General features: G+C 69.9%; 94 protein-coding genes, 3 tRNA genes and 9 pseudogenes (1 of these 106 cut by a window edge). 45 read left to right on the top strand and 61 right to left on the bottom strand.

Annotation, left to right across the window (positions count from 1 at the left end; genetic code table 11):
- Positions 1 to 749: the 3' portion of a VWA domain-containing protein gene (locus tag ACZ7OO_RS11750; RefSeq protein ID WP_471503908.1), read on the top strand. It extends 1,177 nt beyond the left edge of the window; the window shows 749 of its 1,926 coding nt (coding positions 1,178-1,926); its start codon lies beyond the left edge, outside the window; it ends in the stop codon at positions 747 to 749.
- A 133-nt stretch (positions 750 to 882) separates the two neighbouring features.
- Complete coding sequence (gene metG, locus ACZ7OO_RS11745; RefSeq protein WP_471503907.1) at positions 883 to 2,598, top strand: methionine--tRNA ligase; 1,716 nt, start codon at positions 883 to 885, stop codon at positions 2,596 to 2,598.
- A 68-nt stretch (positions 2,599 to 2,666) separates the two neighbouring features.
- Here metG and ACZ7OO_RS11740 read toward each other — a convergent pair whose 3' ends face one another.
- Positions 2,667 to 4,016 (bottom strand): pectate lyase family protein, encoded by a 1,350-nt coding sequence (locus ACZ7OO_RS11740; protein ID WP_471503905.1) that lies wholly within the window; start codon positions 4,014 to 4,016, stop codon positions 2,667 to 2,669.
- A 139-nt stretch (positions 4,017 to 4,155) separates the two neighbouring features.
- Here ACZ7OO_RS11740 and ACZ7OO_RS11735 point away from each other — a divergent pair, with 139 nt between their 5' ends.
- Positions 4,156 to 4,629: a hypothetical protein gene (locus tag ACZ7OO_RS11735; RefSeq protein ID WP_471503903.1), complete on the top strand. Its 474-nt coding sequence runs from the start codon at positions 4,156 to 4,158 to the stop codon at positions 4,627 to 4,629.
- Positions 4,630 to 4,710: 81 nt separating this feature from the next.
- Complete coding sequence (locus ACZ7OO_RS11730; RefSeq protein WP_471503901.1) at positions 4,711 to 7,230, top strand: FG-GAP repeat domain-containing protein; 2,520 nt, start codon at positions 4,711 to 4,713, stop codon at positions 7,228 to 7,230.
- A 72-nt stretch (positions 7,231 to 7,302) separates the two neighbouring features.
- Here ACZ7OO_RS11730 and ACZ7OO_RS11725 read toward each other — a convergent pair whose 3' ends face one another.
- Together ACZ7OO_RS11725 and aspS are read right to left on the bottom strand one after the other, a co-directional pair.
- Complete coding sequence (locus ACZ7OO_RS11725; protein ID WP_471503899.1) at positions 7,303 to 8,247, bottom strand: dioxygenase family protein; 945 nt, start codon at positions 8,245 to 8,247, stop codon at positions 7,303 to 7,305.
- Between the two features lie 112 nt (positions 8,248 to 8,359).
- On the bottom strand, positions 8,360 to 10,123 hold the full coding sequence (gene aspS, locus ACZ7OO_RS11720) for an aspartate--tRNA ligase (protein ID WP_471503898.1): 1,764 nt from the start codon (positions 10,121 to 10,123) through the stop codon (positions 8,360 to 8,362).
- Between the two features lie 157 nt (positions 10,124 to 10,280).
- Here aspS and ACZ7OO_RS11715 point away from each other — a divergent pair.
- Positions 10,281 to 12,386 (top strand): annotated as a pseudogene (locus tag ACZ7OO_RS11715) (SpoIIE family protein phosphatase).
- Here ACZ7OO_RS11715 and ACZ7OO_RS11710 read toward each other — a convergent pair.
- From ACZ7OO_RS11710 to ACZ7OO_RS11695, 4 genes and pseudogenes are all read right to left on the bottom strand, one after another.
- Positions 12,383 to 12,870 (bottom strand): annotated as a pseudogene (locus ACZ7OO_RS11710) (AI-2E family transporter); the annotation flags it as partial. The pseudogenes ACZ7OO_RS11715 and ACZ7OO_RS11710 overlap by 4 nt on opposite strands.
- A gap of 101 nt (positions 12,871 to 12,971) precedes the next feature.
- On the bottom strand, positions 12,972 to 13,949 hold the full coding sequence (locus ACZ7OO_RS11705) for a pirin family protein (RefSeq protein WP_352221467.1): 978 nt from the start codon (positions 13,947 to 13,949) through the stop codon (positions 12,972 to 12,974).
- Between the two features lie 113 nt (positions 13,950 to 14,062).
- A complete protein-coding gene (locus tag ACZ7OO_RS11700; RefSeq protein WP_471503896.1) occupies positions 14,063 to 16,018 on the bottom strand; it encodes an NHL repeat-containing protein in 1,956 nt (651 codons plus the stop codon).
- Positions 16,019 to 16,262: 244 nt separating this feature from the next.
- Positions 16,263 to 16,742 carry an SseB family protein gene (locus ACZ7OO_RS11695; protein WP_471503894.1) on the bottom strand — a complete coding sequence of 160 codons (480 nt, stop codon included), beginning with the start codon at positions 16,740 to 16,742 and terminating at the stop codon, positions 16,263 to 16,265.
- A gap of 176 nt (positions 16,743 to 16,918) precedes the next feature.
- Here ACZ7OO_RS11695 and ACZ7OO_RS11690 point away from each other — a divergent pair, with 176 nt between their 5' ends.
- The 3 genes from ACZ7OO_RS11690 to ACZ7OO_RS11680 all read left to right on the top strand — a co-directional run bounded on the left by ACZ7OO_RS11690 (position 16,919) and on the right by ACZ7OO_RS11680 (position 20,480).
- The gene (locus tag ACZ7OO_RS11690; protein WP_471503892.1) at positions 16,919 to 18,745 is read left to right on the top strand and encodes an acyl-CoA dehydrogenase; all 1,827 of its coding nucleotides are present in this window, start codon (positions 16,919 to 16,921) and stop codon (positions 18,743 to 18,745) included.
- Positions 18,746 to 18,861: 116 nt separating this feature from the next.
- Entirely contained in the window at positions 18,862 to 20,160 is a 1,299-nt protein-coding gene (locus ACZ7OO_RS11685; protein ID WP_471503890.1) for a M18 family aminopeptidase, read from the top strand.
- A gap of 74 nt (positions 20,161 to 20,234) precedes the next feature.
- Entirely contained in the window at positions 20,235 to 20,480 is a 246-nt protein-coding gene (locus tag ACZ7OO_RS11680) for a DUF6458 family protein (RefSeq protein WP_471503888.1), read from the top strand.
- A gap of 9 nt (positions 20,481 to 20,489) precedes the next feature.
- Here ACZ7OO_RS11680 and ACZ7OO_RS11675 read toward each other — a convergent pair whose 3' ends face one another.
- A complete protein-coding gene (locus ACZ7OO_RS11675) occupies positions 20,490 to 22,325 on the bottom strand; it encodes a thioredoxin-like domain-containing protein (RefSeq protein ID WP_471503886.1) in 1,836 nt (611 codons plus the stop codon).
- Positions 22,326 to 22,391: 66 nt separating this feature from the next.
- Entirely contained in the window at positions 22,392 to 22,802 is a 411-nt protein-coding gene (locus ACZ7OO_RS11670; RefSeq protein WP_471503884.1) for a cupin domain-containing protein, read from the bottom strand.
- On the opposite strand from ACZ7OO_RS11670, the pseudogene ACZ7OO_RS11665 reads away from it, so the two are divergent.
- Both ACZ7OO_RS11665 and ACZ7OO_RS11660 read left to right on the top strand, forming a co-directional pair.
- Positions 22,705 to 23,013 (top strand): annotated as a pseudogene (locus tag ACZ7OO_RS11665) (helix-turn-helix domain-containing protein); the annotation flags it as partial. The gene ACZ7OO_RS11670 and the pseudogene ACZ7OO_RS11665 sit on opposite strands and share 98 nt — an antisense overlap.
- A complete protein-coding gene (locus ACZ7OO_RS11660) occupies positions 23,010 to 23,504 on the top strand; it encodes an LURP-one-related/scramblase family protein (RefSeq protein WP_471503882.1) in 495 nt (164 codons plus the stop codon). The pseudogene ACZ7OO_RS11665 and the gene ACZ7OO_RS11660, both read left to right, overlap by 4 nt.
- 7 nt (positions 23,505 to 23,511) lie before the next feature.
- On the opposite strand, the gene ACZ7OO_RS11655 is transcribed toward ACZ7OO_RS11660, so the two are convergent.
- Positions 23,512 to 24,306 carry a carbon-nitrogen family hydrolase gene (locus ACZ7OO_RS11655; protein ID WP_471503880.1) on the bottom strand — a complete coding sequence of 265 codons (795 nt, stop codon included), beginning with the start codon at positions 24,304 to 24,306 and terminating at the stop codon, positions 23,512 to 23,514.
- 181 nt (positions 24,307 to 24,487) lie between these two features.
- Here ACZ7OO_RS11655 and ACZ7OO_RS11650 point away from each other — a divergent pair, with 181 nt between their 5' ends.
- Both ACZ7OO_RS11650 and ACZ7OO_RS11645 read left to right on the top strand, forming a co-directional pair.
- Positions 24,488 to 25,312, top strand: coding sequence for a maleylpyruvate isomerase family mycothiol-dependent enzyme (locus tag ACZ7OO_RS11650; protein WP_471503878.1), 825 nt, complete (start codon positions 24,488 to 24,490; stop codon positions 25,310 to 25,312).
- 78 nt (positions 25,313 to 25,390) lie between these two features.
- Entirely contained in the window at positions 25,391 to 26,155 is a 765-nt protein-coding gene (locus ACZ7OO_RS11645) for an SAM-dependent methyltransferase (protein ID WP_471503876.1), read from the top strand.
- Between the two features lie 181 nt (positions 26,156 to 26,336).
- On the opposite strand, the gene ACZ7OO_RS11640 is transcribed toward ACZ7OO_RS11645, so the two are convergent.
- Both ACZ7OO_RS11640 and ACZ7OO_RS11635 read right to left on the bottom strand, forming a co-directional pair.
- Complete coding sequence (locus ACZ7OO_RS11640) at positions 26,337 to 27,638, bottom strand: MFS transporter (RefSeq protein ID WP_471503874.1); 1,302 nt, start codon at positions 27,636 to 27,638, stop codon at positions 26,337 to 26,339.
- Complete coding sequence (locus ACZ7OO_RS11635) at positions 27,635 to 28,285, bottom strand: GntR family transcriptional regulator (protein WP_471503872.1); 651 nt, start codon at positions 28,283 to 28,285, stop codon at positions 27,635 to 27,637. The genes ACZ7OO_RS11640 and ACZ7OO_RS11635 overlap by 4 nt, the downstream gene beginning before the upstream one ends.
- Positions 28,286 to 28,481: 196 nt before the next feature.
- On the opposite strand from ACZ7OO_RS11635, the gene ACZ7OO_RS11630 reads away from it, so the two are divergent.
- Positions 28,482 to 29,381, top strand: a complete 900-nt coding sequence (locus tag ACZ7OO_RS11630; protein WP_471503870.1) for a D-alanyl-D-alanine carboxypeptidase family protein — start codon at positions 28,482 to 28,484, stop codon at positions 29,379 to 29,381.
- A gap of 88 nt (positions 29,382 to 29,469) precedes the next feature.
- Here the strand turns inward: ACZ7OO_RS11630 and ACZ7OO_RS11625 are convergent, their stop codons facing one another.
- Genes ACZ7OO_RS11625 through pdhA (ACZ7OO_RS11615) form a run of 3 tightly spaced genes read right to left on the bottom strand, consistent with a single transcriptional unit; the run spans position 29,470 to position 33,105 of the window.
- Positions 29,470 to 30,897 carry a dihydrolipoamide acetyltransferase family protein gene (locus ACZ7OO_RS11625; protein WP_471503868.1) on the bottom strand — a complete coding sequence of 476 codons (1,428 nt, stop codon included), beginning with the start codon at positions 30,895 to 30,897 and terminating at the stop codon, positions 29,470 to 29,472.
- A 10-nt stretch (positions 30,898 to 30,907) separates the two neighbouring features.
- Positions 30,908 to 31,888, bottom strand: a complete 981-nt coding sequence (locus ACZ7OO_RS11620; protein WP_471503866.1) for an alpha-ketoacid dehydrogenase subunit beta — start codon at positions 31,886 to 31,888, stop codon at positions 30,908 to 30,910.
- Between the two features lie 2 nt (positions 31,889 to 31,890).
- Entirely contained in the window at positions 31,891 to 33,105 is a 1,215-nt protein-coding gene (gene pdhA, locus ACZ7OO_RS11615) for a pyruvate dehydrogenase (acetyl-transferring) E1 component subunit alpha (protein ID WP_471503864.1), read from the bottom strand.
- A gap of 544 nt (positions 33,106 to 33,649) precedes the next feature.
- Between pdhA (ACZ7OO_RS11615) and ACZ7OO_RS11610 the strand changes: the two genes are divergently transcribed.
- Complete coding sequence (locus tag ACZ7OO_RS11610; protein ID WP_471503862.1) at positions 33,650 to 34,693, top strand: phosphotransferase; 1,044 nt, start codon at positions 33,650 to 33,652, stop codon at positions 34,691 to 34,693.
- A 37-nt stretch (positions 34,694 to 34,730) separates the two neighbouring features.
- Here the strand turns inward: ACZ7OO_RS11610 and ACZ7OO_RS11605 are convergent, their stop codons facing one another.
- Positions 34,731 to 36,323: a protein kinase domain-containing protein gene (locus ACZ7OO_RS11605; protein WP_471503860.1), complete on the bottom strand. Its 1,593-nt coding sequence runs from the start codon at positions 36,321 to 36,323 to the stop codon at positions 34,731 to 34,733.
- Positions 36,324 to 36,641: 318 nt separating this feature from the next.
- Between ACZ7OO_RS11605 and ACZ7OO_RS11600 the strand changes: the two genes are divergently transcribed.
- Positions 36,642 to 38,321, top strand: coding sequence for a protein kinase domain-containing protein (locus ACZ7OO_RS11600; RefSeq protein WP_471503858.1), 1,680 nt, complete (start codon positions 36,642 to 36,644; stop codon positions 38,319 to 38,321).
- A gap of 168 nt (positions 38,322 to 38,489) precedes the next feature.
- Here the strand turns inward: ACZ7OO_RS11600 and ACZ7OO_RS11595 are convergent, their stop codons facing one another.
- On the bottom strand, positions 38,490 to 39,032 hold the full coding sequence (locus ACZ7OO_RS11595) for a bacterial proteasome activator family protein (protein ID WP_471503856.1): 543 nt from the start codon (positions 39,030 to 39,032) through the stop codon (positions 38,490 to 38,492).
- Positions 39,033 to 39,215: 183 nt separating this feature from the next.
- Here ACZ7OO_RS11595 and ACZ7OO_RS11590 point away from each other — a divergent pair, with 183 nt between their 5' ends.
- Complete coding sequence (locus ACZ7OO_RS11590; RefSeq protein WP_471503854.1) at positions 39,216 to 39,734, top strand: hypothetical protein; 519 nt, start codon at positions 39,216 to 39,218, stop codon at positions 39,732 to 39,734.
- Between the two features lie 267 nt (positions 39,735 to 40,001).
- Here the strand turns inward: ACZ7OO_RS11590 and ACZ7OO_RS11585 are convergent, their stop codons facing one another.
- Together ACZ7OO_RS11585 and ACZ7OO_RS11580 are read right to left on the bottom strand one after the other, a co-directional pair.
- Entirely contained in the window at positions 40,002 to 40,982 is a 981-nt protein-coding gene (locus tag ACZ7OO_RS11585) for an NAD(P)H-quinone oxidoreductase (RefSeq protein ID WP_471503852.1), read from the bottom strand.
- 37 nt (positions 40,983 to 41,019) lie between these two features.
- Positions 41,020 to 41,187: pseudogene (locus ACZ7OO_RS11580) on the bottom strand (Ion channel protein); the annotation flags it as partial.
- Between the two features lie 5 nt (positions 41,188 to 41,192).
- Between ACZ7OO_RS11580 and ACZ7OO_RS11575 the strand changes: the two are divergent.
- Entirely contained in the window at positions 41,193 to 41,795 is a 603-nt protein-coding gene (locus ACZ7OO_RS11575) for a hypothetical protein (RefSeq protein WP_471503850.1), read from the top strand.
- Here ACZ7OO_RS11575 and ACZ7OO_RS11570 read toward each other — a convergent pair.
- The 6 genes and pseudogenes from ACZ7OO_RS11570 to pdhA (ACZ7OO_RS11545) form a co-directional block, all read right to left on the bottom strand.
- A pseudogene (locus ACZ7OO_RS11570) lies at positions 41,768 to 41,973 on the bottom strand (Ion channel protein); the annotation flags it as partial. The gene ACZ7OO_RS11575 and the pseudogene ACZ7OO_RS11570 sit on opposite strands and share 28 nt — an antisense overlap.
- Positions 41,970 to 43,364 (bottom strand): molybdopterin molybdotransferase MoeA, encoded by a 1,395-nt coding sequence (locus ACZ7OO_RS11565; protein ID WP_471503848.1) that lies wholly within the window; start codon positions 43,362 to 43,364, stop codon positions 41,970 to 41,972. The gene ACZ7OO_RS11565 and the pseudogene ACZ7OO_RS11570, both read right to left, overlap by 4 nt.
- A complete protein-coding gene (locus ACZ7OO_RS11560; RefSeq protein ID WP_471503846.1) occupies positions 43,361 to 44,263 on the bottom strand; it encodes an NTP transferase domain-containing protein in 903 nt (300 codons plus the stop codon). The genes ACZ7OO_RS11565 and ACZ7OO_RS11560 overlap by 4 nt, the downstream gene beginning before the upstream one ends.
- 58 nt (positions 44,264 to 44,321) lie before the next feature.
- A complete protein-coding gene (locus tag ACZ7OO_RS11555; protein ID WP_471503844.1) occupies positions 44,322 to 45,659 on the bottom strand; it encodes a dihydrolipoamide acetyltransferase family protein in 1,338 nt (445 codons plus the stop codon).
- Positions 45,659 to 46,663 (bottom strand): alpha-ketoacid dehydrogenase subunit beta, encoded by a 1,005-nt coding sequence (locus tag ACZ7OO_RS11550; RefSeq protein ID WP_471503842.1) that lies wholly within the window; start codon positions 46,661 to 46,663, stop codon positions 45,659 to 45,661. The genes ACZ7OO_RS11555 and ACZ7OO_RS11550 overlap by 1 nt, the downstream gene beginning before the upstream one ends.
- A complete protein-coding gene (pdhA, locus tag ACZ7OO_RS11545) occupies positions 46,663 to 47,805 on the bottom strand; it encodes a pyruvate dehydrogenase (acetyl-transferring) E1 component subunit alpha (RefSeq protein WP_471503840.1) in 1,143 nt (380 codons plus the stop codon). The genes ACZ7OO_RS11550 and pdhA (ACZ7OO_RS11545) overlap by 1 nt, the downstream gene beginning before the upstream one ends.
- A 175-nt stretch (positions 47,806 to 47,980) precedes the next feature.
- On the opposite strand from pdhA (ACZ7OO_RS11545), the gene ACZ7OO_RS11540 reads away from it, so the two are divergent.
- A complete protein-coding gene (locus ACZ7OO_RS11540; RefSeq protein ID WP_471503838.1) occupies positions 47,981 to 48,481 on the top strand; it encodes an Lrp/AsnC family transcriptional regulator in 501 nt (166 codons plus the stop codon).
- A gap of 16 nt (positions 48,482 to 48,497) precedes the next feature.
- Here ACZ7OO_RS11540 and ACZ7OO_RS11535 read toward each other — a convergent pair whose 3' ends face one another.
- Both ACZ7OO_RS11535 and ACZ7OO_RS11530 read right to left on the bottom strand, forming a co-directional pair.
- Positions 48,498 to 49,085 (bottom strand): TetR/AcrR family transcriptional regulator, encoded by a 588-nt coding sequence (locus ACZ7OO_RS11535; protein WP_471503836.1) that lies wholly within the window; start codon positions 49,083 to 49,085, stop codon positions 48,498 to 48,500.
- Positions 49,082 to 50,596: a 3-hydroxyacyl-CoA dehydrogenase gene (locus ACZ7OO_RS11530; protein WP_471503834.1), complete on the bottom strand. Its 1,515-nt coding sequence runs from the start codon at positions 50,594 to 50,596 to the stop codon at positions 49,082 to 49,084. Before ACZ7OO_RS11530 ends, ACZ7OO_RS11535 begins: the two co-directional genes overlap by 4 nt.
- A 148-nt stretch (positions 50,597 to 50,744) precedes the next feature.
- Between ACZ7OO_RS11530 and paaN the strand changes: the two genes are divergently transcribed.
- Positions 50,745 to 52,451: a phenylacetic acid degradation protein PaaN gene (gene paaN, locus ACZ7OO_RS11525; RefSeq protein WP_471503832.1), complete on the top strand. Its 1,707-nt coding sequence runs from the start codon at positions 50,745 to 50,747 to the stop codon at positions 52,449 to 52,451.
- A gap of 9 nt (positions 52,452 to 52,460) precedes the next feature.
- On the opposite strand, the gene ACZ7OO_RS11520 is transcribed toward paaN, so the two are convergent.
- From ACZ7OO_RS11520 to pepN, 4 genes are all read right to left on the bottom strand, one after another.
- Positions 52,461 to 53,195 carry a TrmH family RNA methyltransferase gene (locus tag ACZ7OO_RS11520; RefSeq protein ID WP_471503830.1) on the bottom strand — a complete coding sequence of 245 codons (735 nt, stop codon included), beginning with the start codon at positions 53,193 to 53,195 and terminating at the stop codon, positions 52,461 to 52,463.
- A complete protein-coding gene (locus ACZ7OO_RS11515; RefSeq protein ID WP_471503828.1) occupies positions 53,192 to 54,391 on the bottom strand; it encodes an HTTM domain-containing protein in 1,200 nt (399 codons plus the stop codon). The genes ACZ7OO_RS11520 and ACZ7OO_RS11515 overlap by 4 nt, the downstream gene beginning before the upstream one ends.
- Positions 54,388 to 55,173, bottom strand: coding sequence for a DUF5819 family protein (locus ACZ7OO_RS11510; protein ID WP_471503826.1), 786 nt, complete (start codon positions 55,171 to 55,173; stop codon positions 54,388 to 54,390). The genes ACZ7OO_RS11515 and ACZ7OO_RS11510 overlap by 4 nt, the downstream gene beginning before the upstream one ends.
- Positions 55,174 to 55,590: 417 nt before the next feature.
- A complete protein-coding gene (gene pepN / locus ACZ7OO_RS11505; RefSeq protein WP_471503824.1) occupies positions 55,591 to 58,026 on the bottom strand; it encodes an aminopeptidase N in 2,436 nt (811 codons plus the stop codon).
- Positions 58,027 to 58,185: 159 nt separating this feature from the next.
- On the opposite strand from pepN, the gene ACZ7OO_RS11500 reads away from it, so the two are divergent.
- On the top strand, positions 58,186 to 59,319 hold the full coding sequence (locus ACZ7OO_RS11500; RefSeq protein ID WP_471503822.1) for an acyl-CoA dehydrogenase family protein: 1,134 nt from the start codon (positions 58,186 to 58,188) through the stop codon (positions 59,317 to 59,319).
- 137 nt (positions 59,320 to 59,456) lie between these two features.
- Here ACZ7OO_RS11500 and ACZ7OO_RS11495 read toward each other — a convergent pair whose 3' ends face one another.
- The 5 genes and pseudogenes from ACZ7OO_RS11495 to ACZ7OO_RS11475 all read right to left on the bottom strand — a co-directional run.
- Entirely contained in the window at positions 59,457 to 59,786 is a 330-nt protein-coding gene (locus ACZ7OO_RS11495; protein ID WP_471504258.1) for a rhodanese-like domain-containing protein, read from the bottom strand.
- Between the two features lie 39 nt (positions 59,787 to 59,825).
- Complete coding sequence (locus ACZ7OO_RS11490; protein ID WP_471503821.1) at positions 59,826 to 60,638, bottom strand: hypothetical protein; 813 nt, start codon at positions 60,636 to 60,638, stop codon at positions 59,826 to 59,828.
- A gap of 9 nt (positions 60,639 to 60,647) precedes the next feature.
- Positions 60,648 to 61,235, bottom strand: a complete 588-nt coding sequence (locus tag ACZ7OO_RS11485) for a hypothetical protein (protein WP_471503819.1) — start codon at positions 61,233 to 61,235, stop codon at positions 60,648 to 60,650.
- A 30-nt stretch (positions 61,236 to 61,265) separates the two neighbouring features.
- Positions 61,266 to 62,729: a DUF2252 domain-containing protein gene (locus ACZ7OO_RS11480; RefSeq protein WP_471503817.1), complete on the bottom strand. Its 1,464-nt coding sequence runs from the start codon at positions 62,727 to 62,729 to the stop codon at positions 61,266 to 61,268.
- 106 nt (positions 62,730 to 62,835) lie between these two features.
- Positions 62,836 to 62,982, bottom strand: a pseudogene (locus ACZ7OO_RS11475) (DNA-binding response regulator); the annotation flags it as partial.
- Between ACZ7OO_RS11475 and ACZ7OO_RS11470 the strand changes: the two are divergent.
- A pseudogene (locus ACZ7OO_RS11470) lies at positions 62,957 to 63,649 on the top strand (ABC transporter permease); the annotation flags it as partial. The pseudogenes ACZ7OO_RS11475 and ACZ7OO_RS11470 sit on opposite strands and share 26 nt — an antisense overlap.
- Before the next feature lie 257 nt (positions 63,650 to 63,906).
- On the opposite strand, the gene ACZ7OO_RS11465 reads toward ACZ7OO_RS11470, so the two are convergent.
- Positions 63,907 to 63,990, bottom strand: a tRNA-Leu gene (locus tag ACZ7OO_RS11465).
- A gap of 406 nt (positions 63,991 to 64,396) precedes the next feature.
- On the opposite strand from ACZ7OO_RS11465, the gene ACZ7OO_RS11460 reads away from it, so the two are divergent.
- The 6 genes from ACZ7OO_RS11460 to pknB all read left to right on the top strand — a co-directional run bounded on the left by ACZ7OO_RS11460 (position 64,397) and on the right by pknB (position 72,616).
- Complete coding sequence (locus ACZ7OO_RS11460; RefSeq protein WP_471503815.1) at positions 64,397 to 65,281, top strand: FhaA domain-containing protein; 885 nt, start codon at positions 64,397 to 64,399, stop codon at positions 65,279 to 65,281.
- A 10-nt stretch (positions 65,282 to 65,291) separates the two neighbouring features.
- Entirely contained in the window at positions 65,292 to 65,816 is a 525-nt protein-coding gene (locus tag ACZ7OO_RS11455; RefSeq protein WP_351738084.1) for an FHA domain-containing protein FhaB/FipA, read from the top strand.
- 90 nt (positions 65,817 to 65,906) lie between these two features.
- Entirely contained in the window at positions 65,907 to 67,472 is a 1,566-nt protein-coding gene (locus ACZ7OO_RS11450; protein ID WP_471504256.1) for a Stp1/IreP family PP2C-type Ser/Thr phosphatase, read from the top strand.
- Between the two features lie 30 nt (positions 67,473 to 67,502).
- Positions 67,503 to 68,942 (top strand): FtsW/RodA/SpoVE family cell cycle protein, encoded by a 1,440-nt coding sequence (locus ACZ7OO_RS11445; RefSeq protein ID WP_471503813.1) that lies wholly within the window; start codon positions 67,503 to 67,505, stop codon positions 68,940 to 68,942.
- Positions 68,939 to 70,423: a peptidoglycan D,D-transpeptidase FtsI family protein gene (locus ACZ7OO_RS11440; protein ID WP_471503811.1), complete on the top strand. Its 1,485-nt coding sequence runs from the start codon at positions 68,939 to 68,941 to the stop codon at positions 70,421 to 70,423. Before ACZ7OO_RS11445 ends, ACZ7OO_RS11440 begins: the two co-directional genes overlap by 4 nt.
- Positions 70,424 to 70,630: 207 nt before the next feature.
- A complete protein-coding gene (gene pknB, locus ACZ7OO_RS11435) occupies positions 70,631 to 72,616 on the top strand; it encodes a Stk1 family PASTA domain-containing Ser/Thr kinase (RefSeq protein WP_471503809.1) in 1,986 nt (661 codons plus the stop codon).
- Positions 72,617 to 72,817: 201 nt separating this feature from the next.
- Here pknB and ACZ7OO_RS11430 read toward each other — a convergent pair.
- Positions 72,818 to 73,004 (bottom strand): annotated as a pseudogene (locus tag ACZ7OO_RS11430) (site-specific integrase); the annotation flags it as partial.
- A 192-nt stretch (positions 73,005 to 73,196) separates the two neighbouring features.
- On the opposite strand from ACZ7OO_RS11430, the pseudogene ACZ7OO_RS11425 reads away from it, so the two are divergent.
- Positions 73,197 to 73,485 (top strand): annotated as a pseudogene (locus ACZ7OO_RS11425) (leucine zipper domain-containing protein); the annotation flags it as partial.
- A gap of 573 nt (positions 73,486 to 74,058) precedes the next feature.
- The gene (locus ACZ7OO_RS11420) at positions 74,059 to 75,018 is read left to right on the top strand and encodes a restriction endonuclease (protein WP_471503807.1); all 960 of its coding nucleotides are present in this window, start codon (positions 74,059 to 74,061) and stop codon (positions 75,016 to 75,018) included.
- 85 nt (positions 75,019 to 75,103) lie between these two features.
- On the opposite strand, the gene ACZ7OO_RS11415 is transcribed toward ACZ7OO_RS11420, so the two are convergent.
- Genes ACZ7OO_RS11415 through ACZ7OO_RS11390 form a run of 6 tightly spaced genes read right to left on the bottom strand, consistent with a single transcriptional unit; the run spans position 75,104 to position 79,231 of the window.
- Complete coding sequence (locus tag ACZ7OO_RS11415; RefSeq protein ID WP_471503806.1) at positions 75,104 to 75,856, bottom strand: class E sortase; 753 nt, start codon at positions 75,854 to 75,856, stop codon at positions 75,104 to 75,106.
- A gap of 14 nt (positions 75,857 to 75,870) precedes the next feature.
- Positions 75,871 to 76,881, bottom strand: a complete 1,011-nt coding sequence (locus tag ACZ7OO_RS11410; protein WP_471503804.1) for a class E sortase — start codon at positions 76,879 to 76,881, stop codon at positions 75,871 to 75,873.
- Entirely contained in the window at positions 76,878 to 77,516 is a 639-nt protein-coding gene (locus ACZ7OO_RS11405) for an aminodeoxychorismate/anthranilate synthase component II (protein ID WP_471503802.1), read from the bottom strand. Before ACZ7OO_RS11405 ends, ACZ7OO_RS11410 begins: the two co-directional genes overlap by 4 nt.
- On the bottom strand, positions 77,513 to 77,722 hold the full coding sequence (locus ACZ7OO_RS11400) for a hypothetical protein (protein ID WP_471504274.1): 210 nt from the start codon (positions 77,720 to 77,722) through the stop codon (positions 77,513 to 77,515). Before ACZ7OO_RS11400 ends, ACZ7OO_RS11405 begins: the two co-directional genes overlap by 4 nt.
- 4 nt (positions 77,723 to 77,726) lie before the next feature.
- A complete protein-coding gene (locus ACZ7OO_RS11395) occupies positions 77,727 to 78,416 on the bottom strand; it encodes a class E sortase (RefSeq protein ID WP_471503800.1) in 690 nt (229 codons plus the stop codon).
- A 26-nt stretch (positions 78,417 to 78,442) separates the two neighbouring features.
- Positions 78,443 to 79,231 (bottom strand): DUF881 domain-containing protein, encoded by a 789-nt coding sequence (locus ACZ7OO_RS11390; RefSeq protein WP_471503798.1) that lies wholly within the window; start codon positions 79,229 to 79,231, stop codon positions 78,443 to 78,445.
- 152 nt (positions 79,232 to 79,383) lie between these two features.
- Here ACZ7OO_RS11390 and crgA point away from each other — a divergent pair, with 152 nt between their 5' ends.
- On the top strand, positions 79,384 to 79,638 hold the full coding sequence (crgA, locus tag ACZ7OO_RS11385; protein ID WP_471503796.1) for a cell division protein CrgA: 255 nt from the start codon (positions 79,384 to 79,386) through the stop codon (positions 79,636 to 79,638).
- A gap of 264 nt (positions 79,639 to 79,902) precedes the next feature.
- Here crgA and ACZ7OO_RS11380 read toward each other — a convergent pair whose 3' ends face one another.
- Together ACZ7OO_RS11380 and ACZ7OO_RS11375 are read right to left on the bottom strand one after the other, a co-directional pair.
- Positions 79,903 to 80,802, bottom strand: a complete 900-nt coding sequence (locus ACZ7OO_RS11380; RefSeq protein ID WP_471503794.1) for a rhomboid family intramembrane serine protease — start codon at positions 80,800 to 80,802, stop codon at positions 79,903 to 79,905.
- Positions 80,803 to 80,923: 121 nt separating this feature from the next.
- Positions 80,924 to 81,457 (bottom strand): peptidylprolyl isomerase, encoded by a 534-nt coding sequence (locus ACZ7OO_RS11375; RefSeq protein ID WP_471503792.1) that lies wholly within the window; start codon positions 81,455 to 81,457, stop codon positions 80,924 to 80,926.
- A 344-nt stretch (positions 81,458 to 81,801) separates the two neighbouring features.
- On the opposite strand from ACZ7OO_RS11375, the gene ACZ7OO_RS11370 reads away from it, so the two are divergent.
- Positions 81,802 to 82,497, top strand: coding sequence for a DUF5324 family protein (locus ACZ7OO_RS11370; protein WP_471503790.1), 696 nt, complete (start codon positions 81,802 to 81,804; stop codon positions 82,495 to 82,497).
- A 66-nt stretch (positions 82,498 to 82,563) separates the two neighbouring features.
- Here ACZ7OO_RS11370 and ACZ7OO_RS11365 read toward each other — a convergent pair.
- A tRNA-Ala gene (locus tag ACZ7OO_RS11365) sits at positions 82,564 to 82,636 on the bottom strand.
- A 184-nt stretch (positions 82,637 to 82,820) separates the two neighbouring features.
- Here ACZ7OO_RS11365 and ACZ7OO_RS11360 point away from each other — a divergent pair.
- On the top strand, positions 82,821 to 83,369 hold the full coding sequence (locus tag ACZ7OO_RS11360) for a helix-turn-helix domain-containing protein (protein WP_471503788.1): 549 nt from the start codon (positions 82,821 to 82,823) through the stop codon (positions 83,367 to 83,369).
- Between the two features lie 148 nt (positions 83,370 to 83,517).
- Positions 83,518 to 85,218 carry a serine/threonine-protein kinase gene (locus ACZ7OO_RS11355; RefSeq protein ID WP_471503786.1) on the top strand — a complete coding sequence of 567 codons (1,701 nt, stop codon included), beginning with the start codon at positions 83,518 to 83,520 and terminating at the stop codon, positions 85,216 to 85,218.
- Here ACZ7OO_RS11355 and ACZ7OO_RS11350 read toward each other — a convergent pair.
- Both ACZ7OO_RS11350 and ACZ7OO_RS11345 read right to left on the bottom strand, forming a co-directional pair.
- Positions 85,182 to 86,486 (bottom strand): hypothetical protein, encoded by a 1,305-nt coding sequence (locus ACZ7OO_RS11350; RefSeq protein WP_471503784.1) that lies wholly within the window; start codon positions 86,484 to 86,486, stop codon positions 85,182 to 85,184. The genes ACZ7OO_RS11355 and ACZ7OO_RS11350 overlap by 37 nt on opposite strands.
- Positions 86,487 to 86,679: 193 nt before the next feature.
- Positions 86,680 to 86,808, bottom strand: coding sequence for a DLW-39 family protein (locus ACZ7OO_RS11345; protein ID WP_003999697.1), 129 nt, complete (start codon positions 86,806 to 86,808; stop codon positions 86,680 to 86,682).
- Positions 86,809 to 87,182: 374 nt separating this feature from the next.
- Here ACZ7OO_RS11345 and ACZ7OO_RS11340 point away from each other — a divergent pair, with 374 nt between their 5' ends.
- The 3 genes from ACZ7OO_RS11340 (at position 87,183) to ACZ7OO_RS11330 (ending at position 89,260) form a co-directional block, all read left to right on the top strand.
- On the top strand, positions 87,183 to 87,530 hold the full coding sequence (locus ACZ7OO_RS11340; protein WP_471503782.1) for a DUF6344 domain-containing protein: 348 nt from the start codon (positions 87,183 to 87,185) through the stop codon (positions 87,528 to 87,530).
- A gap of 171 nt (positions 87,531 to 87,701) precedes the next feature.
- Complete coding sequence (locus tag ACZ7OO_RS11335; protein ID WP_471503780.1) at positions 87,702 to 88,490, top strand: GntR family transcriptional regulator; 789 nt, start codon at positions 87,702 to 87,704, stop codon at positions 88,488 to 88,490.
- Entirely contained in the window at positions 88,487 to 89,260 is a 774-nt protein-coding gene (locus ACZ7OO_RS11330; RefSeq protein WP_471503778.1) for a glycosyltransferase family 2 protein, read from the top strand. The genes ACZ7OO_RS11335 and ACZ7OO_RS11330 overlap by 4 nt, the downstream gene beginning before the upstream one ends.
- 562 nt (positions 89,261 to 89,822) lie before the next feature.
- On the opposite strand, the gene ACZ7OO_RS11325 is transcribed toward ACZ7OO_RS11330, so the two are convergent.
- From ACZ7OO_RS11325 to ACZ7OO_RS11315, 3 genes are all read right to left on the bottom strand, one after another.
- Positions 89,823 to 90,758, bottom strand: a complete 936-nt coding sequence (locus ACZ7OO_RS11325; RefSeq protein WP_471503776.1) for an FkbM family methyltransferase — start codon at positions 90,756 to 90,758, stop codon at positions 89,823 to 89,825.
- Between the two features lie 3 nt (positions 90,759 to 90,761).
- Positions 90,762 to 90,899: a ferredoxin gene (locus ACZ7OO_RS11320; protein ID WP_471503774.1), complete on the bottom strand. Its 138-nt coding sequence runs from the start codon at positions 90,897 to 90,899 to the stop codon at positions 90,762 to 90,764.
- A 104-nt stretch (positions 90,900 to 91,003) separates the two neighbouring features.
- Positions 91,004 to 92,215, bottom strand: a complete 1,212-nt coding sequence (locus ACZ7OO_RS11315; protein ID WP_471503772.1) for an amidohydrolase family protein — start codon at positions 92,213 to 92,215, stop codon at positions 91,004 to 91,006.
- A 183-nt stretch (positions 92,216 to 92,398) separates the two neighbouring features.
- Between ACZ7OO_RS11315 and ACZ7OO_RS11310 the strand changes: the two genes are divergently transcribed.
- From ACZ7OO_RS11310 to ACZ7OO_RS11300, 3 genes are all read left to right on the top strand, one after another.
- Positions 92,399 to 92,848: a DoxX family protein gene (locus ACZ7OO_RS11310; protein ID WP_471503770.1), complete on the top strand. Its 450-nt coding sequence runs from the start codon at positions 92,399 to 92,401 to the stop codon at positions 92,846 to 92,848.
- Positions 92,849 to 92,970: 122 nt separating this feature from the next.
- On the top strand, positions 92,971 to 93,429 hold the full coding sequence (locus ACZ7OO_RS11305; RefSeq protein ID WP_471503768.1) for a hypothetical protein: 459 nt from the start codon (positions 92,971 to 92,973) through the stop codon (positions 93,427 to 93,429).
- Between the two features lie 388 nt (positions 93,430 to 93,817).
- The gene (locus ACZ7OO_RS11300; protein WP_471504254.1) at positions 93,818 to 97,855 is read left to right on the top strand and encodes an nSTAND1 domain-containing NTPase; all 4,038 of its coding nucleotides are present in this window, start codon (positions 93,818 to 93,820) and stop codon (positions 97,853 to 97,855) included.
- 252 nt (positions 97,856 to 98,107) lie between these two features.
- On the opposite strand, the gene ACZ7OO_RS11295 is transcribed toward ACZ7OO_RS11300, so the two are convergent.
- From ACZ7OO_RS11295 to dnaA, 9 genes are all read right to left on the bottom strand, one after another.
- Positions 98,108 to 98,184: transfer RNA gene (locus ACZ7OO_RS11295), tRNA-Ile, on the bottom strand.
- A 113-nt stretch (positions 98,185 to 98,297) separates the two neighbouring features.
- Positions 98,298 to 99,074, bottom strand: coding sequence for a DUF3566 domain-containing protein (locus ACZ7OO_RS11290; RefSeq protein WP_471503766.1), 777 nt, complete (start codon positions 99,072 to 99,074; stop codon positions 98,298 to 98,300).
- A gap of 18 nt (positions 99,075 to 99,092) precedes the next feature.
- Entirely contained in the window at positions 99,093 to 101,687 is a 2,595-nt protein-coding gene (gene gyrA / locus ACZ7OO_RS11285) for a DNA gyrase subunit A (protein ID WP_471503765.1), read from the bottom strand.
- 42 nt (positions 101,688 to 101,729) lie between these two features.
- A complete protein-coding gene (gene gyrB, locus ACZ7OO_RS11280; RefSeq protein WP_471503764.1) occupies positions 101,730 to 103,769 on the bottom strand; it encodes a DNA topoisomerase (ATP-hydrolyzing) subunit B in 2,040 nt (679 codons plus the stop codon).
- 399 nt (positions 103,770 to 104,168) lie between these two features.
- A complete protein-coding gene (locus ACZ7OO_RS11275) occupies positions 104,169 to 104,696 on the bottom strand; it encodes a DciA family protein (RefSeq protein WP_471503762.1) in 528 nt (175 codons plus the stop codon).
- A complete protein-coding gene (recF, locus tag ACZ7OO_RS11270) occupies positions 104,693 to 105,814 on the bottom strand; it encodes a DNA replication/repair protein RecF (RefSeq protein ID WP_471503761.1) in 1,122 nt (373 codons plus the stop codon). The genes ACZ7OO_RS11275 and recF overlap by 4 nt, the downstream gene beginning before the upstream one ends.
- A 29-nt stretch (positions 105,815 to 105,843) precedes the next feature.
- Positions 105,844 to 106,719: a phosphogluconate dehydrogenase (NAD(+)-dependent, decarboxylating) gene (gene gnd, locus ACZ7OO_RS11265; protein ID WP_471503759.1), complete on the bottom strand. Its 876-nt coding sequence runs from the start codon at positions 106,717 to 106,719 to the stop codon at positions 105,844 to 105,846.
- Positions 106,720 to 106,895: 176 nt separating this feature from the next.
- Positions 106,896 to 108,026 (bottom strand): DNA polymerase III subunit beta, encoded by a 1,131-nt coding sequence (gene dnaN, locus ACZ7OO_RS11260; RefSeq protein WP_351695869.1) that lies wholly within the window; start codon positions 108,024 to 108,026, stop codon positions 106,896 to 106,898.
- A gap of 898 nt (positions 108,027 to 108,924) precedes the next feature.
- Entirely contained in the window at positions 108,925 to 110,865 is a 1,941-nt protein-coding gene (dnaA, locus tag ACZ7OO_RS11255; protein ID WP_471503758.1) for a chromosomal replication initiator protein DnaA, read from the bottom strand.
- A gap of 374 nt (positions 110,866 to 111,239) precedes the next feature.
- Here dnaA and rpmH point away from each other — a divergent pair, with 374 nt between their 5' ends.
- From rpmH to rsmG, 6 genes are all read left to right on the top strand, one after another.
- A complete protein-coding gene (gene rpmH / locus ACZ7OO_RS11250) occupies positions 111,240 to 111,377 on the top strand; it encodes a 50S ribosomal protein L34 (protein ID WP_005482975.1) in 138 nt (45 codons plus the stop codon).
- Between the two features lie 21 nt (positions 111,378 to 111,398).
- Entirely contained in the window at positions 111,399 to 111,770 is a 372-nt protein-coding gene (gene rnpA / locus ACZ7OO_RS11245) for a ribonuclease P protein component (RefSeq protein ID WP_471503756.1), read from the top strand.
- Positions 111,767 to 112,132 carry a membrane protein insertion efficiency factor YidD gene (gene yidD, locus ACZ7OO_RS11240; RefSeq protein WP_471503754.1) on the top strand — a complete coding sequence of 122 codons (366 nt, stop codon included), beginning with the start codon at positions 111,767 to 111,769 and terminating at the stop codon, positions 112,130 to 112,132. The genes rnpA and yidD overlap by 4 nt, the downstream gene beginning before the upstream one ends.
- A 3-nt stretch (positions 112,133 to 112,135) precedes the next feature.
- On the top strand, positions 112,136 to 113,434 hold the full coding sequence (gene yidC / locus ACZ7OO_RS11235; protein ID WP_471503752.1) for a membrane protein insertase YidC: 1,299 nt from the start codon (positions 112,136 to 112,138) through the stop codon (positions 113,432 to 113,434).
- Positions 113,435 to 113,449: 15 nt separating this feature from the next.
- Complete coding sequence (locus tag ACZ7OO_RS11230; RefSeq protein ID WP_471503750.1) at positions 113,450 to 113,959, top strand: Jag family protein; 510 nt, start codon at positions 113,450 to 113,452, stop codon at positions 113,957 to 113,959.
- Between the two features lie 117 nt (positions 113,960 to 114,076).
- Entirely contained in the window at positions 114,077 to 114,793 is a 717-nt protein-coding gene (gene rsmG, locus ACZ7OO_RS11225; protein ID WP_471503748.1) for a 16S rRNA (guanine(527)-N(7))-methyltransferase RsmG, read from the top strand.
- The last annotated feature ends 282 nt before the right edge of the window (positions 114,794 to 115,075 follow it).

Below are 115,075 nucleotides of genomic sequence, written 5' to 3'. Positions count from 1 at the left end.
CCGCCCCCCAGGGGCCACCCGCACCCGACGACGAAACCGTCACGGGTGGTGCGGCTGGGAACCATCCGGCCGAAGGCGAAGCCGAGGCCGAGGCCGCCGCCCCCACTCCCACCGCCACCGGCAACGACGCCGCCGCCACCGCCCTCGCCAAGGCCGGCCTCACCGGCACCCGCGCCGTCACCTACCTCGTCCTCGACCGCTCCGCGAGCATGCGCCCGTACTACAAGGACGGCTCCGCCCAGGCCCTGGCCGACCAGACCCTCGCGCTGGCCACCCACCTCGCGCCGGACCCCGAGGCCCCCTCCGTCCACGTCGTCTTCTTCTCCACCGAGGTCGACGGCACCACCGACCTCACCCCCGCCTCCCCCGAGAACGCGATCGACGAGGCACACGCGGGCCTCGGCCGTATGGGCCGTACCAGCTACCACGCCGCCGTGGAAGCCGTACTCGCGCACTACGACAAGAACGCCACCCCCGGCACCCCGGCGACCCCCGCCCTCGTCGTCTTCCAGACCGACGGCGCCCCCGACGCCAAGACCCCCGCCACCCAGTCCCTCACCGACGCCGCGAAGACCCACCCCTCGGTGTTCTTCTCCTTCGTCGCGTTCGGCGAGCACGAGAACAAGGCCTTCGACTACCTCCGCAAGCTGAAGACCGACAACACGGCCTTCTTCCACGCGGGCCCGACCCCCCTGGAGCTCACGGACGCGGAGCTCTACGACGGCGTCCTGATCGACTGGCGCCCGTAGCACCTGTGTCCCATGCCGCCCGCTTCTCACCCAATAAAACGGGAAGCGGGCGGCATACACATGTCGGCTACGATTTCAAGGTTCACACCTGTAGGAACCAGCTACAGCAACCGCGACCTGGGAGCAGCCCCCGATGGCTCGACACCTCATCACCAGCGCCCTTCCGTACATCAACGGGATCAAGCACCTGGGCAACATGGTGGGGTCCATGCTCCCGGCGGACGTGTACTCCCGGTACCTCCGCCAGCGCGGCCACGACGTCCTCTACATCTGCGCGACGGACGAGCACGGCACCCCCGCCGAGCTCGCGGCCAAGGAGCAGGGCCTTCCGGTCGACGAGTTCTGCGCCCAGGCGCACGACGCCCAGAAGGCGGTCTACGACGGCTTCGCACTCGCATTCGACTACTTCGGCCGCAGCTCCAGCCCCGAGAACCGCGAGATCACCCAGCACTTCGCCCGCCGCCTGAACGAGAACGGCTTCATCGAGGAGCGGTCGATCCGCCAGGTGTACTCCCCGGTCGACGGCCGTTTCCTCCCGGACCGCTATGTCGAGGGCACCTGCCCGCACTGCGGCTACGACAAGGCGCGCGGCGACCAGTGCGAGAACTGCACCCGCGTACTCGACCCGACCGACCTGATCAACCCGCGCTCGGCGATCTCCGGTTCCACGGACCTGGAGATCCGCGAGACCAAGCACCTCTTCCTCCTCCAGTCCAAGCTGGAGAACGAGGTGCGGGAGTGGGTGGCGAAGCACGACAAGGACTGGCCGCAGCTGGCCTCCTCCATCGCTCACAAGTGGCTCACCGAGGGCCTGCACGACCGCGCGATCACCCGCGACCTGGACTGGGGCGTCCCGGTCCCGGCCGACACCTGGCCGGAGCTGGCGGCCGAGGGCAAGGTCTTCTACGTCTGGTTCGACGCGCCGATCGAGTACATCGGCGCGACAAAGGAGTGGGCGGACCAGGACCCGTCCACCCGCGACTGGAAGTCCTGGTGGTACGACGTCGACACCGACGTCCGCTACACGGAGTTCATGGCGAAGGACAACGTCCCCTTCCACACGGTCATGTTCCCGGCCACCGAACTCGGCGTCCGCGAGCCGTGGAAGAAGGTGGACTACGTCAAGGCCTTCAACTGGCTGACGTACTACGGCGGAAAGTTCTCGACCTCCCAGAAGCGAGGCGTCTTCACCGACCAGGCGCTGGACATCCTCCCGACGGACTACTGGCGCTACTTCCTCATCGCCAACGCCCCCGAGTCGGACGACTCGTCCTTCACCTGGGAGCACTTCACGGCCACGGTGAACAAGGACCTGGCCGACACCCTCGGCAACTTCGTCAACCGCGTCCTGTCCTTCTCCAAGAAGCGCTTCGGCGAGGAGGTCCCGGCCGGCGGCGAGCCCGGCGAGGCCGAGGCGAAGCTGGGCGAGCAGATCGCAGAACTCCTCGCCGAGTACGAGTCCCAGATGGAGTCCCTCCAGTTCCGCAAGGCCGCGGCAGCCCTGCGCGCCCTGTGGTCGGCCGGCAACTCCTACCTGGAGGAGAAGGCCCCCTGGCTGGAGATCAAGACGAACAAGGACGGCGCGGCCCTGACCCTGCGCACGGCGATGAACCTGATCCACCTCTACGCGGTGGTCTCGGAGCCCTTCATCCCGTCGACGGCGAAGACGATGCGCGAGACGTTCGCCCTGACCGAGGACACGGCGACCTGGGTCACGGCCGCCGAGGCGAAGTCCCTGGCCTCCGTCCCCACCGGCACCCCCTTCACGGTCCCCCCGGTCCTCTTCGCCAAGCTCACGGACGAGGACCTGGAGACGTACAAGGAGCGCTTCGGCGGCACGGAGGCCTGACCGCCGTACCGCCTCGCACAGCCTTCGGCCCCTTGCCCCGCTCGGCGGAGTCAAGGGGCCGTCGTGTGTCAGCTCGCGGTCAGCACGCCCGCGCCCGTCGTCTTCGCCAGCTCCGTCGGCAGGTTCTTCACGCTCGACTCCAGGCCCGCCGTCAGGGTCGGTGTCCAGTTGACCGTCGTCTTGATCTTCTTGGAGTTCGCGGCGTTGTAGGCGGCGACGAGGTCGGTCGTCGTGCCGTTGACGAGGTTGCCGCTGCCCGCGACGGAGCCGGTGCCGTCGCCGCTCAGGAGCTTGGAGACCTTGAGGGAGCTGGGCACGGTCCAGTAGTTGTTCTGGGCCACGACCTGTGCCTTCGCACGGGAGTTGATGCTGTACTGCAGCGCGTAGCCGTTGAGGGGCGTGACGTCGTAGACGTTGTTGTAGATGTGTACCTGGCCGACGCGGGTCAGCGGGGCGCGCTGGACGACGCCCTTCCAGATGTTGTGGTGCAGGGTGACGCGCAGCTTGCCGCTGGGCTCGCTGTCGCTGCTGCCGATCAGCATCGTCTTGTCGTGGCTGGTGAACCGGTTGTGTTCGACGGTCACCAGGTCCGAGCTCTTGGTGATGTCGAGTTCACCGTCGTGGACCTGGTACTCACGGCCGTAGTACTTCGGGTTGGTGCTGTCGAAGTGTCCGGCGTCGGTGAACGTGTTGTGGTCCGCCCAGACGTGCGTCGCGCCGCGGAGCGTCACCGAGTCGTACTCGGAGTTCCAGTTGCCGTCGTCGCCGTCGGTCGGGTCCCACTGGGGGAAGCAGTCCTCGGTGTCGGCGAAGGTCAGGTTGCGGACGATGACGTTGTCGACCTTCTGGATCTGCAGCATGCCGCCGGTGAGGCCGGCGTTGGTGCCGGGGACGCCGACGATCGTGGTGTTGGCCGGCACCTTGAAGACGATGTTCTTCGCCTGGTTGTCCTGGGCCGCGGCACGGGCCTTCTCCTGGGTGCCGGAGGGCAGCTTCGAGCGGCCGTAGGTGGCGGGGTCGAACGCCTTCAGATAGGCCGACAGCGAGTACCCCGTGCCCGCCGCGTAGTCGGCGCAGGTCAGCTTCTTGCCGGAGTCGTCGGTGTTGGCGTCGATGGTCCCCTTGACCTTGATGACGCGCGGGCTGGTGTCGGAGACGGAGCCGAGCGCCTTCACCAGCTGGGCGCGGGTGGAGACGGTGAAGGTGTGCGCGGAGTCGGCCTTCGCACCGCCGGTCGTACCGGCACCGGAGGACGCCCAGCCGTCCTTGGCGGCGAGCGTCCGGTGGTAGAGGTCAGTGCCGGACGCGTTCGCGTTCAGCACGAGCGCACCGGCACCTACACCGGCGGCCACGACGGCGGCGGAGACGACGAGGGTACGGCGCGTGCGAAGGGACCGACGGTGAGAGGCAGAGGCCACGGGGGAGTCCTTACGTGCTTCCTGGGCGGCGGTTACTCACTCCTCTGTGGTTGTGGAGATCGAAAAGGTTGCCGGGAATTTTTCCGCACCCACCCCACCCCGCCTGCGCATGCCCACGACACATCCGTATGGTTTCGCCATGACCCCTGAGCTCATCCCGATCGCCTACGAGCCGCACGGCCGTACCGAGGCGATCGGCCGCTACTCCGACGGACAGTTCCTGGCGTCGGTCACCTACGCGTTCCCCGAGGGGTTCCGGCTGGACGAGGGCTGGGAGGAGCAGAAGCGGCTCTACTCCGTGCTCCATCTCTTCGACGCCGAGGGCCGCTACCGCGACTCGCAGATCTGGTGCGCGGGCAGCTGGGCCGAGCAGCGTCGGGACCCGGACGGCACGGACTCGGTGCTGTCCCGGGCCCGGGCCCGGCTGGCGACCATGCTGCGCAGTCTGCCCCGGCGTACGTACACGGACATAGCGATCCGCCCGTTCCGGCTCACCGTCGACGGCGTGCTGTTCGGCCTGGTGGCCAAGGAGGACGAGGACGGCCCGTGGGCCGAGCTGTACCCGGACCGCCTGGGCTTCGCCGAGCCGTGGGACGGCCGGTACGACACCTGACCAGCCTGTACACGCCCAACTGCTGGTAAGGTCCGTCCACTTGTGCGCGGGCAGGGGACCCTCGCAGGGAGGGACTCTCACGTGGGCAGATACGCCCTGTCGCGCCGCCGGCTGGCGGTCGCGATCTCTTCGGTGGCGCTGGTTGTGACCGGCGGCGCCGCGCTTCCTACGACGGCCGTGGCGGCCCCGGTCGTCCCATGGACCTCGGCCACCGCCCTCACCGGCACCGACGTCTCCACCTCGGTGATGGACCTCGTGACCACTCCGGACGGATCCGCCGTCGCGATCTGGAACCAGTTCGCGGCCGCGGGGTCCGCCGAACGCAAGCTGTACGCCGCCGTCAGGCCGCCCGGCAGCGACACCTGGGGCACCCCGGCGCTGCTCGACACCACCCCGGACGAGGCCGGCCACGTCAAGCTGCACGCCTCCGCCGACGGCACGGTCACCGCACTGTGGATGGAGTACCCCGACGAGACGGCGCCGGGGTCCGGGCCCTTCGACAGCCGGGTCGTCAGCTCCGTGCTCACTGCCGACCACTCCGGCTGGTCAGCGCCCGTCGAGGTGGTCGGCACCGACGCCTCATGGGGCGACGGCGGCATCGACCTCGCCGAGTCCCCCGACGGCACGCTCACCGCCGTATGGGGCGCCCGGTCGCCGGACTCCAGTGCATCGTGGGAGGTGTACGGGGCCATCCGCGGCACCGACGGCACCTGGTCGGCGCCCGCGCAGCTCAGCAACACGGTGGCGGACGGTGCCGACGGGGCGAACTCGCCGAGCGTCGCCGTCACCTCCGACGGCACCACCGTGGTCGTCTACAAGCAGACCCACGGCCCGTCCGCTTCGGTGCGGACCGTCTCCCGCGCGGTCGGCGCCGCCGGCTGGACCGCCCCGGCCGCCGCGAGCCCCAGCTACCAGTCCATCAGTCCGCCCGAGGTCACCGCCGCCGACGATGGCACGGCGACGGTCGCCTTCGAGGCCACCGACGAGTCCGAGGACCAGACCATCCGCACCGCCACCCGCGGCGGCGACGGCACGTGGTCGGCGCCCGACGCGGTGACCGCCACCGGGGACCTGGCCGGGACCCCCGAACCGCTCATCGCCCCGGACGGCGACGTCACCCTGATCTGGGTCGACTACACCACGACGTTCGGCACCCGCACCGCCACCCGCGACGCCGCCACCGGCGCCTGGTCGGCCGTGCAGACGCTGTCCACGTCGTACGTCTCCGAGGCGTGGGACGCCGGCATCGCCGACGACGGCACCGTGCACGCCCTGTGGCCGCAGGAGGTCGGCAACAAGCGGGTCCTGGTGGAGTCCGTGCGCAGCGACGGCGCCTGGACCACCCCCACGCAGTTGCCGGGCTCGTCGGCCGCCTACGTCCTCGGCCGGATCAGCGTCGGCAAGGACGGCGGAGCCACCGCCGTCTGGTCCGGCGCTCCGAGCGGCAGCGCCAACTCACAGCTGTTCGGCAGCCGTACCGCCTGGCCGGCGCTCGCCGTCGGCGGCTCCAGCGTGCCGGCGACCGCCGCGCTCAAGGGCACCAGCACCGCGAGCAGGGCCTGGGCGCCCACCTGGACGCTCAGCCGGCCCACCTCGTCCTGGTCCGTGACCATCGCCGATGCGACCGGCAAGACCCTTCGGACGCTCACCGGCTCGACCGACGGCCTCACCGTCACCGCGAGCTGGAACGGCCGTACGACAACGGGAGGTTACGCCCCCAACGGCCCCCTGACCTGGACGCTGCGCGCCACCCAGGAGGGCACGGACTCGGCCGTGAAGCTGGCCTCCGGGAAGGTGACGGTGACCGGCGGAGCCGCCGTCGCCCGCGACTTCGGCGGCGCCTCGGCGACCCCGGACGGCGCCGGAGACCTGCTCACCCTCAGCCCCTCGGGCGCGCTGACCTACCAGCTCGGCACCCGCACCGGCACGTTCTCAGGCAAGGTCACCGGCACCGGCTGGGCCACCTCCACCAGGTTCGTCCCCCTCGGCGACCTCAGCGGCGACCGCTGCATCGATGTCCTGGTGCGGCCGAGCAGCGGGGCGCTGCGCCTGTACAAGCCGGGCTGCGGCAAGGCGCTCACGCCGTCGACGTCGTACACGACGATCGGCAGCAGCGGCTGGAACCAGTACGACGTGCTGACCTCGCCCGGGGACATCAGTGGGGACGGACGACCGGACCTGATCGCCCGCAACTCCGCCACCGGTGCCGTCTACCTCTACAAGGGGACCACCACCGGCAAGCTCTCCGCCCGGGTGAAGCTGTACGACAACTGGAAAACGTACAAGAAGATCGTCGGCGTCGGCGACCTCAACGGCGACGGCATCGGCGACCTGGTCGCCCAGGACAAGTCCAACAACCTGTACCGCTACAGCGGGACGGGCAAGAGCGCCTTCAAGGCACGGGTGAAGCTGTTCGGCGCGTGGGGCGGCTCGTACAACGCCGTGGTCGGCGTCGGCGACATCACCGGGGACGGGAAGGCCGACTTGGTCGCCCGCGACACCTCCGGCAACGTGTACCGCACCGGCGGTGACGGCAAGGGGTCGTTCGGCTCGCGGGTGAAGATCGCGAGCGGTTGGGGATCGTACAAGTCCCTGTCCTGATAGTTCGGTCGTGCGGGTGAGGGCGCCTGGGACCTCCTCGGTCCCGGGCGCCTTCGTCTGCGTGTGCGGAGATTACGAGGCCGACGTCGACGGGGCCGGGCCGCCGCCGCCCTCGCCGTCGTTCGTCGCGTCCTGGTCGACGGACATGGTGATCGAGCCCTGGACACCCCTCGCAATGTCGTTCTTGCGGTAGCGGAGCTTCAGCAGGCCGCCCTGGGTGCCGGACTGGTCGTAGATCGTGTCCTCGGTGAGGGTGGTGCGCTCGGCGGTGTTGGTGACGTACGGGTCGAGGGTCATGGTGGCGATGACGGCCTCTTCCTCGAAGAAGAACTGGCCGGTGTGGCAGGTGTGGCCGCCCTCGTAACCGGCGTCGGTCCACTCGCCGTCGACGTGCACCTTGACGTGGATGTGGACGCAGCGGCCCCGGTACCAGCCCGGGAAGATGGTCCTGAAGGTCACGTGGCCGTGGCGGTCGGTGCGCCAGGTGCCGCGCAGGTAGCGCTTGTCGTCGGTGGGGTCCTGGTGGCCGCCTCCGCCGCCGGGCGGGGGGCCGGTGGGTACGGCGGTCGGGGTGCCGGTAGGCGACCCCGTGGGGGCCGGGCCGCCGCCTCCGCCGCCGTTGCCCTGCTCCTCGTACCCCGAGTAGACGCCGATCGCGTCGCAGTGCCAGATGTCGACCGCCGCGTCGCGCACCGGGCGGCAGGTCTCGGAGTCGATCACCCGGAGGGCGAGGGTCATCGGGACGCCCTCGCGGTCCTCGGTGATGTCCCGGCGGATCTTGTCCGCGTCGATGTAGTAGGGGCCTTCGACGGCCTCGGAGGTGAGTTTGTAGCAGTCCTCCGGCGGCGTGGGCGGCTTCGGGGCTTTTCTCTCGCCGGCGACCGCGTTCGCCGCGAAGGCGCCGCCGAGGCCCACCGCGGCGACGGCACCCGTGCCCGCCACGACGACCTCACGGCGTGTCAATCCCGTTGTTCCGTCATCCTGTTGAGGCTCCGGAAGCTGTTTGTTGTCTGTCATGTCGCCGGAAGCTAGGTGCGCAGCCTGTCAACGACCTTGGAAAACAGCCCCCTTGCACACTCCCGCGCGCAAGGGGGCTGGAAATCGACGCCGGCCTTCCCAGGCCTGCTCGCTACTTCGGCTGGGGCTTCCGGATGGACAGGTGCAGCTCGCGCAGCCGGGCCTCGTCCAGCTCGGTCGGCGCGCCCATCATCAGGTCCTGGGCGTTGCCGTTGAGCGGGAAGGCGATGGTCTCGCGGATGTTGGGCTCGTCGGCGAGGAGCATCACGATGCGGTCCACGCCCGGGGCGATGCCACCGTGCGGCGGGGCGCCGAAGCGCAGCGCACGCAGCATGCCGGCGAACTCGCGCTCGACGGTCTCCTCGTCGTAGCCCGCGATCCCGAACGCCTTGAGCATGATGTCCGGCTCGTGGTTCCGGATGGCGCCGGAGGACAGCTCGACGCCGTTGCAGACGATGTCGTACTGCCAGGCCAGGACGTCTAGCGGGTCCTGGGTCTCCAGGGCCTCCATGCCGCCCTGGGGCATCGAGAACGGGTTGTGCGAGAAGTCGATCCTGCCGGTCTCCTCGTCCTTCTCGAACATCGGGAAGTCGACGATCCAGCAGAACCGGAAGACGTTCTCCTCGAAGCGCCCGGCACGGCGAGCGGCTTCCACCCGCACCGCGCCCATGATCTTGGAGACCTCGTCGAACTCGCCCGCGCCGAAGAAGACGGCGTGACCGGCGGTCAGCTGAAGCCGCTTGGTCAACTCGGCCACGTTCTCCTCGGTGAGGAACTTGGCGATCGGGCCGGAGAGCGAGCCGTCCTCGGCGACGCGGACCCAGGCCAGGCCCTTGGCGCCCTGCGAGACGGCGTAGTCACCGAGCTGGTCGAAGAACTTGCGGGGCTGGTCCTGGACCGCCGGCACCGGCAGCGCACGCACATGCTTGCCGGCGAAGGCCTTGAACTCCGAGCCCTCGAAGACGTCGGTGATGTCGACCAGCTCCAGCTGGGCGCGCAGGTCCGGCTTGTCGGAGCCGTACTTCAGCATCGCCTCGCGGAACGGGATCCGCGGGAACGGCGAGGTGACCTCACGGCCGCCACCGAACTCCGTGAACAGCTCGGTCATCAGCTGCTCGATCGGGCGGAAGACATCCTCCTGCTCGACAAAGCTCATCTCGACGTCGAGCTGGTAGAACTCGCCCGGCGAGCGGTCGGCGCGGGCGTCCTCGTCGCGGAAGCAGGGCGCGATCTGGAAGTAGCGGTCGAAGCCGGAGATCATCAGCAGCTGCTTGAACTGCTGCGGGGCCTGCGGCAGGGCGTAGAACTTGCCCGGGTTCAGACGGGACGGCACCACGAAGTCACGGGCGCCCTCGGGGGAGGTGGCGGTGAGGATCGGGGTGGCCATCTCGTTGAAGCCGAGGGCGACCATCTTGTGGCGGATGGCCGAGATCACGGCCGTACGCAGCATGATGTTGCGGTGCATGCGCTCGCGGCGCAGGTCCAGGAAGCGGTACTCCAGGCGCCGCTCCTCGTTGACCCCGTCCTCGGCGTTGATCGTGAACGGCAGCGGGGCGGCCGCGCCGAGCAGCTCGACCTCGCCGACCTCGACCTCGACCTCGCCGGTGGGCAGGTCGGGGTTGATGTTCTCGCTGCCGCGGGAGACGACCTTGCCGTCGACTCGTACGGTCGACTCCTTGCTGAGCTTGTCCAGGGCCTCGTAGGCAGGCGTGCCCGGACGTGCCACGAGCTGGGTGATGCCGTAGTGATCGCGCAGATCGATGAAGAGGATGCCGCCCAGGTCGCGCCGATTGTGCAGCCAGCCACTCAGCCGGACGTCGGTGCCGACGTCAGAGGAGCGGAGCTCGCCGCAGGTGTGGGACCTGTACCGATGCATCGTGGTTCATCCAGCCTTCGCGGATCGGGGTGTGGTATCAGCCTGGCGTTTCACGTGAAACACCACCCAGCGTACCGGGCCCCCCAGCGCCGACTCTCACCATTACCAGGTCGGTGATCGGTAGCATTTTTCGATCTGATCTTCTTAAAGTGGGGCAATGCGAACTGGCGAGCCCCTGCCCGCCGTGGAGGACGTCCTCACCGCCCTCGCGACCGGACTGTGGCACTGGGACACGGCTACCGGGCTGGTCACCGCGGATGCGGAGGCGGCGCGGCTCATCGGGTTGCCTGCCGAACCGTCCCTCCTGTCGGAGGCCCTGGTCCGGTCCCGTTTCCACCCCGTGGACTGGAACGAGAACACCAGCATCACCCGGCTGGCCGCCATCGAGGGCACGCTCGGCGAGGTCCGGATGCGGGTCATGGACGAGCGGGGCCGGCTGATCCGTACCGTCCGCAGCCGTTTTCGACCGGTGTACGACGCCGAGGAGCGCGTCTACCGGGTGACGGGCACCATCCAGGAGGTCACCGAGCCGTCCCCCGGCGCTGCCGCCCAGCATCCGGTCACCGGCGACTGGCGGCGCTCCCGTGAGGCGTTTCTGCTGGACGCGGGCCGGGCGCTGGCCGAGGCGCGGTCCACCGAGGAGGTGCTGCGGGTCGCCGGGGGGCTGTCGATGCCCGGGTTCTCCCCGGACGGGCTGGCCGTCTTCGGGGCCAGGGGCGACCGGCTGACGATGATCGGCCACCACGGTCAGCAGATCGACGAGGACAGCCCTTTCTCCAGCATGCCGCTGGACACCGCCTACCCGGCGGCGGAGGTCGTACGGACCGGCCGGGCCGTCTATCTCTCCTCCCCCGAGCAGTACAGGTCCCGCTACCCGGTCACCTGGCCGCTGGCCGAGCGGTTCGGCCGTCAGTCCTGGGCCTTTCTGCCGCTGACGGTGGCCGGGCGGACCATGGGCGCCTGGATGGCAGGGTTCGCCTATCCGGTGTCGTTCACACCCGACGAGCGGTCCGTGCTCACCACGGTGGCCCGGATGCTGGCACAGGCCCTGTCGCGGGCCGGGATCGCCGACTCGGAGCGGGAGCTGACGGACGGGCTCCAGCGCACCATGCTGCCGACGCTCGGCCCCGAGATACCCGGCATGGACTCGGCCGCCCGCTATATCCCGACCGGCGGCGGCCTCCAGGTGGGCGGCGACTGGTACGACATGATCCCGCTGCCGTCCGGCCGGTACGCCCTGGTCATCGGCGATGTCCAGGGCCATGACGTACGGGCCGCGGGCATCATGGGCCAGCTCAGGATCGCGCTGCGTGCCTACGCCTCCGAGGGCCACCGCCCGGACGCGGTCCTCTCCCGGGCCTCCCGTTTCCTGCACGGGATCACCTACGACGAGGAGATCACCGACCTCCGCTTCGCGACCTGCCTGTACGTGGAGGCGGACCCGGTGACCGGGGCGCTGGAGATCGCCCGCGCGGGACATCTCGACCCGGCGATCCGGATGACCGACGGCACGGTGCTGCGGCGGCCGACGGCGGGCGGGCTACCGCTCGGCATCGACCCCGACGCGGACTATCCGACCACACGGTTCACCCTCGAACCCGGCGAGATCATGATGATCTGCACCGACGGTCTGATCGAGACCGGCGGCCATGACATCGAGAGCGGCTGGCAGCGGGTCCGGGCGATCATGGAGGACCACGACGGCGACCTGGAGAAACTGGCCGACGCTCTGGTCCAGGCCGTGCACGGCCCCTCCTCGCACCACACCACCGGGCCGCTGGCCGACCGCCGCGAGGACGACATCGCGGTCCTGCTGCTGTCCCGGCCGGGCGCCGGCCCCATAGCCGTACGGCCCCGGGTCCGCCGCACCCTGCTGTCGGTGGCCCAGGACGAGCCCGAGCGGATCGCCGAGGCCCGCCAGCAGCTGCGCGAGCTGCTGCACGACTGGGACTCGCCCGACCAGGTCGACTCGGCGGTGCTGCTGCTATCCGAGATACTCACCAACGTTCTGGTCCACACCGACGCGGACGCGCTGCTGCTCGCCTAGGTCTGCGGTCCGGCCCCTGAGCGCCGTCTGCGCGTCGAGGTCACGGACACCGGCGACGACCTCCCGCACAAGCGCCGCCCCGGCGAACTGGCCTCGTCCGGCCGCGGCCTGGTGCTGATGGAGCTCCTGGCGGAGGCCTGGGGCGTCGACCCGCGCGGGGAGGGCAAGAGCATCTGGTTCGAGCTGTACGAGAGCGGCGAGGGCGACGGGTCCTAGCTAGAGCTAGGCGGTCCACGAGCGCGGGACGGGTCCTGGCGCCAGGCGGTCGCGTAGCGCGCCCGTAGCTCGTGTAGGACGCCGAAGGCGGCCGCGGTGAGCGGTACGGCGAGCAGCATGCCCAGGATCCCTGCGACGGAGGCCCCTGCGGTGATGGCCGGCATCACCACCGCCGGGTGCATCTGCACGGTCCGGCTCTGGATCAGGGGCTGCAGCACGTGCCTCTCCAGCCCCTGCACGGCGAGGACGACGCCGAGTGTCCACAGCGCGATGACGAAACCCCGGTCGGCGAGGGCGACCAGTACGGCGACGGCACCGGAGATGAGGGCGCCGAGGTAGGGGATGTAGGCGCCGACGAGGACGAGCGCGCCGAGTCCGATCGCGGGAGGGTCAGCAGGCCGACGGTGATGCAGACGACGTCGATGAACGCGATGACGGTGGTGCCGCGCATGAATCCCTCGATGCCCTCGAAGGCACGACGGGCCGCACCAGCGGATCACGCGAGGCCGGTGGGTGCCCTGCCGTACACGACCGGGTGGGTGAGCCGGAACCCGGCTCACCCACCCGGTCGGTCGACGAGAACCGTTACGCCTGCGGACCGCTCTCCGTCATTCCGTGGACGGCCGGGACGGTGCCCAGGCGGCCCTTCTGGAAGTCCTCGAAGGCCTGCATCAGCTCGTCCTTGGTGTTCATGACGAACGGGCCGTAGTGGGCCATCGGCTCCCGGATCGGCTGTCCGCCGAGGAGAACGACCTCCAGGTCCGGGGTGTGGGAGTCCTGCTTCTCGTCCGCGCGGACGGTCAGCGAGGAACCCGCGCCGAAGACGGCCGTCTGACCGAGGTGGATCGGACGGCGCTCCGCGCCCACCGCACCCTTGCCCGCCAGCACGTACGCCAGTCCGTTGAAGTCCTCGCGCCAGGGGAGCGTGATCTCGGCGCCGGGGGCCAGCGTCGCGTGGATCATGGTGATCGGTGTGTGCGTGACGCCGGGACCGGCGTGACCGTCCAGCTCACCGGCGATGACGCGCAGCAGCGCGCCGCCGTCGGGGGTGGTGAGCAGCTGAACGTTGCCACCGCGGATGTCCTGGTACCTCGGCGCCATCATCTTGTCCTTGGCCGGCAGGTTCACCCACAGCTGCAGGCCGTGGAAGAGACCGCCGGACATGACCAGGGACTCCGGCGGCGCCTCGATGTGGAGCAGGCCGGCACCGGCCGTCATCCACTGGGTGTCACCGTTGGTGATGGTGCCACCGCCGCCGTTGCTGTCCTGGTGGTCGAAGATCCCGTCGATGATGTAGGTGACGGTCTCGAAGCCACGGTGCGGGTGCCAGGGCGTGCCCTTGGGCTCGCCCGGCGCGTACTCCACCTCACCCATCTGGTCCATCATGATGAACGGGTCGAGATGGCGGTAGTTGATCCCCGCGAACGCCCGGCGTACCGGGAAGCCCTCGCCCTCGAAACCGCTCGGCGCGGTCGTGACGGCGAGCACGGGACGGGCCACGGCGTCGGCCGGTGCAGCCACCCGGGGAAGGGTCAGCGGGTTCTCGACGGTCACTGCAGGCATGTTGGCTCCTCCTTGTACGCCCAGTTTAGTTGAGCGTTGAACTTTCTGCCACCTCTAACGGAGAAAGCCCGGAGGACATTCCCTCCGGGCTTCGTCATCCGCCGATCGGTGGATCAGTTGCTGAAGTAGATGTACTTCCAGCCGCTGTAGGTCGTGGAGTTCACGGTGTCGCCGGACGTGCCGTTGACGTACACCGAACGCAGCCGCGCCCGGATGCCGGACTCTCCGGGTGCACCCAGCCGTACGGCCGACTTGCCGCTCGTGCCGAGCGCGAAGTACTCGGAGTCCGTCGATTGCCACTTGCCCTGGTAGTAGACCTCGAGGTCCAGACGGTGCTTGCGACCCGGGTAGTAGGTCATGGTCGTGGTGAACACCGGATCGGTGTTCTTGTGGAACCAGTAGTACGACGTCGAACCGATCTTCGCCGTCTTGTAGTGCTTGGAGATCGCGGTGGAGATCTTGACCCGCGCGTACGCCGTGGCCTTCACGGTCTTCGGCGCGTAACGGGCGTCGCCGTCGAAGACCGCGGAGACGGCCGTGTCACGGGTCATGTCCACCCAGGCGGCGATGTTCCCGTGGGAGTCCACCTTGCCGGCCTTGATCAGCTTCTTGCCCTTGTCGCCGCCGAAGGGGTCCGCGTAGATCTTGACCGACCGGTTCCTGTACGTCGTCCCCAGGTGCGCCGTGAACTTCACGCCGGCGCCGTAGTTGTACAGCTTGCCGTTGTTGTTCAGGCTCAGGCTCGACGCCGTGCGGGAGACCGCGACCTTGTCGGAGGCGGAGACCGCGGTGTGCCCGGTGTCGCCCGCGAAGGTCACCTTGTACGTGACCGTGCCGCCGGCCGGCGGGGTGTCCAGGAAGGAGTACGTGCCGTCCGACTTGACCGTGACGGAGGCGAGCGCCTTGCCGCTGGGGCTGGAGATGTCGGTACGAGTGACGGAGAGCTTGGTGCCGGCGGCGAGCGGGACGGTCGCCGAGAGCTTGCCGGTGACGGTGAGCTGCTTGGCGCGGGCCGCCGAGCTCGGGGCGTTGACCGTGAGCGTCGGCACATTGAGCGTCGGCTGGGTCAGGACCTTGAGCGTGTAGGTGCCGCCGCTCGGCGCCAGCGCGAAGATCCGCGAGGAGTCCGGCGCCCAGCGCACGTTGCCGACGGCGTAGTCGGCCGAGGAGCCGACGGTGTAAGTCCGCAGCGGCGTGGTGGCGTTGGGCCGGTAGACCGCGACCTTGCCGGCACCGACCTGGGCGACCAGCCCGTTCGCCGCGACGTCGGCGCCCCACCCGCCGGGGTAGGCGCCGGCCTTGCTGAACTTGCCGTCCGCCCACGCGTCCCGGTCGGTGCCGTTGACCAGCACCTGGTCGGCGCCGGGGACGAGGTCGATGTCCCCGATGCCGCTGTTCAGGGTGTAGTCGCTGAAGTACCAGGCGGTGAGCTTGGCGGTGCCGTCCGAGACGTCGAGCACCGCCATGGAGTCGCTGGAGCTGCCGGTGTCGGCGATGGCCAGCAGGCCCGGCCGGGTCGGGTCGGTGTCCAGCAGCCCCGGGTTCCAGATGCCGACCGAGGTGCCCTCGGTGGGGAACTGTGCCATCGCCACCGGGTCGGTCCCGCCCGCCGGGTCCACCGCCGGGTCGATGGAGCCGATGTCGCCGTCCCACTGGTCGCCGTACGAGAACCACGCCTTGCCGCCGGCGAAGGCCAGGTGGCGGGGGCCGGTGTCGGTCGGGATGCTGTACGTCGTCTTCACGTCCAGCGTGGCCGCGTCGAGTGCGAGGACCTGGTGGGTGTTGGGCAGGGCCGCGTACAGGGTGGAGCCGTCGTCCGACAGGGCCAGGTCGCTGACGCTACCGAAGCCGGTGTGCGAGTCGACGAGGGTGCCGCTGTAGTTGGCGGCGAGGATCCGGCCGTTCGCGGCGTCGCCGACGAACACGCGCTGGAGCGCGCCGTCCACGACGAGACCGCCGGTGTTGGTGACGGTGGTGGCGGCTGCCGAGGCGGTCCCCGCCGCCACGACACTCAGCGCCGCCGAGCTGAAGAGGACCGCGAGTGCCGTCGCGACCGAAGTGCTGCGCATGCGCACAGTGATGAAACCCCCAGTGGAAACCCGGATTCGCCGGGTGGATGAGAGCGCCGCGCTGCACCCGCACACGACCGCGGAAGAGCGGTGGCGCGTGGGGCGCGGCTGCCTGGGGCAGCCTATGGCATGGCTGTGACAAAGGGGGAGCGGGTTTTCCCGGGGGTTCCGAGAACTCCGAGGGCCGCGCGGGCAGCGGCCCGCGGTAGTAAAGGGGGCGTCCAGCCGCGGTTAAGGGGGGCGTCTAGCCGTACATCCGCCGCATCGCGAAGTCCACCATCTGTTCGACCGCCTTCGCGTCGAAGACCATCCGGTGCTCGCCCTCCATGTCGAGGACGAAGCCGTAGCCGGTCGGGAGCAGGTCGATGACCTCCGCGCCCGTGATCACGAAGTACTTGGACTCCTTGCCCGCGTAACGGCGCAGCTCCTTCAGCGAGGTGAACATCGGGATCACCGGCTGCTGGGTGTTGTGCAGGGCGAGGAAACCGGGATTGTCGCCGCGCGGGCAGTACACCTTGGACGTGGCGAAGACCTGCTGGAAGTCCTCGGCGGTCAGCTGGCCCGTGGTGAAGGCGCGCACCGCGTCCGCCAGCGAGGGCGGGGACGGCTCCGGGTAGAGCGGAGCCTGCTGGCCGTACCCGCCGACGCCGCCGGGCATCTGCTGCGGCGGGGCGTACTGCTGCTGAGCGGCGCTACCGTCCATGGGCTGGCCGTATCCGTACATGGCCGCAAGCCTACCGAGACACGCGGCGCCCGCGAGAAGGTAGACCCTTCTCACACTTCACCTGAGGGGGTTGCGTCTTATTACTGACGGGTAGCATCATCGTAGCTACTCGTTGGTATATGAACGCTTGCGCGAGGAGTCAGTGCCTCGCCGAATCCGGATACGGAGCCGTCACCATGGGGCACTACAAGTCCAACCTCCGCGACATCGAATTCAACCTGTTCGAAGTGCTCGGTCGCGACAAGCTGTACGGCACCGGCCCGTTCGCCGAGATGGACACCGACACCGCGAAGAGCGTCCTGGAGGAGCTGACCCGGCTCGCCGAGAACGAGCTGGCCGAGTCCTTCGCCGACGCCGACCGCAACCCGCCGGTCTTCGACCCGGAGACCAACACCGCGCCGGTCCCGGCGTCCTTCAAGAAGAGCTACAAGGCCTTCATGGACTCCGAGTACTGGCGGCTCGGCCTGCCCGAGGAGATCGGCGGTACGACCGCTCCCCCGTCGCTGATCTGGTCGTACGCCGAGCTGATCCTCGGCGCCAACCCGGCCGTGTGGATGTACTCCTCCGGCCCGGCGTTCGCCCGCATCCTCTTCGAGGAGGGCACCGAGGAGCAGCAGAAGTGGGCCCAGATCGCGGTTGACAGGACCTGGGGTTCGACCATGGTGCTCACCGAGCCGGACGCCGGCTCGGACGTCGGCGCCGGCCGGACCAAGGCGGTCCAGCAGGAGGACGGCTCCTGGCACATCGAGGGCGTGAAGCGCTTCATCACCTCCGGTGAGCACGACATGGAGGAGAACATCCTTCACTACGTGCTGGCCCGGCCCGAGGGTGCCGGCCCGGGCACGAAGGGGCTGTCGCTCTTCCTCGTCCCGAAGTACCTCTTCGACTTCGAGACCGGCGAGCTGGGCGAGCGCAACGGCGTCTACGCCACGAACGTCGAGCACAAGATGGGCCTCAAGGCCTCCAACACCTGCGAGATGACCTTCGGCGACCGGCACCCGGCCAAGGGCTGGCTGATCGGCGACAAGCACGACGGCATCCGCCAGATGTTCCGGATCATCGAGTTCGCCCGGATGATGGTCGGCACGAAGGCGATCTCCACGCTGTCGACGGGCTACCTCAACGCCCTCGAGTACGCCAAGGAGCGCGTCCAGGGTCCCGACCTCGCGAACTTCATGGACAAGACCGCGCCCAAGGTCACCATCACCCACCACCCCGACGTCCGCCGCTCGCTGATCACCCAGAAGGCGTACGCCGAGGGCATGCGCGCCCTGGTCCTCTACACCGCCTCGATCCAGGACGCCATCGCGGTCAAGGAGACGACCGGCGAGGACGCCTCCACCGAGCACGCGCTGAACGACCTCCTCCTGCCGATCGTGAAGGGCTACGGCTCCGAGAAGGGCTACGAGCAGCTCGCCCAGTCGCTGCAGACCTTCGGCGGCTCCGGCTTCCTGCAGGAGTACCCGATCGAGCAGTACATCCGCGACGCCAAGATCGACACCCTCTACGAGGGCACCACCGCGATCCAGGGCCAGGACTTCTTCTTCCGGAAGATCGTCCGCAACCAGGGCGCGGCGCTGAACTCCCTCGCCGAGGACATCAAGAAGTTCCTGGCGCTCGGCACCGGCGGCGAGGAGCTGGCGGGCGCGCGCGAACACCTCGCCAAGGCGGCCGTGGAGCTGGAGGCGATCGTCGGCCTGATGCTGACCGATCTCGCCGCCACCGAGCAGGACGTCAAGAACATCTACAAGGTGGGCCTGAACACCACCCGCCTGCTGCTCGCCTCCGGTGACGTGATCGTCGGCTACCTGCTGCTCAAGGGTGCCGCGGTCGCCGCCGAAAAGCTCCCGACCGCCTCCAACAAGGACAGGGCGTTCTACACCGGCAAGATCGCGGCGGCGAAGTTCTTCGCGGCCAACGTGCTGCCGGGCGTCACCCTGGCCCGCAAGGTCGCGGCCGACGTCGACCTCGACCTGATGGAGCTGGACGAGTCCGCGTTCTGATCGACCTGCTGAACGACCTGCTGAACGACCGATCGGCGTTCTGAACGCCCGAGTCGCCCACGGTGGCCCGCTCCCGCTTCGGGAGCGGGCCACCGCACGTCGTTAAGGTGAGGAACATGAGCGCACCAGCCCGCTTCGATCGCGGCCACACCGACGACCTCATGTCCTTCCTCGCGGCCGGCCCCACGCCGTACCACGCCGTCGCGAACGCCGGCGAGCGGCTGGAGAAGGCCGGTTTCCGGCAGGTCGCCGAGACGGACGCCTGGGACGGGACGGCGGGCGGCAAGTACGTACTGCGCGGCGGCGCGATCATCGCCTGGTACGTCCCGGAGGGCGCGGCACCCCACACCCCGTTCCGGATCGTCGGCGCACACACCGACTCCCCGAACCTGCGGGTCAAGCCCCGCCCGGACACCGGCGCGCACGGCTTCCGCCAGGTCGCCGTGGAGATCTACGGTGGACCGCTCATGAACTCCTGGCTCGACCGGGACCTGGGCCTGGCCGGCCGGCTCAGCCTGCGCGACGGCTCCACCCGCCTGGTCGACGTGCGCCGGCCGCTGCTGCGGGTGCCCCAGCTCGCCATCCACCTGGACCGTGCGGTGAGCACCGACGGGCTCAAGCTGGACAAGCAGCGCCATCTCCAGCCGATCTGGGGGCTCGGCGACGACATCCGCGACGGCGACCTCATCGCCTTCCTGGAGCAGGAGTCGAACCTGCCCGCCGACTCGGTGACCGGCTGGGACCTGATGACCTACGCCGTCGAACCGCCGGCCTACCTCGGCCGCGACCAGGAGCTGATGGCCGGCCCCCGAATGGACAACCTGCTCTCCGTGCACGCCGGTACGGCGGCCCTCGCGGCCGTGGCGGCGGGCGGCCCCCGGCTGCCCTGCATCCCGGTGCTCGCCGCCTTCGACCACGAGGAGACCGGCTCCCAGTCCGACACCGGCGCGGACGGTCCGCTGCTCGGCAGCGTGCTGGAGCGCTCGGTACTGGCGCGCGGCGGATCGTACGAGGACCGGGCGAGAGCCCTCGCCGCCAGCGTCTGTCTCTCCTCCGACACCGGCCACGCCGTCCACCCCAACTACGCGGAGCGCCACGACCCCACGCACCACCCCCGGCTCAACGGCGGCCCGATCCTCAAGGTCAACGTCAACAACCGCTACGCGACGGACGGTTCGGGCCGCGCGATCTTCGCCGCCGCATGCGACAAGGCCGGGGTCCCCTTCCAGACCTTCGTCTCCAACAACTCCATGCCCTGCGGCACCACGATCGGTCCGATCACCGCGGCCCGCCACGGCATCCGGACCGTCGACATCGGCACGGCGATCCTCTCCATGCACAGCGCCCGCGAACTGTGCGGCACCGACGACCCGTTCCTCCTCGCGAACGCGCTGACGGCTTTCCTTGAGGGGTAGTTGCACATGCCCCGGCCGCCCGGGGGTACCCGACGGGAACCGGAACCACCGAACCTGAAGGGGAGGCAACGCTCATGGGGCTAGGCGGATGCATCATCCTGATCGCCGTGGGGGCCATCCTCACGTTCGCGACCGACTGGCACATGCAGGGCGTCAACCTCGATGTGGTCGGCCTGATCCTGATGGCCGTCGGGATCATCGGGGTCGCGACGTTCACCAACATCGCCCGTCGCCGGCGGGTCATAGCGCCGCCGACGACGGTCGTCGAGGAACGGCACCATCACCACCAGGACGAATACGGCGGCGGGTACGGCGTCTGACGGAAACGCCTAGGCGTCCTGGTCCATTCCGGCCAGGACCAGCGGCAGGCGGTTCGCTCCTCCTGCCGTGACCCGCACCGGGACTCCCCAGTCCTGCTGATGGACATGGCAGGCCGGGTACTCGTTCGTAGGGTCGTCGTCGCAGGACGCGGCCATCGCCGAGATGTGCAGGACGCCTTCCGGCACCGCCGGGTTCAGGTCCAGCTCTCTCGTCAGCTCGGCGTCCGCGCCCTCGCCCTTGAGCAGCAGCTCCGGCGGGGTCGAGGACACCAGGAGCCTGGTCGACGGGCCGTAGCGCGTGTCCAGTTTCTGGCCCGAGGGCGCCTGGAAGATCACGTCCAGGCGGAGGGGGCCGGGGGTCACCTCGGTCGCCGCCCGCTGGGTGCGGTGGGCGACCGACTCCACCCGGACCGCCTCCTCGGGCAGCCGCAGCCGGGTCAGACGGTGGCGAGCCGACTCGACCACCACGATGTCGTCGCCTGCCAGCACCGCGTCGCTCGGCTCCCGCAGGTCCGTGGCGAGCGTGGTGACCTGGCCGGTCGCCGGGTCGTAGCGGCGCAGCGCGTGGTTGTAGGTGTCGGACACCGCGACCGAGCCGTCAGGGAGCGCCGTCACGCCCAACGGGTGCTGGAGCAACGCCTGTTCGGCCGCGCCGTCACGGTGCCCGAAGTCGAAGAGGCCGGTGCCCACGGCGGTGTGGACGTGCCCGTCCAGGTCGACCCAGCGCAGTGCGCTGGTCTCGGAATCGGCGAGCCACAGCCGGTCGGCGGTGGCGGCGAGACCGGACGGCTGCGCGAACCAGGCCTCGGCCGCCGGCCCGTCCACCAGCCCCTCGTTGGTGGTACCGGCGGCGACCGCGACCGTCCCACGCTCCGGGTCGTACGCCCACAGCTGGTGCACGCCCGCCATGGCGATCCACACCCTGCCGCCGAAGACCGCCACGTCCCAGGGGGACGACAGGTCGATCTCCCGGGCCGGGCCCGAGGTCGGGGAGCCCTGCCACCACTGGCGGCCGGTGCCGGCGAGCGTGGTCACCTCGCCGGTGGCCGGGTCCAGGCGGCGCAGGGCGTGATTGACGGTGTCGGCGACGACCACCGAGCCGTCCTCGAGGAGCGCCAGCCCCTGCGGCTCACTGAAGGAGGCCTCGGCCGCCGGACCGTCGGCGAAGCCGCGCACACCGGACCCGATCCGCCGTACGACCGTCTCCGCGTCCTCGGCCAACTCCACCAGCTGGTGCCGGGTGGTGTCGCTGACCAGGAAGTTCCCGGAGGGCAGCAGCAGCGCCTTGCCGGGGAAGCGCAGGGCGGTCGGCTCGGGCTCCGGCGGCACATACGGTCCGTCGCCGCGCCGCAGGGTGCCCTTCGCCTCGTGCTCCGCCTCCAGCTCCTCGACCAGCCGCGCGATCGCGTGCGCGTGGCCCTCGCCGGCGTGCTGGGCGACGACGTACCCCTCGGGGTCGATCACCACCAGCGTCGGCCAGGCCCGCACCGCGTACTGCTTCCAGGTGGCGAGCTCCGGGTCGTCGAGCACCGGGTGCTCCACGCCGTACCGCTCCACGGCGTCGACGACCGCCTGGTGCTCCGCCTCGTGCACGAACTTCGGCGAGTGCACCCCGATGATCACCACCGTGTCCCGGTGTCTCTCCTCCAGCTCCCGCAGCTCGTCCAGGACATGCAGGCAGTTGATGCAGCAGAACGTCCAGAAGTCCAGAATGACTATGCGTCCTCGCAGGTCAGCGAGGGTGTACTGCTTGTCACCGGTGTTCAGCCAGCCGCCCTTGCCGATCAGCTCGGGGGCGCGGACGCGGGCACGGCGTGGGGTGGGGGCCGGGGATGTGTCGCTCATGGATCAAGGGTGCCACTTGTCGACGGGAGAGCGATCGCGCCTGTGTACAACTCGCGTCCGCGCTGGTCAGGGGAGGATGTGGCCCGTCGTCGCGTCCACATGGTCCGGGATCTCGTCGTGGCGGTCGCCGACCGTGGACGTGCCGGTCGGTTCGAAGAGGAGGATCGAGGCGCCGGCCGGGGCGGCCGGCTTGTGCTCGGTGCCGCGGGGGACGGTGAAGACCGAGCCCCGGGGCAGGACGACCGTGCGTTCGCCGGCCGGCTCCCGCAGGGCGATGTGCAGCTCGCCCTCCAGGACCAGGAAGAACTCGTCGGTGTGGTCGTGGACGTGCCAGAGGTGCTCGCCCTCGACCTTGGCGACGCGGACGTCGTAGTCGTAGGAGCGGCTGGGGGAGCCGCTGACCGTGGCGGACCTGGCCGCGCGGGCGGCCGTCTCCCCGGCGACCCTGCACCGCAGGTTCCGCGCCCAGCTGGGCACCACACCGCTGGCCTGGCTGACCGGGGAACGCGTGGCCCTCGCGTGCCGGCTGATCGAACGCGGGGAGGAGCGCCTGGACGTGGTGGCGGCGCGCAGCGGCCTCGGCACCGCGGCCAACCTGCGCGCACGGCTGCGGCGCGAGACCGGGCTCAGCCCGTCGGACTACCGGCGGCGTTTCGGGCCGGTGGGCCGGGAAGGGGTACAGACATGAGATTCCTGGTGAGGGACCGGCTCCTCGGCTTCGGCGAGGACTACTGGATCGAGGACGAGCACGGCGGCAAGGTCTTCCTCGTCGACGGCAAGGCCATGCGGGTGCGGGACACGTTCGAGCTGAAGGACCGGCACGGGCGCGTGCTCGTCGACTTCCACCAGAAGATGTTCGCCCTGCGCGACACGATGGTGATCGAACGCGAGGGCGAACCCCTGGCCACCATCAGGCGCAAGCGGCTCTCCCTGCTGCGCAACCACTACCGTGTGCGCCTGGTCGACGGCACCGAACTGGACGTCAGCGGCAAGATCCTCGACCGTGAGTTCGCCGTCGAGTACGACGGTGAGCTGCTGGCCGTGGTCTCCCGGCGCTGGCTGCACGTACGGGAGACCTACGGCCTCGACGTCGTACGGGACGACGCGGACCCGGCGCTGCTGATCGCGGTGGCGGTGTGCGTGATCCACCTGGCCGACAAGGAGCGGGAGGAGGATTAGGGGAGGATCAACGGCGCGGGGGTTCCAGGCCCAGCAGGCGGTCCTTGAGGGCGGGGAACTGTTCGCGGGTGGCGGCGACCTTGGCCGGGTCGAGGTCGACGCTGAGGATCTCCTCGCCGGCGCCCGCCTCGGCCAGCACCTCGCCCCAGGGATCGACCACGATCGAGTGACCCGCCTGCGGAACTCCGGCATGCGTCCCGGCCGTTCCACACGCGAGCACGAACGCCTGGTTCTCGACCGCCCGCGCCTGGGCGAGGAGCGTCCAGTGCGCGCGGCGCCGCTCGGGCCAGCCCGCCGGGACCACCATCGTCTCGGCGCCGGCGTCGACGAGTGCGCGGAAGAGTTCGGGGAAGCGGAGGTCGTAGCAGGTGGCCACGCCCAGCGTGGTCTCCGGGAGCCGGACGGTCACCAGTTCCTGTCCGGCGGCCATCAGCACCGCCTCGCCCTTGTCGAAGCCGAAGCGGTGGATCTTGCGGTAGGCCGCGGCCAGATCACCGGAGGGGGAGAAGATGAGAGCCGTGTTGTAGAGGGGGCCCTCAGGGTCTCGTTCGGGGATGGATCCGGCGTGCAGCCAGACGCCCGCGTCGCTCGCCGCCTTCGCCATCGCCTCGTAGGTGGGGCCTTCGAGCGGTTCGGCCTCGGTGGCGAAGTCCTCGTAGGCGAACGCGCCGGTCGTCCACAGCTCCGGCAGTACGACGAGATCGGCGTCCGCCTGCTCGCGCACCAGTGCGGTCACGCGACGCCGACGAGATTCGACCGATTCGCCCTCGTTTACATCGATCTGGATGAGCGATGCGCGCACACTACCACCGTCCTGGCATTCGAGCCGTCCACACGGGCCTACGATCGTCACACGAAAGCACTGCCCGGGTGCCTCACAGCAGCGTAACTTAGCGTCTCAAGACACCCGCCGACAGCAGCCACCTCCCGCTGGCAGCGCCGCCACAACTGCCCGAGTACCGACCGCCGAGGGGTCCCGTTCCGTGAGTCTGCATCCCACTCTCCAGCCCTACGCCGACGCCTGGACCCACTCCATCGAAGCGATATCCGAGCTGGTGACACCCCTCGTCGAGGGCGAGTGGAACCGGCGGACACCATGCCCGGGCTGGTCGGTGCGTGACGTGGTCTCCCATGTCATCGGCATGGACTGCGAGATGCTCGGCGACCCGCGCCCGATCCACACCCTGCCGCGCGACCTCTTCCACATCACCAACGAGCACCAGCGCTACATGGAGATGCAGGTCGACGCCCGCCGCCACCACACGGCGCCCGAGATGACCTCCGAGCTGGAGTACACGGTCATCCGCCGCAACCGGCAGCTGCGCAACGAGTCGCGGGAGCCGGGACACATCGTGCGCGGGCCGATGGGCAAGGAGATCACCCTCGAAGAGGCCATGCGCAACCGTGCGTTCGACGTGTGGGTGCACGAGCAGGACCTGCGGACGGCGCTGGGGCGGCCCGGCAACCTCGACTCTCCGGGCGCGCAGGTCGCCCGGGACGTGCTGCTCGACGAGCTGCCCCGGGTGGTCGCCAACAAGGCGGACGCGCCGCGCAGTTCTGCCGTCATCTTCGACGTGCACGGGCCGGTGGAGTTCCTGCGCACCATCCGCATCGACATCCAGGGCCGTGGCACCCTGGAGACCACCCCCGCCCTCGGCCCCGCCGCCATCTTCACTCTCGACTGGGAGACCTACGTCCGCCTGGCCTGCGGCCGCATCACCCCGGACGCGGCCGCGGACCGGGTGAAGGCGGAGGGCGACCAGGAACTGACGGCGGCGATCCTGCGGAACTTCGCGGTCACGCAGTGAAAACAAGGCAGTGAGAAACAAAGTGGGCGCCGGTAATTCGGTGGCCCACGGCGGCCGTCGAAACCTACCTTTCCCGGCATGACCACTGCCACCACAGCGCACGACGACCTCCCACCCCGCCTCACCCGGCTCACCTTCCACGGCCCGCTCTCCGAGGCCCGCGCGGCGGGAATGGTACGGCGGCTCGCCGCGTCCCGCCCTGCCACCGTGCTCGACGTCGGCTGCGGCTGGGGCGAGTTGATGCTCCGGCTGCTGGACGCCGTACCGCAAGCGCGTGGGGTCGGGGTGGATGTGAACGCCGCGGATCTGACGCGGGGGCGGCGGGCCGCGGAGGCGCGCGGGCTGGCCGACCGGGTGGAGTTCGCCGAGGAGTCGGCGATGGGCACCGGTCGCGGCCCGGCCGACGTTGTGCTGTGCCTCGGGGCGAGCCAGGCGCTGAGCGACGACCTGGTGACGGCCCTGCGGGAGCTGAGGCGGCTGGTGACCGACGGCGGGCGCGTCCTGCTCGGCGAGGGCTTCTGGCAGCGCACCCCGACCGAGGCGGAGCTCTCCGGGATGTGGCCGGGCGCCTCGACCGCCGACCACCACGACCTGGCGACCCTGGTCGACCTGGCGGTGGCGGCGGGCTTCCGCCCGGAGTGGACCGAGACGGCGAGCCTCGAGGAATGGGAGGAGTTCGAGTCGGCCTACCAGGCGGACCAGGAGGTGTGGCTGGCCACCAACCCCGGCCACCCCCTGGCCCCGGAGACCCGGGGCCGCCTGGACACCCACCGCGCGGCCTGGCTGACGTACCGGGGCGTACTGGGCCTGACCTACCTCACCCTCGTCCCGACAACGAACTAACCAACCCCTACCCACACCCGACCACCAGCCAACCGACCACCCCACCAGCGGCCACCCGACCACCGCACCACCGGCTGGCCGTTCGCACATGTGGAGAGCCGCCGACGGCGATCGCCCCCGCAGGTCGCCCAGCCTCTCTGCCAACTGGAAACGAGCGGTGCGTGGGTGGGAGAGAACCGGTCTACGCAGGCACGTGCACCGTCTCCACCCGGCTCGCCACCGACCGTTCCCGCTCCCGCCGAGCCGCCCGCCCCCGCAACCGCAGGATCTGGCTCACCCCGAGCGCCTGGAGCACGAACACACAGGAGAACGCCACCGAGTAGTCGTCGCCGGTCGCGTCCAACAGCACACCCACCGCGAACAACGTCGTCATCGACGCCACGAAACCACCCATATTGGTGATCCCGGACGCGGTCCCCTGCCGCTCGGGCGGATTCGCGGGCCGCGCGAAGTCGAAGCCGAGCATCGACGCCGGCCCACAAGCCCCCAGCACCGCACACAGCACCACCAGCAGCCACATCGGCGCATGCTCGGCCGGATACACCAGCGTCGCCGCCCACACGACGGCCGTCGCCCCGACCGTGCCCAGCGCCAACGGCAGCCGCGCCGCGTGATGCCGGGCGACGATCTGGCCGTAGACCAGACCGATCACCATGTTGGAGAGAACGACCAGCGTCAGCAGTTCCCCGGCCGTGGCACGGGACAGCCCCTGTGCCTGGACCAGGAACGGCAGCCCCCACAGCAGCAGGAACACCATCGCCGGGAACTGGGTGGTGAAGTGCACCCACAGGCCGAGCCGCGTCCCCGGCTCCCGCCAGGACGCGGCGATCTGCTTCCGTACGTACGCCGCGCCCTGGTGGGGGAAGGGCTCCGGCTCGTACCCCTCGGGGTGGTCCTTCAGGAAGAGCAGTACGAGGACCAGCACGACCGCACCGGCCAGCGCGCTGCCCGCGAACGCCGGGGTCCACCCGATGCCGTGCAGCAGCCGGGCCAGGACCAGTGTGGAGACGAGGTTGCCCGCCATGCCGACCAGACCGGCGAGCTGTGCGACGAGCGGCCCGCGCCGTACCGGGAACCAGCGGGTGCCGAGCCGCAGCACGCTGATGAACGTCATGGCGTCGCCGCACCCGAGCAGTGCGCGCGAGGCGAGGGCGGTGCCGTACGACGGGGAGAACGCGAAACCCAGCTGGCCTGCCGTGAACAGCACCGCGCCGATGGACAGCACCTTCTTCGTGCCGAGGCTGTCGACCAGCAGGCCGACGGGTATCTGCATGCCGGCGTAGACCAGCAGCTGGAGTATCGAGAAGGTGGACAGGGCCGAGGCGTTGACATGGAAGCGGTCGGCCGCGTCGAGGCCGGCGACACCGAGGGACGTACGGAAGATGACGGCGACGAAGTAGACCGAGACGCCTATGGACCACACGGCGACGGCCCGGCGGCCGCCCGGCGGATCGCCGGGCAACGAGACGCTGCTGCGGCTCATCGGACCTCACCCCGCGCCAGGTGCGCGAACCAGTCGACGTGCCGGTGCACCAGCTCGACCGCGCGGTCGGCGTCCCCGGCGCGCAGCGCGTCCAGTATCTCCTCGTGCTCGGTGAGCGACTTGGCGATCCGGTCGGGGTGGGCGTGCATGATCGCGACACCCATGCGCAGCTGACGGTCGCGGAGCTGGTCGTAGAGGCGGGAGAGGATCCCGTTCCCGCCGTCGCGGACGATCTCGGCGTGGAAGCAGCGGTCCGTGACGGCCGCGGCGGCCAGGTCACCGGCGGCGGCCTCGGCCTTCTGCCGGTCCAGCAGCTCCTCCAGGCGGGCCACGAGCATCGCCGACGGCGGTATGGCCTTGCGTACCGCGTGCTCCTCGACCAGCATCCGGGTCTCCACCACGTCCGCGATCTCCTGCGCGGAGACGGGCAGCACCATGGCGCCCTTCTTCGGGTAGAGCTTGATCAGGCCCTCGGCCTCGAGGCGCAGCAGCGCCTCGCGGACCGGGGTGCGGGAGACCCCCACGGCCTCGGCCAGCTCGCCCTCGGTGAGGAGCGTGCCGCCCTCGTAGTGGCGGTCCAGGACACCTTGCTTGACATGGGAGTAGACGCGGTCGGCGGCGGGTGGCTGCTTGACGGCGAGGCTCATGCCCACAGCTTAGATACAACACGTACGCAAGCGTTGGGACGTCCACCATCCGGACGTGATGTAAATCGCTCTCAGCAGCCGCACAACCATCTGTGCTACTTACGTGTCACACACGTGCGGCCCCACCCGCTTTGGCACCCCCAACTCGGCCGCATTCCAGGGGCACTACGACTCGACTCGACTCGGGGTATTTCAGTTGATTACCGGTATTAAGGGCACTCGCCTCCGCAAGGCCGCCGCCGTCGCCGTCACCTCCGGCGCGCTGCTCGCGACCGGGGCCCTCACCGCGGCGCCCGCACAGGCCGTCACCGCGCCCTCGATCGTGGCCAAGGGCGGCTACGTCATGAACAACGCGAACGCGAAGACGCTGTACACGAAGCAGGCGGACACCGAGCTGTCCACCGGCTCCACCACGAAGATCATGACCGCCAAGGTCGTGCTCGCGCAGTCGACCCTGAACCTCGACAAGAAGGTCCTGATCCAGAAGGCGTACAGCGACTACGTCGTCGCCAACAACGCCTCCCAGGCACACCTGATCGTCGGCGACAAGGTCACCGTCCGCCAGCTGCTCTACGGGCTGATGCTGCCGTCCGGCTGCGACGCCGCCTACGCGCTCGCGGACACGTACGGCTCGGGCACCACCCGCGCCAAGCGTGTCGCCAACTTCATCTCCAAGATGAACACCGCCGCGAAGAGCCTGGGCCTGACCCACACCCACTTCGACTCCTTCGACGGCATCGGCAACGGCAACAACTACTCGACGCCGCGTGACCTGACGAAGATCGCCAGCAGCGCGATGAAGAGCTCCACGTTCCGCACGGTCGTCAAGACGAAGAGTTACACCGCGAAGACGATCACCAAGACCGGCTCCACCCGCACGATGAGCGCCTGGACCAACACCAACACGCTGCTCAGCAGTTACAGCGGCGCCATCGGCATCAAGACCGGCTCCGGCCCCGAGGCCAAGTACTGCCTGGTCTTCGCCGCGACCCGCAACGGCAAGACGGTCATCGGCACCGTCCTCGCCTCCTCCTCGATCACCCAGCGCGCGACGGACGCCACGAAGCTCCTGAACTACGGCTTCTCGACGATCTGACGCGACTCGCACCGAACGGACGAAGGCCCGCCGCAGCGTCTGCGGCGGGCCTTCGCTCCTCAGCGCCTCTCCCCGACCTCGCCAGGGTTCAGCCCCAGGTGATCAACCGCTTCGGCTGTTCCAGGATCGCCGCGATGTCCGCGAGAACCTTCGAGCCCAGTTCGCCGTCCACCAGGCGGTGGTCGAAGGACAGGGCCAGTGTGGTGACCTGACGGGGCTTCACCTTGCCCTTGTGGACCCACGGCTGAAGTTTGATCGCACCGACCGCCAGGATCGCCGCCTCACCCGGGTTGAGGATGGGCGTCCCCGTGTCGATGCCGAAGACACCGACATTGGTGATCGTCACCGTGCCGCCCTGCATCGCGCCGGGCGAGGTCTTGCCGTCCCGTGCCGTGGTGACCAACTCACCCAGGGACTCGGCCAGTTGCGGCAGTGTCTTCGCGTGGGCGTCCTTGATGTTCGGAACGATCAGGCCCCGTGGGGTGGCCGCTGCGATGCCCAGATTGACGTAGCGCTTGAGCACGATCTCCTGGTTCGCCTCGTCCCAGGACGCGTTGATGCCCGGGTTACGCCGGATGGCGACCAGCAGGGCCTTGGCGATGAGGAGAAGGGGGTTCACCCGGAGGCCTTGCAGGTCCTTGTCCTGCTTAAGCTCCTCCACCAGCTTCATCGTGCGGGTCACGTCCACCGTCACGAACTCCGTGACATGCGGGGCCGTGAACGCCGAGCCCACCATCGCCGCCGCCGTCGCCTTGCGGACGCCCTTGATCGGGACACGCGTCTCACGCGTGCCGTCGTACGACGCCGCGGGAGCCGCCGGAACGGCGGGGGCCGCGGGCACGGCGGTCACCGGCTCCGGGGCCGCCGTCGGTGAGGCCGCCACCGCCGCGTGGACGTCGTCGCGCGTGATGACGCCGTCGGGGCCCGACGGGGTCACCGTGGCCAGGTCTACACCCAGGTCCTTCGCCAGCTTGCGCACCGGCGGCTTCGCCAGCGGGCGGGGACGCTCCACAGCGGGAGCCTCGGGAGCCTCGGCGAGCTCGGTGGGACCGTGGCCGTTCAGCTCCTTCTGGACCGCTGCCCGGGCCGCCGCCTCGGCGACGGTCACCTCCGGGCCCTTGCGCGGGCGGCGCTTCGTGGAGGAGGCCGCCACGCCGTAGCCGACCAGGACCGGCTGACGGGCCTGCGGCTTGGGTTCCTCCGCCGGCGCGGGCTCTTCCTCCGACGCGGGCTCTTCCGCGTCAGCGGCCGCCCCGCCCGACACGTCCACCGCGATGATCGCCGTGCCCACGTCCACCGTGGTGCCCTCGGCGAAGCGCAGCTCGCGCACCACCCCGTCGTACGGGATGGGCAGTTCGACGGCCGCCTTCGCCGTCTCGACCTCGCAGACCACCTGGCCGTCGGTGACCGTGTCGCCCGGCTGGACGTACCACTTGAGGATCTCGGCCTCGGTGAGCCCCTCGCCCACGTCCGGCATCTTGAACTCGCGTACGGACGCTTCCGTCATCGTCGTCACGACCCTCTCCTCAGTACGCCAGGGCACGGTCGACGGCGTCGAGTACCCGGTCCAGGCCCGGAAGGTACTCGTCCTCCAGGCGGGCCGGCGGGTAGGGGGCGTGGTAGCCGCCGACCCGGAGCACCGGGGCCTCCAGGTGGTAGAAGCAGCGCTCGGTGATCCGGGCGGCGATCTCCGCGCCCGAACCGAAGAACACCGGTGCCTCGTGGACCACCACAAGGCGGCGGGTCTTCTCGACCGAGGCCTGGATGGAGTCGAAGTCCAGCGGGGAGACGGACCGCAGGTCGAGGATCTCCAGGGACTTGCCCTCCTCGGCGGCCGCGTCGGCGACCTCCTGGCAGAGCTTCACCATCGGACCGTAGGCGGCCAGGGTGAGGTCGGTGCCCTCGCGGACCACCCGCGCCCTGTGCAGCGGGCCGGGGATGGCCTCCGTGTTCACCTCGCCCTTGTCCCAGTAGCGGCGCTTGGGCTCGAAGTAGATCACCGGGTCGTCGCTCTGGATGGCCTGCTGCATCATCCAGTAGGCGTCCGAGGCGTTGGACGGCGAGACGATCTTCAGGCCCGCCACATGTGCGAAGAGGGCCTCGGGGGACTCCGAGTGGTGCTCGACCGCGCCGATGCCACCGCCGTAGGGGATACGGACCACGACCGGCATCTTGACCTTGCCCAGCGAACGCGCGTGCATCTTCGCCAGCTGGGTGACGATCTGGTCGTACGCCGGGAAGACGAAGCCGTCGAACTGGATCTCCACCACCGGGCGGTAGCCGCGCAGGGCGAGGCCGATCGCGGTGCCGACGATGCCGGACTCGGCGAGGGGGGTGTCGATGACCCGGCTCTCGCCGAAGTCCTTCTGGAGGCCGTCGGTGACGCGGAAGACGCCGCCGAGCTTGCCGACGTCCTCGCCCATGACGAGGACCTTGGGGTCGGTCTCCAGGGCGCGGCGCAGCGACTCGTTGATCGCCTTGGCCAGTGCCATCTTCTCCGCTGCCATGATCAGGCCCCCTCCACGTCCGCGAACGACGCCTGGTAGGCGGCGAACTGGGCTCGTTCCTCGTCGACGAGCGCGTGCCCGTCCGCGTACACGTTCTCGAAGATGGCGAAGTTGTCCGGGTCCGGCATGGCTCGGACCGCTTCGCGCACTCGCCTGCCCAACGCCTCGGACTCGACTTCGAGTTCCGCGAAAAATCCCTCGTCCGCGTGGTTTGAGGCCTCCAGGTACCGGCGAAGGCGCAGGATCGGGTCCTTCGCCTCCCAGGCCTCGCGCTCCTCGTCGGCCCGGTACTTGGTCGGGTCGTCGGAGGTGGTGTGGGCGCCCATCCGGTAGGTGTACGCCTCCACGAGCGTCGGGCCCTCGCCGCTGCGGGCGCGCTCCAGCGCCCACTTGGTGACCGCGAGGCAGGCGAGGACGTCGTTGCCGTCGACGCGGACGCCGGGGAAGCCGTAGCCCTGGGCGCGCTGGTAGAGCGGGACGCGGGTCTGCTTCTCGGTCGGCTCGGAGATCGCCCACTGGTTGTTCTGGCAGAAGAACACCACCGGGGCGTTGTAGACCGCGGAGAAGGTGAACGATTCGGCGACATCGCCCTGGCTCGAGGCGCCGTCGCCGAAGTAGGCGATGACCGCCGAGTCCGCGCCGTCCTTGGCGACGCCCATGGCGTAGCCGGTGGCGTGCAGCGTCTGGGAGCCGATGACGATGGTGTAGAGGTGGAAGTTGTTGGTGTTGGGGTCCCAGCCGCCGTGGTTGACGCCGCGGAACATGCCCAGCAGGTTGGTGGGGTCGACCCCGCGGCACCAGGCGACGCCGTGCTCGCGGTAGGTCGGGAAGACGTAGTCGTCCTCGCGGGTGGCGCGTCCGGAGCCGATCTGGGCGGCCTCCTGGCCGAGCAGGGACGCCCACAGGCCCAGCTCGCCCTGGCGCTGCAGGGCGGTGGCCTCGGCGTCGAAGCGGCGGGTGAGCACCATGTCGCGGTACAGGCCGCGCAGTTCGTCGGGGGTGATCCCGGCGACGTAGGCGTCGTACTCGGCGTTCTCGACCCGCTCGCCTTCCGGGGTCAGCAGCTGCACGAGTTCGGGATCGGTGCTCTTCTTCGTGGTGGTGCGATGCGCGGTGGTGCGAGTGGTGCGCTTGGTGCCGGTCTTGCTGCCGGTGGTACCGGCTTTGCCTGCGGCGCTGCGTCGCGGTTCGCTCGCGGCACTGCTGTCCACGGTCACGTGTGCTCCTCCGTCGGTCCGGCCCCCGGGGTTGCCGGGTGAACCAGTGCGGCTCACCTGCTTCCGACACCCGTGGCACGGGGTGGGTGCCACTCGGCCGGGAACAGGCGTGACAGGTGCCCCGGCGAGCGCCCTGCAAGAGGCACGTTACCCAGTGCTCCACATTTCTGTGAAACCCCTCCTGACCTGCGATTTTGCTTGGAAATCCAAGTACTTTTTGCTTGGGTTTCCTAGTAAATCGACATGGGCCGGAAGATCGCTGGTCAGAGCCTTGCAGGAGGCCGGAGCTACCGCACGTTATCCCGCCGCACCGGGTCACGGGAAGAGTTCACGTAGAAGACCGACGTCGGGCGTGGAGAAGGACAGAACGCCATATTTCCCCGACCCGCTCCGACCGCCGTGGACGGCGAACCGTTCGCTGCCGTGCACCTGGTCATCGCACCCGAGTTCGTCAGCGTCCACCGTGTGACCGAAAGCGACCAACAGCGACTGCCTGCGACAATGCCCAGCTCACGGGCCCAGGCCTTGCCCTAGCATCTGGCGCGTGCCGCGCCCATGTGTACCACCCCTCGTACCCCATGCGCCCCCTCTGGGCGCCCTGCTCCGGCTGTACGCCGCCGGTTCCGCGCTCACCTGCGAGCCCGTGGAACAGGGCCTGCTCAACCGCGGGTACCGAGTCCGCACCACCCGCGGCCGCTACTTCCTGAAACACCACTTCGACCCCGACACCGCCGATCCGGCCGCCATCGAGCGCCGCCACCTGGCCACCCAGCGCCTGGCCGCCCTCGGCGTCCCGGTCGCCCCGCCGCTGGCCCACCGTGAGGGCCGTACGGTCGCCGTCGTCGGCGGCCACGCCTACGCGCTGCACCCCTGGATCGACGGCAGGCACCGGCACGGCGGACAGCTCACGCGCGGGGAGTGCGCGCGGCTCGGTGCGCTCCTGGGCGCCGTGCACGCCTGTCTGGAGCGCGTGATGCCTCCCAAGGGGCGCACACGCCCGGCCACGAGCCCCCATCCCGTCGAGAGCGCCGACCCCGCCGACACCTTCGCGCTCATCGAGGACCTGCTCGCCCACGTCAGCCGCCACCGCCCGGCCGACGCCTTCGACGAACTGGCCCGCCACCGGCTGCTCGAACGCCGCTCACTCCTGGAACAGCACGCCGGCCGGCGCCCCCCGCGCGGCGCCTCCGTGGGCTGGGTGCACGGCGACTTCCACCCGTTCAACCTGCTCTACAAGGACGACGCGCCCGCCGCGATCGTCGACTGGGACCGGCTGGGCGTGCAGCCCCGCGCGGAGGAGGCCGTCCGCGCCGCCGCGATCTTCTTCGTCCGCCCGGCGGGGGCGCTCGACCTGCCGAAGGTGCGGGCTTACGCGCGCGCGTACCGGCGCGCGGCCGGCGCCACGCCCTCGGAGCTCGCGGCGGCCGTGCACCGCGTGTGGTGGGAACGGCTCAACGACTTCTGGATGCTGCGCTGGCACTACGAACGCGGCGACAACCGCGCGGACCCTCAGTTCCCGGCCGCCTCGGCACTCGCCGTGTGGTGGACCAGCGAGTACGACGCGGTGTGCGACGCGTTCGTCCAGTGAGGGCCGTTGCTCAGCCCCGCAGGGGTGTCGGTGTCCTTCAACCGTTGCCCAGACCGGTACCGGCCACGGAGCCCGCGTCCGTGTTGCCGCCGCCGCCGTCCGCGCCCGTGGTGTCGGAGGGCTGGGCGTCGGGCGAGCTCGCGGTGTCGGTGGGCTGTGAGGCGCTCGCAGTGTCCGACGGCTGGTCGGTCGGGCCGGTGCTCTCGGTCTGGGACTGGGTGTACGACGGGGTCGACGACGGCGTGTAACTGGAGTTGTCACCGCTACCCGAGCCGCTGGTGTCGGTCTGCGTGTCCGTGGCCGTGTTGCTGGCCTTGTCGGAGGGGCTCGTGCTGGGTGTCTCGTCCTTGGTGGTCTGCGAGTCGGTCGGCGACTGCGAGGTACCCGCGTCACCACCACCGCTGCCGCCACCACCGTTGTTCAGCGCCAGCGCGACGCCCGCCGCGATGGCGATCACCGCGAGGACGGCCAGGATCCACAGCTTGCCGCGGCCGCTGCCCTTGTTGCCGTGGCCCTCGAAACCGCCGTCGTCACCGCCGCCGTAGCCGGACGGCATGATCGGCTGTGGGATCTGCGAGGTCCCGGAGGAGTTCGTCGGGTGCTGCATCACGGTCGTACCGGCGAAACCGCCCGCCGAGGCGTGCCGGCCGTCGTGGACGGTGACCGGGCCGGTGTTCCAGGTGCCGGTGTGAGCGCCCTGGTCGTACAGCATCTGCAGGCCGTACTGGACCATGCCGCGCATTTCCTCGGCGGTCTGGAACCGGTCGTCGGGCTCCTTGGCGAGGGAGCGCATGACCAGACCGTCCAGCTCCGGCGGGGCGGCGCCCTCGGAGGTCTGGGACGGCGGCATCGGGATGTCCTGGACGTGCTGGTAGACCACCGACAGCGGGGTCTCACCGACGAACGGGGGCCGCAGCGCGAGGAGTTCGTACAGCAGACAGCCGGTGGCGTACAGGTCGGAGCGGTGGTCGACGGCTTTGCCGAGCGCCTGCTCCGGGGAGAGGTACTGGGGCGTGCCCATGACCATGCCGGTCTGGGTCATCGTCGTGGACGCGCCGTGCAGGGCGCGGGCGATGCCGAAGTCCATCACCTTGACGGCGCCGTTGTGGGTGATGATCACGTTGGCGGGCTTGATGTCGCGGTGCACGATGCCGTGCTGGTGCGAGTAGGCCAGTGCCTCCAGCACCCCGGAGGTGATGATCAGGGCCTGCTCGGGGCCCGGCGCCTCGGCGTTGATCAGCAGGTCGCGGATGGTGCGGCCCTCGACCAGCTCCATGACGATGTACGGCACGGACTGGCCGCCGACGACGTCCTCGCCGGAGTCGTACACCGCGACGATCGCATGGTGGTTGAGCCCGGCGACCGACTGTGCCTCGCGCGTGAAACGGGCCTTGGAGACCGGGTCCTCGGCGAGGTCGGCGCGCAGCAGCTTGACGGCCACGGTCCGGCCGAGCCGTACGTCCTCGGCGGCGAACACCTCGGCCATGCCGCCCCGGCCGAGCCGATGCGTGAGCCGGTAGCGGCCGTCGCCGACCAGGCCGCCGTTGCCCCACATCTCCGGCGAGTCTGACATGCCGCCGCCAGTCGCCTCGGGGTCGGACGGGCCCTGGGCGCTGTGCGTCTGTGCCATCGGTCCTCGCCGTCGTTTCTGCCCGCGGTGCGCGCGGTGTTGTCACGGTCTCCGTCGGCCACGCTACAGCCTCCGCGCAACCCCCAGGTCCGGGTTCCGGCCCGTGGACGGACCGGCCATCAAACCCGTACCACGCGCTGTCGTGCAAATTCTGTGTACCGGACGTACGGCTGCTGTAACGCTTCCGCGCCGCTTCTTTCGCGTACGGTCACGGAACGGGCACCGCGCTTGACGTGTCAGTGCCCTCGGGCAGACTTGGCCGCGAATGAGACTTTCGCTCAGCAAGGGTGCCTGAGGTGCCAACGGGGGACGGGGAAAATGAGCCAGGACGGCGCACACGGCCGTTACGTGGGGCGGGCTCTGGCCGGTGGCCGCTACCAGCTGCGCGACCTGCTCGGCGCGGGCGGCATGGCCTCCGTGCACCTGGCGTACGACACGGTCCTGGACCGGCAGGTCGCGATCAAGACACTGCACACCGAACTCGGTCGCGAACAGGCCTTCCGCGAGCGCTTCCGCCGCGAGGCCCAGGCAGTGGCCAAGCTCACGCACACCAACATCGTCTCCGTCTTCGACACCGGAGAGGACAAACTGTCCGACGGCGGATCCGCCGCGGATGACGGCTCGCTCATGCCGTACATCGTCATGGAGTACGTCGAGGGCCGCCCGCTCGGCTCGGTGTTCGATGAGGACGTACGGCAGTACGGCGCGATGCCCGCCGACAAGGCGTTGAGGATCACAGCCGATGTGCTGGCCGCGCTGGACATCAGTCACGAGATGGGGCTGGTCCACCGCGACATCAAGCCCGGCAACGTGATGATGACCAAGCGCGGGGTCGTCAAGGTGATGGACTTCGGCATCGCCCGTGCCATGCAGTCCGGGGTCACCTCGATGACCCAGACCGGCATGGTCGTCGGCACCCCGCAGTACCTCTCCCCGGAGCAGGCGCTCGGCCGTGGCGTGGACGCCCGCTCCGACCTCTACTCGGTCGGCATCATGCTGTTCCAGCTGGTCACCGGGCGGCTGCCGTTCGACGCGGACTCGCCACTGGCGATCGCCTACGCGCACGTCCAGGAGGAGCCGGCCGCTCCCTCCTCGATCAACCGTGCCCTTCCCCCGGCCGTGGACGCGCTGGTCGCCCGCGCGCTGAAGAAGAACCCGAACGAGCGCTTCCCGACCGCCGAGTCCATGCGTGACGAATGCCTGCGGGTGGCCGCCTCGCTCCAGCCGGCCGCGCCGAGCATCGTCCCGGGCATCCCGCCGACGCAGAGCGGTTCCGGGGTCGGCTCCGCGGTGTTCCCGCCGGTCGACCAGGCGACGTCGGCGCCTCCGGGGCCGGTACAGACGCCGTACCAGCCGACACCTCATCCGAACCCGCATCCGTACGGCACCCCCGCCGCGACTGCGGTGCCGTCCCCCGCTCCGGCGTACGGCTATCCCCAGCAGGCGGGCTACCAGACGCCGGCCGGGTACGCCCACCCCGCGCCGACGACCCCGCCGCCGTACAACATCACCCCCCAGTCGCCCTCCTCCGGTGGTGGCAAGGGCAACCGGCCGGTGGTCATCGGGTCGATCGCGGTCTCGCTGGTCGCGGTGATCGGCCTGGTCGTCGCGCTGGCGCTGAACAACGGCGGCGGCAGTGCGGACGGCAACGGCGGAAGCGGCGGCGGCACCGCGAGCGCCGCGGCCTCGCACGCCTCGGGCTACCGCGGACCGGACACCTCGAAGACCATCGAGAAGACCGAGTGCACCGAGCCGCAGGAGTCGTACAACGACGCCGACAAGATCCAGGTGCCGGACTTCAAGTTCAAGTACATCAAGTCGGTCAAGGAGTGCTTCCAGGCCGCCGGCTGGCAGATGAAGATCACCTACGTGGACGAGAACACGTACGGCGACGGCACGGTCATGGAGCAGTTCCCGTCCTCCGGCACGGACGTCGACCCCGAGGACATGCCGACCATCGAGCTCAGGGTGTCGACGGGCAACCCGGCCACCGGATGAGGCGGGGCGCAGTAGTGACGCAGTAGGCAGTAGTAAGGGCCCGGCGGTGGTACGCCGGGCCCTTCGCCGTATCGGGATTCCTGCTCGGAAGTCCTGCTCGGAAGTGCTGCTCGGAAGTCCTGCTCGGGAGTCCTGCTCGGAAGTATTGCTCCGAGTCCTGCTCGGAGCCTAGAGGTACGGTCCGCCGGAACGGCCGGCCGTCGGCCCGTGTTCGTCGCCCTCGTGGCCGACGCCCGGCGGCAGCGCGCGCCGCATCTGCTCCAGCTGGGCGCGGGCGGCCATCTGCTGGGCGAACAGGGTGGTCTGGATCCCGTGGAAGAGACCCTCCAGCCAGCCGACCAACTGGGCCTGCGCGATCCGCAGTTCCGCGTCGGTCGGGGTCACGTCGTCGGTGAAGGGCAGCGAGAGCCGCTCCAGCTCCTCCACCAGCTCCGGCGCCAGACCGTCCTCCAGCTCCTTCACGGAGCTGGAGTGGATCTCCTTGAGCCGGACCCGGCTGGCCTCGTCGAGAGGAGCCGCGCGCACCTCCTCCAGGAGCTGCTTGATCATGCTGCCGATGCGCATGACCTTGGCGGGCTGTTCCACCATCTCCGTCACCGGGATCTCGCGGGAGTCCTCGTCCCCGTTGCCGCCACCGAGTGCCATCCCGTCCTGGCCCACGACCAGGATCTGCGGGTTCTCGGGCGACCGTTCGTTCCTCGGCATCTCCATGCCGCCATTCTCTCGCACCCGTCCACCTCACCACCGTGGTGCCCCCCGTTGCGGCTGATCCACCTTTCCGAGCCGCCCTGACGGGCGTAGACCCATCGGCCGAATCAGACATGCCGGGCTTGTCGGTGAATGTGAGGCTGGTGTTCGTCGGCTCTGACGACTTTGTTCCAGGAGGTCACCGACGTGACTCCAAGGCCGCGATCCACCCCCCTCGGCGGCGTACGGCTCGCGCTCGTCCGCCTGCTGCTCGTCCTGGCGACGGTCCTGCTGCCGTACGGCACAGCCGTGGCGTACGACCCCGAGCCCGTGGTCGCCCATGACCCCGAGCCGTCGGACTCCGCCAGCGCCTCCGTCTCTCCCGAGCCGTCCCGAGCCGGAACCCTGGCCGGTGAGGGCCGGCTGAGGCCGGGACGGCCGCAGGGACCGGCGGCGGCCGTCCAGGGGCAGGGCGAGGACGAGGACGAAGACGAGCCCGGCGAGAAGACCGGTGACGCGAGTCCGGTCCCCACCTCGGCCCAGCCGACCCAGGAGGCCGGACTGAGGCCCACCGCGCCCCAGCCGCCCCCCGCCCACCAGGCGGTGGCTCACAGCGAGGACGCCTCCGAGCCTGTGCTGCACATCCTTCCGCTGGGCAGCGGCCTGGTCCTGATCGGCCTCGGGCTCGGACTCGCCTTCGTCGCTCTGCGGGTGCGCCGGAGCTAGGGCCTGTCCGGCGGATCCAGTCGCAGGACATCAGCGGTGACTCATCGACGCTGGTGAGCGGGGTGTGGTGCGTGCGGCTGCAAGGCGGCGGAGGCGTGGACATCAGCCGCTGCCGCGGCGGGCGACGCGGTGGGGGCACCCCCGGCCGAAGGCTGGGGGACGTCGGCGAGTGACGACAACGCCGCTGGCGTCCCCCCTCTGTGTCCCCCTCTGGGGGGAGTGCGTGCCACACCCCGCGTCTGCGGCATGTTCCGCCGGACAGACGCCCTAGGGGGCGACCAGGAGGACCTTGCCGATATGCCCGCTGGCCTCCACCAGCCGGTGGGCCTCGGCCGCCTCGGCCATCGGCAGCTCCCGGTCGACGATCGGCCGGACATGTCCGCCCGCGATCAACGGCCACACATGCTCCCGCACGGCCGCGACGATGGCCGCCTTCTCGGTGAGCGGACGGGCGCGCAGCGAGGTCGCGCTGATCGCGGCCCGCTTGGCGAGCAGCGCGGCGATGTTCAGCTCACCCTTCACCCCGCCCTGCATACCGATGATCGAGAGCCGCCCGTTGACGGCGAGGGCGCGCACGTTCGGGTCCAGGTACTTGGCGCCCATGTTGTCGAGGATGACGTCGGCCCCGGCGCCGTCGGTGGCCTGCTTCACCTCGGCGACGAAGTCCTGGTCGCGGTAGTTGACGAGGATGTCCGCGCCCAGCTCGGCGCAGAAGTCCAGCTTCTCCTTGGTGCCCGCGGTGACCGCGACCTTGGCACCGATCGACTTGCCCAGCTGGATCGCCATGGTGCCGATGCCGCTGGAGCCGCCGTGCACGAGCAGTGTCTCGCCGGGGCGCAGGTGGGCGATCATGAAGACGTTCGACCAGACCGTGCAGGCCACCTCGGGCAGCGCGGCGGCGTGCTTCAGCTCCACGCCCTCGGGCAGCGGCAGCAGCTGTCCGGCCGGTACGGCGACCTTCTGCGCGTAGCCGCCACCCGCGAGCAGCGCGCACACCTCGTCGCCGACCGACCAGCCGGAGACACCGGGGCCGATCTCGACGATCCGGCCGGAGCACTCCAGACCGGGATACACGGAGGCGCCCGGCGGCGGGTCGTAGAAGCCCATACGCTGCATGATGTCGGCACGGTTGACGGCGCTGGCCACCACCTCGACCAGCACCTCGCCTTCCCCGGGCACGGGATCGGGGACCTCGTCCCACACCAGCGCCTCGGGCCCACCAGGTTCGGGAATCGTGATCGCATACATGCGGCCGACGCTACTCCCCGCCCGGCCGCGCTCCCCGTCAGGCCCGGGGCAACGGTCGTATGTCGGGGGCGACCTTGGTGCCCGGGGAGGCCCGCACGATCGTGATCAGCCGGTCCGTCAGCTGAATGGTGCCGACGGCCGGGTCGTCGTAGCCGAGCACCCGGTGTCCGCGCAGGACGCTCACCACCAGGTCCGCCGTCTCGCGGGCTCTTGCCGACCAAGCAGCTCGAAGGCCGAGTGCCCCTGCGCCAGCACCGGGAACTACTCGTCGACACCGGATGGCTGTTCCTGCTCAACGCGTGCGTCCAGTACGACCGAGGCCAGCGTGAAGCCGCCAACCTCAGCAAGGCCGCAGCACTCCGGATCGGCGAGGAGGCCGGGCACGGCGAGATCAAGGCGTGGGCGTGGGAGATCGAGGCCTGGTTCGCCCTCACTCAAAGCCGCTGGCAAGACATGCTCAACGCCGTCGAGGCCGGACACATGGCCGACCAAACGCACTCCGTCGGCGTCCAACTCTACGCCCACAAGGCCCGCGCCGCCGCACGCGTGGGAGACGCCCGCCTGGTCCGCGACTCCCTCGACGCCGGCCGCGCCAGGCTGGACCGACTTCCCAGACCCGACCACCCCGAACACCACTTCATCATCGACCCCGACAAGTGGGACTTCTACGGGATGGACGCCTACCGCCTCCTCGGAGACGACGAGCGCGCCGCAGAAGCCCGCCTCACCCTCGGAGTCGCCGCCGCCCGAATGGGCGAGATCGAAGAAGCCATCGGCATGGGCACCACGGCTCTCTCAGAGGTGTCGTTGTAGCCGTCGTGGTCGGCGTAGACGATGAACGCGGTGGCGACCAGCACCAACAGGGCGAGTGACAGCCGTTTGCTGACCTGGCGGATCGGGCGCTCCACCACTTTCCTCGGGAGTTTCACCCGTTGGGTCACCAGATGTTCGTCCGCCTGGCGGCGATGGCGTCATGGCCCGGAAGTTTCACGTGAAACACACCGCGATCCCCGCGGCCGCCCACGGCAGGTCAAGAAGCTCCGTCTCCTCACCTCGCTGTGCCCCGCCCGGCGGTACGACCGCGAGCGCGTCGGCGGCGGCGATGCCACGGAGCATCGCCGGGCCGTTGTAGTGCAGCGGGACGGCCACATCGCCACGCAGGACGACCGGGATGAGCCGGGTGTCGTACGGGTGTCCGTGCGCCGCTTCCGCCAGGGGCAGCGCGTAGGGCTCGGGGGCCGGGTGGGCGGCGAGGGTGCGCAGCAGGGGTTCGGCGAGGGTGAGCAGACCGGAGACGGCGGCGAGGGGGTTGCCGGGGAGGCCGACGAGGTGCTGGTTCGGTTGGGTGCGGGCCAGCAGCATGGGGTGGCCGGGGCGGACCTTGACGCCGTCGACGAGGAGTTCGGCCCCGATGCGCTCCAGGGTGGGGTGGACATGGTCGACCGGGCCGGACGCGGTGCCGCCCGTGGTGACGATGAGATCGGCGCTGGACGAGGTGATCGCCTTGTACAGCGCCTTGGCGTCGTCGCCGAGCCGGCGTACGGCGGTCACCTCGGCGCCGAGCGCGCGCAGCCAGGGCGGCAGCATCGGGCCGAACGCGTCCCGGATATGACCCTCGTGCGGAAGTCCCTCGGTGAGCAACTCGTCCCCGAGGATCAGCACTTCGGCCCGGGGGCGGGGGACGACCGTGACGGTGTCGTACCCGGCGGCCGCTGCGAGGCCGAGGACCGCCGGGGTGACCAGGGTGCCGACGGCAAGCAACTGGTCGCCGCTGCGGCACTCCTGGCCGCGCGGGCGGATGTCCTGGCCGTGGACGACCTCACGGGTGGGATGCAGCCGGCCCTGGGTGTCGATACGGCCGTGTTCGCTGCGCAGCACCGCGGTGGTGTCCGCCGGGATCCGGGCGCCGGTGGCGATCTGTACCGCCTCGCCGTCGGTGAGTGGCTCGGGCTGTGTGTGCCCGGCCAGCACGCCTTCCTCGCGTACGTCCCAGGGACCGGGGCCCGCCACCGCCCAGCCGTCCATCGCGGAGGTGTCGAAGGAGGGAAGGTCGGTCAGCGCGTCCAGCGGGGTGGCCAGGGCCAGACCGAGGGCGTCGGCCAGCGACACGGAGACGGGGACCCGGCGGGCGCCGGAGCGGGCGGCACGGGCCGCGATCTCACGGGCCTGGGGCCAGGGGATGGCGTGATGCTGGTGCGCCGACCTACCGCCGTGGGCGTGCTCGCCCGGGGCGGCGGGCGGGGGCGTGTGGCCACCGGCGGTGTCCTCTCCGAACTCCCTGGGCTCCCTGGGCTCTCTCACGAGGGCGAGTGCCTCCTCGACGTCGAGATCGTCGTCGGTGCCCCCGGCGGACGCGCCGACCCGGGTGCCGGGGGCGGTCATCGGCCGGGCCCCGGGTCGGGGGCGGGCTTCCCGGAGGCGGACCGCTCGGCGGCGTTCGCCTCTTCTTCCCAGCGCAGAGCCAGCGCGGCGGCCTTGCGGGCCGCTTCGGCGACGGCTTCGGGGCCTCCCTTGCCCTGTGCGGCCGCGTAGCCGACGAGGAACGTGGTCAGTGGGGCGGCCGGTCGGGCCACGCCGTGCGCGGCGTCCCGGGCCAGGTCGAGCAGGACGCCGGTGTCGACGTCCAGGTCGATGCCCAGTTCGTCCTTGACTGCGGAGATCCATTCATCCAACACGTTCCCATGCTCCCTGATGCGTGCCCTGGCGTCGGCGATGTCGTCCCAGGTGTCGCAGTCGAAGGACGCGAGGGGGTCCGGGACGCGGTTGAGGTCGAGTGCGGCGGTCAGGCGCCGCAGGGGGAGGCCGGTGAGGCCGGAGCCGTCGGCTTCGGCGAGGGCCGTCAGGGCGTGGCGGAGCGACGCCGTGCGGTAGGCCGCGACGAGGGGCTGGTCTCTGCCCTCGGCGTCGGTGAGCAGTGCGGCGTCCGCGCCGGAGGTCTGCAGAGCCGACAACAGGTGCTCGACCGTTGCCACTTCGAGGAACGGGAGGTCTGCGGAGAGTACGACCACACGGTCGGCGGTGGTGTGGCGCAGGCCGGCGTCGAGGGCGGCGACCGGGCCGCTGCCGGGCGGGTCCTCGCGGGTCCAGCGCACCGGACGGGAGGTGGGGCGGGGGGCTGCCACGACGACGGTGTTCCGGGCGCCGGCGCAGGCCGTGAGGACACGGTCGAGCAGGGGGCGGCCGCCTACCCGGACGGAGGGTTTGTCGGCCCCGCCGAGGCGTCTCGCTGCACCGCCGGCCAATACGATCGCGTCGTAGGTCGGCGGCTCGGTGTCGGTCACCTTTCGAGTATGGGGGGAGGGTGGATCACTGGGAACCGACAGGGCCGGGTGAGACGGTTCAGAGCGTCCTGAGAAGTACGGCCGGCTGTTCCACGCAGTCCGCCACGTACCGCAGGAAGCCGCCCGCCGTGCCGCCGTCGCAGACCCGGTGGTCGAAGGTCAATGACAGCTGGACCACCTGGCGGACCGCCAGCTCGCCTTCGTGCACCCATGGCTTCGGGACGATGCGGCCCACTCCCAGCATGGCCGCTTCGGGGTGGTTGATGATCGGGGTGGAGCCGTCGACGCCGAAGACGCCGTAGTTGTTCAACGTGAAGGTGCCGCCGGTGAGTTCGCCCGGGGTGAGCGTTCCGGCATGAGCCGACTCGGTGAGGCGGGCGAACTCCGCGGTCAGGGCCTCGGCGTCGCGGGCGTGGGCGTCCCGGACGACGGGGACCACCAGGCCCCGGTCGGTCTGGGCGGCGAAGCCCAGATGGACATGGTCGAGTCGGACGATCTCACGGGCCTCGACGTCGACGTAGGAGTTCAGCTCGGGGTAGCGGGCCAGGGCTGCCGTGCTGATCCGGGCGAGGAGCGCGAGCAGGGAGATCTTGGGGCCCTTCGCCGCGTTCATCGCGGTTCGCGCGCGCATCAACTCGGTCGCGTCGGCGTCCACCCAGCAGGTCGCGTCGGGGATCTCCCGGCGGCTGCGGGAGAGCTTGTCGGCGACCGCTCCCCGAATGCCCTTGAGGGGCGTACGGGTGCCGGTCTGGGTGCTCGGCGCGCCGGCCGAGGCGTTCGGCGGACTGGGCGCGGTCTTGGTGGCGGTGGTGGCGCGGGCCGCGCTGACCCGCAGGGCGTCCTCGACGTCGGCGCGCAGAATCAGGCCGTCGGGGCCCGAGCCGGACAGCCGGCGCAGGTCAAGGCCGTTGTCCCGGGCGAGGCGGCGGACCAGCGGGGAGATCACCGGGACGGGGCCCTCGGTGACCGGGGGCGGTGCGGGCACGTGCGCGCGGGCCGCCGTTTCGACGACGGCTGCGGTCTTGCCGGCCATGCCATTTGCCTGCTCCGGTGCGGTGGGGCGGGCCCTGCGGCGGCGCGCCGGGGGTGCCCCGGTGCCGTAGCCCACCAGGACGTTGCCGGAGCCCTCCGCCTCGGGGACCGAGGTGGCCTCGCCGACGGCGACCGTCAGCAGCGGGGCGCCGACGGGCAGTTCGGTGCCCTCCTCGCCGAAGCGGGCGGTGACCACACCGCCGTAGGGGCAGGGGACCTCGACCATCGCCTTGGCCGTCTCGACCTCGACGACCGGCTGGTCGATCGCGACGACCTCGCCGACCTGGACCAGCCAGTTGACGATCACCGCCTCGGTCAGCCCCTCCCCGAGGTCGGGCAGTTTGAACTCCAGCACCTGTGCCATCAGCCCTCGGCCTCCCACTGCAGACGCGCCACCGCGTCCAGGATGCGGTCGACGCCGGGCAGGTGGTGGCGCTCCAGCATCGGCGGCGGGTAGGGGATGTCGAACCCGGCCACGCGCAGCACCGGCGCCTCCAGGTGGTGGAAGCAGCGCTCCGTGACCCGGGCCGCGATCTCCCCTCCCGGTCCGCCGAACCCGCCCGACTCGTGTACGACGACCGCGCGCCCGGTGCGCCGTACCGAGGCGCAGACCGTCTCGTCGTCGAACGGCACCAGGGAGCGCAGGTCGACGACTTCGAGGTCCCAGCCCTCCGCCTGGGCGGCCTCGGCGGCTTCGAGGCAGACCGGTACGGACGGGCCGTAGGTGATGAGCGTGGCGCTGCGCCCTGTGCGGCGCACCACCGCGCGGCCGATGGGTTCAACGTCCGTCGGGTGCTCGGGGTTCCAGGTGTCCTTGGACCAGTAAAGGCGCTTGGGTTCGAGGAAGACGACCGGGTCGTCGGAGGCGATGGCAGCACGCAGCAGGCCGTAGGCGTCGGCGACCGTGGCGGGGGTGACGACGTGCAGGCCGGGGGTGGCCATGTAGTAGGCCTCGGAGGAGTCGCTGTGGTGCTCGACGCCGCCGATGCCGCCGCCGTAGGGGATGCGGACGGTGATCGGGAGGGGCATCCGGCCCCGGGTGCGGTTGCGCATCCGGGAGACATGGCTGATCAGCTGTTCGAACCCGGGGTAGGCGAAGGCGTCGAACTGCATCTCCACGACCGGGCGCAGCCCGTACATGGCCATGCCGACGGCGGTGCCGAGGATGCCGGCCTCGGCGAGCGGGGTGTCGGTGCACCGGTCCTCGCCGAACTCCTTGGCGAGGCCGTCGGTGACCCGGAAGACCCCGCCGAGGGCGCCGACGTCCTCGCCCATGACGTGCACGGCGGGGTCGGCGGCCATCGCGTCGCGCAGCGCGCGCGTGAGGGCCTGCGCCATGGTGGCGGGCTTGACGGCGACGGTGGTCATCAGCGGCCGCCTTCCCGGTCGGCCTGCTCGGCTTCCAGTTCGGCCCGCAGCATGGCGCGCTGCTCGCGCAGTTGGGTGGTGGTCTCGGCGTACACCTGGTCGAAGAGGGCCATGGGGTCGAGTTCCGGGTCGCGGTTCATGTGCTCGCGCAGGTCGGCGGCCATGGTCTCGGCGGCTTCGCGCGCCTGCCGTGCGAAGTCCTCGTCGAGCAGTCCACGGTCGCTCAACTCGCGCTCCAGCAGCAGGATCGGATCGTGATCGCGCCAGGCGTCGACCTCGGCGTCGCCGCGGTAGCGGGTTGCGTCGTCGGCGTTGGTGTGGGCGTCGATGCGGTAGGTCACCGCCTCCACCAGGGTGGGGCCTCCGCCCTCGCGCGCGTGCCGTACGGCGTCGGAGAGGACCTCGTGCACGGCGGCCGCGTCGTTGCCGTCGACCAGGCGGCCCCGCATGCCGTATCCGACGGCCTTGTGGGCCAGGGAGGGGGCGGCGGTCTGCTTGTCGAGCGGGACGGAGATGGCGAAGCCGTTGTTCTGGACCAGGAAGACGACCGGGGCCTGCCAGACGGCGGCGAAGTTCAGCGCCTCGTGGAAGTCTCCCTCGCTGGTGCCGCCGTCGCCGACCATGGCGAGCGCGACCACGTCGTCGCCCTTGAGGCGGGCCGCGTGGGCGAGGCCGACGGCGTGCGGGAGCTGGGTGGCGAGCGGGGTGGACAGGGGGGCCACTCGGTGGGCGTAGGGGTCGTAGCCGGTGTGCCAGTCGCCGCGCAGCAGGGTGAGTGCCTCGACGGGGTCCACGCCCCGGGCGACGACCGCGAGGGTGTCGCGGTAGCTGGGGAAGAGCCAGTCGCGTTCCTGAAGGGCGAGCGCGGCGGCGACCTCGCAGGCCTCCTGGCCGGTGCTGGACGGGTAGACGGCGAGGCGGCCCTGTTTGGTGAGCGCGGTGGCCTGGGTGTTGTACCGGCGGCCGTGCACCAGCTGGGTGTAGAGCCGTCGCAGCAGCTCCGGGTCGGCCTTGGCGGCCGCCTCGGTCCCGAGGACGCGGTACGGCCGCTCGTCGGGCAGCAGGGGCGCGGGGTCCGTCCGGGGTTGCCAGGCGGGCGGCGGCGATGGGCGGTATGCGCCTCGCTGCTCCAGGACCGTCATGACGGCACCTCCTCGTGGGGGTGGCTGCGGGAGACGGATCGGCTGTGACCCGTCCCACCTACCGATTGTTCGGTCGCCGGCACATTTTGGCTACAGGCGGCTCCAGGCTGTGGACAAACGGTTCTCCACAGCCTGAAATGAACGCAGTACGTCCACGGCAGGAAGGCGGGGGGACATGCCACCTGAACAAATGGCCGAGGGGCCGCAGGACCGCGCCACGCTGCCGCCCGCGCGCCCGCTGGACGCCATTGATCAGGACATCCTGCAGATCCTCCAGGCGGACGGCCGGGCCTCGATACGGTCGGTCGCCGAACGTGTCCATGTCTCGCGCGCCAACGCCTACGCGCGTATCAACCGTCTCATCGAGGACGGGGTGATCCGCGGTTTCGGCGCCCGGGTGGACCATGAGCGGGCCGGCCACGGCACCTCCGCCTACATCACGCTGAAGATCGTCCAGAACACCTGGCGCACGGTGCGCGAGGAGTTGCGGCAGCTGCCCGGCGCCGACCACATCGCCCTGGTGGGCGGGGACTTCGACGTCCTGCTCCTGGTGCACACGCCGGACAACAGGGCGCTGCGCGAACTGGTGCTGACCCGGCTCCAGGCGATCCCCGAGGTGCTCAGCACCCGCACACTGCTGGTGTTCGAGGAGGAGGACCTGGAGCCGGGCGGCTGACGCCGGACGGCCCGGGTCAGGCCGCGCGGAGACCCGAGAACACCAGGCGCGCCACCGCGTCGGAGACCTCGCGCTCGCTCGCGCCGCGCCCGTCCGGGCGGTACCACTCCACGATCGAGTTGACCATGCCGAAGACCAGCCGGGTCGCGAGGCGCACCTCGATGTCACCGCGTACGTCCCCGTCGGCGGCGGCCGCCTTCAGCAGGTCGGCCACCCGGTGGTCGAAGTCGCGGCGCAGCTCCAGCGCCCGTCGCTCGGTGTCGGTGTTGCCGCGCACCCGCAGCAGCAGCGTGACGTACGGCAGCTCGGCGATCAGCACTTCCACCATGCGCCGCACGACGTGCTCCAGGCGGTCGGCGGCACGCCCCACGCGCGCCTGCTCCTCGTCGAGGATCCCGAACAGGCCGTCCAGGGCCCGGCTGACGGCCCGGCGCAGCAGTTCCTCCTTGCCGGAGACATGGTGGTAGATCGACGACTTGGAGATACCGGCGGCCTTGGAGAGATGCTCCATGGAGGTGCCGTCGTAGCCACGCTGGTTGAAGACCTGGACGGCCACCGAGAGCAGGGTCTCGGGGGTGTAGGTGTCGCGCTTGGCGGTGGTCATGAGGCGCCCTCCCGCTTCTCGGTGGCGTACGCGTGGCGGTAGAGCGCGAGGGAGGGCGCGTAGCGGCCGCTCGGGTCGCGCAGGTGCAGGTCGTCGAGGAGGTCGTAGGCGAAGTCGCGGCCGAGGCGGCGGCTCCACTCGAAGGGGCCGAGCGGGTAGTTGACGCCCAGGCGCATCGCGGTGTCGATGTCCTCCTCGGTGGCGACGCCCTTGGCGACGGCGTCGTGCGCGAGGTCCACGATCCGGGCGACCGTACGGGCGACGATCATGCCGGGGACGTCGCCGATGACGCTGACCTGCTTGCCGAGCGCCTGGAAGAGACCGATGGCCTCGTTGAGCGTCTGGGGCAGGGTGTCGTGTCCGGCGGACAGGGCGATGCGGGTGGCGCGGCGGTAGTCGAGCGCCAGGTCGAAGTAGACGACGTCCCGGAACTCCACCGAGGTCTGGCCGTCGGCGAGGACCAGCTGGCCGCCGCTGGGCAGCACCAGGCGGGTGCCGTGGTCCTCGTCGTCCTCGCGGACCTGGATGCCCGCCTCGCGGATCATCGCGAGCAGCTCGGCGGCCGGTCCCAGGCTGCCCTCGGCGACGACGTAGGGGGGCCGGTCGGCCGGCTCGGCGGTGTGCGGCTCGGGGCGCTCGGCGTCGTCCGCGTAGTCGTACCAGCCGTGTCCGGTCTTGCGGCCGAGGTGGCCGGCCTCGACGAGCCGGCGCTGGGCCAGGGAAGGCGTGAAGCGGACATCCTGGAAGAAGGCCTGCCACACGGAGCGCGTGACGGACTCGTTGACGTCCTGGCCGATCAGGTCGGTCAGTTCGAAGGCGCCCATCCGGAAGCCGCCGCACTCGCGCAGCACCGCGTCGATGGTGGCCGGGTCGGCGGCCTGCGCCTCGTAGACCGCGAACGCCTCGGCGTAGAAGGGGCGCGCGATGCGGTTGACGATGAAGCCGGGGGTGTCCGCGCAGGCGACCGGCGTCTTGCCCCAGGCGCGTGCCGTCTCGTACGCGCGCGTGGCGGACGTGACGTCGGTGGCGAACCCGGAGACGACCTCGACCAGCGGCAGCAGCGGGGCCGGGTTGAAGAAGTGCAGGCCCACCAGGCGTGAGGCGCTGCGCAGGGCGCCGCCGATGGCGGTCACCGACAGGGAGGAGGTGTTGGTGGCCAGCAGACAGTCGTCGTCGACGATGTCCTCAAGGGCGCGGAAGAGCTCCTGCTTGGCCTCCAGCCGCTCCTGGACGGCCTCCACGACCAGGCTGCAGTCCGCGAAGTCGGTGAGCTCCTCGGCGGGCAGCAGCCGCGCGCGGGCCGCGTCCCGGTCGGCAGCCCCCATCCGGTCCTTCTCGACGAGCCGGTCGAGACGGGCGACGATCGCCGCGGCAGCGTCCCCGGCCCGCCCGGGGACGGCGTCGTACAGCCGTACGCGATGGCCCGCGACGAGTGCGACCTGGGCGATGCCCTGGCCCATGGTGCCGGTGCCGGCGACCCCCACGGGGCTGCTGAGGTCGAGTGCTGTCATGTGCGCGATCCTCCCGCACGGGGTTTTCCACAGATGCGGCAGGCCCCCTTGTCCCGACCGATCGTTCGGTTACTCTAACTCTGTCCGGCCGTTTCTGCCCAGGTCATGAGCTCGAAGGGGAGCTCATCAGACGAGGAGTTGGTCCCGCATGACCGCCGAACTCACCGTGCACGAGCTGATCGCCAAGCACCGGCCCACCCTTGACCAGGCGCTTGAGGCGATCCGCACGCGCGCGTACTGGTCCCCCCACCCCGAGCACCCCAAGGCCTACGGCGAGCACGGCAGCCTGGACGCGGCGGCGGGCAAGGCCGCCTTCGACGCCCTTCTCGGCGGCCGGATCGACCTCGGCCAGCCCGGCACCGACGACTGGGTGGGCGGCGAGGTCTCCCCGTACGGCATCGAACTGGGCGTCACCTACCCGCACGCGGACGTCGACACACTGCTGCCCGCGATGAAGGCCGGCCAGCGCGCGTGGCGCGACGCGGGCGCGGAGGCGCGCGCCGTGGTGTGTCTGGAGATCCTCAAGCGGATCAGCGACCGCACGCACGAGTTCGCGCACGCGGTCATGCACACCAGCGGCCAGGCGTTCATGATGGCGTTCCAGGCGGGCGGCCCGCACGCCCAGGACCGCGGCCTGGAGGCGGTGGCCTACGCGTACGTGGAGCAGGTCCGCACCCCCGACACGGCCGAGTGGTCGAAGCCGCAGGGCAAGCGCGACCCGCTCGCGCTGACGAAGACGTTCAAGCCGGTCCCGCGCGGGATCGCGCTGGTCGTCGGCTGCAACACGTTCCCGACGTGGAACGGCTACCCGGGCCTGTTCGCCTCCCTCGCCACGGGCAACGCGGTGCTGGTGAAGCCGCACCCGCGCGCGGTGCTGCCGCTCGCCCTCACCGTGCAGGTCGCCCGCCAGGTCCTCACCGAGGCCGGCTTCGACCCGAACCTGGTGGCGCTGACGGCGGAGCGCCCCGGCGAGGGCATCGCGAAGACGCTCGCCACCCGCACCGAAGTCAGGATCATCGACTACACGGGCTCCACCGCCTTCGGCGACTGGCTGGAGGCCAACGCCCGGCAGGCGCAGGTCTACACGGAGAAGGCCGGCGTCAACACGGTGCTGGTGGAGTCCACCGACAACTACAAGGGCATGCTCTCCAACCTGGCGTTCTCGCTCTCCCTCTACAGCGGCCAGATGTGCACCACCCCGCAGAACCTGCTGATCCCCCGCGACGGCATCCGCACCGACGAAGGCCCCAGGACGTACGACGAGGTGGTCGCCGACCTCGCCCGCGCCGTCGACGGGCTGCTCGGCGACGATGCCCGTGCGAACGCGCTGCTCGGCGCGATCGTCAACCCCGACGTCAAGGCCCGCCTGGAGGCCGCCGCAGGACTCGGCGAGGTCGCCCTCGCGTCTCGCGAGATCACCAACCCGGAGTTCCCGGACGCGGTCGTGCGCACTCCGGTGATCGTGAAACTGGACGGGGCGCGGAAGTACTGGGAGGGGGCGGACGACGAGGCCGCGTACATGAGCGAGTGCTTCGGGCCGGTGTCCTTCGCGGTCGCCGTCGACTCGGCCACCGACGCGGTGGAGCTGCTGCGGCGGACGGTCCGGGAGAAGGGCGCGATGACGGTCGGCGCGTACACCGTCGACACCGACGTGGAGCGCGCCGTGGAGGAGGTCTGCCTGGAGGAGGCCGCGCAGCTGTCGCTGAACCTGGTCGGCGGGGTGTACGTCAACCAGACGGCCGCGTTCTCCGACTTCCACGGCTCGGGCGGAAACCCGGCGGCGAACGCCGCGCTCTGCGATGGAGCGTTCGTGGCGAACCGGTTCCGGGTGGTCGAGGTGCGCCGGGAGGCGTAGCACACACCCTTACGGGGCGCTCCAGTGGAACAGGGCCATGGCGACACTGGTCGCCAGGTTGTAGCTGCTCACCTGGGGGCGCATCGGCAGTCGCAGGAGATGGTCGGCACGCGCGCGTAGGTCCGTCGACAGGCCCGTTCGTTCTGAGCCGAAGGCGAGGATCGCGTCGTCCGGGAGCTTCGTGCTCCGGATGTCCTCGCCTTCCGGGTCCAGGGCGTACACCGGACCCCGCGGCAGCTCCGGCACCGCCAATCGCTCCACCGCCGTCGCGAAGTGGAGGCCCGCGCCGCCTCGTACGACCGTCGGGTGCCAGGGGTCGAGCGTGCCGGTCGTGATCACTCCCGTCGCCCCGAAGCCCGCCGCCAGACGGATCACCGCGCCCGCGTTGCCGAGGTTGCGGGGTTCGTCGAGGACGACGATCGGAGCTACGCGGGGAATTCGGGCCAGCTCGCGCAGGTTGGCCTCGCGGGACGGTCGTACGGCCAGGGCGGCCACGGCCGTGGGATGCGGGCGGGACACAAGGGACGCGTACGTCTCCGGCGCCACCTCCGTCAGCAGGGCGGCCAGCGCCTCCCGTACGTCCGGCGCCAGCTCGTCCGCCAGGGCCAGCGCAGCCGCACGGTCCGTGGTGACCGCCACCGGCGCCTCCGCGCCGAAGCGCAGGGCGTGTTTGAGGGCGTGGAAGCCGTCGAGGAGGACGGCGGAGCCCGCCAGCCGCGCCCAGTGGTTCAGGGGGTCGGTCATGCCCCGAAGCCTACGCGGGGCTGTTCGTCCGCCTCCGGGGAGCGAGGGGGTAGCAGTGCGGGGGCGCCGCGCCGGAAGACTCGGGCACGCGCGCGTGCCGCGCGGCCGCCGAGCTGGAGCAGGAAGGCCGTCGGCAGGAAGACCGAGTCCGCCGCGATCATGGAGAGGGAGAAGAAGGGCAGGCCGAGGACGACCGCGATCACCGCGTGCTCGGTCATCATCGCGGCCAGCAGCAGGTTCTTGACCCGGCGGTTGAACAACGTGAACGGGAAGGCGACCTGGACGATGACCGTCCCGTAGGTCACCAGCAGCACCAGCGTGCCGCTGGCGGACAGCAGGTCGGCGAGGGCCGGCCAGGGCGAGAAGTAGTCCAGGTGGAGCGGGTAGTAGACGGCGGTGCCGTCCTGCCATCGTGAGCCCTGGATCTTGTACCAGCCGGCGGTGGCGTAGATCAGGCAGGCCTCGGCCATGATCACGAACAGGGCGCCGTTGTGCAGAATGTCGGCGATGACGTCCAGCAGGATCCGCGGCTCGGGTGTGCGCGCCCAGCGGCCCACCGCCCACCACAGGGCGGCGCCCGCCCAGGTCGCCCACATGAGGGCCGGCACCAGCCAGCCACCGCCGGAGCGGCCGGTGAGGGCCGCCACGGCCAGCAGGACACCGGACACCGCCCACAGCGCCGGTCCGACCCGGTCGGTGACCGGCTTCTCGTCCGCACGCGCGCGTGCCGCCCGGCGCGCGTCCAGGGACCACACCTGGCCGCAGCGTGTGAACACGAGGTAGAAGGACATCAGGTGCAGCACGTTGTCGCCGCCGTCGCCCATGAAGACGCTGCGGTTCTGCAGGGACAGCACGCCGACCATGAACAGCAGGGACATGGTGCGGGTGCGCCAGCCCACCAGCAGCAGGGCGCTGGAGAGGACGGCCAGGAAGTAGAAGATCTCGAAGAAGGCCCGGCCGTCGAAGGACAGCAGCGCCGTGAAGGCGTGGTTGTCGGCGGTCAGCTGCTGGGCGAGGTCGAAGCTCCAGGGTCCGTCGGGGCCGTACAGCTCCTGCCGGTGCGGGTACTCGCGCAGCAGGAACAGCAGCCAGGTGGCGGCGAAGCCGATGCGTACGACGGCCGTCTGGTACGGGCCGAGGGCGGACTCGGTGACCCGGGCGATGGCACGGGACAGGCACACGGCGAGGCGGCTCATCGCACACCTCCGTCGGCCTCGTCAGCCGTGGCCGTCCACCAGGGCAGCACCCGGTAGACGGGGGTGTCGGAGACCTTCTCGCCGCTCCAGTCCGGCGGGGGCACGTTGGTGGTGCTGGAGCGCACCTGGACGCGCTCGATGGTGCCCTTCTCGCTGGTCGCGTCGCCCTCGTACATGCGCATCACGACGATCCGGCGCAGGTACTGCTCGGAGAGGGAGCCGCGCAGGCCGATCGGGCGGTTGTCGGTGCCGTGCGTGCTGACGAAGAAGTCCCAGGCCCGGCGCAGCTCGTTCTGCACGGTGTGGCTCGGCAGCAGGCTGCCGTCGATGGCCTTGCCGTCCTGGGCCGACAGGTCGTTCCAGCCGGTGGTGGTCGTGGTGCCGTCCTGCATCCGCACGTCAGCGCGCACCTGTACGGCGATGTTCTGCTGCAGCGGGTTGGGCGCGAACAGTTTCCAGTTCTGCTCGAACTCCGGGTACACCCACTCCTCGATCGCCTTGCCGTGCTGCTTCGTCACCGTGTTCGCCGGCGCGACGCTCAGGAACACCATCCCGAGGTGCACACAGGCGGCGACGGCGACCAGGGCCAGGGCGAGGGCCGCACCCACCTGGTAGCGGGGGGAGAGGGCGGCGACGCCACTGCGGGGCGGGGCGGAGGGCTCCTGTGTGCCGGGGGGCGGCTGCTCCGGACGCGCCTCTCCCGCCGGCACCGGATCCGGACGCGTCCCGCTCGGACCCTCCGGCCCCTTCCGGGCGTCCGAGTCCCCGTCGTATGCGTCCATGCCGCCCCGTTCCCCGAAACCACCACTTCGCCCGGAAGGCCCATTCGGGGCCGGCCGGTGTGCCGCTGTCCGGCACTCGCACGGAACGGTACTCAGCACCGGCCGCCGGGCGCAGCCCCGGGGACCGGCCCGAGGGCGTGGCCATCACCACTCCGGCCGGGCGCGGCGACGGTCCCCGCAGCGGTCCCCCGGGGCCGACGACCGAGTCACGGCAGGTCGTACGGCGGCCCGGGCGGTGCGTGAGTCCTGCTCGGCGAGTTGTCCACAGGCCGCGCCGAAGGTTTTCCACAGCGGTTGAACCCGTGGACTTCCGCCCTCGAAACTGTGGATCTGCCCTGGAGCCGGGCGTAGCAGCGAAACCGACCCGGGGCCAGGAGCAGGAGGTGCGGCACAGGCGTAGGGGGTGTGGCAGGTGGATCAGGCGTTCACGGACCGGGCGTGGAGCATACGGCGGACGGCGTCGGAGCGTTCCAGAAGGGTGTTGCGGACCACGGGGGCCGCTTCCTGGGCCGCCTGCTGGGCCTTCTCGACGTAGGCGGAATCGATGGCGTACGGCGGGAAGAGCCGGGAGGTGTAGACCATCGCCGGGATCATTCCGCCCTGGTCCAGCTGGGGGACCGCGGCGAGGTAGCGCTCGGCGTAGGGGGCGAACAGGGCGTCCTGGCCGGGGCGCCAGAAGGCGTCCGCCACCGCCCTGACCGACTGGACGGGCACCGTGCGGTCCACGGCCAGCCGCTGCCAGACCTCCGTCTTCGCGGCCGGGTCGGGGGAGGCTGCCCGGACCGTGAGGGCGCGGACCCAGGCATCTGGGTCGGGGTCGCGTGCGAGCAGGGCGGCGGACTCGGCGGCGACGTCACCGCCGAGTTCGGCCTCGCGGACGAGGGCGCGCCAGCGCAGGTCGATGTCGTCACCGGCCTGGTCACGGAGCCAGGCCAGGTCCTCGGCGCCGGTCGCGGTGCGGGCCAGGCCGCGCAGGGCCACCTGGCGGCGGCCCGGGTCGCCGGCGAGCTGTCGGCAGGCCTTGGCAGCGGCCTGGGTCAGCGCGGGGCGGTCGGCGTCCGGGGCCCAGAGTTCGGCGATGTCGGTGACGAGGGTCAGGTAGGGCTCGATCACGGCGTCGGACCTCTCTGCGGCGAGGACGGCGGTGAGGCACCGTCCGGCCTCGGCCGCCGTGGCCTCGCCGGCCGTGAGCATGTCCCAGACGGTGGCGGCGGCCACGCCCCGGGAGATGGCCGTGGGCAGCTGGGCCGCCGTGCGGAAGAGGGTCTCCCGGGTGGCGGGGTCCGGGCGGGTGGTGGCGAAGGTGAGGTCGTCGTCGTTGATCAGGAGGAGGTCGGACGTGGCAGGGAGGCCGGTGACGGGGGTGCGGGGCTCGGTGACCTCGACGCGGACCAGGGCGGTGCGTTCGAGGGCGTCGCCGTCGCGGTCGTACGCGCCGACCGCCAGGACCTGCGGGCGCGGGGTGCCGTCGGCGACCAGGGTGACCGTGTCGCCGTCGTGCTCCAGGGTGAAGCGGTCGGTCCCGGCGGTCTCCAGCCAGGCCTTCCGCCAGGGGGCGAGGTCCCGGCCGCTCGCCTCGGCGAGGGCGTCGATCAGGTCCTGGAGGGTGGTGGTGCCCCAGGCGTGGCGGGCGAAGTAGGCGGCCATGCCGATGCGGAAACGGTCCTCGCCGACATAGGTCATCAACTGCTGGAGGACGGAGGCGCCCTTGGGGTAGGTGATGTTGTCGAAGATCGACGCGGCCTGGGCGACATCGTGGATGGGCTGGTGGATCGGGTGGGAGACCGGGCCCTGGTCGGAGAGGTAGGCCTTCAGCTTGTCGCCGGCGAGGTGGCCCGCCCAGACGTCGGTGTAGCGGGTGGCGCCCTCGGCGGCCCAGTGGCAGGCGAACTCGGCGAAGGCCTCGTTCAGCCAGAGGTCGTCCCACCAGCGCATGGTGACGATGTTGCCGAACCACATGTGCGCCATCTCGTGCAGCAGCACGAGCGCGAGCAGCTCACGCTCGGCAGGTGTCGGCGTGGCCCGCCGCAGGAAAATGTCCGACCAGGTCACACAGCCGTAGTTCTCCATCGCGCCGCCGAACTCGGGCATGAACACCTGGTCGTACGTGCGCTGGGGGAAAGGCATCGCGAACGCCTCGGCGAAGAAGGCGAGGCCCTGGCGGGTGAGGGTGAAGATCTCGTCGGCGTCGCGTTCCAGGACCTCGGCGAGCGAGCGGCGGGCGAAGATGCCGAGGTCGTGGCCGTCGGCCTCGCGGCGGATCTCGTGGAAGGGGCCCGCATTGACGACGGTGTTGTAGACGGACAGCGGCGGAGTGTCCGGGAAGACCCAGCGGCGGGCCGCGCCCTGCTCCTCGACGCGCGGGTCGCCGGAGTTGCTGAGGACGGTCCAGGCGGCCGGGGCGGTCACCGTGAAGGCGTGCGGGGCCTTGAGGTCGGGCTGGTCGAAGCAGGCCCAGACGAAGCGGGCCTCGTCCGGTTCGAAGCTGGCCCAGACGTACACCTCGCCGTCGGCGGGATCGACGGCCTTGTGGACGCCCGGGCCGGCCGTGGTGTCGGCCTGGACGCTCTCGACGCGCAGCACGTTGTGCGCGGCCAGGCCGGGCAGCGGGATCCGGCCGTCGTCGCTCGGGGTGAGGGGGGTGCCGTTGAGGGTGGCGGAGCGGACCTCGGCCGCGCAGTCGACGAAGGTCCCGGCGCCCGGCTCGGCGCAGCTGAAGGCCACCGTGGAGACACACCGGATCTCCGGTCCGCCGGGCAGGGCGGTGAGGTCGATGTCCACGTCGTACCGCTCGACCGTGATCAGCGCGGACCGGCGCTCGGCCTCGGTACGGGTCAGGCTTCGGATCCCCATGTGTCCTCCCTCGTGTGTCCGTCCCCCGTCGGCGGGCAGCGCGCGTCAGCCTACGACGGAAAGAGCTGGTGATCGCAGGGGTTTTCGGTTCCCTTCTTCTAGAACCTGTTCTATCTTGACGGACCGTCAGATCAGCGGACGCGCCGGGAGGACAGGATCGTGGACTTCACCTTCACCGAGGAGCAGCTGGCGGCGGCCGAGGCGGCGCGCGGGGTGTTCGCCGGGGTGGCGCCGGACGCGGTGCCGAGCCCCGCGCTGACCACCGGCGCCGTGGCCGAGCACTTCGACCGGGAACTGTGGGACCGGCTGGCGGCCGCGGACCTGCTCAGTCTGCTGCCGACCGAGGAGTACGGCGGAGCGGGTCTGGACGCCATCACGCTCTGCCTGGTGCTGCGGGAGTCGGCGAAGGTACTGGCCCGGGTGCCGCTGCTGGAGAACAGCGCGGCCATGGCGGCCGTTCAGACCTACGGGGAGGAGGAGCTGAGGGCACGGCTGCTGGCGCGGACGGGTCGCGGTGAGCTGGTGCTGACCGTCGCCGCGAGCGGGCGCACCGGGCACGACCCGGCCGAGCCGGCGGTGACCGCGCGACCAGAGGGTGACACGTGGGTGCTGGACGGGGTGCAGACGGCGGTGCCGTGGGTGTACGACGCCGATCTCGTCGTCGTACCGGCGCACACCGACGGCGACCGGAGCGTGCTGGCGCTGGTGGCGCCGTCAGGTGACGGGGTCGCGCTCGCCGAGCAGGTGTCGACCAGCGGGGAACGGCTCGGTGAGCTGCGGCTGGAGTCGGCGCGGGTGGCGGGACGGGATGTGGTGACGGCGGAGGGGGCCTGGGAGTGGCTGCGGGAGCTGCTCGTGACCGGGACGTGTGCACTGGCGCTCGGGGTGGGCGAGCGGGTGTTGCGGATGACCGGTGAGTACGCGGGGAAGCGGGAGCAGTTCGGGCATCCCATCGCCACCTTCCAGGCCGTCGCCGTGCAGGCCGCCGACCGGTACATCGACCTTCGGGCCATGGAGGCGACGCTGTGGCAGGCGGCGTGGCGGATCGCCTCCGGCGCGCCCGGCGCGTTGCCGGCGGCCGGGGATGTGGCGGTGGCGAAGATCTGGGCGGCCGAGGGGGTGCGGCGGGTGGTGCAGACCGCGCAGCATCTGCACGGGGGGTTCGGGGCCGACACGGAGTATGCGCTGCACCGGTATCACGCCTGGGCGAAACAGCTCGAGCTGGCCCTTGGGCCGGCGGGGGCCTACGAGGAGGCGTTGGGGGATCTGCTTGCTGCGCATCCGTTGGGATAGCGGCGAGAAAGGGAGGATCGGGGCGGTTCCGTCGTGCCGGATCCGCCGGCCGGTGTGCGCTGGTCGCGCCCACGCGGCGGTAGCCGCGGATCGAAAACAACCCCGCGCCCCTTGCGGGGCGCTTCCGATACGGGACTTCAGATGACGAAACCCGGCTCGCCCGCGTCCGTCACGACCTCTCGGCCCGCCGCCTGCCACACCTGCATGCCGCCGTCCACGTTCACCGCGTCGATGCCCTGCTGGGCCAGGTACATCGTGACCTGGGCCGAGCGGCCGCCGGAGCGGCAGATGACGTGGACGCGACCGTCCTGGGGAGCGGCCTCGGTGAACTCGCCGTAGCGAGCCACGAACTCGCTGATCGGGATGTGCAGGGCGCCCGCGGCGTGGCCCGCCTGCCACTCGTCGTCCTCGCGGACGTCCAGCAGGAAGTCGCCGTCCTTGAGGTCCGCGACCTCGACCGTGGGCACACGCGCTGCGAAGTTCATGGCTCCGACGCTACCCGACCGCTACTCCTGGGCGAGCAGCGCGGCCAGCTCCGTCTCCCGGCCGACCACGTCCTTGGAGAGCTTCTCGGCGATCTCGTCGAGGAGGCTGTCCGGGTCGTCGGGGGCCAGCCGGAGCAGGCCGGCGATGGGGCCTTCCTCCAGTTCCTTGGCCACGAGGGTGAGCAGTTCCTTGCGCTCGGCGAGCCATTCGAGGCGGGCGTACAGCTCCTCGGCGCGGCTCGGCTTGCGCTCGGGCGGGACCGGGCCGGCCTCCCACTCCTCGGCCAGCTCCCGCAGCAGGGCCTCGTCGCCGCGGGCGTAGGCCGCGTTGACCCGGCTGAGGAACTCCTCGCGCCGCGACTGCTCCGCCCCCTCCTGCACCAGGTCGGGGTGGGCCTTGCGGGCCAGCTCGCGGTAGAGCCGACGGGCCTCCTCGCTGGGCCGCACCCGCTGCGGAGGCCGTACCTCCTGCTCGGTGAGCATCGCGGCGGCCTCCGGGAACAGGCCGTTGCCGTCCATCCAGCCGTGCAGCAGTTCCTCGACGCCGGGGATGGGCAGGACCCGGGCCCGGGCCTCCTCGGCGGCGCGGATGTCCTCGGGGTCACCGGTGCGGGCGGCCTTCGCCTCGGCGATCCGCGCGTCCAGCTCTTCGAGGCGGAGGTAGAGGGGGCCGAGCTTCTGCTCGTGCAGGCGAGAGAAGTTCTCGACCTCGACACGGAAGGTCTCGACCGCGATCTCGTACTCGATCAACGCCTGCTCGGCGGCCCGCACGGCCCGCTCCAGGCGTTCCTCGGGCCGCGGTGCCTCAGACTGCTCAGCTTCCGGGGTCGTCACCCGACCAGACTAGGGCCTGTCGTCCTCGGGGGTGGCCGCCACCCACTCCGCGACCAGATCACTGCAGGCCACGACAAGGGTTCCGGGGCGGCAGGCCAGCTCATGGGTGCAGCCGCCGGGAGACGGGAGGATCTCGTCGAGGATCACCTCGCCGAGCGAGGTCAGATCGCAGGCGCCCAGGATGTCCGTCTGGAAGCGGGAGACCCCCGAGTAGCGGACGACCAGGTCCTCGTCGTGCTCGAACCGGTTGTGGTGGAAGCGATTGGGGCGGAAGCGGATCTCGATGTCGTCGGGGGCCGTGCGCCGCATGTCCAGCGGGCGCAGGTCCTTCACACAGCGGTGGCCGCCGAGGTCGTAGTGACCCGGGTCGGTGGCGAAGGCGCGAGCGCCGGGCGGCAGGTCACCGGCGAACTCCGGCAGCCGCGCCAGGTAAGGGCTGGGATCGATGAAGACCGGCCCCACGCCCTCGCTGCCGTCAACGAAGACCGGCCCCACGCTGTCACCACCGTCACCGAACACCGGCCCGAGGCCCTCGCCCCAGACCCCACCCCCACCCCCACCCTCACCCTCACCCTCACCGATGACGACGTACTTCACTCCAGCACCTCAGCACCCCTCACCCGGCGGTCACACCCCGAGTTCCGCAGCGATCCGCCCCGCCCGTACCGCGGCCACCAGTTTCTCGTGGTCCGCCTCCGTGCGGTCGGCATAGGTCACCGCGAACGCGGCGATCGCGTCGTCCAGCTCCTCGTTCTTGCCGCAGTAGCCGGCGATCAGACGGGGGTCGGCGCCGTGTGAGTGGGCGCGGGCCAGCAGGGCGCCGGTCATCCGGCCGTAGTCGTCTATCTGGTCGGGAGACAGGGCGGTCGGGTCGACGCTGCCCTTGCGGTTGCGGAACTGGCGGACCTGGAAGGGACGGCCGTCCACCGTGGTCCAGCCGAGCAGGATGTCGCTGACCACCTGCATCCGCTTCTGCCCGAGGACCACCCTGCGGCCCTCGTGGTCGACGGCGGGCGCCTCGAACCCGGCCGTCGCCAGGTGCGGGACGAGCGCGGACGGGCGGGCCTCCTTGACCTGGAGGATCAGCGGCTCGCCGCGATGGTCGAGGAGCAGCACGACATACGACCGGGTGCCGACACTGCCGGTGCCGACTATCCGGAAGGCGACGTCGTGCGGGGTGTGCCGGGAGAGCAGCGGGTGGCGGTCCTCGGAGAGCGTGGTGACGTAGTGCTCCAGCGCCGCCACCACCGCTTCCGCCTCCTCGTCCGCGACCCGGCGCAGCACCGGCAGGGCGTCGACGAAGCGGCGCCCGCCGTTCTCGGTGGGCTCGGTGGAGCGGGCCGCGAACCGGCCGCTGGTGTTGGCGCGGGCCTTCTCCGAGACCCGGCGCAGGGTGCCGAGCATGTCGTGGGCGTCGGAGTGGGAGACCAGTTCCTCGTCCGCGATGGCGTTCCACGCGTCCAGCACCGGGAGCTTCGCCAGCAGGCGCATGGTGCGGCGGTAGGCGCCGGCCACGTCACCCGCCGCCTTGCGGCACACGTCCTCGTCGGCGCCCGCTTCCCGGCCGGCCAGCACCAGGGAGGCGGCGAGCCGCTTGAGGTCCCACTCCCAGGGGCCGAGCACGGTCTCGTCGAAGTCGTTGAGATCGATGACGAGGTCGCCGCGCGGGTCGCCGTACAGACCGAAGTTGGCCGCGTGGGCGTCGCCGCAGATCTGGGTGGCGATCCTGGTCATCGGGGTGCGGGCCAGATCGTGCGCCATCAGGCCGGCCGAGCCGCGCAGGAACGCGAACGGGCTCGCCGCCATCCTGCCGACCCTTATCGGGATGAGTTCCGGGATCCGGTCGCGGTTGGACTCCTCGACCGCGCTCACCGCGTCGGGCCGGGAGCCGTCCAGGTCCAGGGCGGCATGGCTGCCGCGCGGCACGGCCGAACGCAGCGCCTTGCCCTCCTCCTTGGGCGAGCCCTTCGCAGGCCACTGCGCAAAGCCCTTCGGCGAGGGCAACTTGCGCGCCCCGGCCGTCGTCGCCTCTTCCAGTCCGGTCACGTCGACCGCCTCCCCCGTGCTCCACACCCGCACACGCACGAACATCAACTCGTGGAAACGGTACAGGTGGGGGCTGAAACCACATGAGGCCCTGTGGACAACTTCCGCGTATTCGGATGGAGGTGGCAGCCCTTGTCGCGTATCTCCGGGATCAGGCCCTCAGACAAGCCGGCACCGCCGGCACTCTCCGATGTGTCTCCTGTGCCGGCGGCAGGTCCAGCTTCGTCAGGATCCCCCCGATGTGCTTGCCCACCGCCGCCCCCGAGATCACCAGTTCGCGGGCGATCGCGCCGTACGAGATCAGCTCGGGGCGCGCCCCTCGCGCCGCCGGCGAGGTGGTGGTCAGCGGGACCTGGGCGAAGCCCGGCCAGAGCGTGCGCACGAACCGCGGCAGCGTCACGGTCGTCGGCACGGTCACCGACCGCGGCTTCGAGCACACCGTCTTCTACACCGACGCCCGGGCCGCGCAACTCCAGCCCCGCAGTGTGCAGTTGGCAACAGACGCCGATGTCACGGCCGTACGGAACGCGGTGCGGGGCATCCCGGGCGTCAAGGCCCTCACCGGCGACGACCGCCGCTACGCCGACCCGGACCCCGACCGTGACCGGGAGGCGCTGACCGCGCTGAACGCCCTGTTCAGCACAGCCGGCGGGGTCGCCGCCTTGGTGTCGGTGTTCGTGGTGGCGTCGACGTTCGCGTTCGCGGTCGTCCAGCGCCACCGCGAGTTCGGTCTGCTGCGGGCCGCCGGGGCGACGCCCGGGCAGCTCCGCCGGACGGTGGCAGCCGAGGCCCTGCTGCTCGGGGTGGTCGCCTCGGCGACGGGCTGTGTGCTCGGCCGGTACGGCGCACCCCACCTCGTCCGCTGGACGGTCGACGGCGGACTCGCCCCGGGCTGGTTCGAGACGGGTGACGCCGTCTGGCCGTACTGCGCGGCCTTCTCGACCGGGGTGCTGGTCGCGCTGTGCGCCTCCCCTGGCCGGCGCCGGCCACCACCACCGCCGTCTGCGCGGCCCTCGCGGTCCTGGCCACCACCGCATCGGCCGCCGTGGCCACCCGGAAACCGCACCCGTCCACCCAGTGGTCCGCCCAGTGAGAGACACCTCACACCGACAGGAAAATCACACCGCCGCCCCGGGCCGAGGCGCCTTGCGCCCGCCCCCATGAACCACAACGGCACAGCAAAAAGACCCACCGTGACAACGATGGGTCTTTCGCCTCTGTGTGCGCGAGGGGGGAGTTGAACCCCCACGCCCTTGCGGGCACTGGAACCTGAATCCAGCGCGTCTGCCTATTCCGCCACCCGCGCATTGGGTGTGTCCTCCGGTTCCGGCCCCGTTTCTGGCGGCCTGGCCCCTTCCGACACGCAGAACACTAGCACGTGGGAAGGGGTGGGTTCACATCCCTTGTCTCCGGGCAGCGCTCACCTGAAGCTCACGTACCGAGCAGTCGGCGTTCACGTATCAACCTCGTACCGGTCGGGGCCATCTGTCCAGGAGACGGATCAGGTCCACAGTCAGGTGCGGGACACTGGTCATGGCCCACCTCTACGATCCTTGGCAGAAGAAACGCCGATCCTTGACAGGAGAAGCGTGCCGAGGAGTTCGAAGGGGGGCCGCTGGGGGAACCGGCTGATTGCCGGGCGCGTAGATACGATCAGTGAGCAGTAGCGGTGACGGCAGGCCGTACGGGCAAGGCGACAGAGGAGGTGCCCTGTGGGAGTCCTGAAGAAGTTCGAGCAGCGTCTCGAAGGTCTGGTCAACGGCACCTTCGCGAAGGTGTTCAAGTCCGAGGTCCAGCCCGTGGAGATCGCCGGTGCGCTGCAGCGCGAGTGCGACAACAACGCGACCATCTGGAACCGCGACCGGACGGTCGTACCCAATGACTTCATCGTCGAGCTGAGCGCTCCCGACTTCGAGCGGCTCAGCCCCTACTCCAGGCAGCTCGGCGACGAGCTCGCCGGGATGGTCCGCGACTACGCCAAGCAGCAGCGCTACACCTTCATGGGGCCGATCAAGGTAAACCTGGAGAAGGCCGAGGATCTCGACACCGGCCTGTACCGGGTGCGCAGCCGCACCCTCGCCTCCTCCAGCAACCAGCAGGCCGCCCCGGAGCGCGCGCCCGCGGCCGGCGGCGCCCCGCAGCGACCGGGCGGCTACGGCTACCCGCCGTCCGCCGCGGCCCCGCCCATGCCGAGCGCACCGCCCCCCGCCGCCCCGCAGCGCCCCGGCGCCTACGGCTACCCGCAGCCGGCCCAGCCCGCCGCCCCGCGGCCCGCCGGACCCTCCGGGCCCGTCGGCGCCGCGGCACCCGGCTCCCGAACCCGCTACTGGATCGAGATCAACGGCACCCGCCATCAGATCTCCCGCGCGACGCTCGTGCTGGGCCGCAGCACCGAGGCCGACGTGCGGATCGACGACCCCGGCGTCTCCCGCCGGCACTGCGAGATCCGGACCGGAACGCCCTCGACGATCCAGGATCTCGGGTCCACCAACGGCATCGTGGTGGACGGGCAGCACACCACCCGCGCTACGCTCCGCGACGGCTCGCGGATCGTCGTGGGCAGCACCACCATCATTTACCGGCAAGCCGAAGGGTGAAGCGGGGGCAATGTCAGAGCTGACCCTCACGGTCATGCGGCTGGGTTTCCTGGCCGTTCTGTGGCTGTTCGTGATCGTGGCCGTACAGGTCATCCGCAGCGACCTGTTCGGTACGCGCGTCACCCAGCGCGGATCGCGTAGGGAAGAAGGACGCCGGCAGCAGCCCGCTGCCCGGCAGCAGGCCGCGCCCCCGCAGCAGCGCGGCCAGCAGCCCGCCGCCGGCGGCGGCCGCCGGCGCAACGCCCCCAGCAAGCTCGTCGTCTCCGAGGGCACGCTCACGGGTACGACGGTCGCCCTCCAGGGACAGACCATCACCCTGGGCCGCGCCCACGACTCCACGATCGTGCTGGACGACGACTACGCCTCCAGCCGCCATGCCAGGATCTACCCGGACCGCGACGGCCAGTGGATCGTCGAGGACCTCGGCTCCACCAACGGCACATACCTGGACCGGTCCCGGCTGACGACCCCCACACCGATTCCGCTGGGCGCACCGATCCGCATCGGCAAAACCGTCATCGAGCTGCGGAAGTAGTACGAAAATGAGCGAGCGGAGCGAGCACGCAGCGGCGGACCGGACGCCGGTCCTTTGCGCGCTCCCGACCGGAGGGTGGGCACCGTGCGGATGTACCCGGAGCCGACGGGCGAGGTGCGCATGAGTCTGTCACTGCGCTTCGCCGCCGGATCGCACAAAGGCATGATCCGGGAGGGCAACGAGGACTCCGGTTACGCCGGTCCCCGCCTGCTCGCCATCGCCGACGGCATGGGCGGCCAGGCCGCCGGTGAGGTCGCCTCCTCCGAGGTGATCTCCACCCTGGTCACGCTCGACGACGACGTACCCGGCTCCGACATCCTCACCTCCCTCGGCCACGCCGTGCAGCGCGCCAACGACCAGCTGCGCGCCATGGTCGAGGAGGACCCCCAGCTGGAAGGCATGGGGACCACCCTCACCGCCCTGCTGTGGACCGGCCAGCGGCTCGGCCTGGTGCACGTCGGCGACTCCCGCGCATACCTGCTGCGGGACGGACAGCTCACGCAGATCACCCAGGACCACACCTGGGTGCAGCGGCTCGTCGACGAGGGCCGGATCACCGAGGAAGAGGCCACCACCCACCCGCAGCGCTCACTGCTGATGCGTGCGCTGGGCAGCGGCGACCACGTCGAGCCCGACCTCTCCATCCGCGAGGTCCGCGCGGGTGACCGTTATCTCATCTGCTCCGACGGGCTCTCCGGGGTCGTCTCCCACCAGACCCTGGAGGAGACCCTCGCCAGCTACCAGGGACCGCAGGAGACCGTGCAGGAGCTGATCCAGCTCGCGCTGCGCGGCGGCGGCCCCGACAACATCACGGTCATCATCGCGGACGTCCTCGACCTGGACACCGGAGACACCCTCGCCGGGCAGCTCTCCGACACCCCGGTCGTGGTCGGCGCCGTCGCCGAGAACCAGCACCACCTGCACGACAACGGCATCATGCAGACCCCGGCAGGCCGGGCCGCCAACCTCGGCCGCCAGGGCCACGGCCACGGCGGAGGCGGCGAGTTCGGGCCGCCCGGCTCGGGCGACACCACCGGATACGTCCCGGCCGGCAGCTTCGACGACTACACCGACGACGACTTCGTCAAGCCCCGCAAGGGCCGCAGGTGGCTGAAGAGATCCTTCTACGGCATCCTCGCCCTCGCCGTCATCGGCGGGGGCCTGTACGGCGGTTACCGCTGGACGCAGACGCAGTACTACGTCGGCGCCAACAGCGAGCACGTCGCGCTCTACCAGGGCATCAGCCAGGACCTGGCCTGGGTGTCACTGTCGAAGGTGGAGACGGACCACCCCGAGATCGAACTCAAGTACCTGCCGCCCTACCAGCAGAAGCAGGTCAAGGCCACCATCGCAGAGGGCGGCCTCAAGGACGCCCAGTCGAAGGTCCAGGAGCTGGCCGTGCAGGCCTCGGCCTGCAAGAAGGAGTCGGAGCGCACCGCCGCCGCGTCCAAGACCAGCTCCAAGGCCGGCCAGGGCAAGGCCGGAGGCACCACGGGAACCACCAAGGCCTCTCTCACGTCCAAGGCCTCGCCCACACCGTCGAACTCGGCGTCCTCCACGGCGTCACCGTCCCCGTCCCCCTCAGCGACCCCCAGCCCCGGCCCCACCCTCTCGGAGGATGAGCAGAAGGTCGTCTCGCTGTGCGGTAAGCAGTAGCAGGCAAGCCGTGAGAGGCCCCGTCACACGATGAGCAGTACTACCAACACGTCGACGAACCACACGTCCACGATCGGCTCCATCGGCACGCCGAGCCGGCGCAACACCGAGCTCGCGCTCCTGGTGTTCGCCGTCGCCATCCCGGTATTCGCCTATGCCAACGTGGGCCTGGCCATCAACGACAAGGTCCCGGCCGGACTGCTGAGCTACGGCCTGGGCCTCGGCCTCCTGGCCGCCGTCGCCCACCTCGCCGTCCGCAGGTTCGCCCCCTACGCGGACCCGCTGCTGCTGCCGCTGGCCACCCTGCTCAACGGCCTCGGCCTGGTCGTCATCTGGAGACTCGACCAGTCCAAACTGCTGCAGTCCATCCACGTCGCCGGCGGCAAGGCCACCAACCAGCTGCTGTACACCGCGATGGGCATCGCCCTGTTCATCGTCGTCCTGATCTTCCTCAAGGACCACAGAGCACTCCAGCGCTACACCTACATCTCCATGGTGGCCGCGCTCTTCCTGCTGCTGCTCCCGCTCGTCCCCGGCCTCGGCGCCAACGTGTACGGCGCCAAGATCTGGATCCACGTCGGCAGCTTCACCATCCAGCCCGGTGAGTTCGCGAAGATCGTCCTCGCGGTGTTCTTCGCCGGCTACCTGATGGTCAAGCGGGACGCCCTCGCGCTCGCCAGCCGCCGCTTCATGGGGCTGTACCTGCCGCGCGGCCGCGACCTGGGCCCGATCCTGGTCGTCTGGTTCATCTCGATCCTCATCCTGGTGTTCGAGACCGACCTCGGTACCTCGCTGCTGTTCTTCGGAATGTTCATCATCATGCTGTACGTCGCCACCGAGCGGACCAGCTGGATCGTCTTCGGTCTGCTGATGTCGGCGGTCGGCGCGGTCGGCGTGGCCAGCTTCGAACCGCACGTCCAGCAGCGCGTCCAGGCCTGGCTCGACCCGATGAAGGAGTACACGCTCTCCCGGCAGGGTGTCGTCGGCCACTCCGAGCAGGCGATGCAGGCCCTGTGGGCGTTCGGCTCCGGCGGCACCCTCGGTACCGGCCTCGGCCAGGGCCACTCCGAACAGATCCGGTTCGCCGCCAACTCCGACTTCATCCTCGCCACCTTCGGCGAGGAGCTGGGCCTGGCCGGCCTGATGGCGATCCTGCTGATCTACGGGCTGATCGTCGAGCGCGGTCTGCGCACCTCCCTCGCCGCCCGCGACCCCTTCGGCAAGCTGCTCGCCGTCGGCCTCTCCGGCGCCTTCGCCCTCCAGGTCTTCGTCGTCGCCGGCGGTGTGATGGGCCTCATCCCGCTGACCGGTATGACGATGCCGTTCCTCGCATACGGTGGTTCCTCCGTCATCGCCAACTGGGCGCTCATCGGCGTACTGATCCGCATCAGCGACACCGCCCGCCGCCCGGCCCCGGCGCCCGCCGCCAACCCCGACGCCGAGATGACCCAGGTGGTCCGCCCCTCATGAACAAGCCCCTGCGCCGGATCGCGATCTTCTGCGGCCTCCTGGTCCTCGCCCTGCTGTTGCGCGACAACTGGCTCCAGTACGTCAAGGCCGACACCCTGCGCCAGGACCCCGCCAACCGCCGGGTCACCATCGCCCGCTACGCCACGGCACGCGGCGACATCATCGTCGACGGCAACCCGATCACCGGCTCCACCGCGTCCGGCTCCTCGGGTATCAACGACCTGAAGTACAAGCGCACCTACAAGAACGGCCCCATGTGGGCCCCGGTCACCGGCTACGCCTCCCAGGCCTTCGGCGCCAACCAGCTGGAGTCCCTCGAGGACGGCATCCTCACCGGCAACGACGACCGGCTCTTCTTCCGCAACACCCTCGACATGATCACGGGCAAGCAGAAGTCGGGCGGCAACGTCGTCACCACCCTCAACGCGGCCGCCCAGAACGCCGCCTACAACGGGCTGAAGAAGCAGGGCGGCAAGGGCGCCGTCGTCGCCCTGGACCCCGCCACGGGCAAGATCCTGGCCCTGGCGAGCTACCCCTCGTACGACCCCTCCGCCTTCGCCGGCACCTCGGACACCGACGCCCAGGCCTGGAAGAAGCTCCAGAAGAAGTACGACCCGAACGACCCGATGCTGAACCGGGCGCTGCGCGAGACCTACCCGCCGGGCTCCACCTTCAAGGTCGTCACCGCCGCGGCCGCCCTGCAGAACGGGCTGTACACCTCCGCGGACCAGGCCACGAAGTCACCGCTGCCGTACGTCATGCCGGGCACCACCACCGAGCTGAAGAACGAGGGCAGCATCCCCTGCAAGAACGCGACCATGCGGATCGCGCTGCGCTACTCCTGCAACACCGTCTTCGGCAAGATCGGCGCCGACCTCGGCAACGACAAGATGCTCGCCGAGGCCAAGAAGTTCGGCTTCGACTCCGAGCAGTTCACCCCGGTCCGCTCCAGCGCCTCGGTCTTCTCCGACAACATGAACCAGTCGCAGACCGCCCTGTCCTCGATCGGCCAGTACAACACCGCCGCCACCCCGCTCCAGATGGCCATGGTCGCCTCCGCGGTCGCCAACGACGGCAAGCTGATGAAGCCGTACATGATCGACAAGCTGCAGTCGTCGAACCTCGACACCGTCTCCCAGACCGACCCGCAGGAACTGAGCCAGCCGCTGTCCTCCTCCAACGCCCAGATCCTCCAGTCGATGATGGAGACGGTCGTCAAGCAGGGCACCGGCACAAACGCCCAGATCAACGGTGTCACCGTTGGCGGCAAGACCGGTACCGCCCAGCACGGCGTGGAGAACAGCGCGAACCCGTACGCCTGGTTCATCTCCTACGCCAAGCTCCCCGACGGCAGCAAGCCGGTCGCGGTCGCCGTGGTGATCGAGGACGACCAGGCCAACCGCGACGACATCTCCGGCGGCGGCCTCGCGGCCCCGATCGCGAAGAGCGTGATGGAGGCGGTCATCAACTCCAAGAAGTGACCCCGCCCGCCACGGCGCTCCGGCGCCACCGGACGTGACCCCGCTCACGTCCCCTTCACATCGGTGCACGTTGACATACCGGTCCTGTATCGGGTTACGGGCTTGGCCAGGTCACACAAACACAGCCGGGTACGGTAGGCCCGGACGGCAGCCTCCGACCGCACACCCGTGCCGGTCGGGACCGACGGAGAGGGCTGGTAGGGAACTATGGAAGAGCCGCGTCGCCTAGGCGGCCGGTACGAACTGGGCCACGTGCTCGGTCGCGGTGGCATGGCGGAGGTCTACCTCGCCCATGACACCCGGCTCGGCCGCACGGTGGCGGTGAAGACGCTGCGAGCGGACCTCGCGCGCGACCCGTCCTTCCAGGCCCGGTTCCGCCGGGAGGCCCAGTCGGCCGCCTCGCTCAACCATCCCGCGATCGTCGCGGTCTACGACACGGGCGAGGACTACATCGACGGGGTCTCGATCCCGTACATCGTCATGGAGTACGTAGACGGCTCGACGCTGCGTGAGCTGCTGCACTCCGGGCGCAAGCTGCTGCCCGAGCGCGCGATGGAAATGACCATCGGCATCCTCCAGGGCCTGGAGTACGCGCACCGCAGCGGCATCGTCCACCGTGACATCAAGCCGGCCAACGTCATGCTCACGCGCAACGGCCAGGTCAAGGTCATGGACTTCGGCATCGCCCGCGCCATGGGCGACTCCGGCATGACCATGACCCAGACGGCCGCGGTCATCGGCACGGCCCAGTACCTCTCCCCGGAGCAGGCCAAGGGCGAGCAGGTCGACGCCCGGTCCGATCTGTATTCGACCGGTTGCCTCCTGTACGAGCTGCTGACGGTACGGCCGCCCTTCGTGGGCGACTCCCCGGTGGCCGTCGCCTACCAGCACGTCCGTGAGGAACCGCAGCCCCCGTCGGTGTTCGACCCCGAGATCACGCCAGAGATGGACGCCATCGTCCTGAAGGCCCTGGTCAAGGACCCGAACTACCGCTACCAGTCGGCCGACGAGATGCGTGCCGACATCGAGGCGTGCCTCGACGGCCAGCCGGTCGCCGCCACCGCGGCGATGGGTTCGGTGGGCTACGGCTACCCGGACGACCAGCAGACGACGGCCCTGCGCTCGGACGCCGGCGCCACGACGATGCTCCCGCCGATGAACCCGGACGACGGCGGCTACGGCTACGACGAACGCCCGGACCGCCGCCGCCAGCAGAAGAAGAGCAACACCTCCACGATCCTGCTCGTGGTCGCCGGCATCCTGGTGCTGGTCGGTTCGATCCTGATCGGGAAATGGGTGGTCGGCGGCGGCGGCGCGGACAAACCCTTCGCCGTCCCGAACTTCGTGGGCTCGACCTACTCGGACGCCCAGAAGATGGCCGACAACTCGGGACTGAAACTGGCGGAGCCCACCCGCAAGCCCTGCAGCAACGCTCCCAAGGGCAGCGTCTGCTCCCAGGACCCGGCCCTCGGCTCGGACGTCAACAAGGGCGACACGATCAACCTGGTGGTGTCGACGGGCGCGCCGAAGGTAGTGGTACCGAGTGTCGTCGGCCAGAACATCGACGACGCCAAGTCGACGCTTGAGGGCGACAAGTACAAGTTCGTCGTCAAGACGAAGCAGCGGACTTCCGGGGAGGACCCCGGCACCGTCCTGGACCAGAATCCAGCCCTTGGCGCGGAGGTCCAGAAGGGCTCGACGATCACCCTCACCGTCGCCAAGGCCGAGGAGAAGGCCACGGTCCCCGATGTCACCGGCAAGAGCTGTGCCGACGCCCAGGCGGCGATGACGGCCGCCAACCTGGTCGGCAACTGCACCCAGGTGAACACCACCGACCCCAACCTGGTCAACAAGGTCGTCTCGACCGACCCTCAGGCCAACAGCCAGGTCAAGAAGAACTCCACGGTGAACATCCAGATCGGCCAGGCCCAACAGCAGACGCCGGTGCCGGAGGTACGGGGCCAGACCGTGGCCCAGGCCAAGCAGACCCTGCAAGCGGCCGGATTCACCAAGATCCAGTTCAACGGCAACCCCAGCGACGACGCGATCGTCACCGGCGAGGACCCGCAGCCCAACACCCCCGAGAGCGACCCGGGCAACACGACGATCACCCTCACCACGACCGGCGGCAACGGCAACAACGGCGGGAACAACAACGGCGGTACCAACTTCTTCGGCGGTACCGGCGGCTGACGCCCCGGTCACCACGGCGGAACCCAAGCTCCCATACCTGAGTTCCCTCATCGCTCGTTCCCTTCGGGACGAAGAGGTCATGGGTTCAAATCCCGCCACCCCGACAGCCAAAACAGCAGGTGAGTCACCTACCGATTTCGGTACGTGACTCACCTGTTTCTGCTTGCGTGTCTATCTGGGTGGCTACCGCTTTCTGCGCGCCTACGACCGCCGTTTCTGCGCGCCGAAGATCCCATCCATGACCACAGCACCGGTCTGGATCACGGGCCGGATCTGCTTCCGATAGACCTCCTCGGTGACAGCAGTCCCGGAGTGCCCGACGAGCCGAGATCTCCTCCAGCCGCACGCCCCGGTCCGAGAGCAGCGACACAAAGGTGTGCCTTGTGTCCGCAGAGGCCGTGTGCAGTTGGATCCGTCAGCACGGCGGCTTGAGCTCTCGTGGCGACTCCGGCTGGTACGACGCAGCCCGTGAGCGTGACCCGGCCGCGCTAGGTGTTCTGTCTCGGGAGGTTGTGGACGGGTGAGCCAGGTCTCGGCTGAGGGATCTTGAACAGGTGAGGGCCTTCCGGTTCGGTGTGGATTGCCCGTACTCAGGAGGCCCTCGTGTCCTACCGTCCCGCTGACGCCGACCGGCAGGCCGCGTCTGCCCGGTGTGTCGTGGACGACGACTGGCCCGTGCGCGGGCCGCGGAACGCTGCCAGGTCAGCCACACCACCGCGGCCTGCTGGGCCGGCCGCTACCGGCAGCTGGGCGCGACCGGTACGCACGATCGCTCCAGCCGCCCTCACCACAGTCCCCGCCAAACACCCACCGCGGTCGAACAGCAGGTCGTCCGGCTGCGCCGCGAGCACCTGATCGGGCCTGTGCGCAGCAGGGCTTGACCACATGGGGGGGTATCCGGTCAATCCCAGTTCGCATGTGATCGCTGCGGTGCCACAAGCGCCGCCGTGCGCGAGCGAGGCGAATCGACCTCATGGCCAAGCTCTGCGATGTCTGCTGGAACAGCATCGCCAACGAGATGGCCGAAGTCGACGGGGCCACAGCCGCCCCGCGACCCGATCCCGATCCCGACGACGCGTCATGGATCGATCCACCCAGTTGCCCCACACGTGGAGCATTGGTCGGGATATGTCCCACGAACTACGATCGTCGGGTCAGCCTCGCTGTGGTGGAACTGCCCGCCAAACGCAAGGGGGTCTGTCAGCGCAGTTCCTTCGGCGGTGTCCGCTTGCCACGCGACACCATAGTCAGACGAGAGTTCCCCATCCGATCGTGTCTTCCTATGTCATGACTCGTTGATCGGGTGGGGTGGAAAATCTGTTCGCTGCCCCGGCCGTATGGTCACGACGAATAAGGGGGCAGAACATGATCGACCAAACAGCACTGCTGGAGTCCCAGGCCCTACGCAGCAGCGTGCTGGACCGGACCGACGTCCTCACAAGGTGAAGGCTCTGTCACTGCTGCCGAACGGGATGCATGTGACTACGGCGATGATGGCGGCGTACTTCGAGGTCACCGTCGAGGCAGTCCGGCAGCTCGCCAAGCGCCACCGAGAAGAGCTGGAAGCCAGCGGCATGGTCGTGCTGCGCGGCTCTGAACTGCGGAAATTCGAGAGTGACAACTTGTCACTCTCGCTGGGAAGTTATCCACAGGCCCGGCGGAAACTCACCGTCTACTCCCGCCGAGCCATCCTCAACATTGCCATGCTCCTCCGCGACAGCGAAGTCGCACGTCAGGTACGCGTCTACCTCCTCGACATGGAGTACCTCGCCCGGGCACAGCCTGTGGATAACCCCGCCCTGACAAACCTCCGGGCCCTCGACGACCGCATCGACCAGCGCATCACCCACATCCTCGGCAAGACCGTCGCGCCGATGTTCAACGCCCTCATCGCCTCCGCAGGCGAACACCGCCACGAGCTGATCGAGCTCCGGCAGGACATCGAGCACGTGGAACGCAGGCTGTGTCAGCACCATCGGCGTATCAGCTTCCAGGAGGAAGGGCGCGCACCAGAAGTCGCCGCAGCGCTCAAGGGCATGACCTGGCAGGCACTCGAACGGCACGTCGCCGATCTTCTGCGTCGCGACGGCTGCATGGACGTCGTCGTGCGACAGGCCCACAGGGACCGGGGCATCGACGTTACGGCCCGGACCGCTGACGGACGCACCGTGGCCGTCCAGTGCAAGAACCACACAAGTCGCCGCTCCATCCGCAGCGCCGACATGCAGAAGTTCGCCGGTGCCGCACGAGCCGTCGCCCCCGCAGATATCGCTCTCTTCGTCGCCACATGCAACTTCAGTGCCGAAGCTCAGGCCATCGCCAAACTGAGCGGCATCGTGATGGTGGATCGTGACGAGTTGGCGGCGTGGAGCTCCGGAGCGCCCCTCAAAAGCCTGAGGTAACCCGAGCAACAAGGCCCGAAGTCGCAAGTCGTAGTTGCGGCTTCGGGCCTCCGCCATGCTAGGGGATCGAGTCGCCGTCAGCAGCTCAGCCGCGGAGTTCCTTCGGCGGAGTCCGCTTGCTGTCCACCTTGTCCACCCGCACCAACTCGCCCCACACCACGTACCGGTACCGGCTCGTGTACACCGGTGTGCACGTCGTCAGGGTGATGTAGTGGCCCGGCTTGGTCCTGCCGGACTCCTTGGGGACCTGGGAGAGGACCTTGACGTTGTACTTCGAGGTCTCGGGGAGGATCGAGTAGGCCTTGTAGACGTACCACTTGTCCCGTGACTCGAAGACGATCGGGTCGCCGACCTTCACCTTGTCGATGTTGTGGAACTTCGCACCGTGGCCGTCGCGGTGGGCGGCGAGGGTGAAGTTGCCGGTCTTGCCGGTGGTGGGGAGCATCGCCTTCGCGGGGTCCGTGTAGTAGCCGGCCACACCGTCGTTCAGGACGTCCGTCGACGTGCCCTTCTCGACCAGGACCTCACCGTTCTTCATCGACGGCACATGCAGGAACCCGATGCCGTTCTTCGTGTTCAGCGCACCCGGACCGGTGTCCTGCTGCGCCCAGGTGTCACGAACCTTGTCACCCTCCCGGTCCGCCTTGCGGTCCGCTATGACGTTCGTCCACCAAAGCGAGTAGACGACGAACAGGCCCAGTACCAGGCCCGCCGTGATGAGGAGTTCGCCGAAAACGCTGACCACCATCGCGAACGGGCCGATCGACCGACGGCCCGGCACGGGCGCCGCGTCCGGCGCGTCGGTCTGTTCTTCGGTGTCGTCCGCGGTCGCTGCCACTGTTTTCTCTGCCCTTACTCGACGAGCGCGTCTGGCTTGCCCTTGCTGCGCGGGCGTTCCTCGACCATCTTGCCCCACACGATCAACCGGTACTTGCTGGTGAATTCCGGTGTGCAGGTGGTCAGGGTGATGTACCGGCCCGCCTTGGTGAAGCCGGAACCCTTCGGGATCGGATCCAGCACACTCACATTGCTCGGCGACGTCACCGGCAGCATCGACGTCACCTTGTACACGAAGTACTCGTCCTGTGTCTCGACCACCACCGCGTCACCGGCCACCAGTTTGTTGATGTACCGGAACGGCTCACCGTGCGTGTTGCGGTGCGCGGCCAGGCCGAAGTTGCCGGTCTTGTCCTGCGGCATCGCGGTCTTCAGCGCACCCTCGCCGTAGTGGCCGACCATGCCCTTGTCGAGGACATTCTTGTTGCTGACACCCTCGGCTATCGGAGCCACCACATCCAGCTTGGGAATGTGCAGGATCGCGAAACCCTGCCCCGGCTCGAAGACACCCGGGGCCCGCTTGCCGCTCGCCCAGTCCTGCTGGAGGCTGCTGGCCTCCTTGCCCGCCTGGGCATGGGCGCGCACGTTCGTCCACCACAGCTGGTAGGTGACGAACAGCAGCATCAGCACACCGGTGGTGATGAACACCTCGCCTATCGCCCGGCTCGCCACGACGGCCGGACCCGGCTTGCTCAGCCGCGCCTGCCGACGGGCTTCGACCCGGGAGAGCGGCCGCCCCGGCGGGCTGTTCTCCGGCGGTGCCGTCTCCGATGCGCCACCATGACGGCCACCACGCCGCTTGGCTGCCTTTCTGCGGGCCGCTCGGCCACCCGCTGGGAGTCCAGAGGCAGAAGAGGCTGCCGTGCCCGCAGAAGCCGATACGGGCGGCGGATCGGGGATCCTCAGCGCCACGGTCTCGTCGTCCATCGACGGGAGATACGCCGTGTCCCCGAGTGCACTCGACCCCCCGTACGGCTGACGCCCGTACGAGGTGTCGGTCTCGCGCTCGGGGCGCAGCGCGGTCACGCCGTGGCCCTGCCCACCACCGGGGCGAGCCCCACCGACCTCGCCACGGCCCCCTGGTCACCGCACTCCACCAGCCAGTTGGCCAGCATCCGGTGCCCGTGCTCGGTCAGCACCGACTCGGGATGGAACTGCACACCCTCGACCAGGAGTTCACGGTGTCTGAGACCCATGATGATCCCGTCGTGGGTACGGGCCGTGACCTCCAGCTCGGCCGGGACAGTGGCCGGCTCGGCGGCAAGCGAGTGGTAGCGGGTCGCCGTGAACGGCGTCGGCAGCCCGGCGAAGACCCCCACGCCCCCGTGCTCGACCAGCGAGGTCTTGCCGTGCAGCAGCTCCGGCGCCCGGTCCACCACACCGCCGTACGCCACCTGCATCGACTGCATGCCGAGGCAGACGCCGAAGACGGGGACGCCGGTGGCCGCGCAGTGGCGGACCATCTCCACGCAGACGCCCGCCTCCTCCGGCGTGCCGGGGCCCGGCGACAGCAGGACGCCGTCGAAGCCGTCCTGGGCGTGCGCCGTCGACACCTCGTCGTTGCGCAGCACCTCGCACTCGGCGCCCAGCTGGTACAGGTACTGGACCAGGTTGAAGACGAAGCTGTCGTAGTTGTCGACGACGAGAATCCGCGCGCTCACTGGTTGTTCACCGTCACATCGTTGAAGGGCAGCAGCGGTTCGGCCCAGGGGAAGACGTACTGGAAGAGGACATAGACCACGGCCAGAACCAGAACGAGTGAGATCAACGCCCTCACCAACACGTTGCCCGGCAGATGCCGCCAGATCCAGCCGTACATGCCGTCCCTTCCGTTCCACCACGGCACCAGAATCCCGCCGTACTGCACCAGACTAACGGCGCAGCGCCCTGGGTTTGCCGGACTCAACGGGCTGTGTGGAGTCCAGATGTGCCCAGACGATCAGCCGATGGCTGTGCCCCCACTCCGGATCGCACGTGGTCAGCGTGAGATAGCGGCCTGGACGCGTATACCCCGACTTACGTGGCACAGGGTCGATCACTTCAACGTCCGTCGGAACTGTTTTGTAGGGGCCTTTGTCGATCCGATACGTGAACCAGGTCGTACCGTCCGTCAACACGATCGCATCGCCCCGGCGCAGCTTCGGGAAGTCGAGGAACGGATCACCGTACGTGCGCCGGTGGCCGGCGACCGCGAAATTGCCCTCCTGGCCCAGCCGGGCGGTACGGGCGTAGTGGGCGAGGCCCTTCTTCAGCACATCGGTGCCGGTGCCCTCCAGGACCGGCTTGTTCCACGTGAAACCGAACCGAGGGATGTACATGATCGCGAAAGGCCTGCCGTAGCGATACGCGGCGGGCTCGGCCGGGGCGGCGCTCGCGGACGCCTCCGCCGTCGGGTGCACCGTGGCACTGTCCGACCACTGCCGCTGTAACTGGTCGATCTGGTCGTGCATCACACTGTCGGCCTTCACGCCGGTCCAGAACAGCACATACACGACGAAGAGGACTATGAGCGTGCCGACGGTGATGCAGAGCTCGCTGACGGTCCTGACGATCACGCGCACCGGCGGCTCCAGAGACAACGAGCGGCTTACCCCACAGGCTTCGCGTAGTGCAGATCCACTGTGCCCGAGTAGCCCGGCAGAGTCACCGTCCCGTCCTCGGTGACTTTCCAGCCGAGGCCGTACACATTGACGTACACCATGTAGTTCTGGATCGCCTCCGAGCCCGCGAGCGCCTGCTGCATCTTCGCCGGGTCCCCCACCGCCTGGATCTTGTACGGCGGTGAGTACACCCGGCCCTGGAGGATCAGGGTGTTACCGACACAGCGCACCGCACTGGTGGAGATCAACCGCTGGTCCATGACCTTGATGCCCCGGGCCCCGCCCTGCCACAGGGCGTTCACCACGGCCTGCAGATCCTGCTGGTGGATGACCAGGTAGTCGGGCTGCGGCTCGGGATAGCCGGGAAGCTTGGCCGTGGCGTTCGGCGGGGCGTCGTTCAGCGTGACGGTGATCGCCTCGCCGGTGAGCTTCTGCGTCCCGGCATCCTTCTCCAGACCGGAGAGCTGGTCGTCCTGTGCCTTGCTGGACCCGTCGTCGCGCTCGGCGAGCTTCTCGTTGCGGTCACGCGAGCCCGCGTTGGACGCGTCCAGCTCCTTGTTCTTGCGGCTGCGCTCCTGGATCAGGTCGGACAGCTTCAGCAGATTGTCGTCCGAGCGGATGTCGGTGCCCTTGGCCGTGTTGAAGCTGGTGAAGAAGAGAAGTCCGGCCAGGGCGAAGACACCCACGGTGAGAATCCGCACCGGCCGGAAGCCACCCTTGCGGGCCGGGTCCGAACCCGTTGATCCGGTCGCGTTGGAGTCGGCAGAATTGGTCAACGTACCCTTATCTCCTTCGGCGCCGCTGAAGCACTACGCTAACGGACGCCCGGGGGAGCGGTCAGTGCGCCCTTGCTGTCCCCTTGTACGCTGCTCCGAGCCCGACCCAGTTACCTGCGCGGCCACGCAGCGCATCGACAGGAGAGACCCTCGTGCCGAAGTCACGTATCCGCAAGAAGGCCGACTACACGCCGCCCCCGGCGAAGCAGGCGACCGCCATCAAACTGACCAATCGCGCGTGGGTCGCGCCGGTGATGTTGGCCATGTTCCTCATCGGGCTGGCCTGGATCGTCGTCTTCTATGTCACCGACGGTTCACTGCCCATCGACAGCCTGGGCAACTGGAACATCGTCGTGGGCTTCGGCTTCATCGCGGCCGGCTTCGGCGTCTCGACGCAGTGGAAGTAGCTCTGCCCAGGGTTATCCGCTGAGTTATCCACAGGCCTGTGTATGGACCTGGGGAAAAGAAGACGATCTGTGGATAACCCGTAGGGCGTTGACGCCGGTACGACTACCACAACGCCCTTCGCCTAACTGTTCGCCCCCTGCCTGACCTGCGTAAACGCGAGTGAGGGACAGGGGGCACAGTTGTGCACGCACCCTGTGCACAAGATCCGCCACCGACTGTGGACAACGGTTCGGTATCGGTGCGGCGAGCCGCCGTGAACAGGCTCAGGTGAGCTGAGCGGTTCTGATCACCGTCAGGACGACGGCCACGACCAGGACCAGCGCACAGGTGCCGTACTGGATGAGGTTCCGCCGCTCGCGCGGGGCGTGGACCATCGCGTAACCGGTGATGACACCGGCGACCAGGCCGCCGATATGGGCCTGCCAGGCGATACCGCCGCTGAAGGTGAAGATGAGGTTGATCACCAGCAGGGCGATGATCGGCCGCATGTCGTAGTTGAGCCGGCGGATGAGCACCGCGGTCGCGCCGAAGAGGCCGAAGATCGCGCCGGACGCGCCGAGCGAGGGCTGGTTCTGGGCGGCCAGCAGATAGGTGAGGGCGCTGCCGGCCAGGCCTGCGACGAAGTAGAGCGTGATGTACCGGGCGCGGCCGAGGGCGGCTTCGAGGGGGCCGCCGATCCACCACAGGCTGAGCATGTTGAACGCGATGTGCATGGGGTTCGAGCTGTCGTGCAGGAACATCGCGGTCAGCAGGCGGTAGTACTGGCCCTGTGCGATGCCTTCGATGTCGCCGTACTGCGGGAACCAGGCCTGGCCGATCAGTTCGAAGCGGTTGGTGAAGCTGTCCCCGACGGAGAGCTGGACCAGGAAGACGGCGATGTTGATGCCGATCAGGATCTTGGTGAGCAGCCGTGGGTCGGCGGTGATGGTGCCGCCGGCGATGGTGCGTGGCCGGGAGTCGGCCGGGGGTGGGCCGCTCTGGCCGGTGGTGGTGCCGCGTACGCACTCGGGGCACTGGAAGCCCACGGAGGCGCTGACCATGCACTCGGGGCAGATGGGGCGCTCGCAGCGGGTGCAGCGCACGCCCGTCTCCCGGTCCGGGTGCCGGTAGCACATGGGCAGGCTGTGGGCGTCGCGCGCGCTGCCTGCCGCCTGGTCCTCCATGGGGTCCCCTCGCTCGTCGTGGGCATTGCTCTGCCCCGCACATCCTTACGGACGAGCGGGGCGTTTGGTTCCCTTGGGGCGCTTCCTTTTGGGCGCTTCCCTGGGTGTTTCCTTGTTTGGATCAGTTCTCGCGCTTCTCGACGACGACCGTCTCGACGAGGACGTCGTTCTCGGGCCGTTTGTTCGGTCCGCTGACGGTGACGGAGGCGATCTTGTCCACGACTTTCTGGCTGTCCGCGTCGACGACCTCGCCGAAGATTGTGTGCTTGCGGTTGAGGTGGGGCGCGGGGTTGACCGTGATGAAGAACTGGGAGCCGTTGGTGCGGGGGCCGGCGTTGGCCATGGCCATCAGGTAGGGGCGGTCGAAGCGGAGGTCGGGGTGGAACTCGTCCTCGAACTTGTAGCCGGGACCGCCGATGCCGGTGCCGACCGGGTCGCCGCCCTGGATCATGAAGCCGCTGATCACTCGGTGGAAGATCGTGCCGTCGTACAGGGGGTCGGTGGAGACCGTGCCGGTGGCCGGGTGGGTCCACTCACGCTCGCCCTGCGCCAGTTCTACGAAGTTCTTGACCGTCTTCGGCGCGTGGTTCGGGAAGAGCCGGACCTCGATGTCGCCGAGGCTGGTCTTCAAGGTGGCGTAGAGCTGCTCGGCCACGGTCCGCCTTCCGTTGTGCTCTGGTGTGCTCGGGCGTAACCCCGTGATGGGTTCCCCTCACGATCCTCGCACGGTATGGCAGCCCGGTCGCCCGGCTGCGGTCTCCCGGCGGAGATCCTCACGAATCGCTTGCGGAAACCCGGCGGAGTCCCCTGGAAGCTGTGACGGGTCCGCCCGGGCGGGAGCGCTGGGCGCCGATCCGTGGCATTGTCGTCGACAAGCCCCTCTTAGCTCTGGTTGCACCCGTATGCCCGTCCTCGCGCGCCGCTTGGCTCGCGGACAGGCATGATCCCTAAAAGGGTGGAAAGTCGAAATACCGTACGCCACCGAGGAGGAGGAAACCCGTGACCCGCAAAGAGAGCGTGCGCGCCGCAACCAGCTCGGCGAAGGACAGCGTGCGGCACGCCGCGGAAGTGGTGGCGCCCTACGCCGACACGGCCAAGGAGCGTGCCGCGTACTACGCACAGGAGGCACGCGTACGGCTCGCGCCCGTGGTGTCGCAGGCCGCCGAGCAGGCCCGCGTCCAGTACGACGCCCGTCTCGTCCCGCGTCTGGAGCAGGCCCGGACGCATGTGCCGCCGATGGTGGACCAGGCCGCGCATGATGCTGCCGATCTGACCCGCAAGGCTGCCCGGCAGGCCGCCGACTATTCACGTCCGAGGATCGAGCAGGCCGTGGCGGCGGCCGTGCCGGTCCGTGATGAGGCCACGACGCGGGGTGCCGCCGCGCTGGCCGCGCTGCGTGGCAATGTCTCGGCCAAGCAGATCGAGAAGCTGGCGCGCAGGAACGAGCGGCGTTCTGCGTATGGCCGTGCGTTCAAGGCGTTCGCCGTGTTCGGTGTGCTGGCCGGTGCCGCCTTCGCCGCCTGGAAGTGGTGGGACAAGCAGGCCAACCCGGACTGGCTGGTCGAGCCCCCCGCTGCCACGGAGGTTCCGGATTCGAGTCACCTGAGCTCGGTGGACGGCAGCTCTCCCCTGCACCCCGAGGTCCAGGCCAAGGAGGCGGAGGAGCAGTCGTCCCGGGACGACGAGAACCGCTGATCCCAGCGTTTCACAAACAAGAAACCCCTCTGACCTGCGTTTTCGCAGGTCAGAGGGGTTTTGTTGTGGAGCCTAGGGGAGTCGAACCCCTGACATCCGCCATGCAAAGACGGCGCTCTACCAACTGAGCTAAGGCCCCGTACGGGAAGCGGCCGGCCAAGCGGAAGGTCCGCTGGTCGGTGCCGCAGACCAGAGTACCGGGTCACCCCCCTTACCTCCCAAAAAGATTGGGGCTCCCCGCGGATGACCACGCTCCGTAAGATGCTCGGCGAGGTTCGCTGTAGCGAACCGTGGATTTTTTGGGGAAGCGATGGGGAGACGCAATGGACGCCGCACAGCAGGAAGCCACCGCCAGAGCGCGGGAGCTGCAGCGGAACTGGTACGGAGAGCCGTTGGGGGCGCTCTTCCGTAAGCTCATCGACGACCTGGGGCTCAACCAGGCACGTCTCGCGGCGGTCCTCGGACTGTCCGCGCCCATGCTGTCGCAGTTGATGAGCGGACAGCGGGCGAAGATCGGCAACCCGGCCGTGGTCCAGCGGGTGCAGCTGCTCCAGGATCTCTCGGCGCAGGTCGCGGACGGCAGTGTGAGCGCGGCCGAGGCGACCGAGCGGATGGACGAGATCAAGAAGTCCCAGGGGGGCTCGGTGCTCAGCAACACCACGCATACGACGAGCGGTTCGGGAGCGCCCACGGTCAAGCGGGTGGTCCGCGAGATCCAGTCGCTGCTGCGCTCGGTGGCCGCCGCCGGTGACATCATCGACGCTGCCGACACGCTGGCTCCGACCCATCCGGAGCTGTCGGAGTTCCTCCGGGTCTACGGCGCCGGCCGCACCTCGGACGCGGTCACGCACTACCAGTCGCACCAGAGCTGAGCCGCGGCCCGGTACACCGGAGGGGGTCCGGTGAACCGGGCGGGGCCAGGCCCTGGCCGAGGGGGTCACGCGAGAGGGGTCGTATCGCTCATCCGGGGGAAGCAAGGGGGGTGGCAGGGGGACTAGAGGGGGAGGGCTGCGGGCAGTCATGGGTGAGGTCTTCGCAGGCCGGTATGAACTGGCCGACCCGATCGGTCGTGGCGGAGTGGGTGCCGTCTGGCGCGCCTGGGACCACCGGCGCAAGCGCTATGTGGCCGCCAAGGTGCTCCAGCAGAGCGACGCCCATGCGCTTCTGCGTTTTGTGCGGGAGCAGGCGCTGCGCATCGATCATCCCCATGTCCTGGCTCCGGCCAGCTGGGCCGCCGACGACGACAAGGTCCTGTTCACGATGGACCTGGTCGCCGGCGGCTCGCTGGTCCACCTTGTCGGGGACTACGGTCCCCTGCCCCCGGTATTCGTCTCCACGCTTCTCGACCAGTTGCTCTCCGGCCTCGCCGCGGTGCATGCCGAGGGCGTGATCCACCGGGACATCAAGCCCGCGAACATCCTGCTGGAGGCCAGCGGCACCGCCCGCCCGCGCCTCCGTCTCTCCGACTTCGGTATCGCCATGCGGTTCGGCGAGGCCCGGCTGACCGAGACCAACCTCGTGGTGGGCACGCCGGGTTACATCGCCCCCGAGCAACTCCTTGGCGCAGAGCCCGACTTCACGGCCGATCTGTTCGCCGTCGGCCTGGTCGCCCTGTTCCTTCTGGAAGGCGCCAAGCCTGATGCCAAGGCGCTCGTCCAGCACTTCGCCGAACACGGCACGCCTGGGGCCCCCAAGGGCATTCCCGACCCCCTCTGGCAGGTCGTCGCCACCCTCCTCCAGCCCGACCCCCAGTCCCGCTTCCGCACGGCTACGGGCGCCCGCAAGGCCCTCGCCCAGGCCGTGGAACTGCTCCCGGAGCCGGGCATCGACGACGAGTCGATCGAGATCTTCGACCAACTCGGGTTGCTGCCATCGGGATTCGGTCCCGAGGGGCCGCTGCGGGTGGCGTCGGGGGTCGATACGGCGAGGGGGGCGACGGAATCGACGGAGACGGGTCTTACGGGGGCGACGGAATCGACGGAGACGGGTCTTACGGGGGCGACGGGAACGACGGAGACGGGTCTTACGGGACCTACGGGGGCTACGGGGGCTACGGGGGCTACGGGGACGGGAGCGGGGGCCGCCGGGGGGTCGGTGGCGGCTGCGGCCTCGGCCGGGGTGGCAGAGGCGAGTTCGGGATCGGACACGGCAGGAGAGGCGGCGGCCGGCGCGTACCCCGCCTCGGCAGCGGGCGCGTCCCCCGCCTCGGCGGCCGACGAGGGCCCCGGCTCAGCGGCCGGAGCCCGGGCGGCAGAAGACGCGGACGCTCCCCCGGCCGGCTCCTCCGTCCCTACCGGCTCCGTCCCGGCCCCCGTCGGTATGTCCGACACCGGCAGCTTCCGGCTCCCGCCGCCCGAGACGCCGATACCCCCCACTCCGTATTCGGAGCGGCCGCAGCTGACGCCGCCGTACTCGCCGTACGCCCACCAGCAGCCGCAACCGCAGCCACATCCAGCCACTCCCGTCCCGCAGCCCCATACCCTCTGGCCCACCGCACAACCCCTGCCACCGGCCCAGCCGCATGCCGACACCACCACGGCCACCTACACCGTCCGCGACCCGCAGCCGGCACCGCAGGCCTCGCAGTCGTCGGTGCGTACCCACGGGCGGCGTCGGCGGCGGGCGCGTCGGCCCGGGCCGCCCGTGAAGGCCGCGGTGCCCATCCTGCTGCTGGCGCTGGCCTGTTACGCCGTGGGTTTCTGGGCGTTGACCCGGATCTGAGCGCGGCGGGCGGTCAGGGTCCACACGCCCAGGACCAGGAGCAGGGCCGTGCCCGTGCCGATCCCGCCGGCCGCGAGCACCCGCATCGCCGTGTGGTCGTCGCCGGTCGCGGCCGGCAGGTCGCCGCCCTGGTCCGACGGCGCGTCGAAGACGCCCTTCGGGACGGGCGAACCGGCGTAGTGGGGGCCGGAGTTCGGGGTGCCGTCGACGCGGACCCGGAGTGTCACGTCGTACGGCCCCCTCCCGAACGTGTCCGCCGTCTGGCCGGTGAGGTGGACGACGAGGTAGTAGGCGCCGGCGAAGCGGACGGCGTTCTCCTCGCCGGGGACGGCGTACCGGTTGGCGTAGGCCACGGGTGGCAGGGGGTCGAGGGAGGACGACTTCTGGGTGCCGTCGTAGCCGAGGGAGACGTCGTCGACGTAGCCGCGGACCGGGTTGTAGAGGGAGAGGTTGAGCGCGGCGCTGACGTAGCCGTGGGTGTCGCCGCTGCTGCTGCCCATTTCGACGGTGGTGTGCAGTTGCTGTCCCCAGTCGAGGGGGACGGCGTAGTAGAGGGTCTGGCCCGGGGTGATGCCGGTCTGCCAGACGCCCGCGCCCAGTGTCCGGGCTGTGGTGAAGCCGGCGCCGGCGGTGCGGCGGTGGGGGTCGCCGGTGAGGGGCTCGGGGGACGCGGAGTTCCAGGTCTCGGGGGCGGTGGTGGCGCCGGCCTTGGCCAGGCCCGGTTCGGTGACGGGGGCGATCTCCAGGTTCCAGCTGCCAGGGGACGTGGTCTTCGAGCCGGACGCGAGCCGCTGGACGGTCACGTAGTACGTGCCCGCGTCCTGGCACAGTGCCTTGCCCGCGTCCCGTCGCCCCAGCGCCGTGACCGGCCGGGGGCTCAGTCCGGCGCCGAAGCGGGCGCCGTCGTAGCCGCAGGAGGCGCCGTTGGCGTCCTCGATCGAGACGGCGATGCCGTCGCTCGCGGAGACGGTGGCGTCGGTCGGCGGGACGGCGGTGACGGGGACGTAGGCCGTGGTGACGGCGGCGAGTTCGAGGCGGAAGTACAGCTCGCCCTTGTCCGGCAGGGTGCTGCGGTAGGTCGTGCCGGGCTTCAGCGGTACGGCGTCCGCGGTGTTCGTCGCTCCGGTGATCGTGCGGGCGTCCGGGGCGAAGGCGTAGCCGCTGCCGCCGTCCGCCGCAACCGGAGAGGCCGGGAGCAGTGGCGTCAGTGCGAGGGCGGCCGCCACGCCGATGCCCCGCCACGCCGCCGTACGCCACCGTCGTATCACGCACGCCCCCAGCCGTCGCTCGCCGACCGTCGAAGTCCCGGACCGGCTGTCGGCCCCATACTGCCGCGCGCGCCCTCGTGCCACCCGTCAATCCGTACGACCGCCCGAAACACTCGCCTCGCACGACCCGCCGGACAACGCAAAACCCCGACCGCGAGGCGGCCGGGGTCTCAGTGTCGTTGGTTGTCGGTACTCACGAACCCGTGGGCACGGAGTCAGTCGCCTCCGTCCACAGATCCTGCTCGGCGCGATCCGCCTGGATCTGGCGGTACACGAGGAGCCCGCCGATGGCGGCCAGTGCGACCAGGAGCAGCTTCTTCACCGCGCGACCTCGTCTCTTCCTTGACGTAGGGGACCTCTGGCGCCCGACTATACACACCGACCGATATCGATCGGTGACCTGGCATCCGGCCCCAACTGCGGCTCACCGCAAGGCGTTGCACAAGGGCCTCGGAGAGGCTTCGGCCGAGGCCGGGCCGTTCCGATCGGAGGGTGATCACACTCCCACGGACGGTTACTTTGCTCCCTCTCGTCTGCTTTCAGGGGCCTTTCTTCCGATTATTCGGGCCTCATGCGTCCGTCCGGGTGGTGTTCATCGGAACATCGACGCGCCACAGCTCGACGTCCCCCACTTCGCGATCCCCATACACATCATGAGGAAAGTACGCAAATCGCCCAACCCGAAAGTGAGGGGCCATGGCCCGGAACACCAAGGTCATGAAGATGTGGACCGCCTTCGTCACCGCCTTCCTCGCGCTGTGCACGGCGCTCGGACTCATCTCCGCCGCCACCGCCGCCGCGGTACCGCAGACCGAGACCCCGCGCAACAACAACAGCGGAGACGACCACAGCCCCGCCGGCCGGGTGATGATCCCGGCACAGACCCACTGGCTCTGGTCCCAGGCCAGGTCACTGCCCCCCACGATGAAGCAGCGCATCCGGGCCGAGGCCCACGGCAAGACCCCCAGCTGCCGCCAGCGGCCCCTTGACACGACCGAGCCCGAGACCCCGGCCGAACCCCCAGCGGCACCCCTGGACTGCTGATCCCCCACCAGACGGCTCAGACGCAACGGCGCAAGGGCGACTTGCGTACGTACCAGCGCCTACTGCGACACAGATCCGCGACCGGGAACCGGCCGCGGGTCTTCGCATGCCCGGCCGCACCGTGGGGCGTTCGACTCTTCAACTCCTCTTGAGGAGCCGTAGGCTGAAGCCGTGCCCAAGGCGTACGAGGAGATCGCCGACGACCTCCGCCGCTCCATCCGGAACGGCGAGCCCAAGCCCGGTTCGCGGCTGCCCTCCGAGGCGGAGCTGGCCCGGCACTACGGCCGGAGCGTGCCCACGATCCAGAACGCGCTGCGGCTGCTGAGCGCGGAGGGTCTGATCGACAAGCGGCACGGCAGCGGCAACTTCGTGCGCAGGCCCCGCACCCGCGCGGTCCGTGACAACACCCGGCACCAGTGGGAGAAGGACCGCGCCAGGATGCCGGAGGCCACCCGGGCCGCCACGGGCGCGACCGAACACGAGACCGGGCTGGTCCTCGACGACCTGGTCTTCTTCGCCCGCTACCGCGAGCTGACCGCGCCCAGCGACCTCGCCGACGCGTTCGGGGTGCCGGAGGGCACCGTGCTCCTGGAACGTACCTACCGGACCCGCTACTCGGCCGAGTCCGCGCCCTTCAGCCTGGTGAGTTCCTATCTCATCCGGGACATGATCGCCGCGAACCCGGCGCTCTTGGACCAGACCAGGGAGCCCTGGCCGGGCGGCACCCAGAACCAGCTGCACACCGTCGGCATCGAGGTCGCCCGTGTCGAGGAACGCTTCACCGCCCGGCCGCCGACGCCCGAGGAGGCCCGGGAGCTGGACCTGCCGGCCGGTACCTCGGTGATCCTGTTGCGCAAGACCTCGTACGACATCCACGACTGCATCGTGGACATCTCCATCGTCACGCTTCCCGGCGACCGCACGGAACTGCTCTTCACCACGCACCTGGAAAGGTGGTGAGCGCGGCTGTGAGCCGGTGCGTCACCGTCGTCACCGCGGTCCACGCGCCGTCGGCCCGCTTCCTGCCGGAGGCCTACAAGTCGCTGTGCGAACAGCGGCTGCCGGCCGGCTGGGAGTGGCAGTGGCTGATCCAGGAGGACGGCCACGGCGACGAGGTCCGCCCGTACGTCCCCGCCGACGCCCGGGTGTCGTTCCGGCAGGGCCGTCCCGGCGGTCCCGGGGTCGCCCGCACCATCGCGCTGGCCCGGGCCGAGGGACCGTACGTCAGGATCCTCGACGCCGACGACCAGCTCGCACCGGGCACCCTGGCCCGCGACCTGGCCGTCCTCGAGGCCCGCCCGGCGGTCGGCTGGGCCACCTCGCGCGTCCTCGACCTGCTGCCCGACGGCTCCACGGCCGGCTTCCCCGGCGATCCGGAGGAGGGGCCGATCGAGCGCGGGTCCGTGCTCGACTTCTGGACGGCGAACGACTTCCGCGCCCAGGTCCACCCGGCCAGCCTCTTCGTCCGCCGTGAGCTGCTGCTCGCCCTGGGCGGCTGGATGGCGCTGCCCGCCTCCGAGGACACCGGGCTGCTGCTGGCCCTGAACGCGGTGAGCCGGGGCTGGTTCTCGGCCCAGACCGGGCTGCTCTACCGCAAGTGGGAGGGCCAGGTCACCGCCCGACCCGCCCATGGCGACCCGGCCGAACGGCAGGCCAGGATGGCGGTCGTGGCGGCGCGGGCGCGGGCGTTGGCGGAGTTCGGCTGGCAGTACCCGGCGGCTGCCGGCTAGTGGACGCACGTGTCCGGCCGCGGCTGCCGGCCAGGGCCTGTCCGGCGGATCATGCCGCAGACGCGGGGTGTGGCACGCCCCCCAGAGGGGAGACCCCCCAGCGGCGTTGTCGTCGGTCGCCGACGTCCCCCAGCCTTCGGCCGGGGGTGCCCGCCACCGCATCGCCCACCGCGATGGGATGCCCCCGCGCGAGCTTGTTCGAGCGTGGGGAAGGCTGGTCGGCTACGCCTCTTCCGCCTCGCGGCTGCACGCACCACACCCCGCTCACCGGCGTCGACGAGTCACCGCTGACGCCGGACAGGCCCTGGTGGGCTCACGTGTCCGGCCGGCGGCCGGGGTACGGCCGCGTCGGGCCGTGATCATCAGGCCGCACACGCTGCCGGCAGGCAGCCGCGTGCGTCCGTGTGAACGCCACGCCGCCTACCCGCCCCGAGCGCGCCTCGACCCCTGAGAACAGCGGAACCCTCACACACCCAAAGCGCACGTCGGCCAAGGAGAACAGCAGGCCCCTCACATGCCCGGCGCGCGCGTCGGCCCGTGAGACTCCAGGCTGCTCACCCGTCTAGAGCATCGCCGCGTCGGTCCGGGAGAACACCAGGTCGCTCTCCTCGGTCACCGGCCGGTCCCAGCGGACCGGGGCCACCGGCTCGCCGTACAGCGCCCGGGGGTAGCCGTCGGCCGCGTAGCTGTTGGCGAGCCGGTAGACGTGGTAGCCGGCGTCGGTCATGGTGCGCAGCAGGTCGTCCGGCGAGTCGCCCAGCTGGGCCATGCGGTCGGGGGTGACCTCGACGGTGATCTCGGCGTCCGGGCGCAGTTTCTCCAGCAGCGGGGCGAGCCCGCGCACCACCGCGCCCTCCGCTCCCTCCACGTCGATCTTGATGACGCGCGCGGTCTCGATCTCCTTGGGCCGGAGCAGCTCGGGCAGCGGCACGGCCTCGATGTCGAAGCTCGACTCGGCCGGGCCGTCCCACGGGACGATGCTGTTGGCGCCCATGTTGCGGGAGCTGGCGAGCACGAAGGTCAGGGTGCGGTGGGCGTCGGAGACGGCAGCGTTGACCGCCCGGATGTTCCGGCAGCCGTTGAGCGCGCTCTGCTGTTCGAGACGGCGGTGGAAGGCGGGGGAGGCCTCGACGGCCACGACCCGGCCCCGCTCCCCGACCAGCTGGGAGGCGAGGACGCTGAAGACGCCGATGTTGGCGCCGACGTCGACGAAGCAGTCCCCCGGCGCCAGCCGGCCGCGCAGCCAGCGGGTCATGTGCGGTTCCCACACCCCGAAGAGGTAGAGGTAGCGCTGGATGAGGTCCTGGGTGTCGACCGCGAACCGGGCACCGGAGCGTGTCTCGACGACCCGTCGGCGAGGGTGGTCGCGTAGGTAGGGGTTGAGCACGCGGGCGGCGAGGGTCTTGCCCCAGGGGCCGGGGAAGTCGCGGACGTAACGGCGGCCGAGGGTGGCCAGGAGTTCGGTGAGTTCGGTGGGGTCCGTGCCGGTGGTGCTCATCCGCTAGTCAGTGACCCCTTTGCCGTTGATCCGGATCGCCTGGGACGGGCAGCGCTCGGCGATGTCCCGGACCAGTTCGTCGTCCCCGGACTCCTCCCGTCCGGGCAGGACGAAACCGTACCCGTCCCCGAAGCCGAACACAGCGGTGCCCTGAAGGCACACTCACCCGACCCATAACAGACATCGGCGTCGACGGAGACCTTCATGGGAAGTCCCCTGCCCACCGGACGGCCCACTGAACCGGCCTATGTGAAGGGCAGCTCCAGCATCCGGATCGCGTTCCCGCGCAGCAGCTTGTAGGCGACCTCCGGCGCCAGTCCGCCCACGTGTTCCTGGGCGACCCGCTTGGTCTCCGGCCAGGTCGAGTCGACGTGCGGGTAGTCCGTCTCGAAGGTCGCGTTGTCCACGCCGACCGTCTCGATGGACTCGATGCCGTGCCGGTCACGGAAGAAGCAGCAGAAGATCTGCCGGTAGTAGTACGTCGACGGGGGCTCCGGGATCAGGTCCTTGACCCCGCCCCAGGCCCGGTGCTCCTCCCAGACGTCGTCGGCGCGCTCCAGGGCGTACGGGATCCAGCCCATCTGGCCCTCGCTGTACGCCAGTTTGAGCCGGGGGAACCTGACCAGGACCCCGGAGAAGAGGAAGTCCATCATCGAGGCCATGGCGTTGTTGAAGCTGAGCGCGGCCTGCACGGCGGGCGGGGCGTCGGGGGAGGCGGCGGGCATCTGCGAGCTGCTGCCGATGTGCATGTTGACGACCGTCCCGGTCTCCTCGCAGACCGCGAAGAACGGGTCCCAGTAGCCGGAGTGGATGGACGGCAGGCCCAGATAGGTCGGGATCTCGCTGAAGGTGACCGCCCGGACGCCCCGCTCGGCGTTGCGCCGGATCTCGGCGACAGCCAGGTCGATGTCCCACAGCGGGATCAGGCACAGCGGGATCAGCCGGCCGCCGCTGTCGCCGCACCACTCCTCGACCATCCAGTCGTTGTAGGCGCGGACGCAGGCCAGCGCGACCTCCTTGTCCTCGGCCTCGGCGAAGGTCTGCCCGCAGAAGCGGGGGAAGGTGGGGAAGCAGAGGGAGGCCTCGACATGGTTCATGTCCATGTCGTCCAGGCGGGCCTTGGGGTCCCAGCAGCCGCGCCGCATCTCCTCCCGGGTGATGCCGTCGAGTGTCATCTCGTCGCGGGAGAAGCCGACGGCCGCGATGATGCGCTTGTACGGGAAGAGCAGGCCCTCGTACTCCCACCAGTCGGTGATCTGGCCGGCGGGGTCGGTGGTGAACCGGTACTTGCCGCCGACGTAGGCGAGTTCGCCGATGCCCGCGGTGAAGGGCTTGGGGCCCTTGTCGCGGTACTTGCCCGGCAGCCACCTCTCGAAGAGGTGCGCGGGCTCGATCACATGGTCGTCCACGCTGACGACCCTGGGCAGATCCTGGGTGCCGGTCGCGTTCTCTGCCATGCCTACCCCCTGCTGCCTGCTTGGACGCCCGAATAACTGACGGACCATCAGATTTCGGTTCGGCTCTCAGGCTAGGCCCAGGAGCCGGTGCCAGCAAGAGCCGCCGGACCTCTTGCGACCCGCGCCGCCTTCCGCTGAACTGACGGAGGGTCAGATCAGTGGTGGATCCGGGGAGGGTGCGGGATGCGATCAGCCTTGCTGAGCGGTGCCGAATGGTTCGCGGTGCTCCGCATCGGGCTCGGTCTGTGGTGGCTGGAGAGCTGGCGGCACAAGGACAAGAAGCAGTGGTTCGGCGGCGGGGGCATCCAGTGGGCGGCCGGTGTCGCGGAGAAGCACCGCTGGCGGGTGGTCCGGCGGGGCTTCGACGTCGTCGTCGCGCCACGTCCCCGGCTGATGGCCTGTGTCGTGGCGTACGCGGAACTGGCCCTCGGCCTCGGCCTGGCGTCCGGCTTGCTCACACCGATCGCCCTGGTGGCCGGGTTCCTGCTCAACCTGGTCTACCTGGTCCTGATGATCCACGACTGGGCGGAGCAGGGGCAGAACCTGATGATGGCCCTGATCTCCGCGGTCGGCCTCTTCGCGATGTGCTGGCAGACCTGGTCCCTGGACTCGGCACTGGGCCTGTTCCTCTGACCCACGCTTTTCCCGCCCGCCGCACAGCGGCCTGTGGCCTGTGGCCTTCACCAGCGGCATGCCTATGGCGTCTTCGCGGCCGGCGTGGCACCCTGCCCCCGCCCGGAAGCGAGGAGGCGGAGATGACCGGTCCCTCGGTGGAGCTGCTCAGAAAACTGCACTCCGCGCGTGCGCACAGTGCGTACGCACGTGCGCTGGCCGTCTGCCGCCATGCCGGGGTCGATCCCGACGCGGCGCAGACCGTGCCGACGAGCCCGGTCGGCCGGGCCGCACACGCGCTCCGGCTGTCCGCCCAGTCCCTCGGCGCCCTGGCCGACACCACGCCCGACCCGGCGGCGGACGCCCGCTGCGCCCGCAACGCCGCCGCCACCGCGGCGCTGGCGGCACAGGTGGCCGGGTCCCTGGACGACCGCCCCGAGGCGGCCGCGGCCCTGAGCGCCGCCCTCACCGCGTCCCGGGCGGCCGCGGTGGCGGCCGGCGGCACAGCGGCGGGACAGGACACGGCTCTGAACGCGGCGGCAGACGACGCGGAGGAACAGGCGGTGATAGCGGCACGTACGGCGGGCTGGATACGGCGCTGAAGACACGTAGGCGTGTCGCGCCAGGTGCCTCATGGACCCACGGCGAACGGTGCGCCCGTGCCGTTCGGCACCGGTCCCTCCCCACGTGGGGACCGGTGCCGAACGGCGAGGGCGGCCTCAGGCCCCCAAGGGCCCGCTCAGTCGGAGAGAGCAGCTGCCGTCGTCGCGCCACTCCGGCGGGTAATTGCCGGTGGAATCTGACCGAGAACATGCGGTGCCGTGCACTGTCTCCGTGGACGCTGAGCTGGTCGGCCTTGTCGGGCGACGCCCGACTACCGCCTTGCTGGGGCGAAATCCTGCCAGCCGAGGTGCCCATTTGAGGAGGCCATGACGTCCGGCCCAAGGCTTCGCCGCAGGTCAGCCGTATAAAGTGAGTTTTCCGGTCCGGATGTTCAGCAGCGGGGGAAGTAAGGGGTGGAGCGCCTTGGGTCCCGACGCAGGGGCACGCGCAGCCTTCGCGGAACGTCTCGCGTTGCTGTACAAGGAGGCCGGCAATCCTCCGCTCAAACGCGTCGCCGAGGCGGTCGACCGACTGCATCGCGTCGACGAGCGGGGCCGGCCCGTGCGGGTCTCCGCCCAGCGGATCAGCGACTGGCGGCGGGCGAGGAACGTGCCCGCTCAGTTCGCCGCGCTCTCCGCGGTACTCCATGTCCTCATCCCACAGGCCCGGCGCTCCCAGCCGGCGCCGGTCTCCTCCGGGCTGTACGACCTGACCCACTGGCAGAAGCTGTGGGAGCAGGCCGTGGCCGATCCGGTCGGCGAGCTGCCGGTGCCGGAGGCGGCGGAGGGCACGGAAGTACCACCGCTGGTCGACAGCGTCTGCCCGTATCGCGGCCTGGCCTCCTACCGCCGCGAGGACGCGCGCTGGTTCTTCGGCCGGGAGCGCAGCACCGACGCCCTGGTCGCCCAGCTCCGGTCGGCGCAGGCGGACGGCGGCCTGGTCATGCTGGTCGGCGCCTCGGGGGCGGGAAAGTCCTCACTGCTGAACGCCGGCCTGGTCGACGCGCTGCAGAACGGCGCCCTGGCCGATGACGAGGACCGCCCGCACGAGGTCCTGCAGCTTGTCCCCGGAGCGGACCCCGTCAAGGAACTGACGCGTCGCATACCCGAGCTGGCCGATCTGGCGGACCTGGACGATCCGGAGGCCGTGCGGGAGGCGGTCGCGGCCTGGGCCGCACGCGAGGCCGAGGATGTTTCACGTGAAACATGGCCCTCGGGATCCGCTACGGCACGTCCGGTCGTGATCGTGGACCAGTTCGAGGAGACCTTCACCCTCTGCACCGACGAGACGGACCGCCGTACCTTCGTCCGGCTCCTGCACACGGCCAGTACCTCCGCCGCCCCCGGTGAACCGGCCCCTGCCCTGGTCGTCCTCGGTATCCGTGCCGACTTCTACGAGCTGTGCCTGGGCTACCCCGAGCTGGCCGACGCGCTCCAGCACCGGCACATGGTGCTCGGCCCGCTGACCACCGCCGAGCTGCGCGAGGCCGTGACCAGCCCCGCCAAGGCGGTGGGCCTGGAGCTGGAACCCGGCCTCGCCGAGCTGATCGTCCGTGAGGTGAGCGCCGACGGCCCGCGTGGCGCCCATGACGCCGGCGTCCTGCCGCTGCTCTCGCACGCCCTGCTCGCCACCTGGCAGCGCCGCAAGGCCGGTCGCCTGACGCTGGCCGGCTACCGGGCGGCCGGCGGTATCCAGGGCGCTGTCGCCGCGACCGCCGAGCGCGCCTGGTCCAGCCTGGACCCGGCCGCCCGCACCGCCGCCCGGCTGCTGCTGCTCCGCCTGGTCCGCCTCGGCGAGGACACCCAGGCGACCCGCAGGCGGGGCACCCGGCGCCAGCTGGCCGCCGAGTCCACCGACCCGAACAAGACGGAGGAGTCGCTGGAGGCCCTGGTCCGGGCCCGCCTTGTGACGCTTGACTCGGACACCGTGGAGATCACCCACGAGGCGCTGCTGCACGCCTGGCCCCGGCTGCGTGAGTGGCTCGACGAGGACCGCAACGGCAATCTGCTGCGCCAGCGCCTGGAGGAGGACGGCCGGTCCTGGGACGAGTCGGGCCACGACTCCGCCCTGCTGTACCGGGGCTCGCGGCTGGAACAGGCTCATACCTGGGCGAAGTCGGCCGGCGACACCTTCCTTACCCGTAGCGCGGTGGAGTTCCTGGCGGCCTCGGTACGGCTGCGCCGGCGCACGGTGTGGATCAGCCGGGCCGCCGTGTCGGCGCTGGTCGTGCTGGCGGTTCTGGCCGGCGGCTCCGCGGTGATCGCCCGGCAGCAACGGGACGACGCGATGTTCGAGCAGGTGGTCGCGGAGGCCGACCGGTTCCAGTACTCGGACCCGGCGCTCTCCGCCCAGCTCGACCTGGTCGCACATCGTCTGCGCCCGGACGACGAGGGCGCCAACAACCGCCTGATCTCCATCGTCAACGCCCCCCTGGCCACCCCGCTGCTCGGCCACACCGGCGCCGTCTACCTCACCAGCTTCAGCCCCGACGGCAAGGTCCTGGCCACGGCCGCCTACGACCGCACGGTCCGCCTGTGGGACGTGAGCGACCCGACCCGCCCCAAGGCCCTCGGCAAGCCGCTGCTCGGCCACACGAGCTGGGTCTCCAGCGCGGTGTTCAGCCCGGACGGCCGCACCCTGGCCAGCGCCGGCGACGACGGCACCGTACGCCTGTGGAACGTCTCCGACCCGAAGCACCCGGCGTCCCTGGGCACCCCGCTGAGCGGTCACGACGGCACGATCTATCTGGTCGCCTTCAGCCCCGACGGCCACACCCTGGCCACCGCCGACGAGGACCACACCGTCCGCCTGTGGAACGTGCACAACCCGCGCCACCCCACGCCACTTGGCACCCTCACCGGCCATTCAGAAGCCGTACGCTCCATCGCGTTCAGCCCCGACGGCCGCACCCTCGCGGCCGGCAGCGACGACAACTCGATCCTCCTCTACGACGTCTCCGACCCCCGGCGCCCCGAGCGCGTCGGCGCGCCGCTGACCGGGCATTCCGCGACCGTGCACTCTGTGGCCTTCAGCCCGGACGGCCACACCCTCGCGAGCGGCAGCAAGGACGACACCGTACGGCTGTGGGACGTCACCGACCGGGCGCACGCCAAGGCCCTCGGCGGGCCGCTCACCGGACACACCGGGCCTGTCTGGTCGGTGGCCTTCAGTCCCGACGGCTCGATGCTCGCCGCGGGCAGCGCGGACTCCACGGCCAGCGTGTGGAACGTCGGCAATCCGGCCTTTCCCTCCCAGGTGGGCGAGCCGCTCGCGGGCAGCAGCGGCGAGATGTACGCCGTCGGCTGGAGCCCCGACGGGCACACCCTCGCCACCGGCAGCGGTGACGGCAAGGTACGGCTGTGGTCGATCCCGGGTGCGGACATGATCGGCGTGGCAGGGGCGTTCAGCCCCGACGGCCGCGTCCTGGCCACCGGTGGCGGCGACAGCCGGATGCGGCTGTGGAACATCACGGATCCGGCCCGGCCCATGGCACTCGGCAAGCCGTTCAGGACCGGGTGGCGGGACCTGCGCTCGATGGTGTTCACCCGCGACGCCCGCACCCTCGTCATCCTGACCGGCGAGAACAACGTCAACTGGGTACAGCTGTGGAACATCTCCGACCCCGCCCACCCCAGCCAGTACGGCGCGCCCGTCCGGCTGGACACCCGCTACGCCGGGGCCGAGGCGCTGGCGCTGAGCCCGGACGGGCGCACCGTGGCCGCCGACTACGACGACCGCACGGTCCAGTTGCTGGACATCACGGACCCGGCACACCCGAGGCGGATCGGCGAGCCCCTCAAGGGCCACACCGGTTATGTCAACGCGCTGGTCTTCAGCCCGGACGGCCAAACCCTGGCCAGCGGCAGCGCGGACGGCACGGTCCGCCTGTGGAACGTCTCCGACCGGGCCCGCGCCAAGTCCCTGGGCGGTCCCCTCGAAGGCCACCTGGGCCCCATCAACACCCTCGCCTACAGCCCCGACGGAGCCACCCTGGCCAGCGGCAGCGACGACGACACGGTCCGCCTCTGGAACGTCTCCGATCCCGCCCGGGCGACCCGCCTGGGCTCGGCCCTCACCGGCCACACCGAGGCGGTGGTGTCCCTGACCTTCAGCCGGAACGGCCGGACCCTGGCCAGCGGCGGCAACGACAACACGGTCCGTCTGTGGAACGTCTCGTCCCCGGCCTCCGCCCACCCCATCGGCCAGTCCATGAGCCCCAACGCCAAGACGGGCAACTTCCTCTCCTTCAGCCCGAAGAGCAACATGCTGGGCGTCTCCAGCGGCGCCGGCACGGTCCGTCTGTGGAGCCTGGACGTCGACCACGCGGTCAGCCGTATCTGCTCGGTCACCCGGAACGTACTGACCGAGGCAAAGTGGCGGGAGTACCTCCCCCGCCTCGCCTACGACCCGCCCTGTGCCGACTGATCCCCTCCTCCGCGTGACGGCCTTTGAGTGATACCGATCACAACTGCTCATGACGGCCGCGAAGTTGACTCCCTTCGCCCAGGCCACCTTGTTAGGCTGGTCGCAACCCGGTCGCTGGTGCATCCCCCGTCGCCAGCGACCGGGCCTTTCCATACCCGCCGGCGGAAAGCGAACCGGCCCGGTCGGCCACCGACCATGAACGCCCACCCATGCCAAAGGCCCCCGATCCATCCGGACCGGGGGCCTTCGTGCTGGTGGGGCTAACAGGATTTGAACCTGTGGCCTCATCCTTATCAGGGATGCGCTCTAACCAACTGAGCTATAGCCCCGCCGCGCTCTGCGGGGTGTGTCTCCCGCGCGCTGACTCCTGAAGATTAGCGCACGACCGGGGCAGTCCCAAAATCGGTTGTCGGGGGACCGACAGCAGAGGTTTGAACTCCGGTTACTCGTCCTCGGCCAAGGTCAGCTCGATGCCGCCGACGAAGCCCGCGGACAGGTTGTAGATGAACGCGCCGAGGGTCGCCAGCGCCGTCGCGAGGACGACGTCGATGACCGCGATGATCGCCGTGAACATCAGGACGTGCGGGAGAGACAGGAACGACTGGAGGTCGAAGCCGTTCGACTCGTTCGAACCGGTCGCCTCCGAGATCGTGCCGCCGACCGTCGAGAACACGCCCATCGCGTCCAGGACCATCCACAGCACCGCCGCCGCCACGATCGAGCAGATGCCCAGCGCGATGGAGAGCAGGAAGCTGACCTTCATCACCGACCACGGGTCGGCCTTGGCGACCCGCAGCCGGGCCTTGCGGGTGCGGGGGGCGGTGCGCGCGCCGGCGCCGGTGCGCGGCCGTCGTACCGCCCCCGCGGGCGCCTGCGCGGCCTGCGCCGCCGGGTAGGCCTGCGGCGGGTGGTAGGGCCCTGCTGGCTGCTCGGGACGCCGTTCCCCGGGGAGCGGGGAGGTGTTCGGCTGCTGCGCCGGCTGGGCGCCCGCAGCGGCCTGGCCTCGGGTGTCGGTCACGGTTCCCCCCTGGGTTCCCTGCGCGTCCGGCGCGGACGCCCTCTCGGGCGCCTTGACCGCCTTCAGCTGGGTGGTGTGCGTGTCCATCGGCTGCGCACCACCCTCAATGGCCCCGCCGGACGCGGCGGAGCCACGGCCGCCGCCGCCCGCATCCGTACCCGTCGAGGTACCGGCCGATCCGGCGCCCGTGGCTCCGCTCACGATGACTCTCTCCTCGTGCTACTCGGACGAGGGCGCCTCACCCTCGTCCGTGCCGCTGGTCGCGGCACCCTCGGCGGTCTCGTCCACGGTGTCCTCACCGTCGACTTCCTCCGCCTCGCTGCCGGCCTCGGCGTTACGTGCGATACCGACCACGGCATCGCGCTTGCCCAGGTTGATCAGTTGGACGCCCATGGTGTCACGGCCCGTCTCCCTGACCCCGCTGACTCGCGTACGAATCACACCGCCGGACAGGCTGATGGCGAGGATCTCGTCGTTCTCCTCGACGATCAGCGCGCCGACGAGCGAACCGCGGTCCTCCACGATCTTGGCGGCCTTGATGCCGAGGCCGCCACGGCCCTGGACGCGGTACTCGTCGACACGGGTCCGCTTCGCGTACCCCCCGTCGGTGGCAGTGAACACGAACGTACCGGGTCGAACAACATTCATCGACAGAAGTTCATCGCTCTCGCGGAAACTCATGCCCTTGACACCGGAGGTGGCCCGGCCCATGGGACGCAGAGTGTCATCGGAGGCGGTGAACCTGATCGACTGTGCCTTCTTGCTGATCAGAAGCAGATCATCGTCCGCCGAGACCAGTTCCGCTCCGATCAGTTCGTCGTCGGAACCGTCCTCACGCTCCCGCAGGTTGATCGCGATGACGCCGCCGGAACGGGGCGAATCGTAATCCTTCAGAGGCGTCTTCTTGACCAGACCGGCCTTGGTGGCGAGCACCAGGTAGGGCGCCGCGTTGTAGTCACGGATGGCGAGGATCTCGGCGATCGCCTCGTCCGGCTGGAAGGCCAGCAGGTTCGCCACGTGCTGACCGCGCGCGTCACGCCCCGCGTCCGGCAGCTCGTACGCCTTCGCCCGGTACACCCGGCCCTTGTTGGTGAAGAACAGCAGCCAGTGGTGCGTGGTGGAGACGAAGAAGTGGTCGACGATGTCGTCTTCCTTCAGCTTCGCCCCGCGTACGCCCTTCCCGCCGCGCTTCTGCGCCCGGTAGTCGTCCGTCTTGGTCCGCTTGACGTACCCGCCGCGCGTGACCGTGACGACGATGTCCTCCTCGGCGATCAGGTCCTCGATGGACATGTCACCGTCGTAGGGCACCAGCATGGTCTTACGGTCGTCGCCGTACTTCTCGACGATCGCGGCCAGCTCCTCGCTGACGATGCCGCGCTGGCGGACCGGCGAGGCCAGGATCGCGTTGTACTCGGTGATCTTCGCCTGGAGCTCGTCGTGCTCCTGGATGATCTTCTGACGCTCCAGGGCGGCCAGTCGGCGCAGCTGCATCTCGAGGATGGCGTTGGCCTGGATCTCGTCGATCTCCAGGAGCCCCATCAGGCCCGTACGCGCGATCTCGACCGTGTCACTGGCCCGGATCAGCGCAATGACCTCGTCGATCGCGTCCAGCGCCTTCAGCAGACCGCGCAGGATGTGCGCCCGCTCCTCGGCCTTGCGCAGCCTGAACCGCGTACGGCGGACGATGACCTCGATCTGGTGCGTCACCCAGTGCCGGATGAACGCGTCGAGGGAGAGCGTGCGCGGCACGCCGTCGACCAGCGCCAGCATGTTGGCGCCGAAGTTCGACTGCAGGTCGGTGTGCTTGTAGAGGTTGTTCAGGACGACCTTGGCGACCGCGTCCCGCTTCAGCACGATCACCAGACGCTGACCGGTACGCGACGAGGTCTCGTCCCGGACGTCCGCGATGCCGCCGACCTTGCCGTCCTTCACCAGGTCGGCGATCTTCTGCGCCAGGTTGTCGGGGTTGGTCTGGTACGGCAGTTCCGTGACCACCAGGCACTGGCGGTTCTGGATCTCCTCGACCTCGACGACCGCCCGCATGGTGATCGAGCCGCGGCCCGTGCGGTACGCCTCCTCGATGCCCTTGCGGCCCACGACCAGCGCACCGGTCGGGAAGTCCGGGCCCTTGATCCGCTCGATCAGCGCGTCCAGGAGCTCCTCGTGCGAGGCCTCCGGGTTCTCCAGGTACCACTGGGCGCCGGCCGCGACCTCGCGCAGGTTGTGCGGCGGGATGTTGGTCGCCATGCCGACCGCGATCCCGGCGGAGCCGTTGATCAGCAGGTTCGGGAAGCGGGCGGGCAGAACGGTCGGCTCCTGGGAGCGGCCGTCGTAGTTGTCCGTGAAGTCGACGGTCTCCTCGTCGATGTCACGGACCATCTCCATCGACAGCGGCGCCAGCTTGCACTCGGTGTACCGCATGGCGGCCGCCGGGTCGTTGCCCGGGGAGCCGAAGTTGCCGTTGGAGTCCACCAGCGGCATCCGCATCGACCACGGCTGGGCGAGGCGCACCAGGGCGTCGTAGATCGAGGAGTCGCCGTGCGGGTGGTAGTTGCCCATGACGTCACCGACGACACGGGCGCACTTGTAGAAGCCGCGCTCGGGGCGGTAGCCGCCGTCGTACATGGCGTACAGGACGCGGCGGTGGACGGGCTTGAGGCCGTCCCGGACATCGGGCAGCGCACGGGACACGATGACGGACATCGCGTAGTCCAGGTATGAGCGCTGCATCTCCGTCTCGAGCCCCACGGGCTCGACACGCATCACGAGTTCGCCGCCCTCTTCAGGGGTGACGGGAGTGTTCTCGTCGGCCATTGCTGGTGAAGATCCTTCCCTGTGCGGTCAGCTGAGACCGACTCAGATGTCGAGGAAGCGGACGTCCTTGGCGTTGCGCTGGATGAACGCGCGGCGGGCCTCGACGTCCTCGCCCATCAGGACCGAGAACAGGTCGTCGGCCTGGGCGGCGTCATCGAGGGTGACCTGACCGAGGACGCGGTGCTCCTGGTCCATGGTCGTGATGCGCAGCTCCTCGGCGTTCATCTCGCCGAGACCCTTGAAGCGCTGGATCGAGTCCTCGCGGACGCGCTTGCCGCGCTGCCGCCCCATCTCGAGCAGCGCGTCGCGCTCACGGTCCGAGTACGCGTACTCCATGTCGTCCCGGCCCCACTTGATCTTGTACAGCGGCGGTCGGGAGAGGTACACATGCCCGGCCTCGACCAGCGGTCGCATGAAGCGGAACAGGAAGGTCAGCAGCAGCGTGCTGATGTGCTGGCCGTCGACGTCGGCGTCCGCCATCAGGATGATCTTGTGATAGCGGAGCTTCGAGATGTCGAAGTCCTCGTGCACACCGGTGCCGAACGCCGAGATCAGCGCCTGGATCTCCTGGTTCTGCAGGATCTTGTCGATCCGCGCCTTCTCCACGTTGAGGATCTTGCCGCGGATCGGGAGGATCGCCTGGTACTGCGGGTTACGGCCGGACTTGGCCGAACCGCCGGCGGAGTCACCCTCGACGATGAAGATCTCGCACTTGGTGGGGTCGTTCGACTGGCAGTCGGAGAGCTTGCCCGGCAGCGACGCCGACTCGAGGAGACCCTTGCGCCGAGTGAGATCCCGGGCCTTGCGGGCCGCCACGCGCGCCGTGGCCGCCTGGATGCCCTTGCGGATGATGTCCGCCGCCTCGACCGGGTTGCGGTCCAGCCAGTCGTTCAGGTGCTCGTAGACCGCCCTCTGCACGAAGGTCTTGGCCTCCGTGTTGCCCAGCTTGGTCTTCGTCTGACCCTCGAACTGCGGCTCGCTCAGCTTCACCGAGATGATCGCGGTCAGACCCTCACGGATGTCGTCACCGGTGAGGTTGTCGTCCTTCTCGCGGAGCAGCTTCTTGTCACGCGCGTACTTGTTGATCAGCGAGGTCAGCGCCGCACGGAAGCCCTCCTCGTGGGTACCACCCTCATGCGTGTGGATGATGTTGGCGAACGAGTACACACCCTCGCTGTAGCCGCTGTTCCACTGCATGGCGACCTCGAGGGACAGGCTCTTGTCCTTGTCCTCGGCCTCCAGGTCGATGATCGTCGGGTGCACCACGTCTCCCTTGCGGGAGTTGAGGTACTTCACGAAGTCGACGATGCCGCCCTCGTAGTGGTACGTGACGGTCTTGACCTCGGCCTTCTCGTCGGCACCCGCCTCGTCCGCCCCGGCCACCGCCTTCGCCGACTCGCGCTCGTCGGTGAGCCGGATCGTCAGGCCCTTGTTGAGGAACGCCATCTCCTGGAAGCGCCGCGAGAGCGTCTCGAAGGAGTACTCGGTGGTCTCGAAGATGTCCGGGTCCGCCCAGAACGTGACCGACGTGCCGGTCTCGCTCGTCTCCTCGTGCTTGACGAGCGGAGCCGTCGGGACACCCAGCTTGTAGTCCTGTGTCCAGCGGTGACCGTCGGTCTTGATCTCGACGGACACCTTGGACGACAGCGCGTTCACGACGGAGACACCCACACCGTGCAGACCGCCGGAGACGGCGTAACCGCCGCCGCCGAACTTGCCGCCCGCGTGCAGCACGGTCAGCACGACCTCGACGGCCGGCTTGCCCTCGGACGCCACGATGCCGACGGGGATGCCGCGGCCGTTGTCGACGACTCGCACGCCGCCGTCGGCGAGGATCGTCACGTCGATGGTGTCCGCGTGGCCCGCCAGAGCCTCGTCGACGGAGTTGTCCACGACCTCGTACACAAGGTGGTGCAGGCCGCGCTCGCCGGTGGAGCCGATGTACATACCGGGTCGCTTGCGGACCGCGTCCAGCCCTTCGAGCACGGTGATGGCGCTGGCGTCGTAGGAGGCGGTGACTTCACCGTTCGCGCCGGCGTCGATGGACGGGATGTTCTCGTTGGGGTTGCCGGAATCGGCCACGAAGCGCCCTTTCTGGCACAGGCACGAGCCAGGCTCGTCGGCGGGTTGCCGGAGCGGCTGCGGCATGTTGCGTTGGTAAGCCTTGATCAGCGTTGCTCAGCTTTTCCCGGGCGGTCCCCACGTTCGGGGCGGGATTGTCTTCCAGTCTACCGGTAGCGCCGACAGTGATGGGGGTTTGCCGGTACCTGAGTCCGCATGTGCCGCCCTGAACCTGCCTCCGCCGACTCCCGATATGCGGATGGGGGCTCCAAGAGGCTCACGGAGGCACTCAGCGCTTCGGGCCGTCAACCCTTGGCTACTCCGGGGTCAGATCGCGATTCGCAACCGCGTGCGGTTGTACGACGATCAGCCGAGCGGGCCGTACGACGGCTCCACACTCGGCTCATGGCGTGACGTAAGTCACCCGTAGGTATCGCCGGGACCGGTGCTCCCGGGGGCGCGCAGCGGGCCGTAGCGCCGGGGCGGACCGCCGGGATTGAGCACCTTGATCATCCGTACGGTGCCATGCCCCAGGTCCTCGTTCAGGCGTGCGACCAGCGCGGGCGAGAGATGACGCAGCTGGGTCGCCCAGGCCGTGGAGTCGCACTGCACGACCAGCACCCGCTCGTCCTCGTCGTACCGCTCGGGCACACAGTGCTTGGCGAGGTCCTCGCCGACGATCTGCGGCCAGCGACCCATCACCCCTCCGACCGCGGCCGGCGTCTCCCAGCCGCGCTCGGTGATCAACCGGTTGATCGCCGAGCCCAGCGCCATCGGGTCGCGGCCGTCGGCGCGCGCGCCGGAGCGCAGACCACCACGCCGCGCCTGCTTCCGCTGCTGCGCCGCGTCGCCACGCGCGCGTGCCGCCTCCTTCGCCGCCCTGAGGGCCACACGCGCCAGATCGACACCGGAAGGCTCCTCCTTCGGGGCGGGTCCTTCGGTGCTCATACGCGCTCCACCACCCCGTCCGCCACCGCGTACCGCGCACCGGCGAGGAGGTGCGGTACGTCGTCGTCCACCGCGGCGGTGACCAGCACCTGCTCCCCGGGCGCGACCAGCTCCGCCAGCCGCTCCCGGCGCCGCGCGTCCAGCTCGGCGAACACGTCGTCGAGCACCAGCACCGGCTCATTGCCCTCGGCCCGCAGCAGGTCGTACGACGCGAGACGCAGCGCCAGAGCGAACGACCAGGACTCGCCGTGCGAGGCGTACCCCTTGGCGGGCAGCTGGCCGAGCTTGAGGACCAGATCGTCGCGGTGCGGGCCGACCAGCGTGACACCGCGCTCGATCTCCTGCTTACGGGCGTCCGCCAGGGCCGCCATCAGCTGGGCGTACAGATCCTCGCGGGTGTGGGCTTCGCCGGGCGCCGACGGCTTGTACTCGAGCGCGATCGGGCCGCCGCCCGGCGCCAGCTGCTCGTACGCCTTGTCGGCGAGCGGCTGGATCCCGGCGACCAGGTCGAGCCGCTGGGCGAGCAGCTCCGCGCCCACCCGCGCGAGGTGCTGGTCCCACACGTCCAGCGTGGACAAATCCATCGAGCGGCCGCCGTGCCGCCGGGCGAGAGCCGCGGATTTCAACAGGGTGTTCCGCTGCTTGAGGACACGCTCGTAGTCGGACCGCACACCGGCCATCCGCGGCGACCGCGCGGTGATCAGCTCGTCCAGGAACCGCCGCCGCTCACCCGGGTCGCCCTTCACCAGCGCGAGATCCTCCGGCGCGAACAGCACCGTCCGTACGATGCCCAGCACATCCCGCGGCCTGACCTGCGAGGACCTGTTGATGCGGGCGCGGTTGGCCTTGCCCGGGTTGAGCTCCAGCTCGACCAGTTGCTGCCGGTCGCCCTGCCGGACCTGCGCCCGGATGATCGCCCGCTCGGCGCCCATCCGGACCAGGGGGGCGTCGGAGGCGACCCGGTGGCTGCCGAGGGTGGCGAGATAACCGACGGCCTCGACGAGGTTGGTCTTGCCCTGGCCGTTGGGGCCGACGAAGGCGGTGACGCCCGGATCGAGCGGGACCTCGACCCGGGCGTAGGAGCGGAAGTCGGCCAGCGACAGATGCGTGACGTGCATGGTTGTTGCGCCGACCTCCCCGTGACCTGCTACTTCGTCTCTACGGCATGGCCGCCGAACTGGTTGCGCAGCGCGGCGATCATCTTCATCTGCGGCGAGTCCTCCTGCCGGGAGGCGAACCGCGCGAACAGCGAGGCGGTGATCGCGGGCAGCGGCACCGCGTTGTCTATCGCGGCCTCCACCGTCCACCGGCCCTCACCGGAGTCCTGTGCATAACCCTTCAGCTGGTCCAGGTGCTCGTCCCCGTCGAGGGCGTTCACCGCGAGGTCCAGCAGCCAGGAGCGGATGACGGTGCCCTCCTGCCAGGAGCGGAAGACCTCGCGCACATCCGTGACGGAGTCGACCTTCTCCAGGAGCTCCCAGCCCTCAGCGTAGGCCTGCATCATCGCGTACTCGATGCCGTTGTGGACCATCTTCGCGAAGTGGCCCGCGCCGACCTTGCCGGCGTGCACCGAACCGAAGTCGCCCTCGGGCTTGAGCGCGTCGAAGACCGGCCGCACCTTCTCGACATGCTCGGCGTCGCCGCCGTACATCAGCGCATAGCCGTTCTCCAGGCCCCAGACACCGCCGGAGACTCCGCAGTCGACGAAACCGATGCCCTTGGCGGCCAGCTCCTCGGCGTGCTTCTCGTCGTCCGTCCAGCGGGAGTTGCCGCCGTCGACGACCACGTCACCGGGCTCCAGCAGCTCGGCCAGCTCGTCGACGGTGGACTGGGTCGGCGCCCCGGCCGGGACCATCACCCACACCACACGGGGCCCGCTGAGCTTGCCCACAAGCTCTTCCAGGCTGTGGACATCGGCGAGGTCCGGGTTGCGGTCGTATCCCACGACGGTGTGGCCCGCGCGGCGGATCCGCTCGCGCATGTTGCCGCCCATCTTGCCGAGGCCGACGAGACCGAGCTCCATCAGTTGGTTCCTTAGGTTGCGGTGTGGCAGGAGAGGCACTTTCGTGCCGCGTCCGAGCCTAATCGCGACCCTTTGCGCACAGTTGTGGGCATAGCCACTCACCTGTAGAAACCCACCCGGGCACAGCGCCGGCCACCCACAGGAAAGCGGCGGCACTGTGCACAGCTGTGGACAACTCAGCCGCTCAACCGCACCGGCATGATCAGGTACTTGTACGCCTCGTCCGCCTCCGCGTCGAGCGCCGGCTTCCCGCTCAGCAGCGCCGGCTTCGTGGACGTCGTGAACGACAGCTGGGCCACCGGGGAGTCGATCGCGCTCAGACCGTCGAGCAGGAAGGTCGGGTTGAAGGCGATCGAGACGTCGTCACCCTCCAGCTGCGCGTCCACCCTCTCCACAGCCTGTGCGTCGTCGCTGGAGCCGGCCTCCAGGATCAGCACGCCCTGCTCGAAGCTGAGCCGCACCGGGGTGTTCCGCTCGGCGACCAGGGCGACACGCTTGACGGCCTCCACGAAGGGGGCGGTCTCGATCACGGCCACGGAGTTGAACTCGGTCGGGAACAGCGAGCGGTACTTCGGCAGGTCGCCCTCGAGCAGGCGCGTGGTGGTCCGCCGGCCGGCGCCCTCGAAACCGATGAGCCCCTCGCCGGCGCCCGAGCCGGACAGCGCCAGGATCACGCTGTCGCCGCTCGTGAGGGCCTTGGCGGTGTCCAGGAGCGTCTTGGCGGGCACCAGGGCCACCGCGGACGCCTCGGGGTTCTCCGGCTTCCACAGGAACTCACGGACCGCGAAGCGGTAGCGGTCGGTGGAGGCCAGGGTGACCGTGTCGCCCTCGATCTCGATGCGCACACCGGTCAGCACCGGCAGGGTGTCGTCGCGTCCGGCGGCAATGGCCACCTGGGAGACGGCGGAGGCGAAGACCTCGCCCGGGACCGTGCCCGTCGCGTTCGGCATCTGCGGCAGGGAGGGGTACTCCTCCACCGGCAGGGTGTGCAGCGTGAACCGGGACGATCCACAGACCACCGTGGCCCGTACACCGTCTGTGGAAATCTCCACCGGCCGGTTGGGCAGGGCACGACAGATGTCGGCGAGCAGCCGGCCCGAGACCAGGACCGTGCCCTCCTCCTCGACCTCGGTCTCGACGCTGACCCGCGCGGAGACCTCGTAGTCGAAGCTGGACAGGCTCAGCTGGCCGTCCTCGGCCTTCAGCAGCAGGCCGGCGAGGACCGGCGCCGGCGGACGGGCCGGGAGGCTGCGAGCCGCCCAGGCCACTGCCTCCGCGAGTACGTCGCGTTCCACCCGGATCTTCACCGTAAGCCCGCCTCCTGCTGTTGCCGGGGCTTCTCGCCCTGCTGCGTCTTCGTCGTCTGACTCGGTGTCGTGAGCCCCGGGGAGGGGCAGAACACCGGGGACCAGTCTGACGCACCGCACTGACAGCTGGCGCCTCTCGGGGTCAAGTCGTGACGAGGCGCGGTCAAAGGCCGAAGAGCGAGTTGTGCACAGGGCCCTCTTCGAAACGGATTCCCAGCTCTCTCTAGTTGTCAGTAGTAGTAGGGGCTGTGGATACCGTGGATAACCCCGTTTGCCCAGCTCAGCGGCCAGATTTTGTCCACTGCCCCTGTGGGTACGACCGGTGGACAACTAGGTGTCTCTGTGGAGAACAGAAAGTTCTGCACACGCCGTGCACAGCCTGAGGGGACTTCTCCCCAGCACCGTCCCCAGCTTTTCCCACCTTTCCCACAGGCCAACCCGGCAGCTTCGTGTGACGGCTTTCACTCGACACGGTGAGCAGGCGCGTCACGTTGCCGAACAGTGGACAGCCGTGTGGAGAAGCTGGGGATCGCTGGGGACAACCACCCCTCAGCCTGTGGGCTACCGGTGGACAACTTCATGCACAGCCTGTGGATGCCTTCCTCGTCCACAGTCTGTGGAGATCCGTCGTCCACGATTCCACAGGCTCCTGAGCTGCCCTGATGCACTTTCAACGGCCAGCCTGTGGACGACGTTCGGGACAACTTCCCAGTCCCCAGGGTGTGGACGCAAGAAAGTCGGCAAATCTGTGGAGGACGGCCGTAACCGGGGCGGTATTCGAACAGCGGGGACGTTTCCTTCTGACGCCGTGAGGGCAAAGGCCCACGCTCCGCACCGCCCCTGAACGCCAAAAGGCGCCCCCGGGATCTCTCCCGAGGGCGCCTGGAGCCTCGTACCGCTACCCGTTCTTGATCCGGTTCGTCAGCTCGGTCACCTGGTTGTAGATCGACCGCCGCTCCGCCATCAACGCCCGGATCTTCCGGTCGGCGTGCATGACCGTCGTATGGTCCCGGTTGCCGAACTGCGCCCCGATCTTCGGCAGCGACAGGTCCGTGAGCTCACGGCACAGATACATGGCGATCTGCCGCGCCGTGACCAGCTGCCGGCCGCGCGAGCTGCCGCAGAGGTCCTCGACCGTGAGGCCGAAGTAGTCCGCGGTCGCCGCCATGATCGCCGAGGCGCTGATCTCCGGCGTCGAGTCCTGGCCCCCGGGGATCAGGTCCTTGAGGACGATCTCCGTCAGCCCCAGGTCCACCGGCTGCCGGTTGAGCGACGCGAAGGCCGTCACCCGGATCAGCGCGCCCTCCAGCTCCCGGATGTTCCGGGAGATGCGGGAGGCGATGAACTCCAGCACCTCCGGCGGGGCGTTCAGCTGCTCCTGCACCGCCTTCTTGCGGAGGATCGCGATGCGCGTCTCCAGTTCCGGCGGCTGGACGTCGGTGATCAGGCCCCACTCGAAACGGTTCCGCAGCCGGTCCTCAAGGGTGACCAGCTGCTTGGGCGGCCGGTCGCTGGAGAGCACGATCTGCTTGTTCGCGTTGTGGAGCGTGTTGAAGGTGTGGAAGAACTCCTCCTGCGTCGACTCCTTGTCCGCGAGGAACTGGATGTCGTCGACGAGCAGGATGTCCATCTCGCGGTAGCGCTTGCGGAAGCTGTCGCCCTTGCCGTCGCGGATCGAGTTGATGAACTCGTTGGTGAACTCCTCCGAGCTCACATAGCGCACCCGCGTGCCCGGGTAGAGGCTCCGCGCGTAGTGCCCGATCGCGTGCAGCAGGTGCGTCTTGCCGAGCCCCGACTCCCCATAGATGAAGAGGGGGTTGTACGCCTTCGCGGGTGCCTCGGCGACGGCGACCGCGGCCGCGTGCGCGAAGCGGTTGGAGGCGCCGATGACGAACGTGTCGAAGAGGTATTTGGGGTTCAGGCGGGCGGTCGGTTCGCCGGGGCCCGGTGTCGGTGCGGGCTTGGCGCCCAGCGGTCCGGGCGCGCCGGTGGATGGCATGTTCGGGAGGTTCGGCAGGTCCGGGCGTCCCGGACCGCCCCGGCGGCCCTGACCCGGCCCGCCGGGGGGCTCGGGCATCTCGCGGCGGCCGGGGTCCCGCTGGTCGTAGTCGGAACGGTCGTACTCGGACCGGTCGTAGTCGGGTCGCGGTGGTTCGTACTCCGCGCGCTGCTGCTCGTACGACGGCCGGTCCATCGGCTGCTGGGGCCGGTACTCCTGGGAGTAGGAGTCGCCGTAACCGTCCGAGCGGTAGGCGTCCTGGGGCGGCGAGGCATAGGGGTCGCGCTCGGGGAAGCCGAGCCGTGGCTGCTGCCAGCTGTACTCGTCCTGTCCGGGGCGCGGCCAGGCGCCGGGTTCGGGGCGCTGGTACTCGGAGGGGTAGGCCGGGCGGGCGGTGGGGAGCTGATCGGCGCGCGGGGGCGGCAGTTGGTCGCGGCCGCCCTGCTCGGGCGGACGGTCGGCGCGATGCCGGCCGTATCCGCCGTCGTACTGCGACGAGGGGAGTTCGGGCTCTTCGTAACGCTGTGGCTGCACGGGGGGCGTCGGCGGGGCGGGGGGTTCGCCCGCGGACTCGTCCACGGTGATCGCGATCCGGATCGGGCGTCCGCACTCACGGCTCAGCGACTCGCTGACGATCGGTGCGAGACGGCCCTCCAGTACGTTCTTCGCAAACTCGTTCGGTACGGCGAGCAGGGCGGTGTCCGCGACCAGCGCGAGCGGCTGGCAGCGTCGGATCCAGTGTTCGTCCTTGCCCTCCACACCCTGACCGCGGCCCTCACCGAGGAGCTGCTCCAGTACTCGTGGCCACACTGCGGCAAGATCGGCAGGTACGTCAGCCACAGGGCACGCTCTCTCACAGGTCCCACGAACGTGTGGTTCGAGGACGGGTCGGGATGAATATCGGGTCGGGCGGGGATAAAGGAACGAATCGGAGTTCAGCCACGGTAGTCAGCGTGGCGGGTGCGGTTCAAGTTGTTGTCCCCAGCCTGTGGATAGTGTCTCTCCGTCACTGCTGGTTTGACCGAATGGCGTAGCCCCGCGTACCGTAACCAGGTCGAGTTGTCGATGGCTGCTGCCGCCTGCCTCCGATGGGCACAGATCGCTGAAGGTGATCGGGAAGCGGTGCACTCGGGCGTGACGCGAGCTACTCGTGGGCGCACGGTGACAGCCAAGACGGCACCCCGCAACTACTGACTTATTTCTGGAGCCCCCGAGTGAGCAAGCGCACCTTCCAGCCGAACAACCGTCGTCGCGCCAAGACCCACGGCTTCCGCCTGCGGATGCGCACCCGTGCCGGCCGCGCGATTCTGGCGAACCGCCGCAGCAAGGGTCGCGCCAGCCTGTCCGCCTGATTCTGATCAGGTCATGACGTCGTGCTGCCTACCGAGCATCGGCTGAGGCGGCGCGAGGACTTCGCGACCGCGGTACGACGGGGTCGCCGGGCCGGTCGCCCGTCCCTCGTCGTCCACCTTCGTAGCGGTGCCACGGACCCGCACGCGCCTGGGGAGAGCGCTCCCCCGACGCGTGCGGGTTTCGTCGTGAGCAAAGCAGTGGGTGGCGCTGTCGTGCGCAACAAGGTCAAGCGGAGATTGCGTCACCTGATGCGTGACCGAGTCGCCCTGTTCCCCCCCGGTAGCCTGGTAGTCGTACGAGCGCTGCCCGGAGCGGGCGACGCCGACCATGGACAGCTGGCCCGAGACCTGGACGCCGCCATCGAACGGCTACTGGGAGGGGGCGCGCGATGAAGTACCCACTGCTGGCACTGATCAAGCTGTACCAGTGGACGATCAGTCCACTGCTGGGGCCGGTATGCAAGTACTACCCGTCGTGCTCCCATTACGGCTACACAGCCATCGACCGGCACGGTGCGATCAAGGGGACGGCACTCACCGCCTGGCGCATCCTGCGGTGCAACCCGTGGTCGCTCGGCGGTGTGGATCATGTTCCTCCGCGTAAGCGACCGCGGTGGCACGAAATGCTGCGTGACGCCTGGCGTGCACGCAAGGGCGGGCCCTCCGCCGCCGAACCGGCCACCGGGGAGAAGCTCTGTTCCGAGCTTCCTTCGAGCCCGGCCGCAGAGACTTCGTCCCATGCCCAAGGAGCATGATTAGTGGACACGATTGCCAGCCTTTTCAGCTTCATCACGACACCCGTTTCATGGGTCATCGTCCAGTTCCACTCGGTGTACGGGAAGATCTTCGGTCCCGACACGGGCTGGGCCTGGGGCTTGTCCATCGTGTCTCTGGTGATCCTGATCCGCATCTGCCTGATCCCGCTCTTCGTGAAGCAGATCAAGGCGACCCGGGCCATGCAGACGCTGCAGCCCGAGATGAAGAAGATCCAGGAGCGCTACAAGAACGACAAGCAGCGTCAGTCCGAAGAGATGATGAAGCTGTACAAGGAGTCGGGTACCAACCCGCTCTCCTCGTGCCTTCCCATCCTCGCGCAGTCGCCGTTCTTCTTCGCCCTGTACCACGTGCTCAACGGCATCGCGACGGGCTCGACGATCGGCGTCATCAACGACTCGCTGCTCGCCAGCGCGCGTAAGGCGCACATCTTCGGTGCGCCGCTCGCCGCGAAGTTCACCGACGGTTCGTCGAAGGTGGAGGCGCTCGGTGCTTCCCTCACCGACGTCCGGGTCGTCACCGCGATCATGATCGTCCTGATGTCGGCGTCGCAGTTCTACACGCAGCGCCAGCTGATGACGAAGAACGTCGACACCACGGTGAAGACTCCGTTCATGCAGCAGCAGAAGATGCTGATGTACGTCTTCCCGGTCATGTTCGCCGTCTTCGGCATCAACTTTCCGGTCGGTGTCCTCGTCTACTGGCTGACCACCAACGTGTGGACCATGGGCCAGCAGATGTACGTCATCCGCAACAACCCGACGCCGGGTTCGAAGGCCCAGGCCGCTTACCTGGAGCGCCTGACCAAGCACGTCACGCACCACGGCAAGACCCGCAAGCGCAGCGAGCGCACCATCATCAAGGCGATCGTCGCCAAGGGCCGGGACCGTAACGAGTTCGAGCGCCAGTTCATCAACGCGCTGACGAAGGCGGGCCTCGCGGCCCAGGCCGACGGCACCGTGGCGAAGGGCGAGGCTCAGGCCGTCGCGCAGACCGAGGACGGCGTCACGGCCACCGCCGCCGCCAAGCGTCAGCAGCCCAAGCGTCAGACCAAGGCCCAGCGTCAGTCCGGGGCCACGAAGGGCGAGCCGACGACGGCCTCTGCCGAGAAGGCGGACTCCTCCGAGCCGACGACGTCGTTGGAGAAGTCCGACGAGCCGCAGGACGCCAAGCCGACCGCCGCCCAGCAGCCCCCGAAGGCCGGTTCCAACGGCCGCAGCAGGGCCCAGTCCGGTCAGCGCAAAGGCGGTCCGCAGCGCCCCAAGTCCCCGTCCAAGAAGTAAGAAGGAGCCCATCCCGTGACGGAAGGCACCACCTCCGCTGCCGAGGGTGCAGACACCCTGACCCGCCTGGAGCAGGAGGGCGAGATCGCGGCGGACTACCTCGAGGGTCTGCTGGACATTGCCGACCTCGACGGCGACATCGATATGGATGTCGAGGCCGACCGCGCCGCCGTGTCGATCATCAGCGACGCGGGCGGCCGCGACCTGCAGAAGCTGGTCGGCCGTGACGGCGAGGTGCTGGAGGCGCTCCAGGAGCTGACCCGCCTGGCCGTGCACCGGGAGACCGGTGACCGCAGCCGGCTGATGCTCGACATCGCGGGCTACCGCGCCAAGAAGCGCGCTGAGCTCTCCGAGCTGGGTGCCAAGGCCGCGGCCGAGGTGAAGAGCACCGGCGAGCCCGTGAAGCTCAAGCCGATGAGCCCGTTCGAGCGCAAGGTCGTGCATGACGCGGTCAAGTCCGCCGGACTGCGCAGCGAGTCGGAGGGCGAGGAGCCGCAGCGGTTCGTCGTCGTGCTGCCCGCCTGATCGGTCTCCCCGATTCACCGGCCCCGTCTGTTGAGCAGGCGGGGCCGAATTTTGTCAGCCTGGTAGTTCTGGTGGCCGGTGCGCGAAGCACCGGCGCTGTACGGAAGGACGGTCCCCGTGACGGAGGCTGCGGAGCTCCCCCCGGCGCCTGAGCAGGCGCGGGAAGTGTTCGGTGAGCGCTTCGCCGATGCGGTCCGCTACGCGGAGCTGCTCGCCGAGGCAGGCGTGCAGCGTGGTCTGATCGGCCCACGGGAGGTACCCCGCCTGTGGGAGCGGCACCTGCTGAACTGTGCGGTGCTCTCCGAGGCCGTCCCCGAAGGGGTGACGGTCTGCGATGTCGGCTCCGGTGCCGGTCTGCCGGGCATTCCGCTGGCGCTGGTCCGGGAAGACCTCAACATCACGCTGCTGGAGCCGCTGCTGCGGCGAACCAACTTTCTGACCGAGGTCGTCGAGCTGCTCGGCCTGGACCATGTGACCGTCGTGCGTGGCCGCGCCGAGGAGGTCATGGGCAAGCTGCCTCCGGTGCATGTGGTGACGGCGCGTGCTGTGGCCCCGCTGGACCGGCTGGCTGCCTGGGGCATCCCCCTGCTGCGTCCCTACGGCGAGATGCTCGCCCTCAAGGGGGACACGGCCGAGGCGGAGCTGAAGGCCGCGGCCACCGCCCTCACCAAGCTCGGTGCGGTGTCCACGTCCATCCTGCATGTGGGTGAGGGCGTGGTGGACCCGCTGTCCACTGTGGTGCGGGTGGAGGTCGGGGAGAGTCCGGGCGGTGTGCGCTTCGCGGCGAAGCGGGCGAAGGCGGCTCGTACGGGGCGGACGCGTAGGCGCCGCTGATCCGTCCTGACGGTCAGACGTACTCCACACAAGCTGCCAAACCTACGCATGGCGGAGTGTCGCGGCTTTTCGGTACGGCTCGCTGTGCATCGTGTTTCACGTGAAACGTCGCTCACTGTTGCAGGGCATCATCAGCCGGGGCCGCGCCGCCGAACCCCGCGACCGAAAGCCTCTCGGTTCCCTCAGGGAGGGAGCCTCTGGTGACGCTCCGTCCTCCCGGCGGGGCACGGAGTTGTCCACAGAGGTGGATTTCTCCACAGAACACCAGGCCTCACTGGTTCA

This window comes from Streptomyces sp. NPDC111744, assembly GCF_055634995.1.
This window is presented reverse-complemented; position numbering and strand designations above follow the sequence as displayed.

Bases quoted from the DNA above. Each gene is read 5' to 3' on its own strand.
- ACZ7OO_RS11620 (WP_471503866.1), bottom strand. From the start codon at position 31,888: ATGGCAGCGGAGAAGATGGCACTGGCCAAGGCGATCAACGAGTCGCTG.
- yidD (WP_471503754.1), top strand. From the start codon at position 111,767: ATGAAGTACCCACTGCTGGCACTGATCAAGCTGTACCAGTGGACGATC.
- ACZ7OO_RS11520 (WP_471503830.1), bottom strand. From the start codon at position 53,195: ATGACCGACCCCCTGAACCACTGGGCGCGGCTGGCGGGCTCCGCCGTC.
- ACZ7OO_RS11660 (WP_471503882.1), top strand. From the start codon at position 23,010: ATGAGATTCCTGGTGAGGGACCGGCTCCTCGGCTTCGGCGAGGACTAC.
- ACZ7OO_RS11325 (WP_471503776.1), bottom strand. From the start codon at position 90,758: ATGAGCACCACCGGCACGGACCCCACCGAACTCACCGAACTCCTGGCC.
- ACZ7OO_RS11315 (WP_471503772.1), bottom strand. From the start codon at position 92,215: ATGGCAGAGAACGCGACCGGCACCCAGGATCTGCCCAGGGTCGTCAGC.
- ACZ7OO_RS11440 (WP_471503811.1), top strand. From the start codon at position 68,939: ATGAACAAGCCCCTGCGCCGGATCGCGATCTTCTGCGGCCTCCTGGTC.
- ACZ7OO_RS11380 (WP_471503794.1), bottom strand. From the start codon at position 80,802: ATGGAGGACCAGGCGGCAGGCAGCGCGCGCGACGCCCACAGCCTGCCC.
- ACZ7OO_RS11510 (WP_471503826.1), bottom strand. From the start codon at position 55,173: ATGGACGCATACGACGGGGACTCGGACGCCCGGAAGGGGCCGGAGGGT.
- recF (WP_471503761.1), bottom strand. From the start codon at position 105,814: ATGCACGTCACGCATCTGTCGCTGGCCGACTTCCGCTCCTACGCCCGG.
- ACZ7OO_RS11640 (WP_471503874.1), bottom strand. From the start codon at position 27,638: ATGAGCCGCAGCAGCGTCTCGTTGCCCGGCGATCCGCCGGGCGGCCGC.
- ACZ7OO_RS11275 (WP_471503762.1), bottom strand. From the start codon at position 104,696: ATGAGCACCGAAGGACCCGCCCCGAAGGAGGAGCCTTCCGGTGTCGAT.
- ACZ7OO_RS11515 (WP_471503828.1), bottom strand. From the start codon at position 54,391: ATGAGCCGCCTCGCCGTGTGCCTGTCCCGTGCCATCGCCCGGGTCACC.
- ACZ7OO_RS11555 (WP_471503844.1), bottom strand. From the start codon at position 45,659: ATGGCACAGGTGCTGGAGTTCAAACTGCCCGACCTCGGGGAGGGGCTG.
- ACZ7OO_RS11565 (WP_471503848.1), bottom strand. From the start codon at position 43,364: ATGACCGCCCCCGGCACCCGGGTCGGCGCGTCCGCCGGGGGCACCGAC.
- pknB (WP_471503809.1), top strand. From the start codon at position 70,631: ATGGAAGAGCCGCGTCGCCTAGGCGGCCGGTACGAACTGGGCCACGTG.
- ACZ7OO_RS11480 (WP_471503817.1), bottom strand. From the start codon at position 62,729: ATGTTCGTGCGTGTGCGGGTGTGGAGCACGGGGGAGGCGGTCGACGTG.
- ACZ7OO_RS11605 (WP_471503860.1), bottom strand. From the start codon at position 36,323: ATGGCACAGACGCACAGCGCCCAGGGCCCGTCCGACCCCGAGGCGACT.
- ACZ7OO_RS11600 (WP_471503858.1), top strand. From the start codon at position 36,642: ATGAGCCAGGACGGCGCACACGGCCGTTACGTGGGGCGGGCTCTGGCC.
- ACZ7OO_RS11690 (WP_471503892.1), top strand. From the start codon at position 16,919: ATGGGGCACTACAAGTCCAACCTCCGCGACATCGAATTCAACCTGTTC.
- ACZ7OO_RS11735 (WP_471503903.1), top strand. From the start codon at position 4,156: ATGACCCCTGAGCTCATCCCGATCGCCTACGAGCCGCACGGCCGTACC.
- ACZ7OO_RS11685 (WP_471503890.1), top strand. From the start codon at position 18,862: ATGAGCGCACCAGCCCGCTTCGATCGCGGCCACACCGACGACCTCATG.
- ACZ7OO_RS11455 (WP_351738084.1), top strand. From the start codon at position 65,292: ATGTCAGAGCTGACCCTCACGGTCATGCGGCTGGGTTTCCTGGCCGTT.
- ACZ7OO_RS11450 (WP_471504256.1), top strand. From the start codon at position 65,907: ATGTACCCGGAGCCGACGGGCGAGGTGCGCATGAGTCTGTCACTGCGC.
- ACZ7OO_RS11550 (WP_471503842.1), bottom strand. From the start codon at position 46,663: ATGACCACCGTCGCCGTCAAGCCCGCCACCATGGCGCAGGCCCTCACG.
- ACZ7OO_RS11705 (WP_352221467.1), bottom strand. From the start codon at position 13,949: ATGCCTGCAGTGACCGTCGAGAACCCGCTGACCCTTCCCCGGGTGGCT.
- metG (WP_471503907.1), top strand. From the start codon at position 883: ATGGCTCGACACCTCATCACCAGCGCCCTTCCGTACATCAACGGGATC.
- ACZ7OO_RS11725 (WP_471503899.1), bottom strand. From the start codon at position 8,247: ATGACAGACAACAAACAGCTTCCGGAGCCTCAACAGGATGACGGAACA.
- ACZ7OO_RS11695 (WP_471503894.1), bottom strand. From the start codon at position 16,742: ATGTACGGATACGGCCAGCCCATGGACGGTAGCGCCGCTCAGCAGCAG.
- ACZ7OO_RS11700 (WP_471503896.1), bottom strand. From the start codon at position 16,018: ATGCGCAGCACTTCGGTCGCGACGGCACTCGCGGTCCTCTTCAGCTCG.
- ACZ7OO_RS11585 (WP_471503852.1), bottom strand. From the start codon at position 40,982: ATGTATGCGATCACGATTCCCGAACCTGGTGGGCCCGAGGCGCTGGTG.
- ACZ7OO_RS11535 (WP_471503836.1), bottom strand. From the start codon at position 49,085: ATGACCACCGCCAAGCGCGACACCTACACCCCCGAGACCCTGCTCTCG.
- ACZ7OO_RS11340 (WP_471503782.1), top strand. From the start codon at position 87,183: ATGGCCCGGAACACCAAGGTCATGAAGATGTGGACCGCCTTCGTCACC.
- ACZ7OO_RS11680 (WP_471503888.1), top strand. From the start codon at position 20,235: ATGGGGCTAGGCGGATGCATCATCCTGATCGCCGTGGGGGCCATCCTC.
- pdhA (WP_471503840.1), bottom strand. From the start codon at position 47,805: ATGACGGTCCTGGAGCAGCGAGGCGCATACCGCCCATCGCCGCCGCCC.
- ACZ7OO_RS11305 (WP_471503768.1), top strand. From the start codon at position 92,971: ATGACCGGTCCCTCGGTGGAGCTGCTCAGAAAACTGCACTCCGCGCGT.
- paaN (WP_471503832.1), top strand. From the start codon at position 50,745: ATGACCGCCGAACTCACCGTGCACGAGCTGATCGCCAAGCACCGGCCC.
- ACZ7OO_RS11595 (WP_471503856.1), bottom strand. From the start codon at position 39,032: ATGGAGATGCCGAGGAACGAACGGTCGCCCGAGAACCCGCAGATCCTG.
- ACZ7OO_RS11530 (WP_471503834.1), bottom strand. From the start codon at position 50,596: ATGACAGCACTCGACCTCAGCAGCCCCGTGGGGGTCGCCGGCACCGGC.
- ACZ7OO_RS11635 (WP_471503872.1), bottom strand. From the start codon at position 28,285: ATGAGCCTCGCCGTCAAGCAGCCACCCGCCGCCGACCGCGTCTACTCC.
- gnd (WP_471503759.1), bottom strand. From the start codon at position 106,719: ATGGAGCTCGGTCTCGTCGGCCTCGGCAAGATGGGCGGCAACATGCGC.
- ACZ7OO_RS11300 (WP_471504254.1), top strand. From the start codon at position 93,818: ATGTTCAGCAGCGGGGGAAGTAAGGGGTGGAGCGCCTTGGGTCCCGAC.
- ACZ7OO_RS11310 (WP_471503770.1), top strand. From the start codon at position 92,399: ATGCGATCAGCCTTGCTGAGCGGTGCCGAATGGTTCGCGGTGCTCCGC.
- ACZ7OO_RS11360 (WP_471503788.1), top strand. From the start codon at position 82,821: ATGGACGCCGCACAGCAGGAAGCCACCGCCAGAGCGCGGGAGCTGCAG.
- pepN (WP_471503824.1), bottom strand. From the start codon at position 58,026: ATGGGGATCCGAAGCCTGACCCGTACCGAGGCCGAGCGCCGGTCCGCG.
- gyrA (WP_471503765.1), bottom strand. From the start codon at position 101,687: ATGGCCGACGAGAACACTCCCGTCACCCCTGAAGAGGGCGGCGAACTC.
- ACZ7OO_RS11540 (WP_471503838.1), top strand. From the start codon at position 47,981: ATGCCACCTGAACAAATGGCCGAGGGGCCGCAGGACCGCGCCACGCTG.
- ACZ7OO_RS11445 (WP_471503813.1), top strand. From the start codon at position 67,503: ATGAGCAGTACTACCAACACGTCGACGAACCACACGTCCACGATCGGC.
- ACZ7OO_RS11355 (WP_471503786.1), top strand. From the start codon at position 83,518: ATGGGTGAGGTCTTCGCAGGCCGGTATGAACTGGCCGACCCGATCGGT.
- ACZ7OO_RS11675 (WP_471503886.1), bottom strand. From the start codon at position 22,325: ATGAGCGACACATCCCCGGCCCCCACCCCACGCCGTGCCCGCGTCCGC.
- aspS (WP_471503898.1), bottom strand. From the start codon at position 10,123: ATGCATCGGTACAGGTCCCACACCTGCGGCGAGCTCCGCTCCTCTGAC.
- ACZ7OO_RS11645 (WP_471503876.1), top strand. From the start codon at position 25,391: ATGACCACTGCCACCACAGCGCACGACGACCTCCCACCCCGCCTCACC.